Annotated in this window: 120 protein-coding genes (2 of these 120 cut by a window edge); 67 read left to right on the forward strand and 53 right to left on the reverse strand. The window is 66.7% G+C overall.

The genetic code is table 11. From position 1 onward, the window contains the following. Positions 1 to 1,445: the 5' portion of an excinuclease ABC subunit UvrB gene (gene uvrB, locus QUV18_RS11060; RefSeq protein ID WP_300893982.1), read on the reverse strand. Its footprint begins 757 nt before the window's first position; only the first 1,445 of its 2,202 coding nucleotides appear in the window; its start codon is at positions 1,443 to 1,445; its stop codon lies off the left edge, out of view. A gap of 185 nt (positions 1,446 to 1,630) precedes the next feature. Between uvrB and QUV18_RS11065 the strand changes: the two genes are divergently transcribed. The 5 genes from QUV18_RS11065 (at position 1,631) to QUV18_RS11085 (ending at position 5,841) form a co-directional block, all read left to right on the forward strand. Beyond that, complete coding sequence (locus QUV18_RS11065) at positions 1,631 to 1,942, forward strand: ETC complex I subunit (protein ID WP_300893983.1); 312 nt, start codon at positions 1,631 to 1,633, stop codon at positions 1,940 to 1,942. A gap of 79 nt (positions 1,943 to 2,021) precedes the next feature. Beyond that, a complete protein-coding gene (locus QUV18_RS11070) occupies positions 2,022 to 2,660 on the forward strand; it encodes a DUF1007 family protein (protein ID WP_300893984.1) in 639 nt (212 codons plus the stop codon). Then, on the forward strand, positions 2,642 to 3,553 hold the full coding sequence (locus tag QUV18_RS11075; RefSeq protein WP_300893985.1) for a hypothetical protein: 912 nt from the start codon (positions 2,642 to 2,644) through the stop codon (positions 3,551 to 3,553). The genes QUV18_RS11070 and QUV18_RS11075 overlap by 19 nt, the downstream gene beginning before the upstream one ends. A 39-nt stretch (positions 3,554 to 3,592) precedes the next feature. Continuing rightward, positions 3,593 to 4,957, forward strand: coding sequence for an MATE family efflux transporter (locus QUV18_RS11080; protein ID WP_300893986.1), 1,365 nt, complete (start codon positions 3,593 to 3,595; stop codon positions 4,955 to 4,957). 68 nt (positions 4,958 to 5,025) lie between these two features. Then, positions 5,026 to 5,841: a methyltransferase domain-containing protein gene (locus tag QUV18_RS11085; RefSeq protein WP_300893987.1), complete on the forward strand. Its 816-nt coding sequence runs from the start codon at positions 5,026 to 5,028 to the stop codon at positions 5,839 to 5,841. A 19-nt stretch (positions 5,842 to 5,860) separates the two neighbouring features. On the opposite strand, the gene QUV18_RS11090 is transcribed toward QUV18_RS11085, so the two are convergent. From QUV18_RS11090 to QUV18_RS11100, 3 genes are all read right to left on the reverse strand, one after another. Further along, positions 5,861 to 6,391 (reverse strand): GNAT family N-acetyltransferase, encoded by a 531-nt coding sequence (locus tag QUV18_RS11090; RefSeq protein ID WP_300893988.1) that lies wholly within the window; start codon positions 6,389 to 6,391, stop codon positions 5,861 to 5,863. Between the two features lie 81 nt (positions 6,392 to 6,472). Next, positions 6,473 to 6,883: a hypothetical protein gene (locus QUV18_RS11095; protein WP_300893989.1), complete on the reverse strand. Its 411-nt coding sequence runs from the start codon at positions 6,881 to 6,883 to the stop codon at positions 6,473 to 6,475. A 13-nt stretch (positions 6,884 to 6,896) separates the two neighbouring features. Next, on the reverse strand, positions 6,897 to 8,099 hold the full coding sequence (locus QUV18_RS11100) for a pyridoxal phosphate-dependent aminotransferase (RefSeq protein WP_300893990.1): 1,203 nt from the start codon (positions 8,097 to 8,099) through the stop codon (positions 6,897 to 6,899). A 126-nt stretch (positions 8,100 to 8,225) separates the two neighbouring features. Between QUV18_RS11100 and QUV18_RS11105 the strand changes: the two genes are divergently transcribed. From QUV18_RS11105 to QUV18_RS11115, 3 genes are all read left to right on the forward strand, one after another. After that, a complete protein-coding gene (locus QUV18_RS11105; protein WP_300893991.1) occupies positions 8,226 to 8,630 on the forward strand; it encodes a helix-turn-helix domain-containing protein in 405 nt (134 codons plus the stop codon). A 49-nt stretch (positions 8,631 to 8,679) separates the two neighbouring features. Beyond that, positions 8,680 to 8,904 (forward strand): succinate dehydrogenase assembly factor 2, encoded by a 225-nt coding sequence (locus QUV18_RS11110; RefSeq protein ID WP_300894153.1) that lies wholly within the window; start codon positions 8,680 to 8,682, stop codon positions 8,902 to 8,904. A gap of 90 nt (positions 8,905 to 8,994) precedes the next feature. Continuing rightward, a complete protein-coding gene (locus QUV18_RS11115) occupies positions 8,995 to 9,495 on the forward strand; it encodes a winged helix DNA-binding protein (protein WP_300893992.1) in 501 nt (166 codons plus the stop codon). Here the strand turns inward: QUV18_RS11115 and QUV18_RS11120 are convergent. The 6 genes from QUV18_RS11120 to QUV18_RS11145 form a co-directional block, all read right to left on the reverse strand. Next, positions 9,442 to 10,224: a DUF1194 domain-containing protein gene (locus QUV18_RS11120; RefSeq protein ID WP_300893993.1), complete on the reverse strand. Its 783-nt coding sequence runs from the start codon at positions 10,222 to 10,224 to the stop codon at positions 9,442 to 9,444. The genes QUV18_RS11115 and QUV18_RS11120 overlap by 54 nt on opposite strands. Continuing rightward, positions 10,221 to 10,922: a DUF1194 domain-containing protein gene (locus QUV18_RS11125; protein ID WP_300893994.1), complete on the reverse strand. Its 702-nt coding sequence runs from the start codon at positions 10,920 to 10,922 to the stop codon at positions 10,221 to 10,223. The genes QUV18_RS11120 and QUV18_RS11125 overlap by 4 nt, the downstream gene beginning before the upstream one ends. Continuing rightward, a complete protein-coding gene (locus tag QUV18_RS11130) occupies positions 10,919 to 11,632 on the reverse strand; it encodes a DUF1194 domain-containing protein (protein ID WP_300893995.1) in 714 nt (237 codons plus the stop codon). The genes QUV18_RS11125 and QUV18_RS11130 overlap by 4 nt, the downstream gene beginning before the upstream one ends. Next, complete coding sequence (locus QUV18_RS11135) at positions 11,626 to 12,054, reverse strand: VOC family protein (protein WP_300893996.1); 429 nt, start codon at positions 12,052 to 12,054, stop codon at positions 11,626 to 11,628. Before QUV18_RS11135 ends, QUV18_RS11130 begins: the two co-directional genes overlap by 7 nt. A gap of 82 nt (positions 12,055 to 12,136) precedes the next feature. Continuing rightward, positions 12,137 to 13,513, reverse strand: coding sequence for a porin family protein (locus tag QUV18_RS11140; RefSeq protein WP_300893997.1), 1,377 nt, complete (start codon positions 13,511 to 13,513; stop codon positions 12,137 to 12,139). A gap of 19 nt (positions 13,514 to 13,532) precedes the next feature. Then, positions 13,533 to 14,552 (reverse strand): thymidylate synthase, encoded by a 1,020-nt coding sequence (locus QUV18_RS11145; protein ID WP_300893998.1) that lies wholly within the window; start codon positions 14,550 to 14,552, stop codon positions 13,533 to 13,535. Between the two features lie 203 nt (positions 14,553 to 14,755). Between QUV18_RS11145 and thyX the strand changes: the two genes are divergently transcribed. The 3 genes from thyX (at position 14,756) to QUV18_RS11160 (ending at position 16,998) form a co-directional block, all read left to right on the forward strand. Beyond that, positions 14,756 to 15,664 (forward strand): FAD-dependent thymidylate synthase, encoded by a 909-nt coding sequence (thyX, locus tag QUV18_RS11150; protein WP_300893999.1) that lies wholly within the window; start codon positions 14,756 to 14,758, stop codon positions 15,662 to 15,664. Between the two features lie 631 nt (positions 15,665 to 16,295). After that, positions 16,296 to 16,565: a hypothetical protein gene (locus QUV18_RS11155; protein ID WP_300894000.1), complete on the forward strand. Its 270-nt coding sequence runs from the start codon at positions 16,296 to 16,298 to the stop codon at positions 16,563 to 16,565. A 142-nt stretch (positions 16,566 to 16,707) separates the two neighbouring features. Beyond that, positions 16,708 to 16,998 carry a hypothetical protein gene (locus QUV18_RS11160; protein ID WP_300894001.1) on the forward strand — a complete coding sequence of 97 codons (291 nt, stop codon included), beginning with the start codon at positions 16,708 to 16,710 and terminating at the stop codon, positions 16,996 to 16,998. 30 nt (positions 16,999 to 17,028) lie between these two features. On the opposite strand, the gene QUV18_RS11165 is transcribed toward QUV18_RS11160, so the two are convergent. Continuing rightward, the gene (locus tag QUV18_RS11165) at positions 17,029 to 17,235 is read right to left on the reverse strand and encodes a cold-shock protein (protein ID WP_300894002.1); all 207 of its coding nucleotides are present in this window, start codon (positions 17,233 to 17,235) and stop codon (positions 17,029 to 17,031) included. A gap of 215 nt (positions 17,236 to 17,450) precedes the next feature. Here QUV18_RS11165 and QUV18_RS11170 point away from each other — a divergent pair, with 215 nt between their 5' ends. Together QUV18_RS11170 and QUV18_RS11175 are read left to right on the forward strand one after the other, a co-directional pair. Then, a complete protein-coding gene (locus tag QUV18_RS11170) occupies positions 17,451 to 17,765 on the forward strand; it encodes an ArsC/Spx/MgsR family protein (RefSeq protein ID WP_300894003.1) in 315 nt (104 codons plus the stop codon). 47 nt (positions 17,766 to 17,812) lie between these two features. Continuing rightward, positions 17,813 to 18,181, forward strand: a complete 369-nt coding sequence (locus tag QUV18_RS11175; protein WP_300894004.1) for a hypothetical protein — start codon at positions 17,813 to 17,815, stop codon at positions 18,179 to 18,181. 203 nt (positions 18,182 to 18,384) lie between these two features. On the opposite strand, the gene QUV18_RS11180 is transcribed toward QUV18_RS11175, so the two are convergent. From QUV18_RS11180 to thrS, 5 genes are all read right to left on the reverse strand, one after another. Continuing rightward, positions 18,385 to 18,942 carry a DoxX family protein gene (locus QUV18_RS11180; RefSeq protein ID WP_300894005.1) on the reverse strand — a complete coding sequence of 186 codons (558 nt, stop codon included), beginning with the start codon at positions 18,940 to 18,942 and terminating at the stop codon, positions 18,385 to 18,387. Then, the gene (locus QUV18_RS11185; protein WP_300894006.1) at positions 18,943 to 19,698 is read right to left on the reverse strand and encodes a DUF2063 domain-containing protein; all 756 of its coding nucleotides are present in this window, start codon (positions 19,696 to 19,698) and stop codon (positions 18,943 to 18,945) included. Further along, positions 19,695 to 20,549 carry a DUF692 domain-containing protein gene (locus tag QUV18_RS11190; protein WP_300894007.1) on the reverse strand — a complete coding sequence of 285 codons (855 nt, stop codon included), beginning with the start codon at positions 20,547 to 20,549 and terminating at the stop codon, positions 19,695 to 19,697. Before QUV18_RS11190 ends, QUV18_RS11185 begins: the two co-directional genes overlap by 4 nt. Positions 20,550 to 20,613: 64 nt before the next feature. Continuing rightward, a complete protein-coding gene (locus QUV18_RS11195) occupies positions 20,614 to 20,904 on the reverse strand; it encodes a DUF2282 domain-containing protein (protein WP_300894008.1) in 291 nt (96 codons plus the stop codon). 285 nt (positions 20,905 to 21,189) lie between these two features. Further along, on the reverse strand, positions 21,190 to 23,169 hold the full coding sequence (gene thrS, locus QUV18_RS11200) for a threonine--tRNA ligase (protein ID WP_300894009.1): 1,980 nt from the start codon (positions 23,167 to 23,169) through the stop codon (positions 21,190 to 21,192). A 192-nt stretch (positions 23,170 to 23,361) separates the two neighbouring features. Between thrS and QUV18_RS11205 the strand changes: the two genes are divergently transcribed. The 6 genes from QUV18_RS11205 (at position 23,362) to QUV18_RS11230 (ending at position 27,935) form a co-directional block, all read left to right on the forward strand. Beyond that, positions 23,362 to 24,120, forward strand: coding sequence for an alpha/beta hydrolase (locus QUV18_RS11205; protein WP_300894010.1), 759 nt, complete (start codon positions 23,362 to 23,364; stop codon positions 24,118 to 24,120). Further along, positions 24,117 to 25,103: an alpha/beta fold hydrolase gene (locus QUV18_RS11210; protein ID WP_300894011.1), complete on the forward strand. Its 987-nt coding sequence runs from the start codon at positions 24,117 to 24,119 to the stop codon at positions 25,101 to 25,103. The genes QUV18_RS11205 and QUV18_RS11210 overlap by 4 nt, the downstream gene beginning before the upstream one ends. Before the next feature lie 17 nt (positions 25,104 to 25,120). After that, a complete protein-coding gene (locus QUV18_RS11215) occupies positions 25,121 to 25,744 on the forward strand; it encodes a hypothetical protein (RefSeq protein ID WP_300894154.1) in 624 nt (207 codons plus the stop codon). A 65-nt stretch (positions 25,745 to 25,809) separates the two neighbouring features. Continuing rightward, positions 25,810 to 26,535 (forward strand): alpha/beta hydrolase, encoded by a 726-nt coding sequence (locus QUV18_RS11220; RefSeq protein ID WP_300894012.1) that lies wholly within the window; start codon positions 25,810 to 25,812, stop codon positions 26,533 to 26,535. 10 nt (positions 26,536 to 26,545) lie between these two features. Beyond that, positions 26,546 to 26,770: a hypothetical protein gene (locus tag QUV18_RS11225; protein ID WP_300894013.1), complete on the forward strand. Its 225-nt coding sequence runs from the start codon at positions 26,546 to 26,548 to the stop codon at positions 26,768 to 26,770. Positions 26,771 to 26,879: 109 nt separating this feature from the next. Then, entirely contained in the window at positions 26,880 to 27,935 is a 1,056-nt protein-coding gene (locus QUV18_RS11230; RefSeq protein ID WP_300894014.1) for a histidine kinase dimerization/phosphoacceptor domain -containing protein, read from the forward strand. Positions 27,936 to 27,965: 30 nt separating this feature from the next. Here QUV18_RS11230 and phaZ read toward each other — a convergent pair whose 3' ends face one another. Then, positions 27,966 to 29,267 (reverse strand): polyhydroxyalkanoate depolymerase, encoded by a 1,302-nt coding sequence (phaZ, locus tag QUV18_RS11235; RefSeq protein WP_300894015.1) that lies wholly within the window; start codon positions 29,265 to 29,267, stop codon positions 27,966 to 27,968. Positions 29,268 to 29,369: 102 nt separating this feature from the next. Here phaZ and phaC point away from each other — a divergent pair, with 102 nt between their 5' ends. The 3 genes from phaC (at position 29,370) to QUV18_RS11250 (ending at position 32,336) form a co-directional block, all read left to right on the forward strand. Beyond that, positions 29,370 to 31,178, forward strand: a complete 1,809-nt coding sequence (gene phaC / locus QUV18_RS11240; protein WP_300894016.1) for a class I poly(R)-hydroxyalkanoic acid synthase — start codon at positions 29,370 to 29,372, stop codon at positions 31,176 to 31,178. A gap of 146 nt (positions 31,179 to 31,324) precedes the next feature. Further along, complete coding sequence (locus tag QUV18_RS11245; protein WP_300894017.1) at positions 31,325 to 31,774, forward strand: phasin family protein; 450 nt, start codon at positions 31,325 to 31,327, stop codon at positions 31,772 to 31,774. A 253-nt stretch (positions 31,775 to 32,027) separates the two neighbouring features. Further along, positions 32,028 to 32,336, forward strand: a complete 309-nt coding sequence (locus tag QUV18_RS11250; protein WP_300894018.1) for a hypothetical protein — start codon at positions 32,028 to 32,030, stop codon at positions 32,334 to 32,336. Between the two features lie 314 nt (positions 32,337 to 32,650). Here the strand turns inward: QUV18_RS11250 and QUV18_RS11255 are convergent, their stop codons facing one another. From QUV18_RS11255 to nthA, 4 genes are read right to left on the reverse strand one after another with little or no spacing between them, the layout of a single operon-like run. Continuing rightward, positions 32,651 to 33,262 (reverse strand): LysE family translocator, encoded by a 612-nt coding sequence (locus QUV18_RS11255; RefSeq protein WP_300894019.1) that lies wholly within the window; start codon positions 33,260 to 33,262, stop codon positions 32,651 to 32,653. Between the two features lie 44 nt (positions 33,263 to 33,306). Beyond that, positions 33,307 to 33,639: a hypothetical protein gene (locus QUV18_RS11260; protein ID WP_300894020.1), complete on the reverse strand. Its 333-nt coding sequence runs from the start codon at positions 33,637 to 33,639 to the stop codon at positions 33,307 to 33,309. Further along, positions 33,626 to 34,285 carry a nitrile hydratase subunit beta gene (gene nthB, locus QUV18_RS11265; RefSeq protein ID WP_300894021.1) on the reverse strand — a complete coding sequence of 220 codons (660 nt, stop codon included), beginning with the start codon at positions 34,283 to 34,285 and terminating at the stop codon, positions 33,626 to 33,628. The genes QUV18_RS11260 and nthB overlap by 14 nt, the downstream gene beginning before the upstream one ends. Beyond that, positions 34,285 to 34,926 (reverse strand): nitrile hydratase subunit alpha, encoded by a 642-nt coding sequence (gene nthA, locus QUV18_RS11270; protein ID WP_300894022.1) that lies wholly within the window; start codon positions 34,924 to 34,926, stop codon positions 34,285 to 34,287. The genes nthB and nthA overlap by 1 nt, the downstream gene beginning before the upstream one ends. Positions 34,927 to 35,165: 239 nt before the next feature. Here nthA and QUV18_RS11275 point away from each other — a divergent pair, with 239 nt between their 5' ends. From QUV18_RS11275 to QUV18_RS11285, 3 genes are all read left to right on the forward strand, one after another. After that, positions 35,166 to 35,489, forward strand: coding sequence for a DUF2004 domain-containing protein (locus tag QUV18_RS11275; protein WP_300894023.1), 324 nt, complete (start codon positions 35,166 to 35,168; stop codon positions 35,487 to 35,489). A 213-nt stretch (positions 35,490 to 35,702) separates the two neighbouring features. Beyond that, entirely contained in the window at positions 35,703 to 36,263 is a 561-nt protein-coding gene (gene phaR, locus QUV18_RS11280) for a polyhydroxyalkanoate synthesis repressor PhaR (RefSeq protein ID WP_300894024.1), read from the forward strand. Positions 36,264 to 36,278: 15 nt separating this feature from the next. Further along, complete coding sequence (locus QUV18_RS11285; protein ID WP_300894025.1) at positions 36,279 to 37,244, forward strand: LysR family transcriptional regulator; 966 nt, start codon at positions 36,279 to 36,281, stop codon at positions 37,242 to 37,244. Here QUV18_RS11285 and QUV18_RS11290 read toward each other — a convergent pair. From QUV18_RS11290 to QUV18_RS11315, 6 genes are all read right to left on the reverse strand, one after another. Then, positions 37,241 to 38,152, reverse strand: a complete 912-nt coding sequence (locus QUV18_RS11290; protein WP_300894026.1) for an aminotransferase class IV — start codon at positions 38,150 to 38,152, stop codon at positions 37,241 to 37,243. The two genes, QUV18_RS11285 and QUV18_RS11290, sit on opposite strands and share 4 nt — an antisense overlap. 31 nt (positions 38,153 to 38,183) lie before the next feature. Next, a complete protein-coding gene (locus QUV18_RS11295) occupies positions 38,184 to 39,395 on the reverse strand; it encodes an aminotransferase class I/II-fold pyridoxal phosphate-dependent enzyme (protein WP_300894027.1) in 1,212 nt (403 codons plus the stop codon). Between the two features lie 140 nt (positions 39,396 to 39,535). Continuing rightward, a complete protein-coding gene (locus tag QUV18_RS11300; RefSeq protein WP_300894028.1) occupies positions 39,536 to 40,840 on the reverse strand; it encodes an FAD-binding oxidoreductase in 1,305 nt (434 codons plus the stop codon). A gap of 47 nt (positions 40,841 to 40,887) precedes the next feature. Further along, on the reverse strand, positions 40,888 to 42,246 hold the full coding sequence (locus tag QUV18_RS11305) for a glutamine synthetase family protein (protein WP_300894029.1): 1,359 nt from the start codon (positions 42,244 to 42,246) through the stop codon (positions 40,888 to 40,890). A gap of 3 nt (positions 42,247 to 42,249) precedes the next feature. Next, positions 42,250 to 42,927, reverse strand: coding sequence for a type 1 glutamine amidotransferase (locus QUV18_RS11310; protein WP_300894030.1), 678 nt, complete (start codon positions 42,925 to 42,927; stop codon positions 42,250 to 42,252). A gap of 63 nt (positions 42,928 to 42,990) precedes the next feature. Beyond that, entirely contained in the window at positions 42,991 to 44,307 is a 1,317-nt protein-coding gene (locus QUV18_RS11315; RefSeq protein WP_300894031.1) for a glutamine synthetase family protein, read from the reverse strand. A gap of 220 nt (positions 44,308 to 44,527) precedes the next feature. Here QUV18_RS11315 and QUV18_RS11320 point away from each other — a divergent pair, with 220 nt between their 5' ends. Further along, positions 44,528 to 45,331 carry a hypothetical protein gene (locus tag QUV18_RS11320; RefSeq protein WP_300894032.1) on the forward strand — a complete coding sequence of 268 codons (804 nt, stop codon included), beginning with the start codon at positions 44,528 to 44,530 and terminating at the stop codon, positions 45,329 to 45,331. A 112-nt stretch (positions 45,332 to 45,443) separates the two neighbouring features. On the opposite strand, the gene QUV18_RS11325 is transcribed toward QUV18_RS11320, so the two are convergent. From QUV18_RS11325 to QUV18_RS11335, 3 genes are all read right to left on the reverse strand, one after another. Next, positions 45,444 to 46,337, reverse strand: a complete 894-nt coding sequence (locus QUV18_RS11325) for a fructose bisphosphate aldolase (protein ID WP_300894033.1) — start codon at positions 46,335 to 46,337, stop codon at positions 45,444 to 45,446. A gap of 156 nt (positions 46,338 to 46,493) precedes the next feature. Next, on the reverse strand, positions 46,494 to 47,096 hold the full coding sequence (locus QUV18_RS11330) for a LysE family translocator (RefSeq protein ID WP_300894034.1): 603 nt from the start codon (positions 47,094 to 47,096) through the stop codon (positions 46,494 to 46,496). A 419-nt stretch (positions 47,097 to 47,515) separates the two neighbouring features. Next, a complete protein-coding gene (locus tag QUV18_RS11335) occupies positions 47,516 to 48,700 on the reverse strand; it encodes a phosphoglycerate kinase (RefSeq protein WP_300894035.1) in 1,185 nt (394 codons plus the stop codon). Between the two features lie 202 nt (positions 48,701 to 48,902). Here QUV18_RS11335 and QUV18_RS11340 point away from each other — a divergent pair, with 202 nt between their 5' ends. The 3 genes from QUV18_RS11340 to QUV18_RS11350 all read left to right on the forward strand — a co-directional run bounded on the left by QUV18_RS11340 (position 48,903) and on the right by QUV18_RS11350 (position 50,982). After that, on the forward strand, positions 48,903 to 49,409 hold the full coding sequence (locus tag QUV18_RS11340) for a peptidylprolyl isomerase (RefSeq protein WP_300894036.1): 507 nt from the start codon (positions 48,903 to 48,905) through the stop codon (positions 49,407 to 49,409). Then, positions 49,402 to 49,950 carry a peptidylprolyl isomerase gene (locus QUV18_RS11345; RefSeq protein WP_300894037.1) on the forward strand — a complete coding sequence of 183 codons (549 nt, stop codon included), beginning with the start codon at positions 49,402 to 49,404 and terminating at the stop codon, positions 49,948 to 49,950. The genes QUV18_RS11340 and QUV18_RS11345 overlap by 8 nt, the downstream gene beginning before the upstream one ends. A gap of 258 nt (positions 49,951 to 50,208) precedes the next feature. Beyond that, the gene (locus tag QUV18_RS11350) at positions 50,209 to 50,982 is read left to right on the forward strand and encodes a DUF4336 domain-containing protein (protein ID WP_300894038.1); all 774 of its coding nucleotides are present in this window, start codon (positions 50,209 to 50,211) and stop codon (positions 50,980 to 50,982) included. Between the two features lie 140 nt (positions 50,983 to 51,122). On the opposite strand, the gene QUV18_RS11355 is transcribed toward QUV18_RS11350, so the two are convergent. The 7 genes from QUV18_RS11355 to QUV18_RS11385 all read right to left on the reverse strand — a co-directional run bounded on the left by QUV18_RS11355 (position 51,123) and on the right by QUV18_RS11385 (position 56,404). Beyond that, a complete protein-coding gene (locus QUV18_RS11355) occupies positions 51,123 to 51,929 on the reverse strand; it encodes an ABC transporter permease subunit (RefSeq protein ID WP_300894039.1) in 807 nt (268 codons plus the stop codon). Positions 51,930 to 52,095: 166 nt separating this feature from the next. Next, the gene (locus tag QUV18_RS11360) at positions 52,096 to 52,980 is read right to left on the reverse strand and encodes an ABC transporter permease subunit (protein WP_300894155.1); all 885 of its coding nucleotides are present in this window, start codon (positions 52,978 to 52,980) and stop codon (positions 52,096 to 52,098) included. Between the two features lie 85 nt (positions 52,981 to 53,065). Continuing rightward, positions 53,066 to 53,782 carry a transporter substrate-binding domain-containing protein gene (locus QUV18_RS11365; protein ID WP_300894040.1) on the reverse strand — a complete coding sequence of 239 codons (717 nt, stop codon included), beginning with the start codon at positions 53,780 to 53,782 and terminating at the stop codon, positions 53,066 to 53,068. Positions 53,783 to 53,808: 26 nt separating this feature from the next. After that, the gene (locus QUV18_RS11370) at positions 53,809 to 54,585 is read right to left on the reverse strand and encodes an ATP-binding cassette domain-containing protein (protein WP_300894156.1); all 777 of its coding nucleotides are present in this window, start codon (positions 54,583 to 54,585) and stop codon (positions 53,809 to 53,811) included. A 152-nt stretch (positions 54,586 to 54,737) separates the two neighbouring features. Continuing rightward, on the reverse strand, positions 54,738 to 55,457 hold the full coding sequence (locus QUV18_RS11375) for a PhnD/SsuA/transferrin family substrate-binding protein (RefSeq protein ID WP_300894157.1): 720 nt from the start codon (positions 55,455 to 55,457) through the stop codon (positions 54,738 to 54,740). Between the two features lie 17 nt (positions 55,458 to 55,474). Beyond that, positions 55,475 to 55,912, reverse strand: a complete 438-nt coding sequence (locus QUV18_RS11380; protein WP_300894041.1) for a TerB family tellurite resistance protein — start codon at positions 55,910 to 55,912, stop codon at positions 55,475 to 55,477. Positions 55,913 to 55,951: 39 nt separating this feature from the next. Then, positions 55,952 to 56,404, reverse strand: coding sequence for a TerB family tellurite resistance protein (locus QUV18_RS11385; protein WP_300894042.1), 453 nt, complete (start codon positions 56,402 to 56,404; stop codon positions 55,952 to 55,954). A 339-nt stretch (positions 56,405 to 56,743) separates the two neighbouring features. Between QUV18_RS11385 and QUV18_RS11390 the strand changes: the two genes are divergently transcribed. Next, positions 56,744 to 57,325 carry a hypothetical protein gene (locus QUV18_RS11390; protein ID WP_300894043.1) on the forward strand — a complete coding sequence of 194 codons (582 nt, stop codon included), beginning with the start codon at positions 56,744 to 56,746 and terminating at the stop codon, positions 57,323 to 57,325. 6 nt (positions 57,326 to 57,331) lie between these two features. Here QUV18_RS11390 and QUV18_RS11395 read toward each other — a convergent pair whose 3' ends face one another. The 5 genes from QUV18_RS11395 to QUV18_RS11415 all read right to left on the reverse strand — a co-directional run bounded on the left by QUV18_RS11395 (position 57,332) and on the right by QUV18_RS11415 (position 60,644). Beyond that, positions 57,332 to 58,975 carry a CTP synthase gene (locus tag QUV18_RS11395; protein ID WP_300894044.1) on the reverse strand — a complete coding sequence of 548 codons (1,644 nt, stop codon included), beginning with the start codon at positions 58,973 to 58,975 and terminating at the stop codon, positions 57,332 to 57,334. Positions 58,976 to 59,134: 159 nt separating this feature from the next. Further along, positions 59,135 to 59,500 carry a preprotein translocase subunit SecG gene (secG, locus tag QUV18_RS11400; protein WP_300894045.1) on the reverse strand — a complete coding sequence of 122 codons (366 nt, stop codon included), beginning with the start codon at positions 59,498 to 59,500 and terminating at the stop codon, positions 59,135 to 59,137. 140 nt (positions 59,501 to 59,640) lie between these two features. Then, the gene (locus QUV18_RS11405; protein WP_300894046.1) at positions 59,641 to 59,850 is read right to left on the reverse strand and encodes a hypothetical protein; all 210 of its coding nucleotides are present in this window, start codon (positions 59,848 to 59,850) and stop codon (positions 59,641 to 59,643) included. A gap of 12 nt (positions 59,851 to 59,862) precedes the next feature. Then, a complete protein-coding gene (locus QUV18_RS11410) occupies positions 59,863 to 60,207 on the reverse strand; it encodes a hypothetical protein (RefSeq protein ID WP_300894047.1) in 345 nt (114 codons plus the stop codon). A 38-nt stretch (positions 60,208 to 60,245) separates the two neighbouring features. After that, positions 60,246 to 60,644 (reverse strand): DUF6524 family protein, encoded by a 399-nt coding sequence (locus QUV18_RS11415; protein WP_300894048.1) that lies wholly within the window; start codon positions 60,642 to 60,644, stop codon positions 60,246 to 60,248. A 153-nt stretch (positions 60,645 to 60,797) separates the two neighbouring features. On the opposite strand from QUV18_RS11415, the gene QUV18_RS11420 reads away from it, so the two are divergent. Both QUV18_RS11420 and QUV18_RS11425 read left to right on the forward strand, forming a co-directional pair. Next, positions 60,798 to 62,090 carry an adenylosuccinate synthase gene (locus tag QUV18_RS11420; protein WP_300894049.1) on the forward strand — a complete coding sequence of 431 codons (1,293 nt, stop codon included), beginning with the start codon at positions 60,798 to 60,800 and terminating at the stop codon, positions 62,088 to 62,090. A gap of 11 nt (positions 62,091 to 62,101) precedes the next feature. After that, entirely contained in the window at positions 62,102 to 62,338 is a 237-nt protein-coding gene (locus tag QUV18_RS11425) for a DUF2842 domain-containing protein (RefSeq protein WP_300894050.1), read from the forward strand. 103 nt (positions 62,339 to 62,441) lie between these two features. Here the strand turns inward: QUV18_RS11425 and QUV18_RS11430 are convergent, their stop codons facing one another. From QUV18_RS11430 to xth, 4 genes are read right to left on the reverse strand one after another with little or no spacing between them, the layout of a single operon-like run. Then, positions 62,442 to 62,642 (reverse strand): Trm112 family protein, encoded by a 201-nt coding sequence (locus tag QUV18_RS11430; RefSeq protein WP_300894051.1) that lies wholly within the window; start codon positions 62,640 to 62,642, stop codon positions 62,442 to 62,444. Further along, positions 62,639 to 63,286 (reverse strand): LON peptidase substrate-binding domain-containing protein, encoded by a 648-nt coding sequence (locus QUV18_RS11435; RefSeq protein WP_300894052.1) that lies wholly within the window; start codon positions 63,284 to 63,286, stop codon positions 62,639 to 62,641. Before QUV18_RS11435 ends, QUV18_RS11430 begins: the two co-directional genes overlap by 4 nt. A 27-nt stretch (positions 63,287 to 63,313) precedes the next feature. Further along, complete coding sequence (locus QUV18_RS11440) at positions 63,314 to 64,234, reverse strand: co-chaperone YbbN (protein WP_300894053.1); 921 nt, start codon at positions 64,232 to 64,234, stop codon at positions 63,314 to 63,316. A 54-nt stretch (positions 64,235 to 64,288) separates the two neighbouring features. Then, complete coding sequence (xth, locus tag QUV18_RS11445) at positions 64,289 to 65,077, reverse strand: exodeoxyribonuclease III (protein WP_300894054.1); 789 nt, start codon at positions 65,075 to 65,077, stop codon at positions 64,289 to 64,291. Between the two features lie 230 nt (positions 65,078 to 65,307). On the opposite strand from xth, the gene QUV18_RS11450 reads away from it, so the two are divergent. Further along, positions 65,308 to 65,997 carry a hypothetical protein gene (locus QUV18_RS11450; RefSeq protein WP_300894055.1) on the forward strand — a complete coding sequence of 230 codons (690 nt, stop codon included), beginning with the start codon at positions 65,308 to 65,310 and terminating at the stop codon, positions 65,995 to 65,997. A 6-nt stretch (positions 65,998 to 66,003) separates the two neighbouring features. Here QUV18_RS11450 and QUV18_RS11455 read toward each other — a convergent pair whose 3' ends face one another. Further along, the gene (locus QUV18_RS11455; protein ID WP_300894056.1) at positions 66,004 to 66,981 is read right to left on the reverse strand and encodes a zinc-dependent alcohol dehydrogenase family protein; all 978 of its coding nucleotides are present in this window, start codon (positions 66,979 to 66,981) and stop codon (positions 66,004 to 66,006) included. A gap of 299 nt (positions 66,982 to 67,280) precedes the next feature. Beyond that, complete coding sequence (locus QUV18_RS11460; RefSeq protein ID WP_300894057.1) at positions 67,281 to 67,967, reverse strand: response regulator transcription factor; 687 nt, start codon at positions 67,965 to 67,967, stop codon at positions 67,281 to 67,283. 168 nt (positions 67,968 to 68,135) lie between these two features. On the opposite strand from QUV18_RS11460, the gene ribA reads away from it, so the two are divergent. After that, on the forward strand, positions 68,136 to 69,227 hold the full coding sequence (gene ribA, locus QUV18_RS11465; protein ID WP_300894058.1) for a GTP cyclohydrolase II: 1,092 nt from the start codon (positions 68,136 to 68,138) through the stop codon (positions 69,225 to 69,227). A 114-nt stretch (positions 69,228 to 69,341) separates the two neighbouring features. Here the strand turns inward: ribA and QUV18_RS11470 are convergent, their stop codons facing one another. Beyond that, positions 69,342 to 70,070, reverse strand: coding sequence for a FadR/GntR family transcriptional regulator (locus QUV18_RS11470; RefSeq protein ID WP_300894059.1), 729 nt, complete (start codon positions 70,068 to 70,070; stop codon positions 69,342 to 69,344). 61 nt (positions 70,071 to 70,131) lie between these two features. Between QUV18_RS11470 and QUV18_RS11475 the strand changes: the two genes are divergently transcribed. The 14 genes from QUV18_RS11475 to murD all read left to right on the forward strand — a co-directional run bounded on the left by QUV18_RS11475 (position 70,132) and on the right by murD (position 84,625). Further along, positions 70,132 to 70,932: a DUF2182 domain-containing protein gene (locus QUV18_RS11475; RefSeq protein ID WP_300894060.1), complete on the forward strand. Its 801-nt coding sequence runs from the start codon at positions 70,132 to 70,134 to the stop codon at positions 70,930 to 70,932. A 4-nt stretch (positions 70,933 to 70,936) separates the two neighbouring features. Then, a complete protein-coding gene (locus QUV18_RS11480) occupies positions 70,937 to 71,641 on the forward strand; it encodes a DUF1326 domain-containing protein (RefSeq protein WP_300894061.1) in 705 nt (234 codons plus the stop codon). Between the two features lie 12 nt (positions 71,642 to 71,653). After that, positions 71,654 to 72,163, forward strand: a complete 510-nt coding sequence (locus QUV18_RS11485; RefSeq protein WP_300894062.1) for a DinB family protein — start codon at positions 71,654 to 71,656, stop codon at positions 72,161 to 72,163. 5 nt (positions 72,164 to 72,168) lie between these two features. Continuing rightward, positions 72,169 to 73,278 (forward strand): dimethylsulfoniopropionate demethylase, encoded by a 1,110-nt coding sequence (locus QUV18_RS11490; protein WP_300894063.1) that lies wholly within the window; start codon positions 72,169 to 72,171, stop codon positions 73,276 to 73,278. A 119-nt stretch (positions 73,279 to 73,397) separates the two neighbouring features. After that, positions 73,398 to 74,387 carry an acryloyl-CoA reductase gene (gene acuI / locus QUV18_RS11495; protein ID WP_300894064.1) on the forward strand — a complete coding sequence of 330 codons (990 nt, stop codon included), beginning with the start codon at positions 73,398 to 73,400 and terminating at the stop codon, positions 74,385 to 74,387. A 680-nt stretch (positions 74,388 to 75,067) separates the two neighbouring features. After that, positions 75,068 to 75,571 (forward strand): division/cell wall cluster transcriptional repressor MraZ, encoded by a 504-nt coding sequence (gene mraZ / locus QUV18_RS11500; RefSeq protein ID WP_300894065.1) that lies wholly within the window; start codon positions 75,068 to 75,070, stop codon positions 75,569 to 75,571. A 3-nt stretch (positions 75,572 to 75,574) separates the two neighbouring features. Beyond that, positions 75,575 to 76,567, forward strand: a complete 993-nt coding sequence (rsmH, locus tag QUV18_RS11505; protein WP_300894066.1) for a 16S rRNA (cytosine(1402)-N(4))-methyltransferase RsmH — start codon at positions 75,575 to 75,577, stop codon at positions 76,565 to 76,567. Next, positions 76,567 to 76,911 carry a cell division protein FtsL gene (locus QUV18_RS11510; RefSeq protein ID WP_300894067.1) on the forward strand — a complete coding sequence of 115 codons (345 nt, stop codon included), beginning with the start codon at positions 76,567 to 76,569 and terminating at the stop codon, positions 76,909 to 76,911. The genes rsmH and QUV18_RS11510 overlap by 1 nt, the downstream gene beginning before the upstream one ends. Beyond that, the gene (locus QUV18_RS11515; RefSeq protein WP_300894068.1) at positions 76,908 to 78,692 is read left to right on the forward strand and encodes a penicillin-binding protein 2; all 1,785 of its coding nucleotides are present in this window, start codon (positions 76,908 to 76,910) and stop codon (positions 78,690 to 78,692) included. Before QUV18_RS11510 ends, QUV18_RS11515 begins: the two co-directional genes overlap by 4 nt. 14 nt (positions 78,693 to 78,706) lie before the next feature. Next, on the forward strand, positions 78,707 to 80,206 hold the full coding sequence (locus QUV18_RS11520) for a UDP-N-acetylmuramoyl-L-alanyl-D-glutamate--2,6-diaminopimelate ligase (protein WP_300894069.1): 1,500 nt from the start codon (positions 78,707 to 78,709) through the stop codon (positions 80,204 to 80,206). After that, entirely contained in the window at positions 80,203 to 81,645 is a 1,443-nt protein-coding gene (gene murF, locus QUV18_RS11525; protein WP_300894070.1) for a UDP-N-acetylmuramoyl-tripeptide--D-alanyl-D-alanine ligase, read from the forward strand. Before QUV18_RS11520 ends, murF begins: the two co-directional genes overlap by 4 nt. Further along, on the forward strand, positions 81,646 to 82,728 hold the full coding sequence (mraY, locus tag QUV18_RS11530; protein ID WP_300894071.1) for a phospho-N-acetylmuramoyl-pentapeptide-transferase: 1,083 nt from the start codon (positions 81,646 to 81,648) through the stop codon (positions 82,726 to 82,728). It abuts the gene before it with no gap. A 3-nt stretch (positions 82,729 to 82,731) separates the two neighbouring features. Further along, positions 82,732 to 83,142 (forward strand): ACT domain-containing protein, encoded by a 411-nt coding sequence (locus QUV18_RS11535; RefSeq protein WP_300894072.1) that lies wholly within the window; start codon positions 82,732 to 82,734, stop codon positions 83,140 to 83,142. Positions 83,143 to 83,227: 85 nt separating this feature from the next. Then, positions 83,228 to 84,625 (forward strand): UDP-N-acetylmuramoyl-L-alanine--D-glutamate ligase, encoded by a 1,398-nt coding sequence (murD, locus tag QUV18_RS11540; protein ID WP_300894073.1) that lies wholly within the window; start codon positions 83,228 to 83,230, stop codon positions 84,623 to 84,625. A gap of 190 nt (positions 84,626 to 84,815) precedes the next feature. Here murD and QUV18_RS11545 read toward each other — a convergent pair whose 3' ends face one another. Both QUV18_RS11545 and QUV18_RS11550 read right to left on the reverse strand, forming a co-directional pair. Continuing rightward, positions 84,816 to 85,400, reverse strand: coding sequence for a PRC-barrel domain-containing protein (locus tag QUV18_RS11545; RefSeq protein WP_366914642.1), 585 nt, complete (start codon positions 85,398 to 85,400; stop codon positions 84,816 to 84,818). Positions 85,401 to 85,487: 87 nt separating this feature from the next. Continuing rightward, the gene (locus QUV18_RS11550; protein WP_300894074.1) at positions 85,488 to 86,666 is read right to left on the reverse strand and encodes an NAD(P)/FAD-dependent oxidoreductase; all 1,179 of its coding nucleotides are present in this window, start codon (positions 86,664 to 86,666) and stop codon (positions 85,488 to 85,490) included. 155 nt (positions 86,667 to 86,821) lie between these two features. Between QUV18_RS11550 and QUV18_RS11555 the strand changes: the two genes are divergently transcribed. The 19 genes from QUV18_RS11555 (at position 86,822) to QUV18_RS11645 (ending at position 104,447) form a co-directional block, all read left to right on the forward strand. Beyond that, positions 86,822 to 87,766: a phytanoyl-CoA dioxygenase family protein gene (locus QUV18_RS11555; protein WP_300894075.1), complete on the forward strand. Its 945-nt coding sequence runs from the start codon at positions 86,822 to 86,824 to the stop codon at positions 87,764 to 87,766. A 109-nt stretch (positions 87,767 to 87,875) separates the two neighbouring features. Continuing rightward, the gene (gene ftsW, locus QUV18_RS11560; protein WP_300894076.1) at positions 87,876 to 89,042 is read left to right on the forward strand and encodes a putative lipid II flippase FtsW; all 1,167 of its coding nucleotides are present in this window, start codon (positions 87,876 to 87,878) and stop codon (positions 89,040 to 89,042) included. A gap of 57 nt (positions 89,043 to 89,099) precedes the next feature. Beyond that, a complete protein-coding gene (gene murG, locus QUV18_RS11565) occupies positions 89,100 to 90,206 on the forward strand; it encodes an undecaprenyldiphospho-muramoylpentapeptide beta-N-acetylglucosaminyltransferase (protein ID WP_300894077.1) in 1,107 nt (368 codons plus the stop codon). Then, complete coding sequence (gene murC, locus QUV18_RS11570; RefSeq protein WP_300894078.1) at positions 90,203 to 91,609, forward strand: UDP-N-acetylmuramate--L-alanine ligase; 1,407 nt, start codon at positions 90,203 to 90,205, stop codon at positions 91,607 to 91,609. The genes murG and murC overlap by 4 nt, the downstream gene beginning before the upstream one ends. 154 nt (positions 91,610 to 91,763) lie before the next feature. Further along, the gene (locus tag QUV18_RS11575; protein ID WP_300894079.1) at positions 91,764 to 92,951 is read left to right on the forward strand and encodes an amino acid permease; all 1,188 of its coding nucleotides are present in this window, start codon (positions 91,764 to 91,766) and stop codon (positions 92,949 to 92,951) included. After that, entirely contained in the window at positions 92,948 to 93,205 is a 258-nt protein-coding gene (locus tag QUV18_RS11580; RefSeq protein WP_300894080.1) for a DUF2484 family protein, read from the forward strand. Before QUV18_RS11575 ends, QUV18_RS11580 begins: the two co-directional genes overlap by 4 nt. Beyond that, entirely contained in the window at positions 93,202 to 93,447 is a 246-nt protein-coding gene (locus QUV18_RS11585) for a DUF2484 family protein (RefSeq protein WP_300894081.1), read from the forward strand. Before QUV18_RS11580 ends, QUV18_RS11585 begins: the two co-directional genes overlap by 4 nt. Further along, entirely contained in the window at positions 93,444 to 93,728 is a 285-nt protein-coding gene (locus QUV18_RS11590) for a hypothetical protein (protein ID WP_300894082.1), read from the forward strand. Before QUV18_RS11585 ends, QUV18_RS11590 begins: the two co-directional genes overlap by 4 nt. A 42-nt stretch (positions 93,729 to 93,770) precedes the next feature. Continuing rightward, positions 93,771 to 94,043 carry a hypothetical protein gene (locus QUV18_RS11595; RefSeq protein ID WP_300894083.1) on the forward strand — a complete coding sequence of 91 codons (273 nt, stop codon included), beginning with the start codon at positions 93,771 to 93,773 and terminating at the stop codon, positions 94,041 to 94,043. A gap of 4 nt (positions 94,044 to 94,047) precedes the next feature. After that, on the forward strand, positions 94,048 to 94,311 hold the full coding sequence (locus QUV18_RS11600; RefSeq protein ID WP_300894084.1) for a hypothetical protein: 264 nt from the start codon (positions 94,048 to 94,050) through the stop codon (positions 94,309 to 94,311). Positions 94,312 to 94,350: 39 nt separating this feature from the next. Next, complete coding sequence (gene murB / locus QUV18_RS11605) at positions 94,351 to 95,283, forward strand: UDP-N-acetylmuramate dehydrogenase (protein WP_300894085.1); 933 nt, start codon at positions 94,351 to 94,353, stop codon at positions 95,281 to 95,283. A 59-nt stretch (positions 95,284 to 95,342) separates the two neighbouring features. Next, entirely contained in the window at positions 95,343 to 96,257 is a 915-nt protein-coding gene (locus QUV18_RS11610) for a D-alanine--D-alanine ligase (protein ID WP_300894086.1), read from the forward strand. Beyond that, entirely contained in the window at positions 96,245 to 97,117 is an 873-nt protein-coding gene (locus tag QUV18_RS11615) for a cell division protein FtsQ/DivIB (RefSeq protein WP_300894087.1), read from the forward strand. The genes QUV18_RS11610 and QUV18_RS11615 overlap by 13 nt, the downstream gene beginning before the upstream one ends. Then, the gene (ftsA, locus tag QUV18_RS11620; RefSeq protein ID WP_300894088.1) at positions 97,117 to 98,451 is read left to right on the forward strand and encodes a cell division protein FtsA; all 1,335 of its coding nucleotides are present in this window, start codon (positions 97,117 to 97,119) and stop codon (positions 98,449 to 98,451) included. Before QUV18_RS11615 ends, ftsA begins: the two co-directional genes overlap by 1 nt. A gap of 172 nt (positions 98,452 to 98,623) precedes the next feature. Then, entirely contained in the window at positions 98,624 to 100,261 is a 1,638-nt protein-coding gene (gene ftsZ / locus QUV18_RS11625; RefSeq protein WP_300894089.1) for a cell division protein FtsZ, read from the forward strand. Positions 100,262 to 100,476: 215 nt separating this feature from the next. Then, a complete protein-coding gene (gene lpxC, locus QUV18_RS11630) occupies positions 100,477 to 101,400 on the forward strand; it encodes a UDP-3-O-acyl-N-acetylglucosamine deacetylase (protein WP_300894090.1) in 924 nt (307 codons plus the stop codon). 117 nt (positions 101,401 to 101,517) lie between these two features. After that, positions 101,518 to 102,366 carry an outer membrane protein assembly factor BamD gene (locus QUV18_RS11635; protein ID WP_300894091.1) on the forward strand — a complete coding sequence of 283 codons (849 nt, stop codon included), beginning with the start codon at positions 101,518 to 101,520 and terminating at the stop codon, positions 102,364 to 102,366. Positions 102,367 to 102,406: 40 nt separating this feature from the next. Beyond that, positions 102,407 to 104,056, forward strand: a complete 1,650-nt coding sequence (gene recN, locus QUV18_RS11640) for a DNA repair protein RecN (RefSeq protein WP_300894092.1) — start codon at positions 102,407 to 102,409, stop codon at positions 104,054 to 104,056. 4 nt (positions 104,057 to 104,060) lie between these two features. Then, entirely contained in the window at positions 104,061 to 104,447 is a 387-nt protein-coding gene (locus tag QUV18_RS11645) for a hypothetical protein (RefSeq protein WP_300894093.1), read from the forward strand. Between the two features lie 3 nt (positions 104,448 to 104,450). Here QUV18_RS11645 and QUV18_RS11650 read toward each other — a convergent pair whose 3' ends face one another. Both QUV18_RS11650 and QUV18_RS11655 read right to left on the reverse strand, forming a co-directional pair. After that, the gene (locus QUV18_RS11650) at positions 104,451 to 105,233 is read right to left on the reverse strand and encodes a dienelactone hydrolase family protein (RefSeq protein ID WP_300894094.1); all 783 of its coding nucleotides are present in this window, start codon (positions 105,231 to 105,233) and stop codon (positions 104,451 to 104,453) included. A 10-nt stretch (positions 105,234 to 105,243) separates the two neighbouring features. Beyond that, positions 105,244 to 106,553: the 3' portion of an FAD-linked oxidase C-terminal domain-containing protein gene (locus tag QUV18_RS11655; protein ID WP_300894095.1), read on the reverse strand. 67 nt of this gene lie beyond the right edge of the window; only the last 1,310 of its 1,377 coding nucleotides appear in the window; its start codon lies off the right edge, out of view — the gene reads right to left on this strand; the stop codon is at positions 105,244 to 105,246.

A 106,553-nucleotide genomic window follows, 5' to 3' on the forward strand; every position in this document is an offset into this window, starting at 1 on the left:
GTCAGCGTCGTCACCAGCGTCCGGTAGCCCGCCTCGGACACCCGCCGCACCTCGTCGAGCAGGTCGTCGACCTGCATCTCGACGGGCCGGATTTCCACCTGCGGGTCCAGCAGGCCCGTGGGGCGGATCACCTGTTCGGTAAAGACGCCGCCTGTCTGCTCCAATTCCCACGCGGCAGGCGTGGCCGACACGAACACCGATTGCGGGCGCATCGCATCCCATTCCTCGAACTTGAGGGGCCGGTTGTCCATGCAGGAGGGCAGGCGGAAGCCATGTTCCGCCAGCGTGAACTTGCGCCGGTAGTCGCCCCGGTACATGCCGCCGATCTGCGGGACGGACACGTGGGATTCATCGGCAAAAACAATGGCATGGTCCGGGATGAACTCGAAAAGCGTCGGCGGCGGCTCACCCGGTGCGCGGCCCGTCAGGTAGCGCGAGTAGTTCTCGATCCCGTTACAGACGCCGGTCGCCTCCAGCATCTCGAGGTCGAAATTCGTTCGCTGTTCCAGCCGCTGCGCCTCGAGCAGCTTGCCTTCACCGACAAGCTGATCGAGCCGCGTCCGCAACTCCTTTTTGATGCCGATGATGGCCTGCTGCATCGTCGGCTTGGGCGTTACGTAGTGCGAATTGGCATAGACCCGGATCTGTTCGAACGAGCCTGTCTTCGCGCCGGTCAACGGGTCGAATTCGGTAATCGATTCAAGCTCCTCGCCGAAGAAGCTCAACTTCCACGCCCGGTCTTCGAGGTGGGCAGGCCAGATCTCGAGGCTGTCGCCCCGCACCCGGAAGCTGCCCCGCTGGAAGGCCTGGTCGTTGCGGCGGTATTGCTGCGCCACGAGATCGGCGATCACCTGCCGCTGGTCATAGGCGCCGCCGGCCTTCAGATCCTGCGTCATCGCCCCGTAAGTCTCGACCGAGCCGATGCCGTAGATGCACGAGACAGAGGCCACGATGATCACGTCGTCCCGTTCCAGCAGCGCCCGCGTGGCCGAGTGGCGCATCCGGTCGATCTGCTCGTTGATCTGGCTTTCCTTCTCGATATACGTATCCGAGCGCGGCACGTAAGCTTCGGGCTGGTAGTAGTCGTAATAGCTGACAAAATACTCGACGGCATTGTCTGGAAAGAAGCCCTTGAACTCGCCGTACAGCTGGGCCGCCAAGGTCTTGTTGGGCGCGAGGATGATGGCCGGGCGCTGGGTCTCCTCGATCACCTTGGCCATTGTATAGGTCTTGCCCGTCCCGGTCGCCCCCAGCAGCACCTGGTCGCGCTCGCCGCCGTCGACGCCCTGCGACAGCTCGGCGATGGCCGTGGGCTGGTCACCGGCCGGCTGGAATTCGGTCGCCATGACGAATTTCTTGCCGCCTTCCAGCTTGTCGCGATGCTTCACGTCCGGCGCGGGCGCGTGCATCAGCGGTTCGGACTTGTCGGAATGGGCATAGGGCATGGGGCGAATCCTCGGGGGTTGCGCTAGACTTGGCCTCTTTCCCCGCCAGTTCAACCCGCCACTGCCCGGCCGGCGCCCTTCCTGACAGGGGTGGTCAGTATCGGGCCGTTTCGGGTTCACGCAATCGCCCTCTTGCCCAGCCGCGCGGATTTTGGAATAACCGCGATGACCCAAGGAGTTCGCCGATGCCAGCCCGTATCTACAAGCCTGCGCGCAACACCATGCAATCCGGCACCGCCAAGACCAAGCACTGGGTGCTGGAATTCGTCAACGAGACCGGCCGCGATGTCGACCCGCTGATGGGCTGGACCTCGTCCTCGGACACGCAGGCGCAGGTCCGGATGCGGTTCTCGACCAAGGAAGCGGCGCTGGAATATGCCCGCGAACACGGGATCGACGCGGTGGTGACCGAGCCCCACAATCGCAAGCCCAATGTCCGCCCGGGCGGCTATGGCGAGAACTTCGCCACCAACCGCCGCGGCGCCTGGACCCACTGACAGCACGTGCGGGCGCCCCGGCGCCGACCGCAACGCGCGCGGATTGCCCGCCGGCGCAGGGCGTCGTAAGACGGTGCCCGTGCGCGCCTTGCTCCTCATATCGGCCCTGCTGGCCAGCCTTGCCGCCGCCCCGGCGCGGGCGCATCCGCATGTCTTCGTCGATGTCGGGCTGAGCTTCGAAACCGACGGGCAGGGGAACCTGGCCTGGGTCGAGGTGACATGGGCCTATGACGACCTCTTCTCGATGCTGATCCTGTCGGATTACGGGCTCGACCCGGATGGTGACATGCAACTGACCGAGGCGGAGCGGGCGGAGCTGATCGGCTTCGACCTTGCCGACTGGCCCGAGGGGTTCGAGGGCGCGCTCTTCATCGACACGGCCGGGGGCAAGCTGTCGCTCGGCCCGCCCGAGTCGCTTTCCCTGGAAATGGAGGACGGTCATATCGTCACCCGCCACCGTCGCCCGGTCTCGGCCGAGGTGCCCGGGAGGATGACGGTGCGCGCCTACGACCCGTCCTATTATGCCGCACTGTCGATGATCGGCGAGATGATCCTGCCCGACGGCTGCACCGGTCAACTCACCGAGGCGGACGAGGCGGCAGCTGATGAAACGGTCGAGAACCTCGGCGACCCCGGCGAGGAGGATTTCTTCGACACGGTCGAGGTGGGGCGCTACTACGCCGATACGCTAGAGGTATCATGCGAACCGCGCTCCTGATCGCGGCCGTGATGATTGCCGGGGCGGCGCTGTGGCTCTGGGCCTTTGGCGGGGCGGGTGACGTGGCCCGCTGGGCGGCCGAGGGCCAGCGCACGACGCAGGAGGCCATGGCGGCGGGGCTGCGCGCACTACGCGCGGGCGAGCCCGGCGCGCTGGCGGCGCTGCTCGGCACCAGCTTTGCCTACGGGTTCTTCCACGCGGCCGGGCCGGGCCACGGCAAGGTGCTGATCGGCGGTTACGGGGTGGGGGCAAGGGTGCCGGCACTGCGCCTGTCGCTGCTGGCGCTGGCATCTAGCCTTGCACAGGCGGCGACGGCGGTGGCGCTGGTCTATGCCGGGGTGCTGGTGCTGAACCTGTCGCGGCCGGCAATGACGGGGTTTGCCGACAGGGCAATGGCGCCGGCGAGCTACGGTGCCATTGCGCTGGTCGGCTTTTGGCTGGCGGTGCGGGGCGCGCGGCGGGTGTGGACGTCGCGCCCGGCGCACGACCATGACCACGCCCACCATCACCATGGCCCCGACGGCCATTGCGACACCTGCGGCCACCGCCACGGACCGACGCTGGAAGAGGCGGCAGAGGTCAAATCGTGGCGCGACGCGGCGATGCTGGTGGGCGCCGTCGCCATCCGGCCCTGCACCGGCGCGCTGTTCCTGCTGATCCTGACATGGCGCTTCGGCCTCGACGCGGCTGGTATTGCCGGGGCCTTTACCATGGGGCTGGGCACCGCCTGCGTGACCATCGCGGTCGCCGTGGCCGCGGTCACCTTGCGCGAAGGGGCGCTCAGCCGGCTGGCAACGGGGCAGGGTGCCGCCCGCGCACTGCCCCTGATCGAGATCGCCGCTGGTTGCCTGATTGCCGCCATCGCGGGCCAGCTTCTGCTCGCCGCGCTGTGACGTCTTGCCGCGGGCGTGCGGCTTGGGTAGGCGAGCGGCATGAAGGACGCACTGACATACCGCCAGCACGCAAGGGCGACCCTGATGCTGGGCCTGCCGCTGATCGGCAGCCACGTGGCGCAGTTCGCCATCACGCTGACCGATGCGGCGATGCTGGGCTGGTACTCGGTTGACGCGCTGGCGGCCGAGGTGCTGGGCGGCACGACCTTCTTCGTCTTCTTCATCATGGGCTCGGGCTTTGCCTGGGCGGTGATGCCGATGGTGGCCTCGGCGCAGGCCGCGGGGCAGGAGGCGCAGGTGCGCCGCGTGACCCGCATGGGCGCCTGGGCCTCGGTGCTTTACGCGCTTGCGGTGCTGCCGGTGCTCTACTGGTCCGGGCCGGTCTTCCGCGCGCTGGGACAGGACCCGGAGATCTCGGCGCTCGCCGAGGATTACCTGCGCATCGCGGGCTTCGCCACGCTGCCCGCGCTCCTGGTGATGGTGTTGAAATCCTACCTGGCGGCGCTGGAGCGTACGCAGGTCGTACTCTGGGTCACGGTGGCGGCGGTCGGCCTGAACATCGTGGTGAACTACGCGCTGATCTTCGGCCATTGGGGCTTCCCCGAGATGGGGGTGCAGGGCGCCGCCATCGCCTCGCTCGCGGTCAATGTCGCCTCCTTCGTGGTGCTGGCCGTCTACGTCGCCATCGCCACGCCCGAGCACACGCTCTTCCAGCGCGTCTGGCGCCCGGACTGGGAGGCGTTCGGCCGGGTCTTCCGCCTTGGCTGGCCAATCGGCATCACCAACCTGGCCGAGGTCGGGCTGTTTGCCGCCTCGACGGCGATGATGGGCTGGCTGGGCAAGCTGCCGCTGGCGGCGCACGGGATCGCGATGCAGGTCGCCTCGGTCATGTTCATGGTGCACCTTGGCCTGTCGAACGCCGCCACGGTGCGGGCGGGGCAGGCCTTTGGCCGGGGCGACGGGCCGGGGCTCCGGTCAGGGGCGCTGGTTGTGCTGGCGATGTCTGGCGTGGTGGCGCTGCTGACGGTGGCGATCTTCCTGATCGTCCCCGAACCCCTGATCGGCCTGTTCATGAGCCCGTCGGAGCCCAACCGCGCGGGCGTCATCGCCGTGGGCACCGGCCTTCTGGCGGCGGCGGCCCTGTTCCAGCTGGTGGATGCGGGGCAGGTGATGGCGCTTGGGCTTCTGCGAGGGGTGCACGACACCCGCGTGCCGATGATCATCGCCGCCGTCAGTTACTGGGGCATCGGGGTGCCGGTCAGCTACGTGATGGGGTTCACGCTGGGCTGGGGCGGCGTCGGCATCTGGCTGGGGCTGGCGGTGGGGCTGGCCTTTGCCGCGGTTTTCATGCTGGCGCGGTTCTGGGGCTGGTCGGCCCGCAACGTGGCGGCGCGGATGGGGTAAAAGGCGCTTCCGGGCGGCGTTTCCATGCTATGCTGTTCTCGTTTCAGCATCGGGAAGGATCGGCCACCATGGACTTCAAGGAATTCGCCCGTCTCGAAGTCGACGGCTGGTCCGACGAAGACCTCGCCGAAACCTACGTCACCCGCTTCTCCAGGGCCACGGACATGGCGGTCGCACCGATGCTTGCCTGTCTCGAGCCTGGCTGCGACCTGCTCGACCTGTGCTGCGGGCAGGGCAACCTGAGCGCCGCCGCCCATGACAGCGGTTTCCGGGTGACCGGCCTCGATTTCTCGCGCGAGATGCTGGCCCACGCGCATGAACGGGCCCCCGACGTGGTCTTCATCGTGGGCGACGCGCAGGAGATGCCCTTCGACGACGGCGCCTTCGACGCGGTGACCTGCGGCTTCGGCCTGATGCACGTGCCCGACCAGCCCAAGGCGCTGGCCGAGGTGGCCCGCGTGCTGCGCCCCGGCGGGCGCTTCGTCATGGCCAGCTGGCACGGGCCGGACGTGTCGGAAACCTTCGCGCTGCTCTACGGCAGCGTGCAGGCCCATGGCGCGACGTCCGTGAAGATGCCCGAAAGCCCCGACTTCCACCAGTTCGCCCGGGAAACGACGGCCCGCGACCTGTTCGACAAGGCGGGGCTGACACTTGACCGGTTCGAAACGATCGCCTGCCACTGGGACCTCGACGATCCGGCCGGGGTGATCGAAATCTTCCAGAACGGCGCACCGCGGGCGAGCTACCTGCTGACCAACCAGCCGAAGAAGAACCTTCAGGCGATCCGGAAGGCCATCACCGCCGAGGCGAGGAGGAAATTCGCCAATGGCGATGGATGGAAGGTGCCGATGCCGGCTGCGCTGGCGGTGGCCACCAGGCGGTAAGCCGGGGCCAGGAAGACCGCTACGCCCTGTCGGTGGTGGGCGCCGTCAAATCGCGCTCCATGAAGATCAGCCAGTCCCGCATCTCGGGCTCAAGCTGGTAATACGGGTCGATCGGGCGAAAGCCGAGCCGCTTGTAAAGGCCCTGCGCCTCGGCCTGCTTCGGGCCGGTATCCAGACGCATCGTGTGATAGCCGATGGCCACGGCCTCTTCGATGACCCTTTGTGCCAGCAACTGGCCCAGTCCGCGACCGTGATGGCCGGGCGCGACGAACAGGCGCTTCATCTCGCAGACACCGTCGCCAAGGTCATGCAGGGCAATACAGCCAAGCGCCTCGCCGTCCTCAATCGCCAGAAGCAGCCGGCCGCCGGGCGGCCGGAATTTCCCCGGCAAGTCCGCCAGTTCCGCTTCGAATGTCACCGGGTCGAAATACGTGCGGATGAGCGATACGGAGTCGCTATGGCGTTCAAGGTGCCAGTCCACGAAGCCCCGCATCAGGCTCCGCACCGCCTCCAGATGGGCCTCTTCCTCTGCCTGAACGAGTTCGACCATCGGATCATCCCCTGCCGCCACGTCAGGGGCCACCGTATCACGGGTCAGGGCAAAATGAAGGGCGCCGCCGGACCGGCCCGGTCAGCCCCCCTGTTCCTTCATGAGCCGCTCGGCCTTCTTGCGCACCAGGACCGAGCGCAGGTCGTGCATCGCCAGCAGAAGCGCGTCGCTCACCAGTTCGAGCTGCTCGTCGGTGGCCTTCGACTGGGCCCAGTGGGTCGTCGTGTTGAGATAGTCGACCGCCCGGTGAATGTCGTCGATATCCCTGTGGGCGAGGATTTCCAGCCGCTCGGCCATCCAGTCCTCGATCACGCTCTTGTCACGCTCGGTCAGCTCGCGGTCGCCATGCGGCTTGATCTGGCCGTTGCGGATGTTGACCACGGCGATCTGGTCCATCTCGATCCGGCGCTGGCGGTTCTCGGTATCGACAAGAAACACGAAGGCGCCGTTCTCGCGCACCCGAAAGTAATATTCCGGCAGATCGTCCGACATCGCCCCTCGGTTCTCAGGTCAGCGCGGCGCAGAAATCCGCGATGCGCTTGCAGGCCTCCTGCAGGGCCTCGTCCGAGGTAGCGTAGCTGACGCGAAACGCCGGGGAAAGCCCAAATGCCGCGCCGAAGACCACGGCCACTCCGGCCTCTTCCAGCAGGGCGGTGGCGAAATCCTCGTCGGTGTCGAGCTTGGTTCCGCCGGCGGTGGTCTTGCCGATCAGCCCCTTGATCGAGGGGTAGACATAGAACGCCCCTTCGGGCGTCGGACACTCGATCCCGTCGATGGCGCGCAGCCTTTCGAGCACGAGGTCGCGGCGGCGGCGGAAGGTTTCGTTGTTGGGCGCGATGAAGTCCTGTGTGCCGGTCAGCGCCTCCAGCGCAGCCCACTGGCTGATGGTGCAGGGGTTCGAGGTCGACTGCGACTGGATCTTGCGCATCGCCCCGATCAGCTCTTCCGGCCCGCCGGCATAGCCGATCCGCCAGCCGGTCATGGCATAGGCCTTCGAGACGCCGTTGCAGGTGAGGGTTCGGTCATAGAGCGCCGGTTCCACCTGCGCGGGGGTGCAGAATTCAAACCCGTCATAGGCCAGGTGCTCGTACATGTCGTCGGTCAGAACCCAGACATGCGGGTGCCGCATCAACACGTCGGTCAGCGCCTTCAGTTCGTCCCACGAATAGCCCGCCCCGGTGGGGTTCGAAGGCGAGTTGAAGATGAACCAGCGGGTCTTGGGCGTGATCGCCGCCTCCAGCGCCTCGGGCGTCAGCTTGAAACTGGTCTCGATCCCCGCCGGAGCGATCACCGGCTCGCCGCCCGCCAGCAGCACCATGTCGGGATAGCTGACCCAGTAGGGCGCGGGGATCACGACCTCGTCGCCGGGGTTCAGCGTGGCCATCAGGGCGTTGTAGAGGATCTGCTTGCCGCCCGTGCCGATGCTGACCTGCTTCGGCGTGTACTCGAGCCCGTTGTCGCGCCGGAACTTGGCGCAGACCGCCTCCTTCAGCTCGATGATGCCGTCGGGCGCGGTATAGCGCGTCTTGCCTTCCTCGATCGCGCGAATCCCCGCCGCGCGGATGTTTTCCGGCGTCGGAAAGTCGGGCTCCCCGGCGCTCAGGCCGATCACGTCCTTGCCGGCCGCCTTCATTTCCTGCGAAAGCGCGGTGATCGCCATTGTCGGCGAGGGCTTGACGCGGGCCAGCGTCGCGGAAAGGGAAATCATGTCGTACTCCGGTTGGAATAAGCGCGCGAACGCTCTATAGTCATGGTTCTAGTTCATTAGTGACAAACCGGACCATTGACCGGTTGTAAAGGCCCGTCTCCCGAAAGACCAAAGAAAGGACTTCCCATGAACGCCCAGACCGAGGATGGCTGGTACGACCCGAACGCAACAACCTTTGGCGACCGCGTCGCCGGGGCGCGCGAACAGGCCGGCATGAGCCAGGCCGACCTGGCAAAACGGCTTGGCGTCAAACTGAAAACCCTGAAATCCTGGGAAGACGACCTGAGCGAGCCGCGCGCCAACAAGCTGTCGATGATGGCGGGCATGCTGAACGTCTCGCTCCTGTGGCTGCTGAGCGGCGAGGGCCCCGGCCCGGACGGCCCGGAAGATGCCAACGAATTGTCGCCGGACGTGACCGAGCTGCTGATGGAAATCCGCGATATCCGCTCGCAGCTGGCGCTTTCCGCCGACCGGCTCGGCCGGCTCGAGAAATCGCTGCGCGCCAAGCTGAAAGAGGAAGCGCTTGCCTGAAGCGACGCCGACCGGAGAAACCGCCGAGCATCGGCTGAAACGGCTTCGGATGCGCTCGATGCGGCGCGGCATCAAGGAGATGGACATCATCCTTGGCCGTTTCGCCGAGACGGGGCTGGGCGCGCTCGACGCGGAGATGCTCGATCTCTACGACGCGCTGCTCTCCGAGAACGATCACGACCTTTATCAATGGGTGACGGGGCAGAGCGCTCCGCCGCCCCGCTTTGCCGGCCTGGTCGACCGGATCGCGCGGGTCAGCACACCGGCGAATTGAGTCGACTTTTATCTATCTGGCTCGCGTTTACGACTTATTGGGCATTTGCGGGCTAAGACCGGCTCCGAGCAGTCACGCACGGAGCCGAGAATGAGTTTGCAAAACCCCCCTCTGCTGTCGCCCGAGCAGCAAAGCTTCATGTCGGGATATCTCGATTCCCTGGCACTGGTGGAGCGTCTGCATCGGCTGTTGCTGGACGTCATCAAGGATGAGTTCGAACGGCTCGGCGTGCTCGAGATCAACGCGGTGCAGGCGCTGCTGCTGTTCAACATCGGCGACAACGAGGTGACGGCGGGCGAGTTGAAGACGCGCGGCTACTATCAGGGCAGCAATGTCAGCTACAATCTCAAGAAGCTGGTCGAGATGGGCTACATGCACCACCAGCGATGCGAGATCGACCGCCGTTCGGTGCGGGTGCGCCTGACCGAAAAGGGGCGCGGCATCCGGGCGGTCATTTCGAAACTTTTCGCCAGCCATGCCGAGGGGCTGCAAAGCAGGGGCGTGCTGGGCAATGACGGCATCGACCAGATCAACAGCTCACTGCGCCGGGTCGAGCGGTACTGGGCCGACCAGATCCGCTATATCTACTGACGTCCCGGCCCCGGCCGGGTCGCGCGACACGGCGGCAGGCTGAAGCTCCCGTATCAGCTTGCGGCGCATGGCCTCGGCGAAATCCTCGTAATCCAGAGCGGCCACCACGAAGGCGCCCGGGCCGCGGATCACGTAGGACTGGTAATATCCCATTAACGATTTGACGTTGTGACGGTTCTTCGTCGTGTTCGAGGGCCCGTCGGGCCCGATCACCAGCCCGTTGATAATCACCGGGCCGGTCTCGTGCGGTTCGATCAGCCGGGGATGGCGGCCGATATTCGACGGGCCATCGCCGGAAATGTCGAGCGTCATCCGCCAGCACCCTGCCTGTTGTTGAAGCTCGGCGGCGCCGAAGACCATCGCGGCGCCGATCGCTGTGGACGGGTTGTTGACCGGCACTGACTTGGTGCTGCGCACCACCTCCGCCGCGGCCAGCAGGGCGGCGGGGCCGGTCACGTCCTGCCATCCGATCACGACGCGCTGATGGCCTTGCGCGCTCCATTCGAAGACCATCAGCCGCACCGGCGCCTCGGGGTACAGCAGGAAGGCTTCCTGCACCTCCGGATCAAGCAGCGCCGCGGCCAGACCGTCCAGTTGCAGACGGTATTCCCACATGTCGACCGAGCCCGACACGTCGAGCCCCAGCGCCAGCGCCTGCCGGCAGGCGGAATGCGCCGGGGCGGCCAGCATCGCCGTCAGCAGCAGCACAAGGCGCGCCAGCCCCCTCATCCGCGCGGCCGCCGCGTGCCGGCGTCGCCCAGCATGACATCGTTGATTTCGCGGTACAGTTTCTTCGTCATGGCGGCACGGAAATCGTCGAACCCGTTGGCGATGACCAGGAAGGACTGCGGCCCGCGCAGCACCTCCTTGCGGTAGTAATCGGCGACCCCTTCATAGCCTTCGAGGATCACCAGCCCGTTCACCGTGATCCCGTCGAACGGAAAGCTCCGATACGCCGCCGCGGGCCCGTACCCGTAATTGTTGATCCCGTCGCCGGAGATATCGACCACACGCCGCCCGCAATCGGGCGCGCGCCGCATCATTTGCGCCGCAAAGCCGAGCGCCTGCCCGATGGCGGTGGGGTAGCCCTCGTGGCTGCGCGACATGGTGCCAACGGCCACGACCGCGCGGTCGATGTCGCGCGCCGTACTTAGGAGCGACCAGTCGAGATGCAGCTTCTGCTGGTGAAAACCGCTCCATTCGAAAACTGCCAGTGCCACGTGACCGTGCCCGCCATAGAGGATGGCATGGCGCACGTCCTCGCTGTCGAGCGCGGCGGCAAGGCCCAGCCGCTGAAGGTCGTACTCGTCGGCATCGACCGAAGACGAGACGTCGAGCGCGAGGACCAGGGCCAGCCGGCAGGACGCCGCGGCAGGGGCTGCCAGCGCCAGGCAGGCCACCGCCAGCAGCGCCCGCGCCCACCTCATCCGGGCACCTGCCGGGGCAGGGTGTGTGGCACGCGGCCAAGGATGATGTCGTTGATTTCACGGTAGAGTTTCCTGGTCATCGCCTCACGGAACTCGTCGAACCCCTTGGCCACCACCATGAAGGCCCCCGCGCCGTGCAGCACTTCCGCCCCGTAATAGGACAGCACGCCGGGATCGTCGCCCAGGATGACCAGCCCGTTCACCGTCACGTCGTTCAGCGGGAAATGCCGGTAGGCCTCGCGCGGGCCGTAGCGGTAGTTGTTCACCCCGTCGCCCGAGACATCGATCACCCGCCGCTCGCAGCGCGGGGCCCGCTTCAGCAGTGTCGCGCCATAGCCGATGGCCGGGCCGATCGAGGTCGGGAAATTGTCGTGGCTGCGCTCCATCCCGGCAAGGGTCGCGACGGCGCGATCGATCGCGGCGGGAGAGGTCAGCGCCAGCCAGTCAAGCTGGAGCTTGTGCTGGTTGAAGCCGCTCCATTCATAGACGGACAGGGCGACGTAGCCACCCGCGCCGGTCAGGATGGCATGGCGCACCTCCTCGGCGTCAAGTGCCGCGGCCAGGCCGGTGCGCTGCAGGGCATATTCCTCGGCATCGACCGAGGACGACACGTCGAGCGCGAGAACAAGGGCCAGCCGGCAGGCGGATTGCGCCTGCGCCGTGACCGCCCACAGAAGGCAGGCGGCGAGTAGGGTAGCCGCCCTTACCAATGTCCGGTGTTTTCCATGCTGGACCAGGGCTCGGCAGGCTCCAGCGCCTCGCCCTCCTGCAGCAGTTCGACCGAGACGTTGTCGGGGCTGCGCACGAAGGCCATGCGCCCGTCGCGTGGCGGACGGTTGATGGTCACGCCGTTGTCCTGCAGGTGCTGGCACATCTCGTAGATGTTGCCGACGGAGTAGGCCAGGTGGCCGAAATGGCGGCTGTCATCGGGCAGCGCGTCGTCGCCATCCCAGTTGTAGGTCAGCTCGACCGGGCAGTCCTCGTGCCCCTCGGGCGCCATGAAGACCAGCGTGAAGCGGCCGCCCTCGCTGTCCATGCGCCGGGTCTCCTTCAGGCCCAGCAGCTCGTAGAATTTCATCGAGGTCTCGAGGTCCTTCACCCGGACCATGGTGTGCAGATAGCGTACCCGCATCCCGCGTCTCCTTCCGTTTCGTGGTCACGGAAAGGATAGACGGCTGGCGCGCCCTGTCGAGGGGGAAGGGGCGGTCGCGCGCTCAGAATTCCGAACGGATGCCGAAGGAGACGGCGGTCTGGTCGACATCGAAGCGGCTGATGTTCGACCGGCTCTTCTCTGCATTGACCGAGACGACCGGCACGAAACCCATGTAGCTGTAATCCTTGAAGGTCGCGGTCACCCCTCCGAACCAGGATTCGTCGGTCCGCCCCCCGCGCACCGGCAGGATCACCCAGTATTGCTCGTAATCGAGAATGCTGTGCCCGAGCGAGACGCTGACCTCAGCCGGCCCGATCTGGCGCCCCAGCGTGTAGGTCGCCACCAACGACCATTGCTGCGAGGCGCGGTTGCGCCCGTCGCTGTCGATGTCGCGGAATTGCAATTGCGCGCCCAGCTCGCCGCCGGTGCCGAGCGCGTAGCTCAGCCCGGTGAAGACCGAGTAGACCGTGGCGTCGGTAACCGGCACGGTCTTGTCGAACTGTTCCTCCACATGGGTGCCGAGGGAGAGGTTCAGCCTGTCGGTCAGCTTTTGCAGCCGTTGCACGCCGACGCCGGCGAAATCGTAATAGGGCGATCCGCCATACCACGTGCGGCCGCCATTGATGTCGAAGCTCCAGTAGCCGCTCTTGCCCGGTGCCCAGAGATGGCGCAGGCCGAGTTGCGCCCGGAGCGAGGAGATGTCGCTGCCGCTGATGCCGGGCACCGGGTCGTTGAAACGGATTTCGCGCGACAGAAGCCGCCCGGTGATGTGGGTTTCCTGCCCGTCGCCTTTCCACACGCGATAGGCGCCGCGGATGTCGGTCTTGGCCACGACGCCGCTGATCGCCCGCGCGCTGGGGCTGAGCGTGCCCACGAGGGGCGAGCCCTCGATCAGGTTGTAGGGGCTGTTCGAGCCGTTGTTGACGTTGTCGGACGGGTTGACCGAGAACTGAAGTTCGAACCGCAGCGGGTTGGTGCGCCGGACGTTGCGGAAGGCCTTCACGTACTGGCTGCGGAGCTCTTCCGTCGGGGCATAATGCACCGCGCGACGGAGCCAGAGCTGCGAGACGGTATAACTGTCATCGGCGAAGGACAGCTCGGCCGCCAGCTTGGCCGCCTCGAAGCGCTGTACGTCGGTATTGGCGACGCGGTAGGCGCGGGCGGCCGATTTGCGGCCCGTGCGGTAATCCTTCAACTGGCCGAGGGCATGGGCGCGCAGGAAATGCGCGTGGCCGTTGTCCGGGTCGGCGGCGAGCAGCCCCTCGGTCAGCTCATAGGCCGTCCTGGGCTGGCCTTGCCGAAGCGCCTGCTGCGCCAGCGCCTGGGCCTGGGGCAGGGACATGCGGACCATCCCGGTCTCCGACCCGGGGGCCGCAGCCGCCTCGTCGGCATGCGGCTGGCCGGCCCCGCCTGCAAGGACGAGGCCGGCCAGACACATGGCCAATGAGCAGGAAGCCTTACGGCGATCCGACATCGGGGTTGACGCTGTTGCAGACGGCCGGGGACCCGGGCGTGCCGCATTGATCGAGGACGAAGACGCCGCTTTCCAGTTCGGCCTCCAAGCCAAGGTTGTCTTCCACGCCGTCGAACTCGTCGAGCTGCACCCCACCGGCCACGCTGCTGGCGTCGGTGCCGCCGAAGACGCCGGAATAGGTGCCGATCGCGGTGTTGCTCGTTGTGCCCGAGAGCGGGTCGCGCTTGTCGTATTCGACCGTGCCCGTGAAGCTGCCGTTTGCCTCGATATCGGTCATCACCAGGACCACGGAGGGCAGTTCGGAGACCACGTTGAGGTCGCTGTCGAGCAGTTCGCGGTTATAGATGTTGCCCTCGACCGTGTTGTCGGCAAAGTCGGCATTGATGAAGGCATCGCCGTGAATGACCATCGCCTGCGACACCAGGAGCTCGGGGTCGGTCACGCCGGTCGGCAGCAGGTCGGAGCCGTTGGGGTCACCGATATTGGTCACCGCAACGTAGCGCCCGGCATAGGTGACGAGGCCGCTGTCCTCGGTCACTTCCGGCGGGTCATAGTCTCCGTCGCGTTCGAAATGCGTGCCCATGAGCGACCGGTTCCGCGGCCCCGTGCTGGCAACTGCGGTGGCGCGGACGGAACCGTCGGAGCTTTCGCGGGCATAGGCCGTGTAGTGCCGGTCAAGCGGATCTTCCTGGATCGTGAAGGCGACATAGCCGTCCTGGTCCAGCCCGGGGGCCCGGCGGTAGGTGGCGCTGTAGGGCACGTCGTCGAGGTTGACGCCCTCGACGATCAGCGTGCCGTTGGCCGCATCGTAGGTGACGTTCCTGACGTCGCCGGCGACGGCGGCGGGCACGGTGACCGGGGTTTCGGTGGTGGGCTCCTCGTCCGGCGTTTCCTCGCCGGGGTCGGGCTCCTCGCCGGTGTCGGTGTTGGCGAAGGGATTGCTGCCCGATCCGCACGCCGCAAGCAGGGCGCAAACCAGCAGGCTTGCCAGTATCTGTTTCATGCTGTCACTGCCTCGATCAGTGTATTTTTTGTCTTTTGACTGAAATTCAGGACTTTAGACCACGAAGTCAACGTTTTCCTTTACCCGGAATCCGGGAAAGGAAGGGGTGTTGCAGGTCAGTCGATACCCGATATTGAAGTTTCTCAAGCGGGCTCCGCAAGATATAGTTGGCCCCGACTCACTCTTGTGGAAAGGACCACGCCATGCCCCTCAGCCCCGAGCAGCAGGCCGAAATCGACGCGCAGCGCAGCGCCCGGCAGGAGACCCGCCGCGCGGTGTCCGAGGGGATGGAGGCGCATCTCTACACGGCCTACCCGGTGCTCGACCACGGGTTCATCCGGGTGATCGATTACATGGGCGACGATGCCGCCATCTGCCAGGCCGCGCGGGTGAGCTATGGCCGCGGCACCAAGTCGGTGACCAATGACGAGGGGCTGATCCGCTACCTGATGCGGCACTGGCATTCGACGCCGTTCGAGATGTGCGAGGTCAAGCTGCACGTGAAGCTGCCGGTCTTCGTGGCGCGCCAGTGGATCCGGCACCGGACGGCCAACGTCAACGAGTATTCCGCCCGGTACTCGATCCTTGACCGGGAGTTCTACATCCCGGCGCCCGATCACCTGGCCGCGCAGTCGGTGGTGAACAACCAGGGCCGGGGCGAGGCGCTGACCGGGGAGGAGGCGCAGCGGGTGCTGGAGTATCTCAAGGCGGATTCCACCCGGGCCTACGACCATTACGAGGAGATGATCGGGCAGGAGGGCCAGCAGGGGCTGGCGCGCGAGCTGGCCCGGATGAACCTGCCGGCGAATATCTACACGCAGTGGTACTGGAAGGTCGACCTGCACAACCTGCTGCATTTCCTGCGGCTCAGGGCGGATGCGCATGCGCAGTACGAGATCCGGGTCTATGCCGAGGAGATCTGCAAGGTGGTGGCCGACTGGGTGCCGTTCGCCTATCGCGCCTTCGAGGATTACCGCATGGGGGGCGCCACGCTGTCTTCCACGGCGCTGGATTGCGTGCGGCGGATGCTGAAGGGGGAAGAGGTGACGCAGGAGAGCTCCGGCATGTCCAAGGGGGAATGGCGGGAGTTCCAGGGGGTTCTGGAAAGTTAATGGAACGTTAACGGACGGGGTTGAATGGCCGGGGTCGTTGATGGGCGGTGTTGGTTCAGGGGTAGAATGAACCTTTGAACGATCCGTTAAGGATGCGGGGCGTTGCGATGGTATGGGTAGGGTGGGTGTGAACCCACCAATGATGGCGGCGCGGCGGAGGTGGGGCAGGTGGGTTGGCACCCACCCTACGGCTACCGCGAAGTCGCGCGAAACGCCGACGGGAGGAAGTGGTGACGCCCGGAACAGAGCCGCGCCTTGGCGCGGCGCCGGGCGAGCGCCGGCCCGTCCCGTCGCACCGCAGGTGCGCCGTGTATAGGCGGCACGCCTTTGGCGTGACGGGCAGGCGCTTTGGCGGTGTTGCGCGACGTTTTGGTCGAGGATGTGATTGGAGCCATAAAGCGGCAGCCAGGATCGTTGCAGCGCCTACCCACGGGCCGGCGCTCGCCCGGCGGAGCGTATAGTCAAGCGGGGTGAAGCCGGTTCGAAACGTCAGTTGCCACGACAATCGCCGCCCACCGCCCCGAAACGCACTGTTTCGCCTCAAAAAACTTTGACAGCCCCCGCCGAAGCGGTACCATTCCGGGCAGAGGTTCCTCCAAAGCCTTTTCCAGTAACCTTATACGAGGTCCATATGCGCATTTCCCTCTCTCTCACGGCCGCCGCGCTGGCTGCGCTGACCGCCGTGCCCGCCTTGGCCGACGGCCCGCGCCTTTACCCGGTGCCGACGACTGCCAATTACTGCCCGGCCGGCTTGCAGCCGATCACCATCAACGGTGCGATCTGCTGCGGCCAGCCCAACACCAACGTGACCTGGTACGAGATGAAGCGGCACCCGGTCTATCGGGCGGCCACCTATACGCGGTCCTATAACTGCCCCGAGGGCACCAAGGGCTGCCAGTAACGACGACATCCCCTTCGAACAGGGTGGGCGAAAGGCGCGGAGCGGTGGGCTTCGCGCCTTTTGTATATTGAAGGTATATACAAGTGCGTCATGAATCTGTTACATTGGTCGAAAGAGCAGTGGAGAAAGGGATTCAAGGCAGATGCGAGTTGTTCTGGCGTTCACGCTGGCCTGCATGGCCGGGGCCGCGGCGGCGAGTTCGCCGATTGCCGAGGTGATCTGCGAGCCGACCGACAAGATGACGCAGAAGCTGTCGCGGCAGTTCGGGGAGCAGTTGCACAGCTGGGGCACGCGGGGCCCCGAGCAGGTCATGCAGGTCTGGACCGACAAGCGCGGCGACTGGACAATGGTGGTGTCCTACGCGACGGGCACATCCTGCATCGTCGCGATGGGGGAAAACTGGGAGGGGAACCAGGCCGAGGACCCGGCCTGATCTTCGTGGAATGACAGTGGCTTGGCTGAGTCAGAGCAGCTTGAGGTCACCCGCCATCTGGCGCCCGTCGCGCCCGTCCTGCAACTCGTAGCCAACTTTCTGGTTGTCCGCGAGGCCGGTCAGGCCCGAACGTTCGACGGCCGAGATGTGGACGAACACATCCTTACCGCCTTCGTCGGGGGCAATGAACCCGTAACCCTTGGTGGTATTGAACCATTTTACGGTGCCGGTCGGCATGCCGTATCTCCTTCCGTGTCTTCACTTTCCCGGGGGTGTGGCCCGGGTCTTGGCATGCGCAGACGAAACAGACCCGGCCACGAAATTGCGACGTCGGAGGCTGATAGGTCAGCGTCACATCCATGATGATTGCACCGGCTTTGTAAAAAGCAAGCAAAACCCACGTGATCTTCGGGGCGGGGCGCGGTATCAGGTGAAAAAATGGGCGAGGTGACATGATAGTTTACGGATTGAAGACCTGCGACACCTGCCGGAAGGCGTTGAAATCATTGCCTGATGCGGAGTTTCGCGATGTCCGGGCGGACGGGGTGCCGGGGGAGGTCATGCAGGAGGCACATGCCCGGTTCGGCGCGGCGTTGCTCAACACGCGGTCGACCACGTGGCGCGGGCTGGACGAGGCGGAGCGGCAGGGCGATCCGCTGGCGCTGCTGGCGGCGCATCCGGCGCTGATGAAGCGGCCGCTGATCGTGGATGGCGGGGAGATGTACCTGGGCTGGGGGCCGGAGGTTCGGGCAATGGTGCTTGGATAACGGCAGGGAATGCCTATCTCGCCACGTGACACAACCGGAGGAACGGGATGCGGAATGCGGCGCTTTTGCTTGGGGTGATCGGCGGGCTGTTGGCCCTGCTGGTCGGGTTCTTCGCGTATGGGTATACGGAAGCCATTGATCGGTATGGAGAAATTGACGGCCTGGCGTACCAGGTCGATCGGGTCGGGCTGATCCGGGCGGTGAGTTTCGCGGCACCGTTGCTGGCGATTGCCGGGGGCGGCATGGCGCGCATCCGGGCCTTGTGGGGCGGGGTTCTGTTGCTGATCTCGGCCGGGCTGATGCTTTATGCGTTCGATTTCAACGTCTTCACCATGTTCCCCATCGGGTTTACCGCGCTGGGCGGCCTGTTCGCCATCGCGGCGGGCAAGCCGGACGAGCCGAAGGCCCATTTCTGAGCCTTTGGTGGCCGGCTGTCGACAGGGTTTCCGGGCGAATCAGGTTAACGGCCTTTTTTTGCTGGGAAGGCGGTGTCGGTATCGCGTCGGTAACACGTCGGTATCGCGTCGGTGTTCTGGGCGGTGAAGGCATGGGTTGATGTGGCGTTCGGTGGGGGGTTCCACGAGATGTTGCGCCGGGCGCAACAGGGGGTGGGCTTGTGCTATGGTTCCCGTGGGGTGCGTGAAAGGGCCCTGTCGAGGGAAAGCGGCCCCGCGCCCTTGACCACGATCACCAGCAGGAGGAAGACCCAGAGCGCGCGCTGATCGAGGATGATGGCGTCGGGCGCCTTGTCGAACCACGCGCCGAGCGTTCCCTCGTGCTCGATGCCGCCATGGCCGTAGAGGTCGGTGAGCGACTGGACCGCGATGAAGCCGATCATGCCGAGGGCGGCGAGGCGCGAGAGCAGGCCCGCGATGATGAGGATGGGCAGGAGGAACTCGGCCCAGGTGCCGGCCAGCACGGTGAGGTGGTGGAAGAGCGAGAGCTTGGTCACGTCGTAGGTGACGGCCTCGGTCGCCTTGGGGAAGATCTGGGCGTAGGCGCCGACATCCGGATTGAAAAGGCCGGGGAGGCCGTCGCCCAGCTTGGTGAGGCCGGAGTTCCAGTAATAGACCAGCAGGATCGCCGCGAAGAGGAAACGGGCGAGGGTGGGCAGGAGCCAGTCGGCGCGCTCGATCCGGGAGAAGAGCGCGGTGTGGAGGGAGAGGAGGGCGGTCATCTAGCTGGCTCCGGGTCTGATATCGGTGATGGTCTGGGTGCCGAGGAGGAGCGAGAGGGCGGTGCCGAGGTCGAATTTGGGCTCGGCCTCGGTGGCGGTGTCGGTGGCGTCGGCGAGGGGGGCGCCGGTTTGCAGGGCGGTGATGAAGGCGGCGGTGCCGGGGGAGAGGGGGGTCATCTGCGGGTCGTAGTCGGGGCGGGTGATGAGCACGGTCTGGGGCCCGGGTTGCGGCTTGGGGCCGTCTTCCATGTTGAAGGCCCAGATGGCGTGGACGGGCCAGCGGGAGGCGATGAGCTGCGTGGCGGGGGCGAGGGTGAAGCGGGTTTCGGCCAGCGCGTCGGGCGGCAGGGATTGCAGGATGGCGGGGTCGATCGGGCGCGCATCGGCGGCGTGGTAGGCGATGCGGAGGGCCTGTTCGAGGCGGGCGACGTCGGGGAGATAGCCGAGATGTTGCAAGGGTTGGAAGGTGGAGAGGAAGGCGGGGAATTCGGCGCCGTAGGTCATCATCATCGGGTTCTGCGGCGGGTGTTGGCGGAGGAAGGTGCCGGCCACCTTTCGGAAGTTCTCTTGGCCGATCAGCTTGGTGATGACGGGGAAGCTGGTTTCCAGCGCGTCGGTGAGGCCGACGGCGACGTTGTTGCGGTAGACGGCGAAGCGGCGGCCGGCGGGGTTGCCCTGGCCGTCGGAGAGGCCGTCGGGCGTGGGCCGGGTGCTGTCGAGCAGGGCGGCGTGGAAGGTAGATTGCGGATGGGTCATGCGGGCACCTTTGCCAGTGCGGCTTTGGCGCGGCTGGCTTCAGTGGCGAGCGTGGGCCAGTCGGGCACGTCGGTGTCCCATTCGATGAGGAGGGGGCGGGGGCCGGAACGGTCGAGCGTGTGGTCGAGGAGGGCCCAGACCGGGTCGGCGACTTCGCGGCCGTGGCTGTCGATGAGGAGGGGCGCGCCGTGGTCGTCCTCGTCCTCGTCATGGCCGCCGAGGTGGATTTCGCCGACGCGGTCGAGGGGGAAGGCGTCGATATAGGCGCGGGGGTCCATGTTCAGGTTCGTGGCGGAGACGAAGACGTTGTTCACGTCGAGCAGCAGGCCGCAGCCGGTGCGGCGGGCGAGCTCGTTCAGGAAGTCGGGCTCGGCATAGGTGCTCTCAATGAAGGCGAGGTAGCTGGAGGGGTTTTCGAGCAGCATGGGGCGACCGAGGGCCTCTTGCACCTCGTCGATGTGGGCGGCGACGCGGGTGAGGGTTGCCGAGGTGTAGGGCAGGGGTAGCAGGTCGTTCAGGAAGTGGCTGTCATGGGTCGACCAGGCGAGGTGTTCGGAGAAGCTGGCGGGGTTGAGCCAGTCGCAGAGTTTGCGAAGGCGGGCGAGGTGGTCGGGGTCGAGCCGGCCCTCGCCGCCGATGGAGAGGCCGACGCCGTGGACGGAGATGGGGAATTTTTCGGCCAGGTGGCGAAGTTGCGCCAGCGGGCGGCCGCCGTCGCCCATGTAGTTCTCGGCGTGGATTTCCAGCCAGGTGACGGGGGTGGCATCGATGGTGATGTCGCGGAAATGCTGGGGCTTGTAGCCGACGCCGGGGCCGGCGGGCAGGGTGGGGATGCTCGTGGTATCCAGCATGGGGCACCTGTTGATCTGGTCAGGGGTGGCCTGTGCGGGGTGATCCCGCACAGGCCAGTTGGCATCAGGATTCCGGCAGGTCGCGGTCGAGCGGCTCGAGGCTGCCCATGCGGTCGTCGGGAAGGTCCATGGTTTCGCAGGTGCCGGCGTCGACGAGGGTCCAGGCGTTGCCCTGGTAGTCGACGGTGGAGGTGCCGGCGCAGGTGGTGCCGGCGCCGGCGGCGCAGTCGTTCTCACCGGCGAGCGAGACGCCGAAGCATTTTTCCTGCTCGGCCGCGGTGGCGGTGGAGGTGTAGGCGGCGAGCGCCGCGGTGACGGCCCCGGCGATGGCGAAGGTTTTGGCTGTGGTGGACATGGGGTAGCTCCCTTGTGGTGTCAAAATTAATACCGCCGTTCCAGGGCGTTGCGGCCTCTCCTCCCTTGTGCGGGCATGTTGGCCGTGGCGCGCCGATCGGGCGATGACCAAAGGATAGGCAGGCCGGTGGCCAAACGGCGACTCACGAACGCGTCAGACACGGGCGTGTCAGGTCGCGTCAGGAGGGTGACCCGGGAAGGGGCTTGAAATTGTTGGGGAAAATGTCGGGGCGCGGCCGGGATGTTACGGAATGTTTCAAACCCCGGCCGCGCGAATTGGCAGATGTTACAGAAGGTCGGGCGGTGTCGCCTCGGTCGCGAGGGCCTTTGTTACATCGTCGAGCGGTTGCACGGAGGTCGCCTTTTCGCCGAGGCGGCGGAGGGAGACGGTGCGTTCGTCGACTTCCTTCATGCCGCAGGCGAGGATGACCGGCACCTTGCCCACGGAATGTTCGCGGACCTTGTAGTTGATCTTCTCGTTGCGGATGTCGGCCTCGGCCCGGACGCCGGCGGCGCGGAGGGTGGCCGTGACCTCGTGCACGTAGTCATCGGCCTCGGAGGTGATGGAGGCGACGACGACCTGGCGGGGGGCCAGCCAGAAGGGCAGTTTGCCGGCGTGTTCCTCGATCAGGATGCCGATGAAGCGTTCGAAGCTGCCGAGCGTGGCGCGGTGGAGCATGAAGGGCCGGGTCTTTTCGCCGTTGGGGGCGATGTAGGTGGCGCCGAGCCGTTCGGGCAGGTTGGGATCGACCTGGAAGGTGCCGCATTGCCAGACCCGGCCGATGGCGTCGGTCAGGTAGAAGTCGAGCTTCGGCCCGTAGAAGGCGCCGTCGCCCGGTTCGAGCACGTAATCGCGGCCGACGGCCTTGATGGCGTTTTCGAGGGCGCCTTCGACGTAGTCCCAGCTTTCATCGGTGCCGACGCGCTTTTCGGGGCGCGTGGCGAAGCGGATTTCGAAATCGGGGAAGCCAAGCTCGCGGTAGATGTCGGCAAGGAAGTCGATGAAGCGGGCGCATTCCTGCTGGATCTGGTCCTCGGTGCAGAAGATGTGGGCGTCGTCCTGGGTGAAGCCGCGCACGCGCATGATGCCGTGGAGGGCGCCCGAGGGCTCAAACCGCGCGCAGGAGCCGAATTCGGCCAGCCGGAGGGGCAGGTCGCGGTAGGATTTGAGGCCCTGGTTGAACACCTGCACGTGGCAGGGGCAGTTCATGGGCTTGAGCGCGTTGATGCGCGTCTGTTCCTTGTTGGTGGCGGACGCGTCATCGTTCTCGCCGTCGCGGCTTTCGTCGACCTCGACGATGAACATGTGGTGCTGGTACTTGTCCCAGTGGCCCGAGGCCTCCCACAGTTTGCGGTCGACGACCTGGGGGGTGTTGATCTCGTTATAGCCGCCGGCGCGCTGCTTGCGGCGCATGTAGTCCTGGAGGGCGGTGTAGATCGTCCAGCCGTTGGGGTGCCAGAAGACCTGGCCGGGGGCCTCTTCCTGCATGTGGAAAAGGTCCATCTCGCGGCCAAGGCGGCGGTGGTCGCGCTTCTCGGCCTCTTCGAGGAAGTTGAGATAGGCTTTCAGCTTTTCCTTGCTGGTGAAGGCCACGCCGTAGATGCGTTGCAGCATCTGGCGGCTGGAATCGCCGCGCCAGTAGGCGCCGGCGATGGACATCAGGCGGAAGGCGTCGGCGGGAAGCTGGCCGGTGTGCTGAAGGTGCGGGCCGCGGCAGAGATCCTGCCAGTCGCCGTGCCAGTACATGCGCAGGGGCTCGTCGCCGGGGATCGCCTCGATCAGTTCGATCTTGTAGGGCTCGCCGGTCTGTTCGTAATGCGCGATGGCGCGGTCACGCTCCCACACCTCGGTTCTGACGGGGTCGCGGAGATTGATGATCTCCTTCATCCGCTTCTCGATCTGCGAGAGGTCTTCGGGCGTGAAGGGCTCGGCGCGGTCGAAATCGTAGTACCAGCCGTTCTCGATGACCGGGCCGATGGTGACCTTGGTCTCGGGCCAGATCTCCTGCACGGCGCGGGCCATGACGTGGGCGAGGTCGTGGCGGACCAGCTCGTTGGCGGCGGCCTCGTCCTTCATGGTGTTGATGGAGATGGCGGCGTCGGCCTCGATCGGCCATTGCAGATCCCAGTGCTTGCCGTCGACATGGGCCGAGATGGCCTTTTTCGCCAGCGAATTGGAGATCGATGCGGCCACGTCGGCCGGGGTCACGCCCTTGTCGAAGGAACGTGCATTGCCATCGGGAAAGGTAAGGGAAATCTGGGCCATCGGCCTTAACTCCTCGTCGGTTTGGCGCCCACGGAACGCCCGGTTGCGGGTATATGTGTGTGCCGGGGGTTTTGGCGCGGGGCGGGGACCAAGTCAAGAGGGCGGTGAAAGCGGCGGGGAAAGTGGCGGGGAAAACGGTTTGAACGCCCGCGGTGTCCGGTGCAGGATGCGCGCCGGAAAGGACGGGGTTGCATGAGTACAGCAGAGTATCTGACGACGGCGCAGGGCCGGAAGATTGCCTATCACCGGAGCGCGGGCGTATCGCCCGGCGTGGTGTTTCTTGGCGGGTTCAAGTCGGACATGGAGGGCACCAAGGCGGTGCACCTGGAGGCGTGGGCGCGGCGGACCGGCCGGGCGTTCCTGCGGTTCGACTATTCCGGGCACGGGCAATCGTCGGAGGCGTTCACCGACGGGGCCATCGGCGACTGGGCGGCGGATGCGATGGCGGCGATCGGGGCGTTGACCGAAGGCCCGCAGGTTCTGGTGGGGTCGAGCATGGGGGGCTGGATTTCGCTGCTTTGTGCGCGGGCGTTGCCGGAGCGGGTGGCGGGGCTGGTGACGGTGGCCGCGGCGCCGGATTTCACCGAGGATTCGATGTGGGCCGGGTTCGACGATGCGCAGCGGGATGCGCTGTTCGAGAAGGGCGAGGTGGCGTTGCCGAGCGAGTATGGCGAGCCTTACGTGATCACCCGCCGGCTGATCGAGGAGGGGCGGGAGAACCTTGTGCTGCGGTCGCCCCTGAGCCTGCCGTTCCCGGTGCGGTTCTTGCAGGGCACGGCGGATGCGGATGTGGAGATGTCGGTGGCGCTGCGGCTGCTGGAGCATGCGGAGGGGCCGGATATGCGGCTGACGCTGGTCGACGGGGCGGATCACCGCTTCTCCGACGCTGACTGCCTTGCGCTGATCGAGAGGTCGGTCGAGGAGGTGATTGACCGGGCTGCGGCCGGATGAGGCGGCGGCGGGCGCGCTGGCCCCTGCGGGTGCTGGCGGGGCTGGCGGCGGTCGTGGGGCTGCTTTGGGTTTTCGGGCCGTATGAGCCGGTGGAGACGGAGACGGCGTTCGACCGGCGCGTGCTGGCCGGGGGGGTGGACCCCTATCTGCAAGAGCAGGAGGCGCGGTTCGACGATATCCGCCCGGGCAACCAGAAGCGGGTGATCTGGCACGGGCTGGAGGAGGTGCCGACCGGTCTGTCCATCGTCTATCTGCACGGGTTTTCCGCCAGTTCCGAGGAGATCCGGCCGGTGCCCGACCGGGTGGCGGAGGCGCTGGGCGCGAACCTTGTCTTCACGCGGTTCCGGGGGCATGGGCGCGACGGCGACGCGATGGCCGAGGCGCGCGCGGGCGACTGGATGGCGGACGTGGCCGAGGCGTTGGCCATCGGGCGGAAGGTGGGGCAGGAGGTGATCGTGATCGCCACCTCGACCGGGGGCACGGTGGCGGCGGTGGCGGCGCATGATCAGGGGCTGATGCGGGACGTGAAGGGGATCGCGTTCGTCTCGCCGAATTTCGGGTTGAGGGCCGCGGGGGCGCCGCTGCTGACCCTGCCGGGGGCGCGGTACTGGGTGCCGCTGGTGGCGGGGCGGACGCGGTCGTTCGAGCCGCAGAACGAGGGGCATGCGCGGGAGTGGACGACCAGCTACCCGATGGAGGCGGTGATGCCGCTGGCGGCGCTGGTGAAACATGCGGCGGGTCTGGAGTACGGGGCGGTGAGCGTGCCGGCGCTGTTCTACTATTCCAACGAGGATACGGTGCTGGACGCGGGCGCGACCGACGCGGTGCGCGCAGCGTGGGGCGGGCCGGTGAGATATGCCGTGCCGGAGCTGGGGCCGGGGGTGGACCCGGCGGCGCACGTGATCGCGGTGGATATCCTGTCGCCGGGCAACACGGAGGCGGCGACGGAGGTGATCCTCGACTGGATCGGGGGGTTGCCCTGATGCGGCGGCCGGGGAGCATGTGGAGCCTCGAGACGCTGGGGCGGGTGCGGCTGAGCCGGCATTTCTACATGCGCGATTTCCTGTATTCGGAGATCGGCAGTTTCCACCGGGTGCCGAACATTCCCGACGATCCGGACATGGCCATCGCCCATGGCCGGCGGCTGTGCGAGGAGCTGCTGGACCCGTTGCAGGAGACCTTTGGCCGGATCGCCATCCGCTCGGGTTATCGCAGCCCGGAGCTGAACCGGTTCGGCAACGAGAACAAACTCAACTGTGCCAGCAACGATGCCAACTACGGCCATCACATCTGGGACCGGGTGGGCGAGGGGGGCGCCGGGGCGGGCACGTCGCTGGTGATCCCGTGGTTTGCGGACCGGTACGAGCAGGGGCGCGACTGGCGCGACCTTGCGTGGTGGATTCACGATCATCTGCCCTATTCGGACCTGTGGTTCTTCCCGAAGCTCTGCGCCATGAACCTGAGCTGGCGCGCGCGGCCGCGGCGGACGATATCGAGCTATATCGCGCCGAAGGGCATGTTGCTGGCGCCCGGGGCCGAGCCGGGGGAGGCGGAGGAGGTTCGGCGGGCGCGGTATGAGGACTTTCCCGCCTACCGGGGCATTGCCTACCCGGGCGGTCCTTGATTTCGGCGGGGCCAGCGGGCAAGTCTGAGGACGAGGCACCGACGGCATAAAGGACACCGGAACAGATGCGCGACCCCTTGGTATTGCTGCCGGGCATGATGTGTGACGCGCGGGTGTTCGGCGCGCAGATCACCGCCTTCAGCACCGCGCTGACGATCACGGTGGCGCCGGTGACGGGGGGCGACCGGATCGAGGAAATCGCCTCGCGCCTGCTGGACGTGCTGCCGCGGCGCTTCGCGCTGGCGGGGCATTCGATGGGGGCGGTGGTGGCGATGGAGCTGCTGCGCCGGGCGCCGGACCGGATCAGCCGGATCGCGTTGATGAGCACGCATTCGCTGGCCGAGACGCCGCAGATGGCGGCGGACATGGAGCCCACGATCATCAAGCTGAAATCGGGGCGGCTGGAGGAGGCGGTGAACGCGCTGGTGCGGCCCGAGAGCCTTGCGCCGGGGCCGGGGCGGGCGGCGGTGGCGGCGCAGTTGCTCGAGATGGCGCGGACGGTGGGGGCCGAGGGGATCATCCGGCAGGTGCGGGCGATGCAGCGGCGGCGGGATTACCAGGCGGTGCTGCGCAAGGCAAAGCTGCCGACGCTGGTGCTGTGCGGGGCGCATGACAGCCTGACGCCGATGAAGCGGCACGAGTTGATGGCCGGGCTGATCGAGGGGGCGCGGCTGGAGGTGCTGGAGGGGGCGGGGCATCTGCCGCTGCTGGAGCAGCCGGACGCGGTGAACGCGGCGCTGTTCGACTGGATGCAGCAGCCCGCCGGGGTGCGGCCCCGTGCCGATGTTTGACCGCGGGGGGATGGTTCGGAGCCGGACAAGGCGGGCGCGGCGGCGGGTTCAGGTCTGGGCCAGCCGGCGGCTTCCGCCGGGCGGGCGGTTCGCGGCCGGGGTGCTGTTGATGATCGGCGGATTGCTGGGCTTCCTGCCGATCCTGGGCTTCTGGATGCTGCCGCTGGGGATTGCGATCGCGGCGCTGGACGTGGTGCCGTTGTGGCGGCGGCTTCGGGGGCAGGGGCGGCGCTGAGCTGACCTTACGGCATGGGTGCGGGGCATCAAATGTTTTGCAGATTCCTTTTGCCAATCCTGTACAAATTGACGCAATATGCGTTCCGACTTGTTCGGGGAGCCAGCACGTGGGCAATGATCCTCCGCCGGTGAAGTCGGCGGTTCAGGAAGTTCCGGTCGAGTTCGATCTGTCGGATCGGATCTCGTCACGCATGTCGTCGAGGCTGTCGGCCTTTGGCGGACAGATTCTCGTGGCGCTGGCCTGTACGCTTGGGGCAGTGATCCTGCGGGAGATGACCGACATGTTCGTGACGGCGGGGGCGGGGCCCTTCGCGCTGACCTTCCCGTTCGTGCTGTTCGCGACGCTGTTCGCCCGCTGGACGGCGGGGGCGATCACCATGCTGCTGAGCGCGCTGTTCGCGTGGTATTTCGTGCTTCCGGCGACCAATTCCTTCACCTTCGAGAACCCAGCCGACGCGCCGCGCGTGCTGGTCAACGTGCTGTCGGGCTTCGCGATCGTGGGGCTGGCGGAGTATTACCGGCGGGTCGTGCGGCTGGCCGTCTCGGCCCGGGACTCGTTGGCCGAGGAGCGCAAGCTTCTGCTGCAGGAGATCGACCACAGGGTGAAGAACAAGTTCGCCATGGTCGCGGGTCTGGTGCGGATCGAGGCCCGGGGGGCCAGGAGCGACGATGCGCGGCAGGCGCTGAACCGGCTGCTGGGCCGGGTCGACAGCATCGCCAAGGTGCACGAGGCGCTGTACCGCGACGAGGGGGGTGACAGCCGGGTCGACATGCAGGCCTACCTGTCGCTGCTGTGCAACTCGCTGCGCGACGGGGTGGTGTCGCAGGAGGGCATCCAGGTGGTGACCGATCTGCGGCCGGTCAACCTGTCTCGGGACAAGGCGATCGCGGTGGGGCTGGTGGTGAACGAGCTGTTCACCAATGCCGTGAAGCATGCCTTCAAGGGCCGCGAGCGCGGGGAGATCCGGGTGCTGCTGGACCGGGAGGGCAGCGCGCTGGTGGTGACGGTGGCCGATGACGGTGTCGGGATGGCCGGGGCCGAGGCCCGCGAGGGCAGCCTGGGCCAGGGGCTTTTGCAGAATTTCGCCGAGAGCGCCGAGGGCGAGCTGGAATATCCCGAGACCGACGGCGGCACCTGCGTCAGGCTGCGCCTGCCGATGTGAGGCGGAACGGCCGGGCCGTGCCGCCGCCGGTCAGACGGCGGTCAGCTTGGTGACGGTCTTCTTGCGGTTTCTCGGCTTCGTCCGGGCGCGGGCTGCCGGATCCTCGGAATTGGCGTCGATGAAATCGAGCACGAGCGGGCGGATGTTGTTCCGCCAGGACCGCCCGGCGAAGATGCCGTAATGGCCGGCGTCGGGTTCGAGGTGGCTGGCCTTCTTGTCATCGGGCAGGCCGGTCAGCAGGTCGAGCGCCGCGACGCACTGGCCGGGGGCGGAGATGTCGTCCTTGCCGCCCTCGACGGTCTTGACCGCGACGCGGGTGATGGCGCCGATATCAACCTTGCGCCCTTCGACGGTGAAGGTGTTCTTGGCGATCTCGCAGTCCTTGAAGATGCGCTCGACGGTCGAGAGGTAGAATTCCGCCGTCATGTCCATCACCGCGAGGTATTCGTCGTAGAACTTGTTGTGCGGGTCGCGGTCGCTGGCCTCGCCCTGGGCCACGCGGGTGATCTGGTTGAGGAAGGCGGTGCTGTGGCGGTCGGCGTTCATCGACATGAAGGAGGTGAGCTGAAGCAGGCCCGGGTAGACCATGCGGCCCACGCCCTTGTACTTGAAGCCGACCTGCTGGATCATGGTTTCCTCGAGCTGGCCCATGGTGACGCGGCTGCCGAAATCGGTGACGTCGGTGGGCGCGGCGTCGGGGTCGATCGGGCCGCCGATGAGCGTCAGCGAACGCGGCTGTGCCTCGGGGTCCTGCTCGGCCAGGTAGGCGGTTGCGGCCAGCGTCAGCGGCGCGGGCTGGCAGACGGCGATCACGTGCAGGTCGGAGCCCAGCTGGCGCATGAAGTCGACGAGGTAGAGGGTGTAATCCTCGACGTCGAACTTGCCCTCGGAGACGGGAATGTCGCGGGCGTTGTGCCAGTCGGTGATGTAGACCTCGCAGTCGGGCAGGAGCGAGCGGACGGTCGAGCGCAGGAGCGTGGCGTAGTGGCCAGACATCGGCGCCACCAGCAGGACGCGGCGGTCCATCTCGTCGCGGCCCTGCACGTTGAAGTGGATCAGGTCGCCGAAGGGCCGTTCGACCACGGTCTCGATGCTGATCAGGTGGTCGCGCCCGTCTTCGCCGGTGATCGAGTCGATGCCCCAGTCGGGCTTGGCGACCATGCGCTGAAACGTGCGTTCGGTGACTTCGCCCCATGCGGCCATCCACTGGAAGGCAGGGTTTGGCACCATGCTGAAAATTGGGTAGGATGACATCGAGAGGGCAGTGGCGCCCAGCCACTGATTTGTGTTGCGGAGGGCTTCCATCAGATCGTAGGTCATCATGTGGCGCATCGTCGTCTCCTAACCCGGCCTTGCCGGTATGATTCGTCGCACTGCCCCTCCGATCAGCCGACGATATGCTGCATGGCAGAAACTTAGGGGGGATTCGTCAAGATGGCAACGCAAGAGGATGTGACGGGACAGAATCTCGACCGGCTCAACCAGAACCTGGAGCGGGTCGAGGAGCTGTCGCAGCGCCTTGTGCAGGCGCTGGCCTCGCGCCGGCCGCCCAACCCCAGCCTGAACGCCCCCTCGCAGGAGCTGTTCACCAAGGCCGCCACGTCCTACTGGCAGGAGATGTTCGAGAATCCGGGCAGGATCTACGAGCAGCAGCTGGAATACTGGGGCAAGTCGGTGCGCCATTTCCTCGAGGCGCAGCAGGCGCTGGCGCAGGGCAAGGTGGCCCATGACCCGGACGAGGCGGCGCAGGACCCGCTGAAGGGCGACAAGCGGTTTTCCAATCCGCTTTGGGAGACGCACCCCTATTTCCACTACATCAAGCAGCAATACGCGCTGAACAAGCAGGCGGTCGAGCAGGCGGTGGCCGAGCTTGACGACATGGAGCCCATCGAGAAGCGGCGGCTGGAGTATTTCTCGCGCCAGATCGTCGACATGATGAGCCCGACGAATTTCCTGGGCACCAACCCGGACGCGCTGGAAAAGGCGGTGGCGACGGAGGGGGAGAGCCTTGTGAAAGGGCTCGAGAACCTGGTGGCCGACCTCGAGGCGAACCACGGCGAGATGGTCGTGCGGCTGGCCGATGAAAGCGCCTTCGAGCTGGGCGGGAACATCGCCACGACGCCGGGCGAGGTGGTTTACCGCAACCGGATGATGGAGCTGATCCAGTACGCGCCGGTGACCGAGGAGGTTTACGCGACGCCGGTGGTGATCTTTCCGCCGTGGATCAACAAGTTCTACATCCTCGACCTGAAGACCCAGAACAGCCTGATCAAGTGGATCACCGAGCAGGGCTATACGCTGTTCGTGGTGTCCTGGGTCAACCCGGATGCGAGTTTCGCCGAGACGGGGATGGACGACTACGTGGAGGACGGCTTCCTTGCCGCCTTCCGCGAGATCAAGGCGATCACCGGGCAGAAGCAGGTCAACGCCGTGGGCTACTGCATCGCCGGGACGACGTTGCACATGGTGCTGTCGCTGCTGAAGAAGCGGGGGGACAAGACCGTCAAGTCGGCGACGTTCTTCACCGCGCTCACCGATTTCGGCGAGCAGGGGGAGTTCACGCCGTTCCTGCAGGACGATTTCATCGACGGGATCGAGCAGGAGGTGGCGGCGCAGGGGTTGATGCGGTCGTTCATCATGTCGCGGACGATGTCGTTCCTGCGGTCGAACGACCTTGTCTATACGCCCGCCGTCAAGAGCTACATGATGGGGGAGACGCCGCCGGCGTTCGACCTGCTCTACTGGAACGGGGATGGCTCGAACCTGCCCGGGAAGATGGCGATGCAGTACCTGCGGGGCCTCTGCCAGCGGAACGAGTTCGTGACGACCGGCTTTCCGCTGCTGGGGGAGACGGTGCATGTGAGCGATGTCGACGTGCCGATCACCGCCGTCACCTGCCAGAGCGACCATATCGCCGCGTGGAAGGATTGCTATCGCGGGTTCCGGCAGACCGGGTCGAAGGACCGGACGTTCATATTGTCGGAATCGGGGCATATCGCCGGTATCGTGAACCCGCCGTCGAAGAAGAAATACGGGCATTACACCAACAGCGATCACACCCAGACGGCCGAGGACTGGCTGGAGGGGGCGACCTATCACGAGGGGTCGTGGTGGCCGCTGTGGGAGAAGTGGCTGCGCAAGCGGTCGGGCAAGAAAGTTGACGCTAGGGAGCCCGGTGATTCGGAGCATCCTTCCCTTGGGTCAGCCCCGGGGACTTACGTGCGCAGGAAAGCAAGTCTCTGACGGCATTTGCCTTTTCGATGGTTCATGACAGTTTTGCTGCAGTGCAGAAAAAGCGCTTGAAATGCTGCAGTGCAGCACGTATATAGGTTGCAGACGCAGAAAGCCCGGGACGGTTCCGGGAGCACAGCAAACCAAGGACCAAGACCATGGCAAAAGCACAAGACTTCAACACGATGATGAAAGACATGATGGGTTCTTTCCCCGTCGACACCAAGGCAATGGAAGACGCCTTCAAGAACCAGGCCGCCCTGAACGAGAAACTCTCGGGCGTGGCGCTCGACGCCGCCGAGAAATCGGCCGAGATCTCGAGCAAGTGGACCAAGGAAACCCTGTCGAAACTGGCAGAAGTCTCCAAGGCGAAAACCGAGCCGGCCGACTATGCCAAGGCGATGACCGATTTCGCATCGGCCAATGCCGAAGTGGCCGCCGAGAACATGGCCGCCTTCGCCGAGGTTGCCAAGAAAGTTCAGATGGACACCGTCGAGCTTCTGATGGCAGCCGGCAAGGACATGCAGGAAGAAACCACGAAGGCCGTCAAGAAGGCGACCGACGACATGTCGGCGGCCACGAAGAAAGCCACGGCCGCAGCCAAGTAAGGCGCATTGATTTCATACCCTAATCCTCCCAGTTGGGTATGATCGGGAAGGGCGGGCCGCAAGGCTCGCCCTTTGTCGTTTGGGGGGCAGGGTTGCCGGCCGGCATATCGGGACGCTGCGGGCCGGGGGCGAGGCCCCGGCGGGCGGGGGTAGGTCAAGCGCTCGCCGTGCGCGGGGAGACAAGCCCCTTCCACGCAGGTTATGATCCTTGCACGGCACGTCGCACGCTCTTGAATGGCTAGAAGAGATATCGATGAAAAGAGTCCTGGCGCTTCTCAGCCTCTTTGTTCCGCAGTCGTGGCTATCGACCGCATACATAGTTGAACGCGTCTCGATCCTGGCCGTTGATCCAGACACCTGTGAGCATGAGTGGGACGTCATTGCGGGCATTTGGTCTACGGTGGAACTGCAGGTTCAGTGCAGAAAGTGCGCGACATACAGTGAGGTCCCCGACCCGACCAAGGAAGAATGGGATGCCTGCGCTGGTGCCATGGAGAACCCGTATCCATGGGAAGACAAATCGCGAATCCGGTACTATCAGGTCGACGGCGCCATCCACTGAAGCCCGAGCACGTATTCGACCTGACCCCCTTGCCAGAAGCTGCGCGCCTTAAGCGGTCCGTTCGGCCCATGACGGAAATGGTCGAGCTTGGACCATCCTGTGGTGCGGCGAGGGTCCGGTAAAAGTCGAACCTGCCGGCAGACCTTCGGTCAGACCCGGAGTTCAGTCAGCCTTGGCGAAGTGATCGAGCTGATCCTGGTGGGCCTTCCTGAACGCCGGTCGAGACGTTGCGCGCCTTACATAGGCGCGGCGGCCGTCGCCGCATCGAAAGCGACTGAGGCCGGGGGCTCGGGCCCGGCCTTCCTCATGTGGCGTCAGGGCGACCGTTCGGTCCGGGCGAGCAGGAGGGCGGCGGTGCCCATCAAGCCGGCGGCCGCGCGGTTGATGAGCCTGCGGCGGAGTGGGGTCAGGGCGTGGGCGCCGACCAGTGTGCCCGCGGTTACCCAGAGGAGCGCGGCCATGCCTTCGACAAGCAGGTACAGCGTGCCGAGCGCGAAGAGCTGCTGGAAGAGGGCGGTGTCGCCGGTCACGAACTGGGGAAGGAAGGCCGTGAGCAGCAGGTAGGCCTTGGGGTTGCCCAGCAGCGTCAGGAATTCGCGGCGCATCAGGGTCGACACCTCTGGTGGGTCGACCTCCGCCGTGACGTCGGCCCCCCAGAATTGCCAGGCGAGGTAGGCAAGATAGGCGACGCCCACCCATTTGAGGGCGACGAAGGCGATCTCGGATGTCCGCAGCAGCGCGTCGAGGCCGAGGGACACCAGGACGACGAGAACGGCCCAGGCCGCGAGGCGACCAAGGATGCCCTTCGCCGTCTTCCGCCATCCCGCCCGGGTTGCCGAGATGAAGGCGAGCAGATTGTTTGCCCCGGGGGATGCCCCCAGAAGCAGCGCCGCGGGCAGAAAGACGAGCAGTTGGTCGAGTGTCATGGGCGAGGCCTCTTTCTGTGGTTCGGGGGCGGGCGGCCCTGGCGTTACTTCAGCACGACGGGCTGGCCATGGGGCGTGTCGCGGAAGGCGGCCTCCCAGTCGTGGCGTCGTTGGGTGAGAGTGGCCTTCGATACGCCGACGCGTTCGTCGAATACTGTTTCGAGGGCCATGACGACGGCGCGGTAATAGGTGTCGAGGCTGTCCGGCAACGCGGTGATCGCATCGCTTCGAAGCGCGTCGCCGAGGGCCTGTGCCCAGGCCCCGGGGGTGACGTGGCCCGCTTGCACGAGCGTGTCTGCCAGGGCCATCGCCTGGGCCTGCCACGGGGCGTCGAAGACCTGGCCGGGGGGCGCCGTCGGGTCATCAGGCCGGAACAAGGTAGCTCTCCCAGAGATCGAGGGCCACGTGATCGTTCGGGGGCGCATCCGGCCCCCAGAGGGTTCGGGCGTCGAAGCGCACGGTGTAGAGATGCTCGGGTGTTTCGGTGCCCCTGGCCGACGCGTCGGGCAGAGGGTGGCAGCCGTGATGCGATATGATCCGGCCCTCTGCGTCCCTTGCATAGCGTGGAAGGCGGTGATGGCCCGAGTGCATGTGCGCGCGCGTGCGGACCGTTTGCCCAACGGCAAAGGCGGGAGGGCTGCCGGCGGGCCGTTCATAGCTGCCGGCCGAGGCGCGATCCTGCGCGAGGACGGCAGCCACTGCTTCGCCCGAGGGTGCCCCGGTGTCGGCGAGGGCGGAGGGCCGGCCGAAATCCGGCAGGGTGAAGGTGCCGTTATCGGTGAACATGACGACATAGGCGGCGCACCACTTGTCGAAATAGGCGGTTTGCAGGTAGTCCCGCGGCGCCATCAGCTCGACCACGTGGCGGAACCAGTCGATCGTCATGCCGTCCAAGGGCAGCGTGTAACTCAACCCCACCACGCGCTTTTCCCAGTCGGCAAAGCCCGGGAACGGGTTCTGTTCGAAGGTGGCGGCGACCGGGCCGAACCCCTCCATGCCGCCGAGGTCGTGGATGCCGTCCATCAGGGCGCTCCGATCTCGAGGTGGCGATCTGTTCCGATCATCGCGTTGCGCGTGACGATGGCGGCCAGCCGGTCTTCATCCCACCCCTCGGTTCCGGCCGGGCGCTGGGGGATGACGATGTAGCGGCGTTCCGACGTGCTGTCCCAGACCTGGACGGAGACGTCGTCCGGGATGGTTACCCCGAATTCCGCGAGCACCTTTCTGGGCTCCCGGACGGCGCGGGCGCGATACTCGGCAGAGCGGTACCATGCGGGCGACATGCCGAGGATGGAAAACGGGTAGCAGGAGCAGAGCGTGCACACGACCAGGTGATGGTCTTCGGGCGTGTTTTCGAGGGCCTTGAGATCGCCTGTCGCGTCCCCCTCGAAGCCGAATTCCCGGATGGCGGAGGCGGCATCGTCCAGCAGGCGCGTCCGGAAGCCGGGGTCGAGCCAGGACCGGGCCACGACCTGCGCGCCGCGCTTCGGGCCGATATGCTCGGAATAGGCTTCGACCCAGGCGTCGATGCGTTCCGACGTGACCAGCCCGCGCTCGACCGCGAGGCTTTCCAGCGCCTTGACGCGCAAGACCGGGTCGGAGGGGACGTGGCTGTGCAGGTCGCGATGTATCGCTGCCGCCCGCTTGGGTTCGAACGTGGGCATGTCAAAGGTCCTTCCGGGGCAACCAGGCTGTCCTTGTCGGTCAGTCTAGTGGGTTCCGAGGGGCGTGCAATACGGCTGGTGTGTAGGTATTCCTTACGTTCTCCAGCGCAATACAGCCAAACCTATGCGTTATTCTCAGTTTGTCCGGGTGTTCGAAGCCACGGCGCGCGGGCGCTTGTTTGGCCTGCCGCAAAGAGCATAGTCTTCCTACGAACTGTAGCGGCGACGAGGAGGGTACTATGACGGATGAAGAAAAACGGGAAAAGGCGCGGTCGGCGAACCGTTCCTTGCTTGGCACGCCTGAAGGCGAAGACAGCGTGACGCTGTTTGTCGAGCATCATCTCGACGAACTTGATGCCAACTATTTTTCGAACACGTTCGGAACGTCCTCGCCCGACGCGTCCCGGATTGTTGATTCACTCGTATTGGTGGGCTCGTGGAGCGAGGAAGACGACGGAAACATCAATGTATTCGACTTCAGCCTTCCGGGGAAGGTGACCGATCATGTTCTGTCGGTGCGTTTTTCGGGTGATGACGTCGCCGACGTATCCATGGAAAGCTGAGCTTGCCGCATTGCCGGCGGACTGTCGCACACCATGTGTCGGGAACAGTTTCGGGGTCTGCTGGCCCGGAGAGGGGACTGGCGGGTTTTGCCCGTTGTTCCGCGCGGGTGCCTCTGTCGAAGTCTATCAAGGCCACGCCCCAAGGCCGCCCTTTCATTTTGAAATGCGCCGGTCTAAGCTTCGCTGCAGTGCTGCATGTTGGGAGAACGCGCCGTGGCCGAATCCGAAAAACCATTGCTGATCAAACGGTACGCGAGCCGCAGGCTCTACAATACCGAGACGTCGGATTACGTGACGCTGGAGGATATCGCCGAGTTCATCCGCGATGGCCGCGATGTTCAGATCATCGACCTGAAATCGGGCGACGACCTGACCCGGCAATACCTGCTGCAGATCATCGCCGAGCATGAGAGCCGGGGCGAGAACGTGCTGCCGATCAACGTGCTGAACGACCTTGTCCGCAGCTACACCACGCAGGCCACGTCGATGGTGCCGGAGTTCCTGGCGGCCAGTTTCGACATGCTGCGCGAGGGACAGTCGCAGATGATGGAGAACATGACCAAGGCCAACCCGCTGGCGGGGATGCCGGGGATGGAGGCGATGCGCGCCCAGCAGGCGGCGTTCCTCAAGGCGATGACCGGGCAGATGAAGATGCCGGGCATGCCGACCGCGCCGGTGGCGCAGGGCGAGGAGGACGACAGCTCGGAAGACCTCGACGAGATCAAGAAGCAGCTCGCCGACCTGCAGGACAAGCTGTCGAAGATGGGCAAATAGCGCGGGGCCCCGATCATGGTCGACAGCCCCGGACGGATCACCCTGTGGGGCATCGAGGTGTTCATGGCCACGGCCGACGAACGTTCGATTTCCGCCGCCGCCAAGCGGCTGGGGGCCAGCCCCTCGGCGGTGAGCCAGCAACTGACCAACCTTGAAAGCGCGGTGGGGGCGACCCTGTTGCAGCGCAACGCGCGGCCCGTGCGGCTGACGCCCGCCGGGGAGATCCTGAAGCGGCGGGCGCAGGTGATCCTGAACGAGGCGGCGCAGGCGCGGGCGGAACTGGCGATGTCGGACCTGTCGCTGTTGACGCGGTTCCGGCTGGGGATGATCGAGGATTTCGAGGCGGACGTGACGCCGCAATTGCTGACCCACATGGCGGCGGAACTGAAGGGATGCCAGTTCCTGCTGGAGACGGGGGCGAGCCATTACCTGTACGAGCTGCTGGATTCCCGCGCGCTGGACGTGATCGTGGCCGCCGAGCTGGGGGCCGAGGATGACTGGGTCGAGGTGCATCCGCTGTTGCGGGAGGGGTTCCTCGTGGCGGCGCCCAAGGGGGTGGTCGATCCGGCGAAGGACGTGTTGCGGCAACTGAAGCGGCTGCCGCTGGTGCAGTATACGCAGCGGCATTACATGGGGCGGCTGCTGACGGCGCACCTGGCGCGGCAGAATATCAGCCTGCCGCACCGGTTCGAGCTGGACAGCTATCACGCGATTTGTGCGCTGGTGGGGCAGGGCGCGGGGTGGACGATCCTGACGCCGCTGGCGCTGATGCGGGCGCGGCGGTTTGCGGATCAGCTCGACGTGATGGAATTGCCGATGGAGCCCCTGTCGCGGACGATCAGCCTGACGGCGCGGAAGGGGATTTTGCAGGACATGCCGGGCCGGGTGGCCGAGACGCTGCGGCCGATCCTGCGCAAGAGCGTGGTGGAGCCGGCGCTGGCGCGGTATCCGTTTTTGCAGGATGCGCTGACGGTGATCTAGGCGGGATCGTAGGTGATCTCGGTGCGGTAGGCCGGGTCTTTCAGCCGGTCGAAATAGCGTGCGCGCAGGCTTGTGCCGGTGGGGCCGGGGCGGCCGTTGCTGAAGCTGCGGTCGTTGATCTGCGCCACGGGGACGACGCCGCCGCCGGAGGTGGAGAGGAACACCTCGTCGGCCTGCATGAGTTCGGCGATGGGGAGGGGGCGTTCCTCGGTTTTCAGGCCGGCCTCGCGGGCGAGTTCGAGCACGGTACGGCGGGTGATGCCTTGGAGCACGCCGCGGTCGGGCGTGGTGACGGTATCGCCTTTCAGCGCGAAGATGTTGAAGCCCGGCCCTTCGGTGACGTTGCCCGCGTGATCGGCGAGGACGACGTTGTCGAGCCCCTGGTCCTTGGCGGCGAAGAGCCCTTGGGTGAAGTCGCCCCAGTGGTAGTTCTTGGCGCGGGGATCGACGCTGTCCTCGGGGATGCGGCGGATGTCGTCGGGGAGGAGGAGGCGGGCGCCGGCCTCGGCGACGTCAGGCGTCAGGACATGCACGTAAGGCACGCACCAGGCGTAGAAATGGTTGGCGCAGTCGCGGGGGTCGCGGCTGCCGGGGATGAGGGGCGCACCGCGGGCGGCGACCATGGCGCAATAGGCGGCGCGCAGGCCGGAGCGGGCGACCATGGCGTGGAGCGCCGCTTCAATCTCGGGGCGGGAGAGGCCGACGTCCATGCGGCAGGCCCGCATGGATTTTTCGAACCGGTCGAGGTAGTCGGGGAGGCGGAAGAAGGCGCCCTCCCACACCGGGACCACGTCATAGGTGACGTCGGAATGGGTCAGGGCCCAGTCGGTGACGCCGATCGTGGCCTCGGCGATGGGGAGGATAGTGCCGCGGATCCAGGCCGCGCCGTCGGAGAAATCGGTGCTCATGCGGCCATGAGAGGGCGGGGCGCGCCTTGGGTCAAGTGCCGTAGGCGCGATCCTCGCCCATCACGTCCTGCGCGGCGAGGAGGAGGGCGTCGGCGATCATGTCGAGCTCTGCCTTGGTCAGCCGGGCGGGGAGGCGCGCGTCGCAGGCTTTCATCAGCATGGCGCGGGTTTGCGGCAGGTCGGGGCGGTCGCCCGGCAGGAACTGCCAGTTCCAGAAGGCGCGGGCGTTGTCGGTCGACAGGCCGAAGACCTGTACCTTGACGCCCCGGTCGGCGGCGGCGGCGGCGAAGGCGCGGGTTTCGTCCTCGGTCAGGTTCACGGTGTTGAACTGGATCGAGTCGGGCGCGCGGTCTTCGGGGGTGAGCTTGTCCGGCACCTGGAGCCAGGGGGAGGTGTTGAGGCGGGCCGCGACATAGTCGTGGTTGGCGCGGCCGTCGCGGACGCGGCGGGCAATCTCGCCCAGCTGCGGGCGGATGATGGCGGCGGAGAGGTTGTTCATCCGCAGGTTATAGAGGGGGAGCTGGTTCTGCCAGCGGGCGAAGGCGGCGTCGAGCGCGGCATCGGCGCCGGTCATGTGCTTGGCCCAGTTGTGTTCGTAGGCGCCCGACATGATGACGGCGCGCGCCACGAGGTCGGCATCGTCGGTAATCAGGATCCCGCCCTCGCCGGCATTGACCAGCTTGTAGGACTGGAAGCTGAAACAGCCGACGCGGCCCAGCGTGCCGATGTTGCGGCCGTGCCAGGTGGTGCCGAGGGAGTGGGCGGCGTCCTCGACCACGGGGATGTTGCGGGCGTCGCAGAGCCGCATGATCGCGTCCATGTCGGAGGTGTGGCCGCGCATGTGGCTGATGATGACGGCGCTGATGTTGTCGTCGAGCCGGGCTTCGAAATCGGCCATGTCGATGCGGTAATTGTCGCCCACCTCGCAGAGGACGGGGATGCAATCGGCGTGGATGACCGAGGAGGGCACGGCGGCGAAGGTGAAGGCCGGGATCAGGACGCGGGCGTCGCGCGGCAGGGCCAGCGCCTTGAGCGACAGGAAGAGGGCCGCCGAGCAACTGCTGACGGCGAGGGCGTACTTGGAGCCCATATGCGCCGCGAAATCCCGTTCCAGAAGGGTGACGGGGGCGTTTTCCGGCGCGGTGTAGCGGAAGAGATCGCCCGACTTGAGCATCTGCTCGATCTCGGCGCGGGCGGCTTCGGGAATGGGCTCGGCGTCGTAGACGTTGGGGGGCAGGGTCATGTCTTCGGGTTTCCTGAAACTGGTCTTCGGGTTTTCCGAAACTCCTACACCATGCGGGCCTCGCGCCAAAGCAAAATTTTTGCAACAGCCCGCCGGGGGCGGGTCCGTGCCGGAATTGCCGATGTTCCAGGGGGTTGGCGTCAGATGCCGAGCCGGTCGCGGAGGGAAAACCAGGTCATCGCCAGCACCAGCAGCGGCGAGCGCAGGGCGGTGCCACCGGGGAAGGGGGTGGTGGGGATGCGGGCCATGGTGTCGAAGCCTGCCGCATTGCCGGCGATGGCGTCGGCCATCAGCTTGCCGGCCTGCGTGGCGTTGCCAACGCCGTGGCCGGAATAGCCCGAGGCCGAGAGGATGTTGGGCGCGACGCCGGCGAGGTAGGGCAGGCGTTTCATGGTGATGGCGAGCGTGCCGCCCCAGGCGTGGTCGATGCGGATATCGCGCAGGTGCGGGAAGATCTCGGTCATCGGCTTGCGCACCTTGGCGGCGATGTCGGCGGGGAAGCGGTAGCCATAGCTTTCGCCGCCGCCGAAGAGCAGGCGGTTGTCGTGGCTGAGGCGGAAGTAGTTGACCACGAACTTGGTGTCGGCGACGGCCACGTCGCGGGTCAGCACGCGGGCGGTGTCTTCGCCCAGCGGTTCGGTGGCGGCGATGAAGTTGTTGATCGGCATGACGCGGGCGGCGACCTTGCCGTTGAGCCCGCCGAGGTAGCCGTTGCAGGCGAGGATCACGTGATCGGCGGTGACGGTGCCTTGGGCGGTGGTGAGCTTCGCGGGGCTGCCCTCGGCGATCTGCTGCACCTCGGTGCGCTCAAAGATGCGGACGCCGGCGGCGCGGGCGGCGCGGGCGAGCCCAAGGGCATAGGCCAGCGGGTGCAGGTGCGCCGCGGTCATGTCGAGCGTGCCGCCCACGTATTTCGGCGAGGGGCAGAGGGCCTGCGCGGCGGCGCGGTCGAGCTTCTCGAGATGGGGGTAGTCGTAGCGCTCGGCCAGCATGTCGGCATAGGCGTGTTCCTCCTCGACCTCGCGGGTGGAGAAGGCCATGTGGGCGATACCGGGCTTCAGGTGGCAGTCGATATCGTGTTTTGCGATCAGGGACTTGACGAGGGCCTTGGCATCTTCCGCCAGCGCCCAGAGCTTGGCCGCGTCGTCGCGACCCACCTGTTTCTCGACGAAGTGCTGGTCCATCCGCTGGCCGCTGCCGAGTTGACCGCCATTGCGGCCCGAGGCGCCGAAACCCACGCGGTTTGCCTCGAGCAGGACCACGTCGAGCCCCTGCTCGGCCAGGTGCAGTGCCGCCGAAAGGCCGGTATAGCCCGCCCCCACCACGCAGACATCGGCGCGCGTGTCGCCGTCGAGCGGGGCGAAGGGTTCCAGCGGGTCGACGGTGGCCGCGTACCAGCTTGGCGGGTACTCTCCCGGTCGGTCGTTGGCGTAGAGCAGGTTCATGCTTTCACTTTTCCCCAAATACTCACTGCGCGGCGCCTGCCACGGGATCAGACGTTGAGGAGGAGATGCTCGCGCTCCCACGGGCTGATGACCTGCAGGAATTCCTCGTACTCGGCGCGTTTCACGATCGAGTAGACGCGGGCGAAGTCGGGTCCGATGATCTCGTGCAGGGCCGTCGCCTCCTCGAAGACGTCGAGCGCGTTACCCAGCACGTCGGGGATGTCGGACTCGCCGGCATAGGCGTCGCCGCGGAATTGCGGGTCGGGGCGGAGCTCCTCGTTGAGGCCCAGAAGGCCGCAGGCGAGGGAAGCCGCGATGCCGAGATAGGGGTTGCAGTCCATCCCGGCGAGGCGGTTCTCGATGCGCCGCGCCTCGGGGGGCGACAGGGGAACGCGGATGCCGGTGGTGCGGTTGTCGCGGGCCCAGGCGAGGTTGATGGGCGCGGCGTGATCCTTGACGTAGCGGCGGTAGGAATTGACGTAGGGCGCAAGGATGGCGATGGCCGAGGGCAGGTGTTTCTGCAGCCCGCCGATGAAGTGGTAGAAGGCGTCGGTTTCGCCGCCCTGGGGGCCGACGAAGACGTTCTTGCCGGTGTCGATATCCATGATCGAATGGTGGATATGCATGGCGCTGCCGGGTTCGTCCTCGATCGGCTTGGCCATGAAGGTGGCGAAGCAGTCGTGGCGGATGGCGGCCTCGCGGATCAGGCGCTTGAAGTAGAACACTTCGTCGGCGAGCTTCACGGGATCGCCATGGCGGAGGTTGATCTCGAGCTGGCCTGCGCCGCCTTCCTGTGTGATGCCGTCGATCTCGAAGCCCTGCGCCTCGGCGAAGTCGTAGATGTCGTCGATCACCGGGCCGAACTCGTCGACGGCGGTCATGGAATAGGCCTGGCGCGCGGCGGCGGGGCGGCCGGAGCGGCCCATCATCGGCTCGATCGCCTTGGCCGGGTCGAGGTTGCGGGCGACGAGGAAGAATTCCATTTCCGGCGCGACCACGGGTTTCAGGCCCTGTTGGCGGTAGAGGTCGACCACGCGTTTGAGCACGTTGCGGGGCGAGAAGGGGATCGGGTCGTCGTCGCGGTCATAAGCGTCGTGGATCACCTGGAGGGTCCAGTCGCCCGTCCATGGCGCGGCGGTGGCGGTGCTCATGTCCGGTTTCAGGATCATGTCACGCTCGATGAAGCCCTCGTCGCCCGCGGCTTCGCCCCAGTCGCCGGTGATGGTCTGGAAGAAGATCGAATCGGGGAGGTGGAAGTGCTTCTGCCGGGCGAATTTCGAGGCCGGCACGGCCTTGCCGCGGGCGATGCCGGGCAGGTCGGAGATGATGCATTCCACCTCGTCGAGCCGCCGGCCTTCGAGATAGGCCTGGGCGGCCTCGGGCAGTTTCGCGGTCCAGTCAGCCATGTCTCAGGCTCCCTTCTTGAAGAACGCCGCCATGCGGTCGGCGAAGCGGGCGGCATCGGTGGGGGCGTCGAGGCGCGCGGTGGCACCGTCGAGCAGGTCGTCGGGGACCACGCCCTTGCCGCGCAGGCGGATCAGGTCCTCGACGATGTCGGGGCCGAATTCCGGGTGCGGCTGGATGGTCAGGATACGGTCGCCGTAGACCATGGCGGCATTGGCGCAGAAGTCGGATTTGCCAATGACTTCGGCGCCTTGCGGCAGTTCGACGACCTGGTCCTGGTGCCAGGCGTTCAGCGCGAAGGTCTCGCCGTCGATGTCGTATTCAGTGCGGCCCACGGACCAGCCGCCGGGGTACTTGATGACCTTGCCGCCAAGGGCCTGGGCGATGATCTGGTGGCCGAAGCAGACGCCGATCATCGGGCGGCCGGAGGCGTGGACGGCGCGGATGAACTCTTCGAGCGGTGGGATCCACGGGTGATCCTCGTAGGCGCCGTGCCGGGAGCCGGTGATGAGCCAGCCATCGCATTCGTCCGGTGCGCCAGGGATTTCTTCACCTTCCACGTCGTAGCTTGTGAAGTCAAAGCCGCGCCCCGCCAGCAGACGCGCGAACATTGCATCATAGTCGCCGGCCCGTTCCTTGAGTTCGGGAACGGCGTGGCCGGTCATCAGGATGCCGATTTTCATCTCTCACCTGTAATTTGATCAAATTAAGGATAGCGCAGCAGGCCACCCTTGGGCAAGCCCCGACTACACCGTTCCGAGATAGGTTTTCCAGTGTTGCGATTCAGGGATATCCGCCATCAGCCGCACCTCCTGACGCTTGGTCATGCAGAGGTTGCGGATCAGCCCCTTGGGGAAGGCGCGGGCGATGAACGGGTCGGCCTCGAAAAGGTCGATGGCCGTCTCCCAGTCAGGGGCGAGCTGGGGCAGGTCCTGGTCGTAAGCGTTGCCCTTGATGGGGGCGGGCGGCGTGAGGCCGTCGTCGATGCCGGTGATGGCGGCGCCGAGGACGGCGGAGAACATGAGGTAGGGGTTGATGTCGCCGCCCGCGACGCGGTGTTCGATGCGCCGCGCCGCGGGCGCGCCGCCGGGGATGCGGAGCGCGGCGGTGCGGTTCTCGTAGGCCCAGCAGACGGAGGTGGGGGCATGGGCGCCGGGCACGAGGCGGGTGTAGCTGTTGGCGTGCGGCGCGAAGATGAGGGTGCTGGCGGGCATGGCCTGAAGACAGCCGGCGACTGCGGAGAGGAGCGTGGCCGAGCCCTCGGGGCCGCCATTGTCGAAGACGTTCTTGCCCGCGCCGTCGAGCACGGAGAAATGCATGTGCATGCCGTTGCCGGCGTCGTCGTCGAAGGGTTTGGCCATGAAGGTGGCGGCCATGCCGTGGCGGCGGGCGAGGCCGCGGATCAGCGCCTTGAAGAGCCAGGTGTCGTCGGCGGCGCGGAGCGCGTCCTGGTGGTTGAGGGTGACCTCGAACTGGCCCAGCCCGCTTTCGCTGGTGGTGGTCTGGGCGGGGATGCCCATGGCGGCGCAGCCGTCGTAGAGGGCCGAGAGGAAGGCGTCGAACGCGTCCATGTGGGTGAGTGACAGGATGCCCGGCGCGCCGGTGCGGCGGCCGGTCTGGGGATTGCGGACCGGGCGGAGGGACTTGCCGCTGTCGTCGACGAGGGTGAATTCGAGCTCGGTGGCCGCCATGACCGTCCAGCCGCGCTGGGCGTAGCGGTCGAGGACGGTGACGAGGGCGTGGCGCGGGTCGCCGTCGAAGGGGCGGCCGTCGTCGTGGTACATCGACATCGGAACGAGCGGCTGGGGCGTGTCGAGCCAGGGCAGGGGCACGGGGCCGCGGCCGGTGGGGCGGAGCATGCCGTCGGCGTCGCCGGTCTCGAAGACCAGGGGTGAATCATCGATATCGGCGCCGAAAATGTCGAGGTTCAAGGCGGATAGCGGCATCCGCACCGCGCCGTCATCCAGTTTCCGAGCATAGCCTCCGGGCACGCGTTTGCCGCGCATCTGACCGTTGAGGTCGCAGGCGGCGACGCGGATGGTCTGGTACTCTGCTAGCTCCATGGGGGAGGCTCCGTTCGTGGTGACGGGGCCAATCTAAAGGCAATGCCGGGCGTCTGCCAAGATAATTTGATCAAAAAATTTTGGGGCGGGAAACGGCTGTTTCGCGACGTCGGTATCACGTCGGTATTTTGTCGGTATTACGTCGGTGCGGGCACCTGGACGACTGGTGCGTTCTCGAATTCGACAATATCTAGTGAGCTCTAGCTAGGATAACCCATTGATGAACGAAAGCGAAGCACGCCGGATAATGGCTAACGGCCTTGGCCGCGCACAGTTGGAGTTTGCGACATCCGTCTGCGCACCGCTGTACTGGATAGTTAGAGAAGAAGACGGAAAGCTCAGCGTGAATAACGGCACTGCATTCTTTCTGGATACCGGCTCAGCAACGTTCGCCGTCACCGCTGACCACGTTCTTAGAGGGCTCGCACAGGATCAGCAGAACCGTGACGTCATCTCTGTACAGATGGGCCACGACTTGGTTCTCGAGTTCGACACCGAACACGAGATAATCGACCGCGACTCTGACATCGATATCGCGACCTTCCGAATTGCAAAACAAGACGTGGACCGATTGGGGAAAACCATATTGACCGGGATTCAGTCCAACTGGCCGCCTTCCGCTCCCCAGCAAGGAAAGGGGATCTACTTTTCCGGGTTCCCCGGACAGGAGAGAATGTGGCTTTCGCCTTCCGAGATCTCATTCGGCGCGGCACCGGGCGGTGGTGTGGCCGACAGTGTCAGCGAGAGGACAATCAGTACGCTCTTTGATCGAAGCCGTTGGATTGACGTAATGGGTAAGGGATTTCCGCCGGAAAACTATGATTTCGGCGGTATAAGTGGTGGTCCCATGTTGTCGGCAATAGAAAGGCGTGGCCTAAGGTCTTGGGCGCTTGCTGGCGTAATCGTGCAAGGGCCCAGCGTTTCCTCTTCAGTTTCAGAAAGCATTTCAGGTTTGGAGATTGTGCAGGCAAGACGCGCACATTTCATTGGGCCCAAAGGGGAAATCGACAGAACACGCTGGTAAGCCGCGTCTGCTGCACGCCTGTCAATGCGGCCTGTCGATGGTCCCAAGTTTTACAGCCAAATCGCAAGGTGCGCGCTGGCTATCTAAGCCAGACATTCACCAGCGGCCGGTCTCAGCCCGCGACGGAGGCCTTGTAGATGCTGCCGATGGACTGCTTGAGCTGTCCGTCGAAGGCGTCGTCGGATTGCTGGTCGGAAAGGCCCTCGGTCAGCGCGCGGGAGAAGCTGGCGATCATGCCGGTGTTCTGGGCGAGGCGGGTGTTGGCCTCGTCGCGCGAGTAGCCGCCGGAAAGGGCGACGACGCGCAGAACGCGGTCATGGTCGATCAGCGGTTTGTAGTGGTTGGCCGTCTCGGGCAGGGTGAGCTTGAGCATCACTTCGCGGCCCGCGGGCAGGGTGTCGAGATGCTTGGCGATCTCGTCGCGCAGTATCGATTCCGCCTCGGCCTTGTCGGCGATCGAGATGGTCACCTCGGGTTCGATGATCGGGACGAGCCCGGCATCGAGGATCTCGGCGCCCACGGCGAATTGCTGGTCGACCACGGCGGCGATGCCCGAGGGGGAGGCCGCGTCGATCACCGAGCGCATCTTGGTGCCGAAGACGCCGTGGGTGTTGGCGCGGGCGAGCAGGTCCTTCAGCCCCGGCATCGGTTTCATCAGGCGCACGCCGTCGGTTTCGTCGTCGAGCCCCTTGTCGACCTTGAGGAAGGGGACGACGCCGCGCTCTTCCCAGAGATAGGCGGCGGTGGGCTTGCCGTCGATCTCGCGCTCCATGGTCTGTTCGAAGAGGATGGCGCCGAGGATGTTGTCGCCGGTGAAGGCGGGCGACTTGATGATCCGGGTCCGCATCTGGTGGATGAGGTCGAACATCTCGTCCTCGTTCGAATAGCGGTCTTCCTCGATGCCGTAGAGGCGCAGGGCCTTGGGGGTGGAGCCGCCCGACTGGTCAAGGGCCGCGATGAAGCCGTTGCCCTCGCGCATCCTGGCTGCTTGATCTTTTTTCGACATGGAAATGCTCCGCCCTGAAAATGGTGATTTGCGGCTGGGTCGCCGTGCGTGCCCCTCTTAGGCGAGGGTTCGGAGTGTTGCAATTATGGTGGCGCTAACAGGGTGGTACGGCGGGGGGCGTGCGCAAGAATTGGCGCGGAGACGGGCGGGCGGGCCTTATCCGAAGGCGACGAGCGCCACGGAGGCCAGCAGCAGGACGGCGAAGGCGATGTTCACGGCGCGCGAGGCCTTCGGGTGCTGGAGGGTGCGGGCGAGGGTGGCGCCGATGGAGAGCCAGAGGAAGTTGACGATGAGGATCACGCCCATGACGATCGCGGCCTTGGTGAGCCCGTCCTCGACCGGGGCGCCGGGCAGGAGGGTGTAGCCCGAGAAGAGCGCGCCCATGGCGGCATAGGCCTTGGGGTTCGAGAGCGACAGCAGCACGCCCGCGTACCAGCGGGGCGCGCGGGGGCGGTGTTCGTCGGGCAGGGCCGAGAGCGGCGGGGCGGTGGCGATGCGCCAGGCGAGGTAGAGGAAGTAGAGGACGGCCGCGCCGGTGATGACGGGGGCGAGGCCGGGAATGGCGAGGATGGCGCCGGAGATGCCGGTGCCGACGATGACGATGACGAGGCCGACGCCGGCGCTGAGGCCGAGCATGTATTCGAAGCCTTTCAGCCTGCCGAAGGAGGCGCCCACGGCGGCGACGCTGAGCGTGTTGGGGCCGGGGCTGCCGGTGAGGGCGAAGGCGGCGATGAGGAAGGAGGCGAGTTCTTCGAACATGGGCGGAGTGTAGGGGGGTGCGCGGGGGGATGCATCAGGTTTTGTGGGGGGGGGTGTGTTGGGGGGAGGTCCCGGCTCGGGGGCCGGGACGGGGAGTTCCCGTCGGGTGCGATCTGGCAGGCGCCCGGAACAAGGCCGGAGGCCGCCGGGCGAGCGCCGGCCCGTCCCCACGGGCAGGCGCTTTGGCGGGTGTTGGGTGACTTTATTAGGTTGGATGTAGGCTGCGCCATAAAGCGGCAGCCAGAGCTGTTGCAGCGCCTCCCCGCGGGCCGGCGCTCGCCCGGCGGCGGAACCGGCGGCGCTTTGGCTGTTTTAGGGAGGGATGCCGGGAGGGGCCGTCCGCGAGTGGGCGAAGGTGGGTTGGCACCCACCCTACGGGACTGCAGTGGGAGGTCCCGGCTCGGGGGCCGGGACGAGGCTCAGCCTTCGAGCGCGGCGACGCCGGGGAGGGTTTTGCCTTCCATCCATTCGAGGAAGGCGCCGCCGGCGGTGGAGATGTAGCTGAAGTAATCCGCCGCGTCGGCCTGGTTGAGGGCCGCGACGGTGTCGCCGCCGCCGGCGACCGCGATGAGCTTGCCGGAATGGCAGAGCCCCGCCGCGTGGGCCGCCGCCGCGTTGGTGGCGCCGTCGAAGGGCGGGGTTTCGAACGCGCCGAGGGGGCCGTTCCAGATGAGGGTCGCCGCGCGGTCCATGGCCTGGGTGATGTGGAACACGCTGTCGGGGCCGGCGTCGAGGATCATGGCCTCCTCGGGGCAGTCCTCGGTGCGTACGATCTCGAACGGGGCGCCTTCGCGAAGGTCTTCGGCCACCACCACGTCGCGGGGGAGGATCACCTCGCAGCCGGTTTTCGCGGCCTTCTCGGCGATGGCGCGGGCGGTGTCGGCCATGTCGTGCTCGCAGAGCGAGCGGCCCACGTCGAGGCCTTGCGCGGCGAGGAAGGTGTTGGCCATGGCGCCGCCGATGACGAGGATGTCGACCTTCTCGATCAGGTTGGACAGGAGGTCGAGCTTGGTCGAGACCTTGGCGCCGCCCACGACCGCCATCAGCGGACGGTGGGGATTGCCGAGGGCGTTTTCCAGCGCCTCGAGTTCCGACTGCATCAGCCGGCCGGCGCAGGCGGGCAGGAGGCGGGCCAGCGCCTCGGTCGAGGCATGCGCCCGATGGGCGGCGGAGAAGGCATCGTTGCAGTAGACGTCGCCCAGGGCGGCGATGCGGCGGGCGAAGTCTTCGTCGTTGGCCTCTTCGCCGGGGTTGAAGCGGATGTTCTCCAGCAGCAGCACCTCGGCGGCGCGGGCCTCCTCGGTGAGGTTCTCGGCGCCGTCGAGGGTTTCGATGAACTGGACCGAGTGGCCGAGGGCGTTTTCCAGCGCGGGGACGAGCTGGCGCAGGGTCATGCTGTCGACGACCTTGCCCTTGGGCCGGCCGAAATGCGCCAGCAGCATGGGCTTGCCGCCCTTGTCGAGGATGGCCTGCACGGTGGGCACGATCCGGTCGATGCGCGTGGTGTCGGTGACCTGTCCGTTTTCCACCGGCACGTTGATGTCGACCCGGGTCAGGACCGTCTTGCCGTCGAGGTCCATATCGTCGAGGGATTTCCAGCTCATGGCCCGCCATCTCTTTCGGTTGGGAGAAACTCGCGCCCCTATTGGCGGCTTGCGGCAGGGGCGTCAACCTCTGCCGCGCGGGGGTAGCGCCAACATGCGGATCGGCGCGGCGGGATGCTGCGCGGCGGTGCCGGCCTCGTGTCTTGTCCATCGTGTGGATAGGCCTTAGGACTCCCGGCACGTAGATTGACAGGAGGGCCCGATGGCCGAAATCAACGACCCGGAAAACACCATTCTGATCGAGCTGAAGGATGGCACGGTGACGATCGAGCTGCTGCCCGACATCGCCCCCGGCCATTGCGAGCGGATGAAGGAGCTGGCCCGCGCCGGCGCCTATGACAACGTGGCCTTTCACCGGGTGATCGACGGCTTCATGGCCCAGACGGGCGACGTGAAGAACGGCAACATGGAGCAGGATTTCAACCTGCGCTTGGCCGGGACCGGCGGCAGCGACAAGCCCAACCTGAAGGCCGAGTTCAGCCGCATTCCGCATGACCGCGGCACGATCGGCGCGGCGCGGAGCCAGAACCCGGACAGCGCCAACAGCCAGTTCTTCATCAACTTCAAGGACAACCATTTCCTGAACGGGCAATACACGGTTTATGGCCGGGTGATCGACGGCATGGAGCATGTCGATGCCATCACCCGGGGCGAGCCGCCGCAGAGCCCCGACCGGATGATCAGCATGAAGGTGGCCGCCGATGCATAAGCTTGCGATTGCGTTCAGCCTGCTGGCCTCGCCCGCCTTGGCGACGGGGCTGCAGATCGAGGTTTCAGGAGAGGCCAACGGCACCATCACCATCGACCTGCTGGAGGACGTGGCGCCGGGGCACGTGGAGCGGATCACCACGCTGGCCGAGCAGGGCGCCTATGACGGTGTCGTCTTTCACCGGGTGATCGAGGGCTTCATGGCGCAGACCGGCGACGTGGAGTTCGGCAAGCTGGAAGGCGGCGACATGAGCCGGGCCGGGATGGGGGCGAGCGATATGCCCGATCTCGAGGCCGAGTTCAGCGACGAGCCCTTCGAGCGCGGCGTGGTCGGCATGGCCCGCAGCCAGAACCCCGACAGCGGCAACAGCCAGTTCTTCATCATGTTCGCCCCGGCGACGCATCTGAACGGGCAATATACCGTGGTGGGCCGGGTGACCGAGGGCATGGAGGTGGTCGACGCCATCAAGCGCGGCCGCGGCCAGAACGGCGCCGTGGTCGGCGAGCCGGACGTGATGACCAGCGTCACGGTCACCGACTAGGCGTTTCCCGCCGCTCGAACAACTGCCCTTGCGGGCGGCCCGGCTTCGCCATAGGGTCGCCCGCAAGGAGACCCGAAAGACCCGATGCGCGCCCCGTTCGCGACGATGATCGCCCGCCCGCTTTGCGCTTTTGCCGCCCTGGCCGAGACTGGCCGGAGGCAGGGTTTCTTCCCCGTAACAGCTTGTCCCGAATGCGCCCCGCCGGGCCATTCCCCGCGCCGGCATGGCCCGCGCGTGTCATTTTCGGATGCCTGACAGATGAACCCATACCGCCCGACCGGATACGAGCCGCTCGATACGCTTAAACCCGTGGCCGAGGGGCTGTGGCTGATCGACGGGCCGGCGCATCAGCACGGGCGCATTCCCTATCCGACGCGGGCCACGGTGGTGAAGCTGGAGGATGGCGGGCTGTGGGTGCATTCGCCGACGCCGCTGACGAAGCGGTTGCGGGCCGAGGTGGACGCGCTGGGGCCGGTGGCGCACCTGGTGGTGCCGAACCACGCGCATGTGGCGCATCTGGATGGCTGGGCGGAGGCCTATCCGGAGGCGGAGTGCTGGGCGCCGCCGGAAGCCGGGGTGGACCGCGCGCGCTCGCTGCAGGCCAGGGGTGCGGAGCCCGACTGGGAAGGGCAGATCGACCAGATCACCGTGCGGGCGGGGCCGAAGCTGCAGGAGGCGTGTTTCTTTCACCGCGCCTCGCGCAGCCTGGTCGTGGCCGACCTGATCGAGGCGATCGAGACGCAGCACATGCCCGTCTACCTGCGGCCGGTCTTCTGGCTGGCGGGTACGGATCACACCGCCGCGCATATGCGGCCCAGCTATCGCTGGGCGCTCAGGCGCGAGGACAAGACGGCGCTGGCCGACGATGTCGAGGTGATGATCAAGTGGCGGCCGCGGCGGGTGATCCTGGCGCATGGCCGCTGGGTGCCGCATGACGGGGTGGCGGCGCTGGAACATGCCTTCCGCAAGGTGCTGCGGGCGCGGCGGTGGGAAGTGGCCTACGACGCGTTCGAGAAGGGGCGTGGGGTTTAAGAGATTTCATGCCTCCGGCGGGGATATTTTTGGCCAGAAGAAGCTTGGGTGATCAGGGTTTCTTCTGGCTGGAAATATCCCGGGGGGCTGCCATTGTGCGCCATTGGTTCAAGCCCAATGGCGGCGGGCTGGCCCCCAATCTACCGGATCAAATTCACGCGCAGTTTCAGGCCGCGGCGTGCCTCTTGCGGCAGGTGGCGGTTGAGGCGGCGGTTGACGAGGCCGAAGAGCCCGATGATCACCAGCGTCAGCAGGATGAAGTAGCCCGCGAGGATCGGGTAGGGCACGAAGGGGTTGAAGGTCTTGTCGGCGAAGAACTTGGCGTAGTAGAGCGCGTCGCCGCGCTGGCCCCAGGCGGGGAAGGCGGAGAAGAAGACCAAGGTCGTGGCGTGGAAGAGGAAGATCGCCTCGTTCGTGTAGGCGGGCCAGGCGAGGCGCAGCATGGTGGGCCAGACGATGCGGCGGAAGCGGGCGAGGCCGGTGAAGCCGTAGGCGTCGGCCGCCTCGATATCGCCCTTGGGGATGGCGCGGAGGGCGCCGTAGAAGATCTCGCCCGAGTAGGCGGCGGTGTTGAGGAAGAGCACGATCAGCGCGCCGAGCCAGGCCGAGGTGAACGGGTCGAACCACGGATGGACCCCCTTCAGCGACAGGAAGAGGAAATAGGCGAAGAAGAACTGGATGAAGAGGGGCGAGCCGCGGAAGATGAAGATGAACCATTCCGAGGATTTGCGGATCAGCCGGTTTCGGGAGGATTTGCCCACCGCCACGGCGGTGGCGAGGAAGAAGCCCGCGAGCAGCGCCAGCGTGCCGAAATAGACGTTCCAGATCAGGCCCGAGCCGATCAGGGTGAAATGTTCGCAGAGCGTGTAGCCCTCGCGCGGGAGGAGGCGTTCGCCGATGCCGACGGAGCGGAGGGCGTAGTCCTGGATGGTTTGCCAGCAGCTCATGCAAGGGTCCTCCGATGGAGGGCCCGTTGGCGCGGACGCGTTTGCGCGGGGAAGGCGGGCGCCGGGGGGGATTGGGGTGCGAGGTCCCGGGTCAAGCCCGGGACGGGGGGTGTTTGGGGAGCGAGGTCCCGGGTCAGGCCCGGGACGGGGGGCTGGTGGTGTCGGGTCATGCGCCGGCCCTCCGCTGGGCTTCGCCGCCGGAGGTGGCCTGGCCGTGGGAGAGTTTCACCATCAGCTTCTCGAGGAAGATTTCAGAGATCCGGGTGAAGCCCAGGTAGAAGACCAGCAGCGCGAGGAAGTACCACATCCGCCAGTCGCCGTGGGGGTAGCTGGTGAAGCGGGGGTTCGCCGTGCCGCCGAGTTCGCGGGCCCAGTAGACGATATCCTCGACCCCCAGCAAGAAGAGGAGCGGGGTGGCCTTGATCAGCACCATCCAGAGGTTCGACAGCCCCGGCAGGGCGTAGACCCACATCTGCGGGACGAGGATGCGCCAGAAGGTCTGGCGGCGGGACATGCCGTAGGCCTCGGCGGTTTCCAGTTGCGCCCGGGGCACGGCGCGCATGGCGCCGAAGAGGACGTTGGCGGAGAAGGCGCCGAAGACGATGGCGAAGGTCAGCACGGCGAGGAAGAAGCCGTAGGTTTCATGCACCCATTGCGGCGAGGTGGAGAGGGGCAGCTTGGCCGGGGGGCAGACGATGAAATCGTTGCCGCGGCGGATCGCCTCCTCCCAGCCGGGGCATTTGACCTGGTGGCGGATCCATTCGAAGAACTGGTCTAGGGCGATGACGAAGAACAGGAAGAAGGCGATGTCCGGCACGCCGCGGACGATGGCGATATAGGCCTTGCCCAGCCAGCTTACCGGCGCGATGCGCGAGCGGGCGGCGACGGCGCCGCCGAAGCCGAAGGCCAGCGCGGCCGGCGCGGTGATGCCCAGCAGCGCCAGCACCACGAAGACCGACAGGTACAGCGACATGTGCTTGCCCGTGGTCATGTAGCAGGCGAGCCACTGAAGATTGCCGAGCGTCTCGGGATCTGTGCAGAAGGCGAAAATGGCGGTGTCCCCCGTCCACGGGTCTTGGCGCCCGTTGGCAGTCGGGGCGGGCCCGGTCAGGCCCGCCCCGGAATGATCGTCGAGATCAGAAGGTCGTGGCGACTTCCCACTTGGTGATCAGCTCGTTGAGCGAGCCGTCATCCTTCATCGACTGGATCGCGGCGTCGAGCGTCTCTTTCAGCTCGGTGTCGCTTTCGCGGACGCCGAGGCCGACGCCGCCGCCGATTTCCTCTTCCTGCGACAGCAGCATCAGCCCGTCTTCCTCGGCCGCGACGGGCGCGAGGTAGGATTTGTCGGCCAGCACCGCGTCGGCCTCGCCGTTGCGGACGGCGGCGATGGTTTCCTCGGGCGTGGCGAATTCCACCAGCGTCCAGTCCTTGTCGGCGATGAAGGCCGCCTGGATCGTGCCGGTCTGGGCCGCGATCACGGCGTTCTCGAGGTCCACGTCCTCGGCCATGGCGAGATAGGCGGAGGGATCCGGCGGGGTGTAGTTCTGGGTGAAGTCGATCACCTCGTCCCGCTCGTCGGTGATGGACATGCCGGCGATGATCACGTCGTAGTTGCCCGAGACGAGGTTGGGGATGATCGAATCCCAGTCGTTGGTGACCCATTCGCAGTTGAGCTCGGCGCGCTTGCAGATCTCGTCGCCGAGTTCACGTTCGAAGCCGTCGACCTCGCCCGAATCGTTGATGAAGTTCCACGGGGGGTAGGCGCCCTCGGTGCCGAGGCGGACGACGTCCTGGGCCATGGCCAGGCTGGCCGAGGTGGCCAGCGCGGCGACGGAAAGAATGAATGTTCTCATTGGTTTCTCCCTTGGTTGGTGGTTGGTCAGGCGGCCATGGTGGAGCTGAGAAACTGCCTCAGCCGCTCTGATTTCGGTTGGCCGAAGAGCGTGTCCGGCGTGCCCTCTTCCTCGATCAGGCCCTGGTGGAGGAAGATGACGTGATCGGAGACGTCGCCGGCCATTTTCATGTCATGGGTGACGATCATCATGGTGCGGCCCTCGCGGGCGAGATCCTTGATGACGCGGACGACCTCCTGTTCGAGCTCGGGGTCGAGGGCGGAAGTCGGTTCGTCGAAGAGCAGCGCCTCGGGCTCCATGCAGAGGGCGCGGGCGATGGCGGCGCGCTGTTGCTGGCCGCCGGAGAGCTGGGCGGGGTAGACGTCGGCCTTGTCGCCGATGCCGACCTTGTCGAGATAGCCGCGGGCGGATTTCTCGACCTCGGCGCGGTCGCGGCCGAGGACGGTGAGCGGCGCCTCCATCACGTTCTGCAGGATGGTGAGGTGGGCCCAGAGGTTGAACTGCTGGAAGACCATGGAAAGGTTGGTGCGGATGCGGAGCACCTGCTTGGCGTCGGCGGGGTGGCGGTTGAGGCCGGTGCCGCGCCAGGTGACGGGCTCGCCCTTGAAGAGGATGTCGCCCTGCTGGCTGTCCTCGAGCAGGTTGGCGCAGCGCAGGATGGTGGATTTGCCGGAGCCGGAGGAGCCGATCAGCGAGACCACGTCGCCCTTGTGGGCGGTGATGTCGACGCCCTTGATCACTTCGAGCGGGCCATAGGCCTTGTGCAGGTTGCGGATCTCGATGACGGGCGTGGCTTCGGCCAAGGGCAGCATCCCTCAAGGTTTCAACGGTTTGGCTGCCGAGCAGTAGGGCGGAAAATCTGGCGCAATGCAACGCACAAAACGGAACATTATCCGCCGGGACGGGCGAATTGACGTCTCGTCACGCCGTTATGGCGCCTGTGCGGGCGATGTGGCTAGGCGGGCGGCGGCGGGTTGGGGATGGCGAGGTAGGCGTCAGGGGGAATGCGGACGAGGCCGCGGAGGGAGAGGGTGTCGCGGTCGTCGGGGGAGAGGTCGGCGATGGCGGCGGAGATGGCGTCGAAGAGCGGCTCGGGGTCGCGGGAGAGGGCGGTGATGTAGGGCAGGACCGGGGTCGGCTCGGTGCGGGCGATCTCGCGGAGGGTGGTGGCGAAGGGATCGTGGCGCTGGATGAGGGCCCAGGTGAGGGCGTCGAGCGCGGCGATGTCGGCCTTGCCCTCGGCCACGGCGCGGGCGGAGAGGACGTGGCCGCCGGTCTGGATGGTGTTGGTGAAGGTGAAGCCGTGGGCCGCGGCGTGGTTCTGGGGGGCGGCCCAGCCGCTTTGGGAGAGGGGTTCGTTATAGGCGAAGGGGGCCTCGGCGAAATCGGCCGGGGTGGCGCGGGGGTCGTCGGTGCGGGCCACGAAGACCGAACGGTAATGGCCGGGCGGGCATCCGGGGAGGCCGTAATCGGGGGTGCCGACGAGGGTGACCTTCCCGTGGAGTTTCGCGCGGTAGGGGTAGCCGCAGGTCTGCGACAGGAGCAGGTCGGGCGACAGCCAGCGATCCCACAATTCGCCGGTGCGGGTGAGGGTGTCGGGGCCTTCCCCGAGCCGGTTGCGGATCGCCTGCCAGAACCTGTCATTCGCGGCCGCGGTTTCCGGCCGGTCGTACATCGGCAGGCTGGCGAGGCTCACCCCCGGGCCACTTTCTGGCGGGCGAGGGCGCTGTCGCGGTCGCTGATGCCGAGGAAGTTCGAGGCCATGCGAATGAGCGCGTCTTCGTCGGCGTCGCGTTCGCCGTCGGCGAGCGCCACTTCCCAGAGCGCCTCGATCACGGCGGTGCGGTGTTCGTAGGGCACCGAATCCTTGATGGCGCGGGTGAAGCGGACGGTGTCGGGCGCTTCCGATTCGAGCTGTTCGGCATCGGCGCGCAACTGCTGCGCGCCGGCGGGGTCGAGATCGTAGCGCCGGGCGGCGATTCGCTCGATATGGGCGACCTCGTCGGCGTCGTAGAATCCGTCGGAGCGGGCGATGCGGACGAGGAGGGCGGTGAGCGCGAGACGCGCGTCGGCGTCGTCGAGCTGTTCGGGCTCTGGCTGGATGAGCTTGTTCAGGAAATCAGCAAACATGGGAGGAGATATAGGCGCGGGACGGGCCCGCGCCAATCACTAACTGAGGAAGGCGGTTTCGCGGGCGCGGGCGCTGTCTTCCTCGGAAAGGCCGAGGGCGGCGCGGGCGTCGTCGATGACCTTGAGTTCGGCCTCGTCGATGTCGCCGTCGGCGAGCACGATTTCCCACAGCACCTCGAGCGCGTCGACGCGGGCCTCGAAACTGACTGTTTCCCGGATGATATCCGCGAAACGGTCCGTTTCCGGGGCCTGCTTCTCGAGCTTCTCGGAGGTGGCGCGCATCTTGGCCGCCTCGACCGGGTTGAGGCCGTAGAGGCGGGAGAGGAGGCGGTCGATCCGGCTGATCTCGTCGACGCGGTAATCGTGGTCGGACATGGCGACGCGGACCATCAGGGCGCCGAGCGCGAGCTTCTCGTCCGGTTCCGGCAGGGGCTCGGGTTTGGGCGCGGAAAACGCGTGAATCAAGCGGTTTAGCAGGGCTTTGGCTTCCATCGGAGGGCTCCGTCCGTGCCGGGCGCGGGGGTGTGGGGCGCGGGCCGTGGCGGGCCGGGGCGCGGCGCCCTGTCGGGGGCGGTGTCGCGTCGGCGTGCTGGCCTTTGTCCCTCCCGCGGTGACCGGGGTGTTTTGCCGCACTGTTATCGCACGCAGGGCGAATGACAATCCGGGCGAGGGCGGGTTTGGCGCGGGCGTGGTTCAAAGGTCGCAGGAGGGCCACAATTGCTCCCAACTATTTGCGCTTTGTCGGGCGAGAGTGCCGGCCAATCAAGACGCGCGGGGCAACGCGCGAAGACGGAGCTGCCGATGCCGCCTTTTGACAAGTGTGACTGGTCGATGAGTAACAAGGACGAACAGCTGAAACGGGCCCGGGCCGCGACCGCGGAGGAGCTGCGACGCATGGCGCGCAGCTTCGACTGGTCGCGGAACCCCGAGGCGGTTCTGGGCTGGATGATGGCGCAGAAGGGGATGGACCTGTCGACCGCGCTGGTGGTGTTCTTCAACGGCGATCCGGGGCGGTTCAACTACCTGTCGAAGCGCGAGGTGCCACAGGAGTTTCGCGGCGCGGCGCGGGTGCTGGACAATATCTGCCTGCGGGTGAACAGCGGCTTCTACCGGGCGCGCCAGGGGCAGAAGCTGCCGGCGCGGGCACGGCTGGATGGGTGGCTGGATTTCCAGGCGGCCGACCGGGCGGCGGGGCGCCGGGGGCGGTGGATCCTGGACGAGGGGATCATCGAGGCGGCGCTGCGCGGCAAGCGGCATCCGGCGATGGCCGAGGAGACGGCCGATATCGGCGCGTTGCGGCCGTTGCAGGGGCCCGGCGCGGTGCAGGGGTTCCTGGCGGAGCTGCTGGGGCCGGGCTTTGGCGCGCGGCTGCAGCGGGTGCTGCCCTGGCGGGGCAGTGACGGGCTGAGATAGGGCCCGTCAGACCAGCCGCGAGGTGTTCACCGCCGCCTTCACGAAATCGGCGAAGAGCGGGTGGGGCTGGAAGGGTTTCGACTTCAGCTCGGGGTGGAACTGGACGCCGATGAACCACGGGTGGTCGGACCATTCGACGATTTCCGGCAGGCGGCCGTCGGGGGACATGCCGGAGAAGCAGAGGCCGACCTCTTCCAGTTTCTCGCGGTACTTGATGTCGACCTCGTAGCGGTGGCGGTGGCGTTCGTCGATGGCGGTGGTGCCGTAAACCTGGGCGACCTTGGAGCCTTCCTTGAGGACCGCGTCATAGGCGCCGAGGCGCATGGTGCCGCCCTTGTCGTCACTGACCTTGCGCTTGACCTTCTCGTTGCCCTGCACCCATTCCTTGAGGTGGTAGACGACGGGGGTGAAGCGTTTGCGGCCGGCCTCGTGGTCGAACTCCTCGGAGCCGGCGTCCTTGAGACCGGCGAGGTTGCGGGCGGCCTCGATCACCGCCATCTGCATGCCGAGGCAGATGCCGAGATAGGGGATCTTGCGTTCGCGGGCGAACTGGGCGGCCTTGATCTTGCCCTCGGTGCCGCGTTCGCCGAAGCCGCCGGGCACGAGGATGGCGTGGAAGCCCTCGAGATGCACCGCCGGATCCTCGGTGTCGAAGATCTCGGCATCGACCCATTCGACGCTGACCTTCACCCGGTTGGCCATGCCGCCATGGGTGAGCGCCTCCTTGATCGACTTGTAGGCGTCTTCGAGCTGGGTGTACTTGCCGACGATGGCGACCTTCACCTCGCCGTCGGTGTGGTGGATGCGGTCCTCGACATCCTGCCACTTGGCCATGTCCGGTTTCGGCGCGGGGGAGATGGCGAAGGCGTCGAGCACCGCCTGGTCGAGCCCCTCGCGGTGGTAGGCGAGCGGGGCCTCGTAGATGGAGTTGAGGTCGTAGGCCGCGATCACCGACTCGGTGCGAACGTTGCAGAAAAGCGCGATCTTCTCGCGTTCCTTTTCCGGGATCGGCTGTTCGGAGCGGCAGACGAGGATGTCGGGGGCGATGCCGATGGATTGCAGCTCCTTGACCGAGTGCTGGGTCGGCTTGGTCTTCAGCTCTCCGCTGGCCGCGAGGTAGGGCAGGAGGGTGAGGTGCATGAAGATGCACTGGCCGCGGGGCCGGTCGTGGCTGAACTGGCGGATGGCCTCGAAGAAGGGCAGCCCCTCGATGTCGCCGACGGTGCCGCCGATCTCGCAGAGCATGAAATCGACCTCGTCATCGCCGATGCCGATGAATTCCTTGATCTGGTTGGTGACGTGGGGGACCACCTGGATGGTCTTGCCGAGGTAATCGCCGCGGCGTTCCTTTTCGAGCACGTCGGAATAGATGCGGCCGGAGGAGACGGAATCGGTCATCCGGGCGGGGACGCCGGTGAAGCGCTCGTAATGGCCCAGGTCGAGATCGGTCTCGGCGCCGTCATCGGTGACGAAGACCTCGCCATGTTCGAAGGGCGACATGGTGCCGGGATCGACGTTCAGGTAGGGGTCGAGCTTGCGCAGGCGGACCGAGAAGCCGCGGGCCTGGAGAAGCGCGCCGAGCGCGGCCGAGGCGAGGCCCTTGCCCAGTGAAGATACAACGCCGCCTGTGATGAAGACATACCGCGCCATGCGCCGGAACCCCCGTGATTCTGCTCGTGTTCAAACGGGCCCGCACGGCCGATTCGGCCGCAGCACCACGGGACTCAACTCATAAAGCATTCACGCCAATGGCGCAAGCTGACCGCAAGATGCTGTTGCGGTATTCCGGCCTGTCTCAATCGGTAGTGGTCAGTCGGCGGTAGGCGTCAGGGGGGCGTCGTCGCCTTCCGTGGGCGGAAGAAGATCGTTGCCGGTGTCGGGAAGCTCGGGCGAGGTTTCTTCCTGCGCGGCCGGCCTGTCGCCGAACCGGTCGAGGACGGAGGAGCCCGAGGAGGTCTGAGCCGCGATGATGGTGAGCGCCATGGAGGTGACGAAAAGGCCGATGCCCAGCACCCACGTCATCTTGCCGAGCGCCGTGGCCGCCGAGCGGCCCGCCGTCGCGTTGCCGCCGCCGCCACCCATGCCGAGGCCGCCCCCTTCGGAGCGCTGCAGAAGCACCACGACGATCAGCGTGAGCGTCAGAAGCAGGTGGACGAGGAGGATGACGTTTTCCATGCGGACTGCCTTGCGGTTCGGAACAGGCGCTATCTATGCGTTTCGCGGCTGGGCTGCAACCCGGCAATTGGCCGGTGTGAGGGGGGTGTTGCGGATTGTCCGGCGGCGCTCGCCAGCCCTTGCGGGCTGTCTCGCAGAGGTCAGCGGCGGCGGGTGAGGCCGAGGGCGGCGAGCGCGTGGCGCAGACGGGTCTGGAAAGGCAGGCGGCGGGCGAGCGGGCGGGCGAGGGGCGTGGCGGATTTGCGGTCGGCCTCGTGCAGGTCGATCACCCGCTCGGCACAGCCGCAGCCTTCGCCGAGGCCGACCTTGGTGTAGTAGAATTTCTGGAAGTCGGGATCGGGGTTCGGCATGGGCTGACCTCCTCAGCGGTTCTGCCGCTCGGCTTCGTATTCTGCAAGATAGTCTTCCAGCACGCGGATGATCATGCGCACGTCTTCTTCCTCGTGCCCTTCACGGATCAAGTCATGGCCTTCGGCCACGATGCGGGGTGTCACGAAGTCGCCATTGGCGGCGTAGGTTTTCAGATCGCGCAGGGCGTCCATGACGGTTTGCTTGCGGTGAAGGAGGTGAGAATTCGCGAATGACCGTTCAGCGACATCCCTGACCTGGGATGGTCTGTCGAGGTGAAAGAAGCTGTCATCGCCGTCGTGGAAGTAGGCCTCGGCATCCGGGCTGAACTCGCCGCAGAACTTGTCGAATGATTTCATCGTGAACGGGGGGAGGTGGTGCTTTCGAGTGCGGCGGGTCATTCGTCCACGTCGTCCATGTCGGCCTGGCCGCTGAGCCTGCGGCGGACGTGGCTCCAGCTCAGGCCGATGCCGAGGACGAAGGCGAGGGCGATGAGCGCTAGCCAGACGACTTGCGACGTGTCGCGGAGGGTGAGCAGGCCGTAATCGTAAAGCACCCAGACCACCGCCGCGACGATGGCGACCACCAGGAACATCCCGAAGGCCCCGATCGAGCGCAGGGTGGCACGCAGGTAGATAATGTAGCCCACCGCCAGCAGCAGGCCCATCAGCACCGCGAGTGGCATCTGGTCGTAGAAATTGGCCCGCACCCAGGTGACGTAGTTCCACTCCGTCGGGTTGAAGGTGGCCACGAGCAGCAGGAACGCCGCCACGAGGCGCAAGATAAAGCCGGTCATGTTCGTCCCCCGTCCCCTTGTTTTCTCTTTCCTTCGCCCAACCGGGCGCGCCTGTCCAGCCCCGAGGGCCGGGCGGGCCGCGAATTTGCGGTTTCAACGGCGCGCGGGCGGGGCTATACGGGCGCGGGATTTCCTAGTGCCGAAAGGACTGACATGGCCAACGTGGTTGTCGTGGGCGCCCAGTGGGGCGACGAGGGCAAGGGCAAGATCGTCGACTGGCTGAGCGAGCGGGCGGACGTGATTGCGCGGTTCCAGGGCGGGCACAATGCCGGCCATACGCTGGTGATCGACGGCAAGGTCTACAAGCTGAACGCGCTGCCCTCGGGCGTGGTGCGGGGCGGCAAGCTGTCGGTGATCGGCAACGGGGTGGTGCTCGACCCCTGGCATTTGTTGCAGGAGATCGAGACGATCCGCGGGCAGGGGGTGGAGATCACGCCCGAGACGCTGATGATCGCCGAGAACACGCCGCTGATCCTGCCGTTTCATGGCGAGCTGGACCGGGCGCGCGAGTCGCAGAACTCGGTGGCGAAGATCGGCACCACGGGGCGCGGCATCGGGCCGGCCTACGAGGACAAGGTGGGGCGCCGGGTGATCCGGGTGGCCGACCTGGGCGATGACGCGACGCTGGAATTGCGGGTCGACCGGGCGCTGGTGCATCACAACGCGCTGCGGCGGGGGCTGGGGCTGGGCGAGATCGACCGGGATGCGCTGATCGCGCAGCTGCGGGAGATCGCGCCGGAGATCCTGCAATATGCGGGGCCCGTCTGGAAGGTGATGAACGACAAGCGCAAGGCGGGCCGGCGGATCCTGTTCGAGGGGGCGCAGGGGGCGCTGCTGGATATCGATTTCGGCACCTACCCGTTCGTCACCTCGTCGAACGTGATCGCGGGGCAGGCGGCCACGGGCACCGGCATCGGGCCGGGCTCGATCGATTACGTGCTGGGGATCGTGAAGGCCTATACAACCCGCGTGGGCGAGGGGCCGTTCCCGACGGAGCTCGATGACGAGAACGGCCAGCGGCTGGGCGAGCGGGGCCGGGAGTTCGGCACCGTCACGGGCCGCAAGCGGCGCTGCGGCTGGTTCGACGCCTGCCTCGTGCGGCAGACCTGTGCCACGAGCGGGGTGAAGGGCATTGCGCTGACCAAGCTCGACGTGCTGGACGGGTTCGAGACCCTGCATATCTGCGTGGGCTACGAGCTGGACGGGCAGCGGCTGGACTACCTGCCGACGGCGGCGGATGCGCAGGCGCGCTGCACGCCGGTCTACGAGGAGATGCCGGGCTGGAGCGAGTCGACCGAGGGCGCGCGGAGCTGGGCCGACCTGCCGGCCAATGCCATCAAGTACGTGCGCCGGGTGGAGGAGCTGATCGACTGCCCGGTCGCGCTTTTGTCCACGTCGCCCGAGCGGGAGGACACGATTCTTGTGACCGACCCGTTCGCCGACTGAGCCGGGGTGTCATGCCGAAGCTGAGCTACAAGGCAAGGCGGCGCTGGTCGCTGGTGGTGCTGCTGATCGGGCTGCCGATCTATATCGTGGTGGCGGTGAACTTCACCGACTGGCTGCGGGCGCGCTACGAGGGGCTGCCGGTGCTGGTGGAACTGCTGGTCTTCGTGGTGCTGGGGTTTCTCTGGATGCTGCCGTTGCGGTCGGTGTTCCTTGGCGTGGGCAAGGCGGACCCGGACGAGGAGGAGTGACGCGCGGTGGGTTCGCACCCACCCTACGGGACTAGGTGCCCCTTTGTTTCTTCTGGCTGAAAATATCCCCGCCGGAGGCTCCCCCACGCGAGGCGAAGTGCCGTCAGTCGAGCTTGCGCGCCTCGTCGATGAGCATCACCGGGATGCCGCCGCGGATCGGGAAGGCGAGGCCGGCGGAGGTGCTGACCAGTTCCTGTGCCTCGGCGTCGTAGCGCAGGGTGGTGTGGGTCTGGGGGCAGACCAGCGCCTCGAGCATGTGGCGGTCAGTGGCGGAATTCGACGGGGTTTCGGGCGTCTCGGTCATTGCAGGATTTCCTTGTCGTCGCCGCCGCGCAGGGCGTATTCGAGCAGCGTGACCAGCGTTTCGCGGCGGGTTGTGAGCGAAGGCGCCTCGAGCAGGGCCTGCTTGTCTTCCGGCTCGAACCCCAGCAGCATCGAGAGCGAGTTGATCAGCAGCTCGTCATCGGCCTCTTTCAGGGTGTCCCAGTCGGTCTGCAACTCGCGGGATTCGAAGTAGCGGGCGAGCAGTTTCATGAAGGCCTGCCGGTTGAAGCCGTCATCGGTGTCGGCGGGGCCGAGGTCGCGGTCGAACCCGTCCCACGAGATGCGGGCGCGGCGGTAGGGGGTGAAGCCGTCGACCTCTTCCAGCACGCGGAAGCGCGAGATGCCGGTGAGCGTGATCATGTAGCGCCCGTCCTCGGTTTCCGACATCTGGGTCACCCGGCCGACGCAGCCGATCGCCTGCAGACGGTCGCAATCCTTCTTGCCCGGCGCCATGCTGGGCTGGACCATGCCGATGAGCCGCCCGGGCGATTTCAGCGCGTCGTCGAGCATGGCCAGGTAGCGCGGCTCGAACAGGTGCAGCGGCAGCCTCGAGCGCGGAAGAAGAAGTGCCCCGGTCAGTGGGAAGACCGGGATCACGTCGGGAAGATCGGCCTGGTTGAACATGGGAGTCAACCTAGCCTGTTCACCGGCTCAGGCAAATATCATCGAGCTTAATTTTCTGCGGCCATTCAGGACGATGGGATCGTTCGGCTTGAGGGCGTCGAAAATGGTGAAAAGCTGCTGCTTGGCGGCCTCGTCGTTCCATTCGCGGTCGCGCTGGAAGAGGTCGAGCAACTGGTCGACCGCTTCCTGCGTGCGGCCGTTGGCATGCAGGGCCTGGGCGAGGTCGAAGCGGGCCTGGTGGTCGTCGGGGTTGGCCTCGACCGCGGCGGTCAGTTCACCCACCGGGCCGGCGCCTGCCGCCTGCTTGGCGAGGTCGAGCGCGGCATGGGCGGCTTCCAGCTCGGGCGCTTTGGAAATCTCGGCGGGCGCGCCGTTGAGGATCGCCTCGGCCTGCTCCAGGTCGTCCATGGCGATGTGGGCGCGGACGAGCCCGGCATAGGCGCGGGCGCTCTTGTCGTCTTCCTGGAGGATGGCGGCGAAGGTCTGGGCGGCGTCGGTGGCCGCGCCCTGGTCGAGCATTTCCTCGGCCGCGTCGAGCGCCTCGTCGAGCCCGCCGCTGGCGTCACCGCCGGACTGGCCCACGACGCGCTGGACGAAGGCGTCGATCTCGGAGGGGGCGACCGCGCCCTGGAAGCCGTCGATCGGCTGGCCCTGCCAGAAGGCGTAGACCGTCGGGATCGACTGCACGCGCAGCTGCCCCGCGATCATCTGGTTCTCGTCGACGTTCACCTTGGCCATCCTGACCGCGCCCTTGGCCTTGGTCACGGCGGCCTCGAGAGCGGGCCCGAGCGTCTTGCAGGGGCCGCACCACGGGGCCCAGAAATCGACGATCACGGGCACGGTCTGGCTTGCTTCGATCACCTCGGCCATGAAGTCGGCCTCGGAGACATCCTTGATCAGGTCGCCGCCAGCGGCGGCGGTATTCTGGTTTTGGCCCAGTTCCAGCATTGTCGTCTCCATCGGAATTATGTTGCCCCCAATATGTGGACGGGGGCGGTGAAGTCAAAGGTCAAAGGTGGCGAAAACCGGGGCGTGATCGCTGGGTTTGTCCCAGCCGCGGGCGGCGCGCAGGATGCGGCTGGAATGGCCGGCATTGGCGATATCGGGGCTGGCCCAGATATGGTCGAGCCGGCGGCCCTTGTCGGCGGCGTCCCAGTCGCGGGCGCGGTAGGACCACCAGCTGTAGAGCTGGCCGTCGGGGATGTCGGCGCGGGTGACGTCGGCCCAGCCGCCGGCCTCCATCACGTCGGAGAGGTGCTCGACCTCGACGGGCGTGTGGCTGACCACCTTGAGGAGCTGCTTGTGCGACCAGACGTCATCCTCGCGCGGGGCGATGTTGAGGTCGCCCACGAGGATGGATTTCGCGGGCGCGTCGTCGCGGCACCAGTCGCGCATCTCGGTGAGGTAGTCGAGCTTCTGGCCGAACTTCTCGTTCACCGCGCGGTCGGGCACGTCGCCCCCGGCGGGGACGTAGAAATTGTGGATGACGGTGCCGTTCTCGAGTCGCCCGGCGATGTGGCGGGCGTGGCCGAGTTTCGCGAAGTCGTGGACGCCCACTTCCTCGATCGGCTGTTTCGAGAGGATGGCGACGCCGTTATAGCCCTTCTGCCCCCGGGCGATCATGTGGGTGTAGCCGAGGTTCGCGAACATCTCGGCGGGGATCTTCTCCACCGGGCTCTTGCATTCCTGGAGGCACAGCACGTCCGGCGCTTCCTCTTTCAGGAGCTTGCAGACGATGGGCGCGCGCAGGCGGACCGAGTTGATGTTCCAGGTGGCGAGGGTGAAGGGCATGGGGCACGTCTCCGCTGTCAGTCGCGGGAGAGGTAAAGGCCGGGGCCGGAAACGTCCAGCCCGGGGCGGCGGGGAATTTTCGGGGGCGCAGGGTGTGGTGGCGGATGGATTGGAATTGACCGCTGCGTAAAAGCGGCCATAGGTTTGCGAAGGTATTTTCAGAAAAGTCATTCGGAGAGACGCGCATGGCCGAGACGGCACCATCCGGAGCACCGGACACCCCGCAGACAGTGGCATCGAAGGGTCGCATCAACGGCTTTGTGCACCGCGTGACCTCGGTGATCGAGGCGAATCCATTCCTGTCCGTGTTGAGCGGGCTGCTGCTGTTCTGCCTGGGCTGGTTCGGGAACCTGCTGCTCGACAGTGCGTACCGGACCTTCTTCCCGGACCAGGAGATGATCCGGGCGCAGGTGCTGCGGGAGCAGATCAACGCCAAGACCGACACGATCGGCGAGAAGCTGGTGGTGATGGAGGCGAACCTGTCGAAGGTGGGCAGTGATGGCGAGGAGGCGAAGGCCTTCCTGGCCGCCGCCGAGACGGTGATGCGGGAGCTGGAGGGGCTGCGGCCGGAGATTTCGCAATTGGCGAGCGAGGCGGACCGGTACACCGAACGGCTGGCCAGCGCCAAGGCCAGCGAGCTGGCCAGTACCGGGCAGAGCGCGCAGGCGGATTTCGTCCTGCCGCTGACCGGTGGCATGACCCTGTGCCCGTCGCGGTTCACCTTCGCCGTGACACGCTCATCCAGCCCCGGTCATGTTTACATGACCGTGTCGCAGGACGGACAGTCCAACGCCGCCAATGTCATTCCGGGGCAGGCGCTGCGGCTTGACGGGCGCAATGACAGCGTGAGTGTCAGCTACCTCGGGCCGCAGGCCGCTTCCGACCTGCACCGTTTCAACTTTTCCTGCATTGACAGCTGACGGCAGTCAGGTGCCGTTGGGCGCCAGCAGCACCTTGCCGGAGCGTTCGCCGGCGGCGGTGTAGGCGGCGGCCTCGGCGATGTCCTCGAGGGCGAAGTGGCGGTCGACAGGCGCGCTGAGCTTGCCGGAGGCCACCAGCGCGGTGAGGTCGCCGTAGACCTTGCTGCGACGTTCCGGGGTGGAGTCCTCGAACCACTGGGCGAGCCAGAAGCCGCGCAGGGTGATGCCCGAGAAGATCAGCACCTTGGCGTCGAGCGGGGCGGGGGCCATGGACATCGCGCCGTAGCTGACCAGTGTGCCGCCGGGGGCGAGGGTGGCGGCGAGGCGGGCCATGGTCTCGCCCGCGACGGCATCGAGGGCGAGGCTTATGGGCGCCCCGTCGGTGGCCTGGGCCACGTCGCGGGGGAGGGTGTCGCCATCGACGAGGACGGCATCGGCGCCCATCTCCTTCAGCCCGGCCACCGCGCTTTGGCGGCGGACGACGCAGGCCACTTTCAGGCCGCGCGCATGGGCGAGCTGGATCACGTAGGCGCCGACGGCGGAGTTGGCGGCGGACTGGATGATCCAGTCGCCTGTCGCGAGGTCGGCGAAATCGTCGAGCAGCAGGTAGGCCGTGGCCGGGTTGATGGCGAGCATGGCAAGCTGGTCGAGGTCGCCGTCGGGGAGGGGCACGAAATTGCCGGCGCCGGCGACGATCTCGGTGGCCCAGGTGCCGCTGCCGGCGGGGAGGAGGACAAGCTGGCCCTCTTTCAGTTCGGTGCCATTCGCGTCGATGACGCGGCCCAGCCCCTCGTTGCCGGCGACGGCGGGCAGGTCGGGGCGGACGCCGTATTGCCCGGCGATCTGGATCAGGTCGGAGGGGTTGATGGGGGCGCGGAGCACCTCGACCCGGACGTCGCTGGCGCCGAGGACGGGGTCTTCGGTCTCGACGCAGCGCAGGACCTGGGCCGGGTCGCCGAACTCTTCATGGATCACCTGTTTCATCGGGAGGCTCCTTTGGTTGCTGGTCCCGATATTGGGGCGCGGGGCGGATATGCCAAACGGTGACGCGGCGGGAGGGGGGTGTCGGTGGAATGGTGCCGATGTTGCGCCTATGCAGCCCGGCGTCTCGGTTCCACGGGGAAGGCGCCGCTTTGGGTGATTGTCTCACGCACAAAAAAAGCCCCGGCGCAATGGCCGGGGCAGTCCAACAGGGAGGTACATGTGATTGACCGCACATGTGACGGCTTGGACGTCATCTAGGCGCCTGATGCGGCGGGTTCAATGGCGTCCCCGGGTTCCGTTCAGGCAAGCAGCCGATACCCGCCGGATTCGGTCACCAGGAGGCGGGCGTTGGAGGGGTCGGGTTCGATCTTTTGCCGCAGGCGGTAGATGTGGGTTTCGAGCGTATGGGTGGTCACGCCGGCGTTGTAGCCCCAGACCTCGTGCAGGAGCACGTCGCGGGGGACGACGCCCTCGGTCGAGCGGTAGAGGAACTTGAGGATGTTCGTCTCCTTCTCGGTGAGGCGGATCTTCTTGTCGTCCTCGGTCTGCAGGAGCTTCATGGCGGGTTTGAAGGTGTACGGCCCGAGCTGGAAGACGGCATCCTCGGATTGCTCGTGCTGGCGGAGCTGGGCGCGGATGCGGGCCAGCAGGACGGGGAACTTGAAGGGCTTGGTGATGTAGTCGTTGGCGCCCGCGTCGAGGCCGAGGATGGTGTCGGCGTCGCCGTCATGGCCCGTCAGCATCAGGATCGGCGCCTTGACGCCCTGTTTGCGCATCAGCCGGCAGAGCTCGCGCCCGTCGGTGTCGGGAAGCCCGACGTCGAGGATCACCAGGTCGTAGATCGTGTCCTTGACGCGTTGCATCGCCTCGGACCCGTTGCCGGCCTCGAAGACGTCGAAATCCTCGGTCATCACCAGTTGTTCGCCGAGCGCCTCGCGCAGGTCCTCGTCATCGTCGACCAGAAGGATTTTCTTGAGCTGTGCCATAATCGGTAACCTCGTGTCGTTTCGGCAGATGTGTGCCGACGCGCCGGGCGGGGCAAGGAATATGACAGGACGTTCACGGCCAAGTGTTACAGGGTGGCCAATTGTTTCAATTCGTTGCAAAAGACGCTACATCCGTTTTTCAACTTTCGCGCGCCGGGATGTGACCGCATGAGCCTAGCCCCTGACCTGACCGAAATCCTTGCGCGGGCGCGCAGCGACCTGCGTATGGGCGTGCCGGTGGTGCTGACGGGCCCCGAGGGCGCGCTTCTGGTACTGGCGGCGGAGACGCTGGATGCCGCGCGGCTGGCGGATATCCGGGCGCTGGGCGGGCCGCCGGTGGTTGTGATCAGCGCGCGGCGGGCCGAGACGCTGAAGGCGCGGCCCTATGACGGGGATCTCGCACGGATCGTGTTGCCGCCGGATGCGGGGCTGGCCTGGGTGCTGGGGGTGGCCGACCCGGCCGACGACCTGCGCACGCCGATGAAGGGCCCGCTGGTGTCGGAGCGGGGCGGGGAGGCCGGGCTGCACCGACTGGCGCTGAAGCTGGCCAAGACCGCGCGGCTGTTGCCGGCGGTGCTGGTGCTGCCGCTCAAGAATGCCGCGTCCTTCTCGCAGGAGCGGCGGCTGACGGTGGTGGACGGCGTTGCGGCGGCGCCGCTGCTGGAGGCGGCCAGCCCGCTGCACCCGGTGGTGAGCGCACGGCTGCCGCTGGAGGTGTCGGAGGCGGGCAAGCTGCATATCTTCCGGCCCGAGGATGGCGGCGAGGAGCATTATGCCATCGAGATCGGCCAGCCGCCGCGGGACGCGCCGGTGCTGGCGCGGCTGCATTCGGCCTGTTTTACCGGTGACCTGATGGGATCGCTGAAATGCGACTGCGGCCCGCAGCTGCGCGGGGCGCTGGCGCAGATGGGCGAGGCGGGGGCCGGTGTGCTTCTGTATCTCAACCAGGAGGGGCGGGGGATCGGGTTGGCCAACAAGATGCGCGCCTACAGCTTGCAGGACCAGGGGTTCGACACGGTGGAGGCCAATCACCGGCTGGGCTTCGAGGATGACGAGCGCGATTTCCGGATCGGGGCGGATATCCTGTCGCGGATGGGGTTCTCGGCGGTCCGGCTGCTGACCAACAACCCGGCGAAGATCGCGATGATGCAACAGAACGGCATCGAGGTGGCCGAGCGGGTGCCGCTGAAGGTGGGCGAGACGGCGCATAACCGGGCGTACCTGGCGACCAAGGCGAAGAAATCCGGGCACCTGTTATAGGCTGAAAGTGCGGGAGCCTCCGGCGGGGATATTTGGGGCCAGAAGAAGCGTGGGGTGTGCCATGTTTCTTCTGGCTGGAAATATCCCGGGGAGCTTGAGGGGCTGGCCCCTCAATCATCTGGCGGCGCGGGCTTCCATGACGTTGCGGCCGAGGTTCAGCGTGTAGGCGGCCAGTTCCTCGAGGGCGGTTTCCGCGGCGGTGCTGTCGCCGGCCTCGATGGCGTCGGCGATGCGGGTGTGGAAGGCGACGATCGCCTCGCGCGAGCGGGCGGTGAAGGTGATCATGTTCATGAGCGGCTGCATCGCCTCGACCGCGCCGGCGAGCTGGTAGCTGAGCACCGGGTTGCCGGCGGCGTCGACGAGGGCGCGGTGGAAGGTGACATCGGAGGCGCAGAAGCTTTCGTCGGAGAGGCCGGGCTGGCCCTGGCGGTGGATCTCGGCGCGCATGGTGGCGAGGTGATCAGGCGCGCGGCGGGCGGCGGCGAGCGGCGTGCAGGCGCGTTCGAGGGCGTAGCGGGCCTCGCAGGCGGTCTCGAAGCTGACGCCGTTCATCGACAGGAGCAGGGTGGAGGTGGTGATCTGCTGGCCGTAGGCTTCTTCATAGGACAGCCGGTTGACGAAGGCGCCGCCGAAGGCGCCGCGCTGGGTGCGGATCAGGGATTGGGCGGCGAGGCGCTTGAGGGCCTCGCGCACGGTGGGGCGGGAGACGTTGAACTGCTCGGCCAGCTCGGCCTCGGAGGGCAGGCGCTCGCCGGTGATCATCCGCCCCTCGACGATGGCGTCGCGGATCGCCTGCGCAATCTGGGCCGAGAGGTCGGCTTTCTGGGGTTTCGCAGTTTCCATTTGTCTTACATTTAAATGTCTGACATTTTCCCCGCAAGGGACGAGTCGGGAAGGGAGGCCCATGCGCGACACTTTTGCCATGCCGCTTCGCAGCCTTTTGTGGCTGGCCTTCTTCGCCGGGATCCTGGCCGCCTGGTGGTGGCTCTACCAGATGGCCATCGGCATGGATCTCGACCTGATCGGGCGGCCGGGCGAAATGGCAAAGCGGATGGCCGCGATGGACCCGCGCATGGACATGTACATGCCCATGGCCGAGTTCTGGCCGCTGTTTGCCATGTGGGCGGTGATGATGGCGGCTATGATGCTGCCGACGCTGGTGCCGACGCTGCGGGCATATGAAGACCTCATGATTTCGGCGAATGGAAGCTGGGGCGGCTGGCTGGGCGTGTTGACGGGATACGCGATCGTATGGATCGGATTTGCCGCCGCGATTACGGGGGTGCAGCTGGCGCTGCTCTTCGGCGGGGTGATCGACATGCTGGGCATACCGAAGTCGATGCTGGTGTCGGGCGGGCTGCTGATCGCCGTGGGGGCGTTCCAGTTCACCCGGACGAAGGAGGTCTGCCACGGCGTGTGCCACAGCCCGATGAGCTATTACCTCGGCCACTGGCGGCCGGGCGCGCTGGGCGGCTTGCGCATGGGGCTGGGGCTGGGGGCGTTCTGTGCCGTCTGCTGCTGGGGGTTCATGGCGCTGGGCTTTGTCGGGGGCATGATGAGCCTTCTGTGGATGGGCCTCGCGACGCTGTTCATGGTTCTGGAAAAACTGCCCCAGATCGGCCACCGTGTGGTGAAGCCGATGGGCATGGTACTTATCGCGGGCGGGCTGGTGGTTCTGGCCTGGCCGTTTGTGACGGGAGGATAAAGAGATGGCCCTGAAACGCAGGCAGGATGCCGACAAGCTGCCGATCTCGCAGCGGATCGACAACCGGATGGCGAACCCCAAGCGGCGGAAGATGACGCCGACGGAATGGAAGATCAAGGGCGAGCTGTTCCTGAACTGCTCATGCGAGCTGTTCTGTCCGTGTGTCGTCAGCCTGGGCAAGCACCCGCCGACGGAAGGCGACTGCAAGGCGTGGATGGCGATTGCCATCGACGAGGGGCATTACGAGGGGGAGGACCTGTCGGGGCTGAACGTGGGCCTGATGGTCGAGATCCCGGGGCGGATGGCCGAGGGGGGCTGGAAGGTGGCCGCCTACGTGGACGAGCGGGCGAGCGGGAAGGCGTATAATGGCATCCTGCAGATCTTCTCGGGCGCGGCCGGGGGAACGACGGGCCTTTTCACCATGCTGGTGAGCGATATCGTGGGGGCCGAGCGCGAGAAGGTCGAGATTGTCCGCGAGGGCAAGCGGCGGGGCCTCTATATCGGGCGAAAAATTCAGGGCGAGATCGAGATGATCGACGGGGCGAGCCCGGATCACCCGGTGATGATCTCGAATTCGAAATACTGGATGGGCCCCGACATCATCGCTGCGCGCGGGACGAAATCGCGGGTGCGGGATTACGGCCGCATCTGGGATTTCGGCGGCAAGTCGGCCGAGATCTGCCCGATCGACTGGGGCGGGCCCAAGTAGGGAGCGGTGGCCATGATCACGCCGGACTATTGCCGCCTGATGGCGCGTTACAACGCCTGGCAGAACCGCCAGATCGAGAAGGCGCTGGAGGGCGTGCCGCTGGAGGCGCTGAAGGCGGATCACGGGGCGTTCTTCGGGTCGATCCTGGGGACGCTGAACCACCTTGTCTGGGGGGACCGGATGTGGATGAGCCGGTTCGACCCGTCCTGCGAGAAACCGGAGGGCGGGATCGGGGACAGTACGGAGCTGTTCCCGACCCTGGGCGCGTGGAGCGCCGAGCGGTTCCGGGTGGACGGGATGATTTCGCGCTGGGCGGCGGAGGTGCACGCGGTCGGCCTGACGGGGAGTTTCCGGTTCTATTCGGGCGCGCTGGGCCGCGAGGTGACGAAGCAGATCGCGCCCTGCGTGGTGCATATGTTCAACCACCAGACCCATCACCGCGGGCAGGTGCACGCGATGATGACGAGGACCGGGCTGAAGGCGCCGGTCACCGACCTGTTCATCATGCCGGACGAGGAGTGAGCTCGATGGGTGCGCCGCTTTTGTCGCCGTCGCGCCGGTTGCGCCGGACGCCGTTCTCGGAAGGGGTCGAGGCGGCGGGGGTGAAGGCCTACACGGTCTACAATCACATGCTTCTGCCGACGGTCTTTCGCTCGGTCGAGGAGGATTACCATCACCTGAAGCAGGCGGTGCAGGTCTGGGACGTGGCCTGTGAGCGGCAGGTGGAGCTGCGCGGGCCCGATGCCGGGCGGCTGATGCAGATGCTGACTCCACGGGATTTGAGGGGGATGCTGCCGGGGCAGTGCTACTACATGCCGATCGTGGACGAGACCGGGGGCATGCTGAACGACCCGGTGGCGGTGAAGCTGGCGGAGGACCGGTTCTGGATCTCGATTGCCGACAGTGACCTGCTGTTCTGGGTGAACGGCGTGGCGCAGGGCTGGCGGCTGGACGTGCTGATCGACGAGCCTGATATCTCGCCCCTGGCGGTGCAGGGGCCCAAGGCCGAGGAGCTGATGGCGCGGGTCTTTGGCGATCAGGCAAGGGATATCCGGTTCTTCCGGTTCGCGCCGCTGGAGTTCCAGGGGCGGAGCCACGTGGTGGCAAGGTCGGGTTATTCCAAGCAGGGCGGGTACGAGATCTACGTGGATGGCACCGATGCCGGGATGCCGCTGTGGAACGCGCTGATGGAGGCGGGGAAGGACCTGGACGTGCATGCGGGCTGTCCGAACCTGATCGAGCGGGTGGAAAGCGGGCTCTTGAGCTATGGCAACGACATGACCGACGACAACACCCCGCATGAATGCGGGCTGGGCCGGTTCTGCAACACGCAGTCGGCCGTGGGCTGCATCGGGCGCGACGCGCTGCTTCGGGTGTCGAAGGAAGGGCCGGTGCAGCAGATCAGGGCGCTGTCGATCGAGGGGCCGAAGGTGCCGGTCTGCGACAAGTGGTGGCCGGTGACGGCGCGGGGCAAGACGGTGGGGCGGGTGAGCTCGGCCGCGTGGAGCCCGGATTTCGATACGAATGTCGCCATCGGCATGGTGCGCCTGACCCACTGGGACGCGGGCGATATCGTCGAGGTACATACGCCCGACGGGGTGCGGCCGGCCGAGGTTCAGGCCGCGTTCTGGAACTGAGAGCGGGGAGGGGGCGCTGCCCCCGCCGTTGAAGGCCCGCCGGGCCTTCAACGTCTCCCCCGGAATATTTTTGGCAAGATGAAGCGGGGCCGCCGGCCCTGTCACGAAAGGAGCGAGACATGTTCAACGCACTGGTCGTCGAGAAGGACGAGGAAAGCGGCAAGACATCCGCCGAGGTGAAGCAGATCGGTGAGGCCGATCTTCCCGAGGCGGATGTGACGGTGGCGGTGGAATATTCCACGGTGAACTACAAGGACGGGCTGTGCATCGGGCCGGGCGGCGGATTGGTACGGAAATATCCGCACGTGCCGGGGATCGATTTTGCCGGGACGGTCGAGAAGAGCGACGATGACCGCTACAAGCCGGGCGACAAGGTGGTTCTGACCGGCTGGCGCGTGGGCGAGGCGCATTGGGGCGGCTATGCCCAGAAGGCGCGGGTGAAGGCCGACTGGCTGGTGCCGCTGCCGGATGGCCTTGATACGCGGCAGGCGATGGCGGTGGGCACCGCGGGTTTGACCGCGATGCTGGCGGTGATGGCGCTGGAGGACCAGGGGCTGAAGAGCGGGCCGGTCCTGGTGACCGGGGCCGCGGGCGGCGTGGGCAGCGTGGCGACGGCGATCCTGGCCAATCTCGGCCACGAGGTGGCGGCGGTCACCGGGCGGCCGGAGCAGGAGGAGTACCTCAAGGGGCTGGGCGCCAGCCGGATCGTGCCGCGCGAGGAGCTGACGGAGGTCACGAAGAAGCCGCTGGAGGCGGAGACCTGGGGCGGCTGCGTGGATGCCGTGGCCGGCGCGATGCTGGGCCGGGTGCTCAAGCAGATGGAATATGGCAGCTCGGTCGCGGCGATCGGTCTGGCCGGGGGCGCGGCGATCGAGGGGGCGCTGATCACGCCGTTCATCCTGCGGGGGGTGAACCTGCTGGGGATCGACAGCGTGATGCAGCCCTATGAGAACCGCGTGCGCGCGTGGGAGCGGATCGCCAAGGACCTGCCGATGGACAAGCTGGAGGCGATGGTGCAGCCGGCGACCCTGTCGGACCTGCCGGGGCTGGGCCGCGATATCCTGAAAGGGCAGGTGAAAGGCCGGGTCGTGGTGGACGTGAACGCCTGACCTGACCTTTCATATCTGATCTGGACGGCCATCCGTGGGAACGGGTGGCCGTTTTTCAATGGGGGGTGGGGCCGGTCACGGGAATTCGGGGGACCATGCGCTCATTTTTGCCGAATCACCCATGGGACAGGGGCGATTCATGGCCGATTCCCTGATGATTCACCGGAGATTCGGTAGGAATTCGGGGTGGTGGGCATGATATTGCGAAAAAAATCGGGGAAATCGTGGGAAGTTTGGCCTGGTTCCCGAGATCACAATATATTGTGTGGGCGTGAAGGAATGTATCTAGGGAAAGCGTCACATCATCCAATCTCACCACATTATGTTGTTTTGAGGAGGGGGTGAGATCAATATCCTGTAGCGTTTTGGCGCAGAAAGTTGTTGCCAACCATGAATTCCCATGGCATCCCTGTTAGCACGATGAGGACGGGAACAAAGGGGCGCAACAAAGACCCCGAAACAAAATCCCAAGTCAGGTTTCATACAGGCACCCGCTTTCATCGAACCAAGAGATCCGGCGCGCGGGCGAGCAGACATCCCCCCAGGTGGCGCGCGCAGTCGGACACCCGCTTAGCGGGACGAGGGCGGCGGATTGGGCACTGGCAGCAGCTCAATCCGCCGTTTCGTTTCTCAGGGGTCGGTTTTTCAAAACGGGGGGAGTGCGAGAGGGCCAGGGGACAGTGGTTCGCAGGTTCAGAGGTGAGGACACCTTCAAGGTGGACGCCAAGGGGCGGATTTCGATCCCGGCCTCTTTTCGGCGTGTGCTGGAAGCGTCCGACCCGAACTGGACCGACGGTCTGAACCCCGAGCTGGTCATCGTGTACGGCGACCACCGCCGCAAATACCTGGAATGCTATACCATCGAGGCGATCAACGAGGTCGACGAGCAGATCGAGGCCCTGCCGCGCGGCTCGATGGAGCGCAAGATGCTGCAACGGCTGTTTCACGGCCAATCGTTTCCGACAAGCGTGGACGAGACCGGGCGGCTGGTGCTGCCGGCGAAGCTTCGCAAGAAGATCGACCTGGACGACAAGGCGTTCTTCATCGCGGCGGGCGATACCTTCCAGATCTGGAAGCCGGAAACCTACGAGGAAGAGGAGCTGTCGAAGACGGAGGCGTGGCTGGACGAGCTGCCCGACGATTTCGACCCGCTGGTCTATCTCGACGGACCGCGAGGGGGGTGAGGCATGGCTGCTGCTGCCAGAGCCGCCAGTCCCGATCCGCATATCCCTGTTCTTCTGCGTCCGCTCCTGGACGCCGTGGCGCCGGTGGAGGGCGTCTGGATCGATGGCACGCTGGGCGCGGGCGGGTATGCGCGGGGCTTGCTGGAGGCCGGGGCGGAGAAGGTCATCGGCATCGACCGCGATCCGCTGGCGCTGGAGATGGCGCAGGGCTGGGCCGGGGCGTATGGCGACCGGGTCGAGCTGGTGCAGACGACGTTTTCGCACATGGACGAGGCAGGCGACGCCGTGGACGGCGTGGTGCTGGACCTTGGCGTGTCCTCGATGCAGCTTGACCGGGCCGAACGTGGGTTTTCCTTCATGAAGGATGGCCCGCTCGACATGCGGATGAGCCAGGCGGGGCCGAGTGCGGCGGACCTGGTGAACGGCGCCGAAGAGGCGGCGCTGGCGGATATCCTTTACCTGTACGGCGAGGAACGGGCGAGCCGGCGGATCGCCAAGTCGATCGTGAAGGCGCGGGAGGTGGAGCCGATCACCACGACCGCCGCGCTGGCCGAGATCTGCGAGCGCAGCCTGCCGCGGCCCAAGCCGGGGCAGGCGCATCCGGCGACGCGCACCTTCCAGGCCTTGCGGATCGCCGTGAACGATGAATATGCCGAGCTGGTCGACGGGCTGGAGGCCGCCGAGCGCGTGCTGCGCCCCGGCGGGCGGCTCGCGGTGGTGACGTTTCATTCGATCGAGGACCGGATCGTGAAGCGCTTCCTGCAACTGAAATCGGACAGCGGCGGGGGCGGCAGCCGCCATGCCCCGGCCGAGGCCGAGCGGGAGCCGCAGTTCACGCAGAAACACCGCAAGGCGATCGGGCCGGACAAGGACGAGCTGGCGGTCAATCCGCGGTCGCGCAGTGCCAAGCTGCGGGTCGCGGAGCGCACCGGGGCGGCGCCCGCGCCGGCCGATCGCAATTCGCTTGGCATGCCGCAGTTGAAGAGGGGATTTTGATGCGCAGCCTGTTCTATGTTCTCACCGCGCTGTCGGTCATCGGGCTGGCCTTCTGGGCCTATCACGAGAATTACAAGACGCAGGAGGCGCAGGCGCGGGCCGAGCATCTGCAGCGGCAGATCGGGCTCGAGCGCCAGCGCCTGCGGATGCTGCGGGCCGAGTGGGCCTATCTCAACCGGCCGGCGCGGTTGCGCGACCTGGCCGAGATCAATTTCGACCGGCTGGGGCTGTTGCCGCTGCAGCCCTACCAGTTCGGCAAGATCGACCAGGTTTCGTACCCCGAGCGCGACCCGCTGCCGATCACCGACCCGGTGGATGTCATCAACATGGAGGGTCACCCATGATCCGCACGCCGCTGCGCCCGCTGGCGCGTATCCTGCAGGCCCGCGACCGGGGCGAGAACCCCGATGCGATCGAGCGTGAGAACATCCGTGCCCGGCACGAGGAAATGCGCGACAAGGCGCGGACCCGGGCCGAGGGGCGGCTCCTGGTATTGGGATTGTTCTTCCTGTGCGCCTTTACCGTGATCGGCGGGCGGATGGGCGTGCTGGCCAATTCCGAGCCGAGCGAGCCACGTACCAGCGTGGCGGGCGCCGACATCCTTGCGCAGCGGGCGGATATCGTCGACCGGAAGGGCCGGATCCTGGCCACGAATTTCGAGACGCATAGCCTCTATGCCCAGCCGCAGCAGATGATCGAGCCGGTGCGCACGGCCGAGGAGCTGGTGAAGATCTTCCCCGACCTGGACCGGGAGCGGCTGGTGAAGGATTTCACCGGCAAGCGCAAGTTCCTGTGGATCAAGAAGAAGTTGAGCCCCGAGCAGAAGCAGGCGGTGCATGATATCGGCGAGCCGGGCTTGCAGTTCGGGCCGCGGGAGATGCGGCTTTACCCCAATGGCAAGCTGGCCGCGCATGTGCTGGGCGGGGCAAGCTTCGGGCGCGAGGGGGTCCATTCGGCGGAAGTGATCGGCGTGGCCGGGATCGAGAAGTTCTACGACGCCCGCCTGCGCGACCCGGCCAATGGGCACGAGCCGCTGACGCTGTCGCTGGACCTGTCGGTGCAGGCGGCGGTGGAGCGGGTGCTGTTCGGCGGCATGAAGCTGATGAATGCCAAGGGCGCCGCGGCGATCCTGATGGACGTGCAGACGGGCGAGCTGATCACGCTGGCCTCGCTGCCGGATTTCGACCCCAACGACCGGCCGCGCCCGCCGACCAAGGGCAATGCCTCGGACAGCCCGCTGTTCAACCGGGCGGTGCAGGGGGTGTACGAGCTGGGCTCGACTTTCAAGATTTTCGCCATGGCGCAGGCGCTTGAGCTGGGGCTGGTGACCCCCGAGACCATGGTCGACACGCGCGGGCCGCTGACATGGGGCCGGTTCCGGATCCGGGATTTCCACGATTATGGCGCGCAGCTGACGGCGACCAAGGTGATCGTGAAATCGTCGAACATCGGCACGGCGCGGATCGCGCAGATGATCGGCGGTGCGCGGCAGCAGGAGTTCCTGAAGACGCTGGGCTTCTTCGAACCGACCGGCGTGGAGCTGGTGGAGGCGGCGGGCGCAAAGCCGCTGTTGCCGCCGAAATGGTCGGAGCTGTCGACGATGACGATTTCCTACGGGCACGGGTTGTCGGCCAGCCCGCTGCACCTGGCGTCGGCCTATGCGACGATTGCCAATGGCGGGCACCGGGTGACGCCGACGCTGCTGCGGCAGCCGAGGGGGCAGCTTGGCGCCGAGGTGATGTCGGAGCAGACGGCCGCCAAGTCGATGGCGATGCTGCGCAAGGTGGTCAGCGAGGGGACCGCGTCGCTGGGCGACGTGAAAGGCTACGCGGTGGCCGGCAAGACCGGCACCGCCGACAAGCCTAAGGAGAACGGCCGGGGCTATTACGAGGACCGGGTGATCGCCACATTCGCCAGCGCGTTTCCGGCCCATGACCCGAAATACGTGCTGGTGGTGTCGCTGGACGAGCCGGTGGAAACCTCGGGCGACGTGCCGCGCCGCACCGCGGGCTGGACCGCCGTGCCGGTGGCTGCCGAGATCATACGCCGCGTCGCGCCGCTTCTGGGGCTCAGACCCGAGATTGAACCCGGAGAGTTGGCTGGTATAACGCTGACATCGAACTAGTCCGGACGGACGGCATGACGAGGCGAATATCGGTGGGGCACAGGAAATCATTGGCCGAGCTGGGCCTGACGGCGCAGGGCGGCAGGAAGGCCGAGATCACCGGTCTGGCGGTGGACAGCCGCGAGGTGAAGGACGGGTTCCTGTTCGCCGCCTTGCCCGGCACGAAGGTGCACGGGGGCGAGTTCATCTCCTACGCGCTGGAGATGGGCGCGGCGGCGGTGCTGACCGATGCCGAGGGCGCGCGGATCGCCGAGGCGGAGCTGGGCGCGAGCGAGGCGGCGCTGATCGTGACCGAGGACCCGCGGCAGGCGCTGTCCTATTGTGCCGCGCTCTGGTTCGGGGCGCAGCCCGAGACGGTGGTGGCCGTCACGGGCACGAACGGCAAGACCTCGGTTGCGAGCTTCACGCGGCAGATTTGGGCGGCGCTGGGATTCGAGGCGGTGAGCATCGGTACCACGGGCGTCGAGGGCGCCTACGAGGTGCCGCTGAAGCACACCACGCCCGAGCCGATCACCCTGCACCGGGTGCTGGCCGAGAGCGAGGCCGCCGGGGTGACCCATGCGGCAATGGAGGCGTCGAGCCACGGGCTGGCGCAGCGGCGGCTGGACGGGGTCAGGATCGCGGCGGCGGGGTTTACCAACCTGACGCAGGATCACCTCGACTATCACACTGATCTGGATGACTATTTCAACGCCAAGGCGGGGCTGTTCACACGCGTTCTGTCGGAAGATGGCGTGGCGGTGATCAATGTCGACGATCCGAGGGGCCGGGACATGGCCGCGGTGGCGCGGTCGCGAGGGCAGGAGGTTCTGAGCGTGGGGCGGCGCGACGGGGCCGACCTGCATATCATCGCGCGGAGTTTCGCGCCGACGGGGCAGGTGCTGCGGTTCCAGTGGCATGGCCGCGTGGGGCAGGCGGAGCTGGGCCTGATCGGGGGTTTCCAGTCGGAGAACGTGCTGTTGGCCGCCGGGCTGGCGATCGGGGCGGGCGCCGACCCGGACCAGGTGTTCGACACGCTGCCGCGGATGGAGACGGTGCGGGGCCGGATGCAGCTTGCCGCGCGGCGGGTGAACGGCGCGTCGGTCTTCGTGGATTACGCCCATACGCCGGGGGCTGTGGAGACGGCGATCATGGCACTCAGGCCGCATGTCATGGGCCGGCTGCTGGTGATCGTGGGGGCGGGCGGCGACCGCGACCGCACCAAGCGCCCGCTGATGGGGCAGGCGGCGGCGGAGCATGCCGACCTGGTGATCGTGACCGACGACAACCCGCGCAGCGAGGACCCGGCGGCGATTCGTGCGGCGGTGATGCTGGGTTGTCCGGAGGCACTGGAGGTGGGCGACCGGGCGGAGGCGATCCTGCGCGGGGTCGATGCGCTGGGGCCGGGCGATGCGCTGTTGATCACCGGCAAGGGGCACGAGACCGGGCAGATCGTGGGCGACAACATCTTTCCCTTCGACGACAGCGAGCAGGCAAGCGTCGCGGTGGCGGCGCTTGACGGCGGGCTGGCATGACCCTGTGGACGGCGGCAGAGGCGGTTGAGGCCACTGGCGGGCGGGCGATCGGGGACTGGCAGGTGACGGGCGTGTCGATCGACACGCGGACGTTGATGCCGGGCGATTTGTTCGTGGCGCTGAAGGCGGCGCGGGACGGGCATGATTTCGTGCAGGCGGCGCTGGAGGCCGGGGCCGCGGCGGCGATGGTGACCCATGTGCCTGAAGGCGTTGCGGAGGATGCGCCGCTTTTGATCGTCGAGGACGTTCAAGCGGCGCTGGAGGCGCTGGGGCGCGCAGGCCGGGCCAGGGCCAGGGCGCGGGTCGTGGCGGTGACCGGGTCGGTCGGCAAGACCTCAACCAAGGAGATGCTGCGGCATGTTCTGGCCGGGCAGGGCAAGACCCATGCGGCGGAGGCAAGCTACAACAACCATTGGGGCGTGCCGCTGACGCTGGCGCGGCTGCCGCGGGATGCGAGGTTCGCCGTGATCGAGATCGGCATGAACCACCCCGGAGAGATCGCGCCGCTGGCGCGGATGGCGCGGCCGCATGTGGCGGTGATCACGACGGTGGCACCCGCGCACTTGGAGGCGTTCGAGTCGATCGACGGGATCGCGCGGGAGAAGGCCACGATCTTCGAGGGGCTGGAGCCCGGCGGCGTGGCCGTGCTGAAAGGGGACCTGGCGACGACGCCGATCCTTCTGGAGGAGGCCAGGCGCCGGTCGGCCAAGATCGTGACCTTCGGCACCGCACCGGGCAACCATCACCGGTTGCTGAGCACGGAGTTGCACGAGCGGGTGACCGTGGGCCACGCCAGGATCTGGCGCACGCCCGTCGTTTTCAAGGTCGGCGTGGCGGGGCGGCATTTTGCCGAGAACGCGCTGGCCGTGCTGGCCGCCGTCTGGCAGCTGGGCGGGGACCGGGGCATGGCGATCACCGACCTGGCGCGTTGGCATCCGCCGTCGGGGCGGGGCACGCGGGACGTGCTGCAGCTCGACAGCGGGGACGAGACCTGGACGCTCGACCTGATCGACGATGCGTTCAATGCCAATCCCGCGTCGATGGCGGCCTCGCTCGACATGCTGGCGGCGGCGAAGCCGCGCGACGATATCGGGCGCATCGCCAAGGGCCGGCGGATCGCCATCCTGGGCGACATGCTGGAGCTGGGCGAGGGCGAGATCGCGCTGCACGCCGCGCTGGCGGAGCTGCCGCAGATGCGCGATATAGACGAGGTGCATTGCGTGGGCGAACGGATGAAGGCCCTGTGGGAGGCCCTGCCGGAGGACCAGCGCGGCCATTGCGTGAAAGATGCCGAGAAGCTGGCGGGGCGTGCGCACCGGCTTGTGGATGCGGGCGACGTGGTGCTGGTCAAGGGCTCGAAGGGCAGCCGTGTCAGCCTCGTGGTCGACGCGCTGCGCAAGGCGGGCCGGGCGCTTCGGCGGGAAGAAGAGGACGACTGAATGCTGTACTGGCTGACCCTGTTTTCGGATGGCGGCGATTTCTTCAACCTGTTCCGCTATATCACCTTCCGGTCGGGCGGGGCGTTCATGACCGCGCTTGTCTTCGGGTTCATCTTCGGGCGGCCGCTGATCAACGTGCTGCGCAAGCGGCAGGGCAAGGGCCAGCCCATCCGGACGGACGGGCCGGAGGGACATATCACCAAGTCGGGCACGCCGACGATGGGGGGCTTGCTGATCGTGGGGGCGCTGATGACCTCCTCGCTTCTGTGGGCCAGGCTCGACAATGCCTACGTGTGGATGGTGCTGTTCGTGACGCTGGCCTTCGGGCTGATCGGGTTCTGGGACGACTATTCCAAGGTGTCGAAGCAGAACACCAAGGGGGTGCCGGGCAAGGTGCGGCTGTTGCTGGGGTTCGCCATTGCCGGGATCGCGGCCTACTGGGCGGCGCTGAACCATCCGGCGGAGTTGCAGTATCAACTGGCGCTGCCGTTCTTCAAGGACCTGCTGGTGAACCTCGGGGTCTTCTTCATACCCTTCGCGATGTTCGTGGTGGTGGGGGCGGCCAATGCCGTGAACCTGACCGACGGTCTGGATGGCCTCGCGATCATGCCGGTGATGATCGCCGCCGGCGCGCTGGGGATCATCGCCTACGCGGTGGGGCGGGTCGACTTCACGGATTATCTCGAGGTGCATTACGTGCCCGGGTCGGGCGAGATCCTGATCTTCGTGGCGGGGCTTGTCGGCGGGGGGCTGGGCTTTTTGTGGTACAACGCGCCGCCTGCGGCGGTGTTCATGGGCGATACCGGGTCGCTGGCCCTGGGCGGGGCGCTGGGGGCCATCGCGGTGGTCACCAAGCACGAGATCGTGCTGGGCATCGTCGGCGGCCTGTTCGTGGTCGAGGCGCTGAGCGTCATCATCCAGGTGATCTATTTCAAGCGCACCGGCAAGCGGGTGTTCCTGATGGCGCCGATCCATCACCATTACGAGAAGAAGGGCTGGGCCGAGCCGACCATCGTGATCCGGTTCTGGATCATCGCGCTGATCCTGGCGATGATCGGGCTGGCGACGCTGAAGGTCCGGTGAGCCGTGGCGGTGCGCGACACCGCGGCGATGATCGCCGGGATGGCGCCCGTGGCCGATGGCGCGACCTGGCATTTCTGCACGACGGCGGATGCGGAACTGGCGGCGCAGGCACGCCCGAAGGCGCTGGCGAGTTTTGTCGAGGCGGAGGGGATGTCGCTTGTCCTGCCCGAGCAGGAGGCCAGCGCGCTTGGATTTGCCACCGACCTGCCGATGGCGCGGATCACGCTGACCGTGCAGTCGGCGCTGGACGGGGTGGGCCTGACGGCGGCGGTGGCCACGGCCCTGGCGGGGGAGGGCATTCCCTGCAACATGGTGGCGGGTTATCACCACGACCACGTCTTCGTGCCGGTGGCGCAGGCGGAGCGGGCGCTGGAGGTTCTCCGGCGGCTGGCGCGTGGGGAGATGGACGGATGAGCCGGGTGGATGGCGGCGGATGGTGGGTTGGCACCCACCCTACGGCAACGTGGCGGGCGAGGGCCTGCCGGAAGGGTGAGGCGACATGATCCCAGTGACGGGTTTCGAGAACGCGCGGGTTGGTATCCTCGGGCTGGGGCGGTCGGGACTGTCGGCGGCGCGGGCGCTGCGGGCGGGCGGGGCGCACCCGGTCTGCTGGGACGACAACCCGGGCGCACGGGAGATGGCCGAGACGGAAGGGTTCGACCTTGCCGACCTGTCGCGGGAGGGGGCGTTCGACGCGGTGGCAAGGCTGATCGTGTCACCGGGCATTCCGCACCTCTATCCGAACCCGAACAAGGTTGTGGCCAACGCGCTGCGCGCCGGGGTGCCGGTGGACAACGATATCGGGTTGTTCTTCCTGTCGCTGGGCACCGAGAAGTGGGCGATGTTCGACGACCCGCCGAAGGTGGTGGCGGTGACGGGGAGCAACGGGAAATCCACCACCTCGGCGCTCATTCATCACGTGCTGGAGCATGCGGGCAAGCCCGCGCAGCTGGCCGGGAATATCGGGCGGGGGGTGCTGGATATCGACCCGCCGGGGGATGGCGGCGTGGTGGTGCTGGAGCTGAGCTCGTACCAGACGGAGCTGGCCCGCGCGCTGACGCCGGACGTGGCGGTGTTTACCAACCTGTCGCCGGATCACCTTGACCGGCACGGGGGGCTGGGCGGGTATTTCGCGGCCAAGCGCCGGTTGTTCGCAGAGGGCGGGCCGGACCGGGCGGTGATCGGCGTGGACGAGCCGGAGGGGCTGTTCCTGGCCGGGCAATTGGCGGAAGGGCCGGACGATGCGCGGGTGATCCGCGTCTCGGTCGAGGGCAAGCTGTCGGGGCCGGGCTGGTCGGTTTTCGCGAAGAAGGGGTATCTGAGCGAGTACCGCAAGGGCAAGCAGACCGGGTCGATCGACCTGCGCCCGGTCAAGGGGCTGCCGGGGCGGCACAATCATCAGAACGCCTGTGCCGCCTACGCGGCGTGCCGGGCGCTGGGGTTGTCGCCGAAGGTGATCGAGCAGGGGTTCCACAGTTTCGAGGGCCTGCCGCATCGCAGCCAGGTGATTGCCGAGAAGGATGGGGTGACCTTCGTCAATGACAGCAAGGCGACGAACGTGGACTCGGCGCTGAAGGCGCTGGAGGCGTTTTCGAGCATCCGCTGGATCTGTGGCGGGCTGGAGAAGGAAGGCGGCGTTGGCGGCTTGAAGCCGGGGCTCGTGAACGTGGTGAAGGCCTATGTCATCGGACGCGAGGCGGCGGAGTTCGCGATGCAGCTCGAGGGCGTGAGGGCGGAGGTCTGCACCACGATGGCCGCCGCGGTGGCGCAGGCGATGGACGAGGCGCAGCCCGGTGATACGGTGCTGCTGGCGCCGGCGGCGGCGAGTTTCGACCAGTACGACAATTTCGAGAAGCGCGGCGAGGATTTCATCGCCGAGGTGCAGGCGCGGTTGTAGGGGATTGCGGGACGCCTGTTGGCGGCGCGCTTTCTTTACGGGAGGCACCTGGCCGCCCTGCCGGATGCCTCCGGCGGGGATATTTGGGGCCAGAAGAAGCGGTTGGGGCGCGGGGCTGGCAGCGGCACGCAAAGGAAAACCGCCGCCCCAGTGGGGGACGGCGGCATGATCGGGCGCCATGGGCGCGGGATCAGTTCCAGAAGCCTTCGTCGACGCTTTCCATCGCCTCGAGGTCTTCCTCGTTCTGGCGGGTGACGTAGCCGTAGGTGGCGTCGTCGACCGCGACGAGGTTCAGATCGTCGACGGAAATCAGCACGTGCTTGTCGGCGATGTCGAGGAAGCCGCCGACCTCGGCCACGATGCCGGTGACCTGGCCATCCCGCGAGAGGACCACGTCTTCGATCTCGCCGATGGTGTTCCAGTCGGCGCCGACCTCGTCATGCACGTCGGTGGCGTTCCAGCCTTCGTCCGAGGCTTCGTTCACCGTATAGATATTGCCGCCGGTGATGTCGCGCGTGCGGATCAGGTCGCCCTGCATGCCTGTCATGTCGGCGCTGGCGGTGTTCTCGCCTTCGGTCATGCGGGCATTGTCGGCCGCGTCGTCGTTGGCCATGTCGTCGGACATGTCGGCGTCGCCGGCCATCCCGGTGGTCTGCTCGGCCTGGCCGTTCTCGCTCATGCCGGATTGGCTCATCTCCTCGTCGCCGTGGTTGTCGGCGAGCGCGGTCGAGCCTGCGATGATCAGGGCGAGGGTGGATGTGGTCAGGCGGGTCATGATGCCTCCTTCGTTTGATTTCGCTGTGGATTCAACGAAGTGCGGGAGGCTGTGTTCCTTGTCCGGAGGTCAGAATTTCGCCGGACGTCAGCCGGTGCGGATGGCGTGGCCGGCGGCCCAGCCGGAGGACCACGCCCACTGGAAATTGTAGCCGCCGAGCCAGCCGGTGACGTCGACCGCCTCTCCGATGATGTAGAGACCGGGGACGTGGGAGGACATCATGGTCTTCGAGGAAAGGCCGGCGGTGTCGATGCCGCCGAGGGTGACCTCGGCGGTGCGATAGCCTTCGGAGCCGGTGGGTTTGAGGTGCCAGTTGCGCAGGGCGCCGGTGATCTCGGTCAGCCGGGCGTCGGACTGGTCGGCGAGGTTGCCGGTGAGGCCCAGTTCGGGGGCGAGGTGCTCGACCAGCCGGGCGGGGAGGTGGCGGGCCAACTCGGTGGTGAGGTTGCGGCGGCCCTCGCGCTGGCGCTGGTCGCGGAGGGTGTCGAAGAGTGTGCCCGCGGGGTCGAGGTCGAGGACGATCTCGTCGCCCTCGCGCCAGTAGGATGAGATTTGCAGGATGGCGGGGCCGGAGAGGCCGCGATGAGTGAAGAGGATGGCCTCGTCGAATGCGGTGCCGTTGCAGGCGGCGCGGCCGGGCGCCGAGGTGCCGGAGAGGGGCGCGAAGCGCTTGTCGGAGAAGGTGAGAGGCACGAGGGCGGGGCGGGTGTCGGTCACGTCGTGGCCGAACTTGCGGGCGATGTCGTAGGCCAGCCCGGTGGCGCCCATGGCCGGGATCGACTTGCCGCCGGTGGCAAGCACGAGGTTGCGGGCGCGAACGGAGACGCGCTGGCCTTCGCGGTCGAGGGCGATGCGGAAGCCGTTGCCGTCATGCTCGACCCCGGCGACGGAGGTCTGCAGCCAGAGATCGGCGCCGGCGGCGGTCAGCTCGTCGCGCAGCATGGCGATGATCTGGGGGGATTTGCCGTCGCAGAAGAGCTGGCCCAGGGTCTTTTCATGCCAGGTGATGCCGTGGCGGGCGACGAGATCGAGGAAATCCCACTGGGTGTAGCGGGTGAGGGCGGACTTGCAGAAATGCGGGTTGGCGGAGAGGAAATTCTCGGGGCCGGCGTGGAGGTTGGTGAAATTGCAGCGGCCGCCGCCGGAGATGCGGATCTTCTCGCCGGGGTTTTTCGCGTGGTCGATCAGCAGGGTGCCGGGGCCCGCGTGGGCCGCGCACATCATGCCGGCCGCGCCGGCGCCGAGGATCAGGGTTACGACGTCCATTCCAGCCACCTGCCTGAGCCGGTCGAAGCCGTCAAGTATTTGATTTGTGTCGGATATCGTACAGTGATTTCCGCCGCGTCAGTCGGCTGATCTTGGAACACTGAGCGTCCGGGCTCCGTTGCTTAGAGGCAAACTCAAGACAATGGAGGAGTCGCATGAATATCCAGACACGACCCGACGCGCTGACTGCTCAGGACGAGTACCCGACGCGGGTGCCCGGCAAGGAAACCCTGATGCCGCGCAAGGACCCGGTCCTATGGTCCGAGTGGTCGGAGAACGCCCCGATCGCGAAGGACGAGGCGGAGCACTATGCCGAAAACGGCTTCCTGGTGCGCCGCGACATGTTTGACGAGGACGAGCTGAAGATGCTGACCGACACGGCGGACGAGCTGCGGGACGGGGGCGCGGGCATTCCCGATGTCGACCTGATCCGCGAGCCCGACAGCGACGCGGTGCGCACGGTCTTCCGTCTCGATCGTCATTCCAAGGCATTCCGCCGACTGGCCTGCGACACGCGGCTGGCTGGAGTGGCCGAGTTCCTTCTGGGCGATCAGGTTTACCTTCACCAGTCGCGCCTGAACTACAAGCCGGGCTTTGCCGGCAAGGAGTTCTACTGGCACTCGGATTTCGAGACCTGGCACGCCGAGGACGGGATGCCCCGGATGCGGGCGGTGTCGGCCTCGGTTCTGCTGACGCCGAACGGGCCGCATAACGGGCCGCTTCTGCTGGTTCCCGGCTCGCAGGGCGTGTTCATCAGTTGCGCCGGCGAGACGCCGGAGGACAACTACGAGAGCTCGCTCAAGGAGCAGAAGGTCGGCGTGCCGCAACCGACGACGATCGAGCGGCTGGCCCGCCAGGCCGGGGGCATCACCTCGGCGGAAGGGGCGACCGGCACGGTGATCTTCTTCGAGTGCAACACGCTGCACGGCTCGAACGGGAACATCACGCCCGATCCGCGCGCCAACGCGTTCTTCGTCTACAACGCGCTGTCCAACGCGCTGACGGAGCCCTATGCCGCCCCCTCGTCGCGGCCGGATTTCCTGGCAAACCGCGAGGCGCCGGAGGCGATCAGCCCGGTTCACGGCCGTCTGAACGGGTAAACGCAACCCGGTGGGGGCGAGAATGCTTCCCACCGGGGCGAACTGCTGCTAGACTGTGCCGAGAGCCCCCGTTGAAAGAGGGGCCGGTTAAAGGCAGAGCGGCAGTGTCATGACGGAAATGGTCTATGGGGCCGTCCCGGCGCGGGATGGCGACCCGGTACTCCCCAGGTGGTGGCGGACGATCGACAAGTGGTCGATGTCCTGCATCCTTATCCTGTTCAGCATCGGTATCCTTCTGGGGCTTGCGGCGTCGCCGCCGCTGGCCGAGAAGAACGGCTTTCAACCCTTCCACTATGTCGAACGGCAGGCGATCTTCGGGTTCGCCGCGCTGGTGGCGATGTTCGTCACCTCGATGATGACGCCGCAGCTTGTCCGGCGGCTGGCGGTGGTCGGCTTCATGCTGGCCTTCGTGGCGCTGGTGATGCTGCCGTTCTTCGGCACGGATTTCGGCAAGGGCGCCGTGCGCTGGTACTCGATCGGCTTCGGCAGCCTTCAGCCATCGGAGTTTCTCAAGCCCGGTTTCGTGGTGGTGGCCGCGTGGCTGATGGCCGCGAGCCAGGAGATCAATGGCCCGCCGGGCAAGAGCTGGTCTTTCCTGCTGGCGCTGGTGATCGTCGCCTTTCTCGCCATGCAGCCCGATTTCGGGCAGGCCTGCCTTGTGCTGTTCGGCTGGGGGGTGATGTATTTCGTGGCCGGGGCGCCGATCGTTCTGCTTGTCGGCATGGCCGCCTGTGTCGTGGCGGTGGGCAGCTTCGCCTATTCCAACTCGGAGCACTTCGCGCGCCGGATCGACGGGTTCCTGAGCCCCGATGTCGACCCCAACACGCAGTTGGGCTTTGCGACGAACGCCATCCGCGAGGGCGGGTTCTTCGGCGTGGGCGTGGGTGAGGGCGAGGTGAAATGGAGCCTGCCGGACGCGCATACCGACTTCATCATCGCGGTTGCGGCCGAGGAATACGGGCTGATCCTGGTTCTCTGCATCATCGCGCTTTACATGCTGATCGTCGTGCGCTCGCTGTCGCGGCTGATGCGGGAGCGCGATCCGTTCATCCGGCTGGCCGGGACCGGGCTGGTGGCGATGTTCGGCGTGCAGGCGATGATCAATATCGGCGTGGCGGTTCGGCTGCTGCCGGCGAAGGGGATGACACTGCCGTTCGTAAGCTACGGTGGGTCGTCGCTGATTGCCGGCGGGATCGCGGTGGGGATGCTGTTCGCGTTCACCCGCAGCCGGCCGCAGGGCGAAATCCGCGATATCCTGCGGGGCCGCGGGCGGTAGAAAGCCGGATGGAAACGTGCGACAAGCACGTGTTCCAGGATAGAAGGGTCTCTGGCAGTGAGTGAACGCAAGCCTTTACTGGTTATCGCCGCGGGCGGCACCGGCGGGCACATGTTCCCCGCGCAGGCACTGGCGGAGGTGATGCTGCGCCGGGGCTGGCGGGTGAAGCTGTCGACGGATGCGCGCGGGGCGCGCTATGTCGGCGGATTTCCGCATTCGACCGAGATCGAGCAGGTGTCGAGTTCCACCTTTGCCCGGGGCGGCATCCTGAACAAGCTGCTGGTGCCGTTTCACGTGCTCGGCGGGGTGATCGGCGCGAGCCTGCGGATGATGCGCGACAAGCCGAGTATCGTGGTGGGGTTCGGCGGCTATCCGACGATCCCGGCGCTGTCGGCGGCGTGGCTGTTGCGGCTGCCGCGGATGATCCATGAGCAGAACGGCGTGCTGGGCCGGGTGAACCGGGTCTTTTCCAAGAAGGTCGATGCCGTGGCCTGCGGGATGTGGCCGACCGACCTCCCCGAAGGGGTCGAGGGCGTGCATGTGGGTAACCCCGTGCGGGCCGCCGTGCTGGAACGCGAGGGCGCGGGGTATATTCCGCCGGGCGATTACCCGATGTCGGTGCTGGTCATCGGCGGGAGCCAGGGCGCGCGGGCGCTGTCGGACGTGGTGCCGCCCGCGATTGCCAGCCTGCCGATGGAGCTTTTGCGGAACGTGCGGGTCAGCCACCAGGCCCGCGAGGAGGATGGCGAAAGGGTGGCGAGTTTCTATGCCGAGAACGGGATCGACGCGGATGTCGAGCCGTTCTTCCGCGACGTGCCGCGCCGGATGAGCGAGGCGCAGCTTGTGATCAGCCGCGCCGGCGCCTCTTCGGTGGCGGATATCAGCATCATCGGGCGGCCGTCGATCCTGATCCCGTACCCGTATGCCGCCGCCGATCACCAGAACGCCAATGCACGCGGGCTGGCGCAGGCCGGGGCGGCGGTGGTGATCCCGGAATCGAAACTGGGGGTCGAGGTGCTGGCCGAGCAGATCGAGAGCATCCTGACCAACCCCGAAGGCGCATTGCAGATGGCGCAGGCCGCGCTGAGCGTGGGCAAGCCGGATGCGCCGGGCGACCTGGCCGACATGGTCGCGGCACTGGCCGAGAAAGGACGAAAGACATGAATGCAGCCACCAAGCTTCCCGGAGATGTCGGGCCGATCCATTTCGTGGGCATCGGCGGGATCGGGATGTCGGGCATTGCCGAGGTGCTTCTGAACCATGGATACGTGGTGCAGGGCTCGGACCTGAAGAGCTCGAAGATCACCGAGCGGCTGACCGAGCTGGGCGCGATGGTGTTCGAGGGGCAGCGGGCCGAGAACCTCGAGGATGCCGAGGTGGTGGTGATCTCCTCGGCGATCAAGCCGGACAACCCGGAACTGAAGGAGGCGCGGTTGCGCGGGCTGCCGGTGGTGCGCCGGGCCGAGATGCTGGCCGAGCTGATGCGGCTGAAATCGAACGTGGCGGTGGGGGGCACCCACGGCAAGACGACGACCACGACGATGGTCGCCGCGCTGCTGGATCACGGTAATTTCGATCCCACGGTGATCAATGGCGGGATCATCCACGCCTATGGCAGCAACGCCCGGGTGGGGGACGGCGAGTGGATGGTGGTCGAGGCCGACGAGAGCGACGGCACGTTCAACCGCCTGCCCGCCACGATTGCCATCGTCACCAATATCGATCCCGAGCACATGGATCACTGGGGTGATTTCGAGAAGCTGCGGCAGGGGTTCTACGATTTCGTCAGCAATATTCCCTTCTACGGGCTGGCCGTGTGCTGCACCGATCATCCGGAGGTGCAGGCGCTGGTGGGCCGGATCACCGATAGGCGGGTCGTGACCTTCGGGTTCAACGCGCAGGCCGACGTGCGGGCGGTGAACCTGAAATACGAGGCCGGCGTGGCGCATTTCGACATCGCGCTGCAGGCCGAGGGCGAGATGATCGAGGGCTGCACCCTGCCGATGCCGGGAGATCACAACGTGTCGAACGCGCTGTCGGCCGTGGCCGTGGCGCGGCACCTGGGCATGAAGCGGAGCGAGATCCGCGAGGCGCTGGCGAATTTCGGCGGGGTGAACCGGCGGTTCACGCGGGTGGGTGAGGTGGACGGTGTCGCCATCATCGACGATTACGGCCATCACCCGGTCGAGATTGCCGCGGTGCTGAAGGCCGCGCGGCAGGCCTGTTCGGGCCGCGTGATCGCGGTGCACCAGCCGCACAGGTATTCGCGGTTGTCGAGCCTGTTCGACGATTTCTGCGCCTGTTTCAACGATGCCGACGTGGTGGCCATCGCCGACGTCTATGCCGCGGGCGAGGACCCGATCGCCGGGGCCAGCCGCGACGATCTTGTCGCCGGGCTGATCCGGCACGGGCACCGGCACGCGCGCGCGATCCGGGATGAGGACGATCTCGAGCGGCTGGTGCGCGAGCAGGCGGGACCGGGGGACATGGTGGTCTGCCTCGGCGCCGGGACGATCAGCGGCTGGGCCAACAGCCTGCCCGGGCGGTTGCAGCGGAAGGCGGGCTAATGGAGCGGGCGGCGTCGGAATTTTCGAAAATTCCGATCCGGAAAACCGGGGTTTTCCGGTGCGCCCCGCACCGGCCGCGCGGAACGGGTTCCGGAATTTTTGAGAATTCCGGGCCGTTTTCTTCGAAGAAAACGGGGCCGACGCGGGGGCGCGGATGGTCGATGAGCTGAAGCGGCGGATCGGGCTGGGCCTTCTTACCGCTTACGGCGTGGGCGTCATGGTGGGCGCCGGTATCTACGTCCTGGTGGGCGCGGTGGCGGCAGAGGCCGGGCTTTGGGCGCCGCTATCCTTTGTCATTGCCGGGCTGATCGCGGCGCCGACGGCGCTGTCCTATGCCGAGTTCTCGACCCGCCTGCCGGAAGCGGCGGGCGAAGCGATATACGTGGCGAGAGGCTTTCGGGCGAACTGGCTGGGCACCATCGTGGGCTTCGGGATCGTGGCGGCCGGGGCGGTTTCGGCGGCGGCGGTGCTGAGGGGCGGGGCCGGCTACCTCATCGCGGTGACCGGTCTGCCATTCGACTGGACCGTGGCGGGCCTTGGCTTGTTCCTCGTGGCGGTGGCGATCGTGGGGGTTCTGGAAAGCCTTGCGCTGGCGGCGTTGTTCACGGTGGTCGAGGTCATCGGGCTGGGGCTTGTCATCTATGCGGGGACGACCGCCGCGCCGGTTGCGGAATTCGGCATGCCGCCCGAGATCGTCTGGTCCGGCGTGACGGCAGGAGCGGTGTTGGCGTTTTTCGCCTTCATCGGCTTCGAGGACATCGTCAACATGGCCGAGGAGGTCGCCCGGCCCGAGCACGTTCTGCCGCGGGCGATCCTGTTGTCGCTGCTCATCACCAGCCTGCTTTACGCGTTGGTTTCCTTCGCTGCCGTGCGGTCGGTGCCGCTCGGGCAGCTGGGCCAGAGCGAGCAGCCGCTGGCGCTGGTCTGGCAGGCGGCAAGAGGGGGTGACGCGGCCTTCCTGTCGCTGATCGCGGTGGTGGCGGCGCTGAACGGCGTGCTGGCGCAGATCGTGATGGCGAGCCGGGTGCTGTTCGGCCTCGGGAAGCGGACGGCAAGCCTGTCGATCTTTCACCATGCGCATCCGCGGTTCGGAACGCCGGTTCTGGCGACGGTGCTGGTGGGCGCGCTGGTCATTCCCGGCGCGCTGCTGCTGCCGGTCTCTGACCTGGCCGAGGTGACCTCGGCCATCCTTCTGGGGGTCTTCGTCCTGGTCAACGCGGCGCTCATTGCCATGAAACGACGGAGCCCCGAAGCACCGTTCCGGGTGCCGGCGGCGGTTCCGGCCTTCGGGCTGGCGGCCTCGATTGCCGCGCTGGCCGTAACCTTCGGAGCGGGCACATGACGACACCCACATTCCTGCTGGCCTGTCTTTGGGTGGTCGCGGCGGCGCTGGTGGCGATGCTGCCGATGCGCTGGCAATTCGTGCCGGGGCTCGCGCTTCTGCTGGGGGCGCCGGTGCTGATCTGGCGGCTGGCGGTCGAGTATGGCTGGCCGGCCGCGCTTTTGGCCGTGCTGGCGGTGGTGTCGATGTTCCGCCGGCCCTTGCAGTATTACGCGCGGCGGGCCCTTGGCCGAGGGACGGAGGCATCGGAATGAACCTTTCGCTTCTGCTGGCCTGCGCCTGGGCCGTGGCCGCCAACCTCGCGGCGCTGATACCGAGCCGGGACAACCACTGGCGCCGGGCCTATGTGCTGATCGCCGTGGGCATCCCGATCCTGGGCTACGTGACCTACCAGAACGGGCCGTGGTGGGGCGTGGCCGTGCTGGTGGCGGGGATGAGCATCCTGCGCTGGCCGGTGATCTACCTGGGCCGCTGGCTGCGGGGGTTCGTGCGGTGAGCGGCACGATCTGGCTTGGCGGCTTGGCTATCTGGGGCGGGGTGGCCGGTTTGGCGATGGTGCTGGGCTTCGTCGTCTTCTATCACCACGCCGAGGCCAGCGACGGGATCGAACTGTTCCTGCACTGGCTGGCCGTGGCGGGGCTGGGGGCGCTGTTCTTCGGGATGGCGGTGCTTGGCCTGTTGCCCGGGGAGTTGTGGCCGGTGCTTTGGCTGGTCTTCCCGGCCGGGCTTGCGGGCTGTGCGCTTGGCGCTGTCGTCGGCCTGATCCGCCACCGCTGACGGGTTCTTGCCAGCCGGGCCGGGGCCAGCCTAAGGTTCCGGATGGTCTATATCCTGCCCTTGCTCTGCTTCGTCATTCCGCTGATTGCCGGCGTGGTGCTGGTGCGTGCGGGGCGTGGCGTGGTCGTCGCGGTGCTGGTCGTTGTGCTGGCGGGTCTGCTGGCCTGGACGATCTGGCGCGGGCAACTGGCCACGGGCATGGACGGGCTCGGCTATGCGATCATGGCGATGCTGATGTGGGCGCCGGGGATCCTGGGGCTGCTGGTGGGCAGTGCCGTGGGCTGGGGGCAGCTGCGGAAGGGGCAGCGGGGCTGAGGGCGTGGTCTGGTTCGTCATCATGGGAAGTGCCGGGGTGCCAGGCCTGATCGGCCTGTGGGCCGCGCGGCGCGGGGCGGGCCGGTGGGTGCTGGCGATGGCGGGAGTTTACCTGGCGCTGATCCTGTGGGGCCTGTCGCGGGCGGGGCAGGCGGACGGTCTGGCCTGGGGCATGGCCGGGCTGCTGATCCTGGGGCCGGGGCTGATCGGGTCGCTGGCGGGCGGCGGGATCGGCTGGCTGGTGCGACGGCGGGCGGGCGAGAGCTAGGGGCTTGCGGCGGCGGGCGCGGGCCAGTAGCAGGATTTCATGACAAATATGCCAGAGACCCGCGGGAAGCTGACGCCGGACCGCCCGCTTTCCGACCTCACTTGGCTGCGCGTGGGCGGGCCGGCGGATTACCTGTTCCAGCCTGCGGATGCGGAGGATCTTGCGGCGTTCCTGAAGGCGCTCGACCCGGAGGTCGCGGTGTTCCCCATGGGCGTCGGCAGCAACCTTATCGTGCGCGACGGGGGCCTGCGGGCCGTGGTGATCCGGCTGGGCCGTGGGTTCAACGGCATCGAGATGGAGGGCAACCGGGTGACGGCCGGCGCCGCCGCGCTTGATGCGCACGTGGCGCGGAAGGCGGCGGACGGGGGTGTCGACCTGACCTTCCTGCGGACCATCCCCGGCGCCGTGGGCGGGGCGGTGCGGATGAATGCCGGGTGTTACGGCACCTATACGGCGGATGTGTTCGTCGAGGCCAGGGCCGTGACGCGGGCGGGGGAGGTGGTGACACTGACCGCGGATGATTTGAATTTCCGCTACCGGCAGACCGACCTGCCCGAGGGCTGGGTGATCACGCAAGCCACGTTCGAGGGGCCGAAAGGCGTGCCGGAGGAGCTGCACGAGCGGATGACCGCCCAGTTGCAGAAGCGCGACGAGACCCAGCCCACGAAGGACCGGACCGCCGGATCGACCTTCCGCAACCCGGCGGGGTTTTCCAGCACGGGGCGCGCCGATGACGTGCATGACCTGAAGGCATGGAAGGTGATCGACGATGCCGGGATGCGTGGCGCACGGCGCGGCGGGGCGCAGATGAGCGAGAAACATTCCAACTTCCTGATCAACACGGGCGGGGCCACGGCCGCCGATCTGGAAGGTTTGGGCGAGGAAGTGCGAAAAAAGGTTTTTCAATCCAGCGGAATAGAGTTACATTGGGAAATCATGAGGGTCGGCGAACCGGCCCCGGATAGCCAATAAGGCGGTTTAACGAAAAAGGGCCGGAGAACGGCCCGGGACATTGAGGCACCAAGGTGGGTATGTCGAGCAGGACACCCCCGAAAGTGGCGGTAATCATGGGCGGCCCGTCGGCCGAGCGAGAGGTTTCGCTGTCGACTGGGCGGGAATGCGCCGCCGCGTTGCGGGAAGCGGAATGTAACGTGATCGAGGTCGATGCCGGCCGCGATCTTTCCGATCGTCTGACAGAGATTGCGCCCGATGTCGTCTTCAACGCCCTGCATGGGCGATGGGGCGAGGATGGCTGTGTGCAGGGGGTACTGGAATGGCTGCAGATCCCTTATACCCATTCCGGCGTGCTGGCCTCGGCGCTGGCGATGGACAAGCAGAAGACCAAGGCGGCCTATGTCGCGGCCGGGCTGCCGGTGGTGGACAGCATCATCGCGCCCGCCGCAGAGGTGAAGGTGCGGCACGTGATGGAGCCGCCCTACGTGGTGAAGCCCAACAACGAAGGCTCGTCGGTGGGTGTCTACCTTGTGCGGGAAGCGGCGAACACGCCGCCGCAACTGTCGGATGACATGCCGGAGCAGGTGATGGTCGAGCAATACGTGGCCGGGCGGGAACTGACCGCGTCGGTGATGGGCGACCGGGCGCTGACGGTGACGGATATCATCACCGAGGGCTGGTACGATTATCACGCCAAGTATGCCGAGGGCGGCTCGCGCCACGAGGTGCCGGCGCAGGTGCCGCAGGAGATTTTCGACGCCTGCATGGACTACGCGCTGCGCGCCCACGAGGTGCTGGGCTGTCGCGGGCTGAGCCGGACCGATTTCCGCTGGGACGAAAGCAAGGGCCCGGGCGGGCTCGTGCTGCTGGAAACCAATACGCAGCCGGGCATGACGCCCACCTCGCTGTCGCCCGAGCAGGCGCAGAAGGTGGGGATCTCGTTCCCGGAACTGTGCCGCTGGCTTGTGGAGGATGCGTCGTGCAACAGGTGACGACACGGAACGACCCGGCGCCGTCGCGGCTGACCTATCGCTTGCAGCGGCTGATGCTGACGCCGCTCTTCCGTATCCTGCTTCGGGTGGGGGTGCCGTTCTGCGTAACCTTCACAGTGGCGACGGTCTACCTTTCGGATGCCGGGCGGCAGGAGGCGATCCAGACGGCCATCGCCGACCTGCGCAAGCAGATCGAGACGCGGCCCGAATTCATGGTCAACGAGTTGACCGTCGAGGGGGCGAGCGCCGGGGTCGAGGACGATATCCGCGAAATCTTCCCCTTCGACCTTCCGTCGAGTTCCTTCGATATCGACCTCGAGCATGTGCGCAACATGATCGTCGGGCTGCCGGCTGTGGCGGAAGCCAGCGTGCGCGTGCGGCAGGGCGGGGTGCTGGTGGCGCAGGTGAAGGAGCGCGAGCCGGTCGTCGTGTGGCGCACCTGGGACGGGCTGGGGCTGGTCGACAAGGACGGCTACGTGGTGTCGGAAATCGCCTCGAGGCTGGAGCGCGCCGATTTGCCGGTGATCGCCGGCAAGGGCGGGTCGAAGGACGTGAGCGGCGCGCTGGACATCCTTCAGGCGGCGGCGCCGCTGGGGGACCGGGTCAAGGGCCTCGTGCGGATGGGCGAGCGGCGGTGGGACGTGGTCATGGACCGCGGCCAGCGCATCCTGCTGCCCGAGGAGAACCCGGTGCGGGCACTGGAACGGGTGATCGTGCTGGACGAGGTGCAGGACATGCTGGAGCGCGACGTGGTCGTCGTGGACATGCGGCTGGCCGAGCGTCCGACGGTGAGAATGAACGACCACGCGGTCGAGGAATGGTGGCGGGTAACCGAGATGATGGCAGGGACGGATAACTGATGATCGAGCTTTACGATTCCCAACGGGCAATGCGGAACATGCGCAAGGCGGCCATCCAGCGGGGCGTGGTCGCCGTGCTGGACGTGGGCACTTCGAAGATCGCCTGCCTCGTGCTGCGGTTCGACGGCACCGAGCGGCTGCAGGATCAGGACGGGATCGGCACGCTGGCCGGGCAGGCGGGTTTCCGGGTGATCGGCGCGGCGACGACGCGTTCGCGCGGGGTGCGTTTCGGCGAGATCGCCGCGATGCAGGAGACCGAACGCGCCATCCGCACGGCGCTTCAGGCGGCGCAGAAGATGGCGAATATCCGTGTCGATCACGTGATCGCCTGTTTCTCGGGGGCGAACCCGCGGTCCTACGGGCTGGCGGGGCAGGTGGATCTCGAGACCAACACGGTGAGCGAGCAGGATATCAGCCGGGTACTGTCGGCCTGCGACGTGCCGGATTACGGCGATGGGCGCGAGGTGCTGCATGCGCAGCCGGTGAACTTCGCGCTCGACCACCGTTCGGGCCTGTCGGACCCGCGCGGGCAGATGGGGCAATCGCTGTCGACCGACATGCACATGCTGACGGTGGATGCCGACGCGATCCAGAACCTCGCCCATTGCGTGAAGCGGTGTGACCTCGAACTGGCGGGGCTGGCCTCGTCCTCCTACGTGTCGGCGATCTCGGCGCTGGTCGAGGACGAGCAGGAGCTGGGCGCCGCATGCATCGACCTCGGCGGCGGCAGCGCGGGCATTTCGATCTTCATGAAGAAACACATGATCTATGCCGACAGCGTGCGGATCGGCGGCGAGCACGTGACCGGCGATATCTCCATGGGGCTCCAGGTGCCCAAGACGGTGGCCGAGCGGATCAAGACCTTCTATGGCGGCGCCGTGGCCACCGGCATGGACGACCGCGAGGTGATCGAGATCGGGGGTGAAACCGGCGACTGGGAACACGACCGGCGCAAGATCTCGCGGGCGGAACTGATCGGCATCATGCGGCCGCGGATAGAGGAGATCCTCGAAGAGGTGCGGGCGCGGCTGGATGCGGCGGGGTTCAGCTACCTCCCGAGCCAGCAGATCGTACTGACCGGCGGGGGCAGCCAGATCCCCGGGCTGGATGGCCTGGCGAGCCGGATCCTGGGCCAGCAGGTGCGGCTGGGACGGCCGCTCAGGGTACACGGGCTGCCGCAGGCGGCGACGGGGCCGGGCTTTGCCAGCGCGGTGGGGATGTGCCTTTTCGCGGCGAATCCGCAGGACGAGTGGTGGGACTTCGAGATTCCCGTGGATCGCTACCCGGCGCGGTCGTTGAAGAGGGCCGTAAAATGGTTCAAGGACAACTGGTAACCGCAATATGTGGCTGAATCGGCGAAATCCCGCGTTCGGAGCAAAGAAATCAGCCATATTTTGTGTTTTTCAGGTGTTTTTTGGGTGACGGAAAGCCCAAGCATCGTTAAGATCGGTGAAATATAGGCGGAAAAAGCCCGGCATACGGGCAAAACAGCAGGCGGACAGAGCAATGACATTGAACCTCACGATGCCAGGTCAGGAAGAATTGAAACCCCGGATCACCGTATTCGGCGTCGGCGGGGCAGGCGGCAACGCGGTCAACAACATGATCGAGAAGCGGCTCGAAGGGGTCGATTTCGTCGTCGCCAACACGGACGCGCAGGCGCTGAGCCAGTCGAATGCCGAGAACCGCATCCAGCTGGGCGTGAAGGTGACCGAGGGCCTGGGCGCCGGCGCCAAGGCCTCGATCGGGGCGGCCGCCGCCGAAGAGAACATCGAACAGATCGTCGACCACCTGGCCGGCGCGCATATGTGCTTCATCACCGCCGGCATGGGCGGTGGCACCGGCACCGGCGCCGCGCCGATCATCGCGCAGGCCGCCCGTGAGCTGGGCGTGCTGACCGTGGGCGTCGTGACCAAGCCGTTCCAGTTCGAGGGCGGCAAGCGGATGAAGCAGGCCGAGGACGGCGTGGATGCGCTGCAGAAGGTCGTCGACACGCTGATCATCATTCCGAACCAGAACCTGTTCCGGCTGGCGAACGAGAAAACCACGTTCACCGAGGCGTTCTCGATGGCCGATGACGTCCTCTACCAGGGTGTGAAGGGCGTGACCGACCTGATGGTCCGGCCCGGCCTGATCAACCTCGACTTTGCCGACGTTCGCGCCGTGATGGACGAGATGGGCAAGGCGATGATGGGCACCGGCGAGGACGACGGCGAAGATCGCGCCATCCAGGCCGCCGAGAAGGCCATCGCCAACCCGCTGCTGGACGAAATCAGCCTGCAGGGGGCGAAGGGCGTCCTGATCAACATCACCGGCGGGCACGACCTGACCCTGTTCGAACTGGACGAAGCGGCGAACCGCATCCGCGAGGAAGTGGATGCCGATGCCAATATCATCGTCGGTTCGACGCTGGATCCGGCCATGGAAGGCATGATGCGGGTGAGCGTTGTTGCCACCGGTATCGACGCCAGCAACGTGCATACCGATATCCCGGTGCCGCGCCGCTCGCTGGCCGAGCCACTGAAGCCGGCGCGTGAGCACGTGGCCGAGCCCGAGGCGCCGGTCGCCGAGGTGCCGCAGGTGGCCGCGATGACCGAACAACCCGCCGCGGCCGCGAAGGCCGAGGCCGAGCCGACCCTGTTCAACGGTTTCGACGCACAGAGCGCCGCCGCCGAGGACCAGTACGAGGATATCTTCGGCTCGGACGAGGACGAGGCGATCGACGATGACGGTCTGCCCGCGCCGGCCTACCAGCCTGCGCCGGAACCGGAGGCGCCCGTTGCCGCAGACGAAGAGGATATGCGCGAGAGCTTCGTGGCGCCGCGCGGCCCGTCGCTGGGCGAACCGTCGCCCGACGCCATGGCCCGCCTGCAGGCGGCGGTCGGCCGCAGCCCGGCCCAGCAGCCGCGTGCCGCGGAACCCGCCCCGCGCGAAACCGCGGCGAGCGGCGAGAAATCGCGGTTCGGCATCAACTCCCTCATCAACCGGATGACTGGCAGCGGCAGCGAAGCCGCACAGGGCGGCGCGCGCCCGGCCCGTCAGCAACCGCCGGTTCACTCGCGCCAGGCGCCGCAGGAAGACGCCTACGAGGACGAGGACGACCAGATCGAAATTCCCGCTTTCCTGCGCCGCCAGGCGAACTGAACAAGCGAAAAATCACGCAGGAAAAGGGCCGTTTTTGACGGCCCTTTTTCTTTGTTTTCAGGGCCTTGAGGGGGAGGGCGATTCGGGTAGGCGGATTGTTGCCAAGTCCCTTTCCGGCATGTTTCAGGCCGTTGCAAAGATTGAGTTGTTAAACGCGGGCCCCGTAATTAGACATTTTTGTAACACGAACTGCCCGAACCCGATCGAGGTTAACCTTGCAGAATACGATCAAAACCGCTGTCTCCTTTTCCGGCGTCGGCCTGCATTCCGGCCAGCCGGCACGGGTTACGATCCGTCCGGCCGGTCCGGATTGCGGGATCGTATTCCGCCGGACCGATTGCGCGCTCGGGCAGAACGACATTCCCGCCTTGTGGGATCACGTGCTGCAATCGCCGCTCTGCACCCGCCTCGTCAACCGGCACGGCGTCGAGCTTTCGACGGTCGAGCATATCATGGCGGCGATGGTGGGGTGTGGCATTCACAACGCGCTGGTCGAGGTGGCGGGGCCGGAAGTTCCGATCATGGATGGCAGCGCCTCGGTTTTCGTGCGGGGAATCCTGTCGAAGGGCATCCGCCCGTCGCACGCGCCGGTGAAGGCGATCCGCATCCGCAAGCCGGTCGATGTGCGCCGCGGCGACGCGATGGCACGGCTGGTGCCGCACGAGACCTTGCTGATCGAGTTCAGCATCGATTTCGAGGATGCCGCGATCGGCAGCCAGAAAAAGACGCTCAACATGTCGAACGGCAGCTTCGTGCGCGAGTTGGCCACCAGCCGGACCTTCTGCCGCCAGGCGGACGTGGACGCGATGCTGGCCAACGGGCTGGCGCAGGGCGGCAACCCCGGCGTCAACGCCGTGGTGTTTGACGGCGACCGGGTGATCTGCCCCGGCGGCCTGCGCCACTCCGACGAGCCGGTGCGGCACAAGATGCTGGACGCGCTTGGCGATCTGGGCCTGGCCGGCCTGCCGATCCTTGGCCACTACCAGGGTGACAGGGCGGGTCATGCGCTGACCAACGACCTGCTGCGCGCGCTTTTCGCCGATCCGGAAGCCTTCGAGGTGGTCGAGTGCGATGCCGAAATGGCAGCCCGCCTGCCGGGCGCCGGTGTGCATCCGCGGGAAATTCCCGAGGTCGCCTGATTAGGCGGCACGGAAAGGCGCCAAAGTGATTTTGCATCACGGATTTATGTGCTAGGACCAAACCCGATCGCCGGATTTGGTCCGGCCAATTTTTGCAACTGGGTGAGTTCTGACATCATGACATCGGCGAAGTTTCGTACCGGTCTGGCGGGCATTCTGGTGGCAGGTCTGGCGCTGTCCGGCTGTGGGGGCGCAGACAGCGTCGAGCGGGGCGACGCCAATTACGAGAACTTCACCGCCCAGCAGATCTTCGAGCGCGGTGAATATGACCTTGCGCGGAACAACCCGGAACTGGCGGCGAGCGTCTTCGGCGAGGTGGAGCGGCTTTATCCCTATTCGGAATGGGCCAAGCGCGCGGTGATCATGCAGGCCTATGCCTACCACGAGGCCCAGGATTACGAGAACAGCCGCTCGGCCGCGCAGCGCTATGTCGATTTCTACCCGACGGACGAGGATGCGGCCTATGCGCATTACCTTCTGGCGCTGAGCTATTATGACCAGATCGACGAGGTCGGCCGCGACCAGGGCCTGACGTTCCAGGCGCTGCAATCGCTGCGGACGGTGATCGAGCGCTATCCCGACAGCGAATATGCCAAGTCCGCGGTTCTGAAATTCGACCTGGCCTTCGACCATCTCGCGTCGAAGGAGATGGAGGTGGGCCGCTACTATCTCAAGCGCAGCCACTTTACCGCGGCGATCAACCGGTTCCGCGTGGTGGTCGAAGACTTCCAGACGACGACCCACACCGCCGAGGCGCTGCACCGGCTGGTCGAGGCGTACCTGTCGCTGGGCCTGACCGACGAGGCACGCACCGCCGGGGCCATACTGGGCTACAACTTCCGTGGCACCGAGTGGTACGAGGACAGCTACAAGCTGCTGACCGGCCGGGGCCTGACGCTGGAAGCGGTCGGCGACAACTGGCTGCGGCAGGTGTATCGCCAGATGATACAGGGGCGTTGGCTGTAGAACAGGGTGGGGAGACTCACCCGTCCGACGGGTTGGCCTGATGCTGCGCGCACTTGATATCCGCGACATCCTGATCATCGACCACCTCGAGCTGGAATTCCGGCCGGGGCTGAACGTGCTGACCGGGGAAACCGGCGCGGGAAAGTCGATACTGCTCGATTCCCTCGGCTTCGTGCTGGGCTGGCGCGGCCGGGCCGAGCTGGTGCGGCAGGGAGCCGAGCAGGGCGAGGTGATGGCCGAGTTCGACCTTGCGCCGGGGCATCCGGCGCGGGCGGTTCTGGCCGAGGCCGGGCTTCCGGAGGACGACACGCTGCTGCTCAGGCGGGTGAACACGCGGGACGGGCGCAAGACGGCCTATGTCAACGACCGGCGGTGTTCGGGCGAGGTTCTGCGGCAATTGTCGGACACGCTGGTGGAACTGCACGGGCAGCAGGATGATCGCGGGTTGCTGAACACTCGCGGCCACCGGGCGCTTCTGGACGATTACGGCGGGCTGGAGGGCCAGCGCGGGGCCGTGCGGCAGGCGTGGCGCGAGATGCGCGAGGCGCGGGGAGCGCTGGAAGAGGCCGAGGCGGCGCTGGAGAAGGCGCGGGCGGACGAGGATTTCCTGCGCCATGCGGTGGGTGAACTGGACAAGCTGGCGCCGGAGCCGGGCGAGGAGGAGGAGCTCGACCGCCGCCGCCGGATGATGCAGGCGGCGGAACGGATTCGCGAGGACGTTGCGAAGGCACAGGCGGCACTGGGCAACGAAGGGGCCGAAGGGGCGGCGGGCGATGCCCTGCGCTGGCTGGAGGGTATATCGGACAGCGCCGAGGGCGAGCTGGACGAGCCGATCGCGGCGATCGGCCGGGCGATGGTGGAACTGGACGAGGCGGCCTCGGGCGTGGCGAGGTTCCTCGATGCGCTGAGTTTCAACCCGGCGGAGCTGGAAGAGGCCGAGGAGCGGCTGTTCGCGATCCGGGCGCTGGCGCGGAAGCACGGCGTGATGGCGGATGATCTGGCGGTATTTGCCGATGACCTGCGCAGCCGGCTGAACGCGGTGGAGCAGGGGGACGCGGATATCGCGGCGTTGCGGAGTGCGGTGAAGACCGCCGAGGCGGCCTATGGCAAGGCGGCGGAGGCGTTGAGCGCGGCGCGCAAGGAGGCGGCGGCGAGGCTCGACACGGCGATGGGCAACGAGCTGGCACCGCTGAAGATGGAGCGGGCGGCGTTCGAGACGAAGGTCGAACCGGCCGAGCCCGGCCCCGACGGGCAGGACGCCGTGACCTTCACGGTCGCCACGAACCCCGGTGCGCCGGCCGGGCCGCTCAACAAGATCGCCTCGGGCGGGGAGTTGAGCCGGTTTCTTCTGGCGCTCAAGGTCTGCCTGACCGGGGAGGACAGCGCTGTCACGATGATCTTCGACGAGATCGACCGGGGCGTCGGCGGGGCGACGGCGGATGCCGTGGGCCGGCGGCTGGCACGACTGGCGGAGCAGGGGCAGGTGCTGGTGGTGACGCATTCGCCACAGGTGGCCGCCCGCGCCGCGCATCACTGGCAGGTGGCCAAGCGGGTGGAAGGCGAGCAGACGCTGTCGACCGTGGCGCCGCTGGCGGGGCCGGCAAGGGTGGACGAGATCGCCCGGATGCTGTCGGGCGACACGGTCACGGCCGAGGCGCGCGCGGCGGCCGAGGCGCTGATGGCGGGTTAGGCCGATGGGCCGGGTCGTATCCGCCGGGGCGGTTTACTTTCTTCTGGTTTTTGCGGCGGGGTTTGCGCTTGGGACGTTCCGGGTGCTGGTTCTGCTGCCGCGCCTCGGAGAGCTGACAGCGGTGATGCTTGAATTGCCGCTGATGCTGGCGATCTCGTGGGTCTGCGCGGGATGGCTAGCGGGCCGGTTTCACGTTCCCGGCACGGTGGCGGATCGGCTGATGATGGGCGGCGTGGGATTCGGGCTGCTGATGGTGGCAGAGTGGATGCTAGCGGTTTTCGTGTTTGACCGCCCGTTGGCCGCGCAACTCGCGCATTACGCGACGTGGCCCGGCGCGATCGGGCTGGCCGGGCAAGTGGCGTTCGGGGTGATGCCGGTCTTGCGCCGCTAGGTGTCAGGGCCGGGCGAGGTGGCGCTTGAAGAAGGCGATCATCTTTTCCCGGCTGTCTTTCTCTGCCGCCGGGTTGTTGCCGACGAGATGACCCTGAAAGCGCTGCTCGGGGATCTTCAGGTCGAAGCTGTGCGCGGCGCCGGGGTAGACATGCACGGCATATTCGGCCCCATTGGCGGTGATCGTGGTGCAATCGTCGGGTGGCACCCAGTCATCGGCCTCTCCGCCGAAGACGATAAGCGGCGTGGTCAGGGTGGCGTTCGATCCCAGCCGGTTGAAGGCGCCGCACCACGGGTAGAAGGCCGCCAACGCGCGGAACTCCCGCGTGTCGCGCTGTGACAGGCGGATGGTGACGCTGCCGCCGTTTGACTGGCCCATGGCGAAGATATTGGCGTTGTCGATTTCCGGGCGGGTTTCGAGATACGCCTTTGCGTCGCGGGCGTCCTGCATCCGGTAGCGGCGGGCGTCGCCGAGACGCTCGTAGGTCTCGCAGACGTGGCCGCCGCCGATGCCCCTCGGGCCGAAGCTGTCGAGGATGAGGGCGGCGAAGCCTGCGGCGTTGAGCGCCTCGGCGTGGAGGTCGAGCGCCTGGGCCACCGACGGCTGCAGCCCGCCGCAACCGTGCAGCAGGAGGACGGCGGGGTGCGGGCCGGGGCCGTCGGGCAGGTGCAGGCTGGCCTCGAGCGTGACGGGGATGCCGTCGCGGCTGGTCTCGGCGGGGAAGGTAACGGGTTCGGCCAGCGCCGGGGTGGCGAGGCAGGCAAGGAGGGTGAGGAGGCGCAGCATGGGGGCGGGCTCAGTTGCGGGGTGGCACGAGCTTGCCGGGGTTCATGATGTTGTCGGGGTCGAGCGCGGCCTTGATTGCGCCCATCACCGGCCACGCGCCGCCATGCTCGCGTTCCATGTAGCCCAGCTTGCCGACGCCGATGCCGTGCTCGCCGGTCGAGGTGCCGCCGAGCGAGAGGGCGAGATCGACGAGCCGCTTGGAGGCGTCGAGCACGCGCTGTTTCTCGTCGGCGTCGTCGGGGTCGAAGAGCAGGATGGCGTGGAAGTTCCCGTCACCCACGTGGCCGAGGATGGGGCCTTGGACGTCATGCGCCGCGAGGTCGGCGCGGCAGGTTTCGACCGCCTCGGCCAGCCGCGAGATCGGCACGCAGACATCCGTCACCACCGCCCGGCAGCCGGGGCGGGAGGCGATGATGGCGTGATAGGCGTTGTGCCGCATGGTCCAGAGCGCGTTTCGCTCTTCCGGCCTGGTGGCCCAGTCGAAGCCCGACCCGCCATGCTCTTCCGCGATGGCGCCGAAGGTTTCGGCCTGTTCGGCGACGCCCGCGTCGGAGCCGTGGAATTCCAGCAGCAGGTGCGGCTTTTCCGGCAGGGTCATGTTGGAATAGGCGTTCACGGCCTTCACGCTGTCGATATCGACCAGCTCGATCCGGGCGACGGGCAGGCCCATCTGGATCGTGTCCATGACGCAGTTCACCGCCTGGTCCACCTCCGGGAAGGCGCAGACGGCCGAGGAGATGGCCTCGGGCGTGCCCTGCAGGCGCAGGGTGAGCTCGGTGATGAGGCCCAGCGTGCCCTCGGAGCCCACGAACAGCCCGGTCAGGTCGTAGCCGGCCGAGCTTTTGCGGGCGGCGCTTCCGGTGCGGATGACCTCGCCGGTGGCGGTGACCACCTCGAGCGCCATGACGTTGTCGCGCATCGTGCCGTAGCGCACCGCCGTGGTGCCGCTGGCGCGTGTCGAGGCCATGCCGCCCAGCGAGGCGTTGGCACCGGGATCGACCGGGAAGAACAGGCCGGTGGCGCGCAATTCCTCGTTCAGGGCCTGGCGGGTGACGCCGGGCTGGACGCGCACGTGCATGTCTTCGGGCGAAACTTCGAGAACCTTGTTCATCCGGGAGAAATCGACGCAGACCCCGCCTTCGAACGCCTGTGCCTGGCCCTCCAGCGAGGTGCCGGTGCCCCAGCCCACCACCGGGCAGCGATGTTCGGCGCAGATCTTCAGGATGCCCGCCACCTCCTCGGTATTGTCGGGATAGGCCACGGCATCGGGGGGCGTGAGGGGAAAGTAGGTCTCCGATTCGCCGTGCTGAGCCAGTTCAC

The organism is Roseovarius sp., assembly GCF_030373445.1.
Taxonomy (GTDB): domain Bacteria; phylum Pseudomonadota; class Alphaproteobacteria; order Rhodobacterales; family Rhodobacteraceae; genus Roseovarius.

What these genes read in the sequence shown, in the direction of transcription:
- QUV18_RS11435 (WP_300894052.1), bottom strand. Translation starts at nt 63,286, where the DNA reads ATGTTCAACCAGGCCGATCTTCCCGACGTGATCCCGGTCTTCCCACTG.
- QUV18_RS11295 (WP_300894027.1), bottom strand. Translation starts at nt 39,395, where the DNA reads ATGACCCTGCCCCCCAACGTCTACGACGCCGAGCCCATTCCCGAAGCC.
- QUV18_RS11095 (WP_300893989.1), bottom strand. Translation starts at nt 6,883, where the DNA reads ATGTCGGACGATCTGCCGGAATATTACTTTCGGGTGCGCGAGAACGGC.
- QUV18_RS11335 (WP_300894035.1), bottom strand. Translation starts at nt 48,700, where the DNA reads ATGAGCTGGAAATCCCTCGACGATATGGACCTCGACGGCAAGACGGTC.
- QUV18_RS11485 (WP_300894062.1), top strand. Translation starts at nt 71,654, where the DNA reads ATGATCACGCCGGACTATTGCCGCCTGATGGCGCGTTACAACGCCTGG.
- QUV18_RS11155 (WP_300894000.1), top strand. Translation starts at nt 16,296, where the DNA reads ATGCGCATTTCCCTCTCTCTCACGGCCGCCGCGCTGGCTGCGCTGACC.
- QUV18_RS11225 (WP_300894013.1), top strand. Translation starts at nt 26,546, where the DNA reads ATGGTTCGGAGCCGGACAAGGCGGGCGCGGCGGCGGGTTCAGGTCTGG.
- QUV18_RS11550 (WP_300894074.1), bottom strand. Translation starts at nt 86,666, where the DNA reads ATGGACGTCGTAACCCTGATCCTCGGCGCCGGCGCGGCCGGCATGATG.
- QUV18_RS11250 (WP_300894018.1), top strand. Translation starts at nt 32,028, where the DNA reads ATGAAAAGAGTCCTGGCGCTTCTCAGCCTCTTTGTTCCGCAGTCGTGG.
- QUV18_RS11075 (WP_300893985.1), top strand. Translation starts at nt 2,642, where the DNA reads ATGCGAACCGCGCTCCTGATCGCGGCCGTGATGATTGCCGGGGCGGCG.
- QUV18_RS11065 (WP_300893983.1), top strand. Translation starts at nt 1,631, where the DNA reads ATGCCAGCCCGTATCTACAAGCCTGCGCGCAACACCATGCAATCCGGC.
- QUV18_RS11135 (WP_300893996.1), bottom strand. Translation starts at nt 12,054, where the DNA reads ATGCGGGTACGCTATCTGCACACCATGGTCCGGGTGAAGGACCTCGAG.
- QUV18_RS11555 (WP_300894075.1), top strand. Translation starts at nt 86,822, where the DNA reads ATGAATATCCAGACACGACCCGACGCGCTGACTGCTCAGGACGAGTAC.
- QUV18_RS11415 (WP_300894048.1), bottom strand. Translation starts at nt 60,644, where the DNA reads ATGACCGGCTTTATCTTGCGCCTCGTGGCGGCGTTCCTGCTGCTCGTG.
- QUV18_RS11195 (WP_300894008.1), bottom strand. Translation starts at nt 20,904, where the DNA reads ATGTCCACCACAGCCAAAACCTTCGCCATCGCCGGGGCCGTCACCGCG.
- QUV18_RS11510 (WP_300894067.1), top strand. Translation starts at nt 76,567, where the DNA reads ATGCGCAGCCTGTTCTATGTTCTCACCGCGCTGTCGGTCATCGGGCTG.
- QUV18_RS11470 (WP_300894059.1), bottom strand. Translation starts at nt 70,070, where the DNA reads ATGGAAACTGCGAAACCCCAGAAAGCCGACCTCTCGGCCCAGATTGCG.
- QUV18_RS11610 (WP_300894086.1), top strand. Translation starts at nt 95,343, where the DNA reads ATGTCGAGCAGGACACCCCCGAAAGTGGCGGTAATCATGGGCGGCCCG.
- QUV18_RS11125 (WP_300893994.1), bottom strand. Translation starts at nt 10,922, where the DNA reads ATGAGGTGGGCGCGGGCGCTGCTGGCGGTGGCCTGCCTGGCGCTGGCA.
- QUV18_RS11105 (WP_300893991.1), top strand. Translation starts at nt 8,226, where the DNA reads ATGAACGCCCAGACCGAGGATGGCTGGTACGACCCGAACGCAACAACC.
- QUV18_RS11365 (WP_300894040.1), bottom strand. Translation starts at nt 53,782, where the DNA reads ATGAGAACATTCATTCTTTCCGTCGCCGCGCTGGCCACCTCGGCCAGC.
- QUV18_RS11345 (WP_300894037.1), top strand. Translation starts at nt 49,402, where the DNA reads ATGCATAAGCTTGCGATTGCGTTCAGCCTGCTGGCCTCGCCCGCCTTG.
- QUV18_RS11430 (WP_300894051.1), bottom strand. Translation starts at nt 62,642, where the DNA reads ATGACCGAGACGCCCGAAACCCCGTCGAATTCCGCCACTGACCGCCAC.
- QUV18_RS11220 (WP_300894012.1), top strand. Translation starts at nt 25,810, where the DNA reads ATGCGCGACCCCTTGGTATTGCTGCCGGGCATGATGTGTGACGCGCGG.
- QUV18_RS11580 (WP_300894080.1), top strand. Translation starts at nt 92,948, where the DNA reads ATGACGACACCCACATTCCTGCTGGCCTGTCTTTGGGTGGTCGCGGCG.
- ftsA (WP_300894088.1), top strand. Translation starts at nt 97,117, where the DNA reads ATGATCGAGCTTTACGATTCCCAACGGGCAATGCGGAACATGCGCAAG.
- QUV18_RS11300 (WP_300894028.1), bottom strand. Translation starts at nt 40,840, where the DNA reads ATGAACCTGCTCTACGCCAACGACCGACCGGGAGAGTACCCGCCAAGC.
- QUV18_RS11210 (WP_300894011.1), top strand. Translation starts at nt 24,117, where the DNA reads ATGAGGCGGCGGCGGGCGCGCTGGCCCCTGCGGGTGCTGGCGGGGCTG.
- QUV18_RS11650 (WP_300894094.1), bottom strand. Translation starts at nt 105,233, where the DNA reads ATGCTGCGCCTCCTCACCCTCCTTGCCTGCCTCGCCACCCCGGCGCTG.
- QUV18_RS11645 (WP_300894093.1), top strand. Translation starts at nt 104,061, where the DNA reads ATGGGCCGGGTCGTATCCGCCGGGGCGGTTTACTTTCTTCTGGTTTTT.
- QUV18_RS11455 (WP_300894056.1), bottom strand. Translation starts at nt 66,981, where the DNA reads ATGAAACAGGTGATCCATGAAGAGTTCGGCGACCCGGCCCAGGTCCTG.
- QUV18_RS11395 (WP_300894044.1), bottom strand. Translation starts at nt 58,975, where the DNA reads ATGGCGCGGTATGTCTTCATCACAGGCGGCGTTGTATCTTCACTGGGC.
- QUV18_RS11275 (WP_300894023.1), top strand. Translation starts at nt 35,166, where the DNA reads ATGACGGATGAAGAAAAACGGGAAAAGGCGCGGTCGGCGAACCGTTCC.
- QUV18_RS11090 (WP_300893988.1), bottom strand. Translation starts at nt 6,391, where the DNA reads ATGGTCGAACTCGTTCAGGCAGAGGAAGAGGCCCATCTGGAGGCGGTG.
- QUV18_RS11440 (WP_300894053.1), bottom strand. Translation starts at nt 64,234, where the DNA reads ATGCTGGAACTGGGCCAAAACCAGAATACCGCCGCCGCTGGCGGCGAC.
- QUV18_RS11595 (WP_300894083.1), top strand. Translation starts at nt 93,771, where the DNA reads ATGGTCTATATCCTGCCCTTGCTCTGCTTCGTCATTCCGCTGATTGCC.
- QUV18_RS11340 (WP_300894036.1), top strand. Translation starts at nt 48,903, where the DNA reads ATGGCCGAAATCAACGACCCGGAAAACACCATTCTGATCGAGCTGAAG.
- QUV18_RS11375 (WP_300894157.1), bottom strand. Translation starts at nt 55,457, where the DNA reads ATGTACGACCGGCCGGAAACCGCGGCCGCGAATGACAGGTTCTGGCAG.
- QUV18_RS11635 (WP_300894091.1), top strand. Translation starts at nt 101,518, where the DNA reads ATGACATCGGCGAAGTTTCGTACCGGTCTGGCGGGCATTCTGGTGGCA.
- QUV18_RS11490 (WP_300894063.1), top strand. Translation starts at nt 72,169, where the DNA reads ATGGGTGCGCCGCTTTTGTCGCCGTCGCGCCGGTTGCGCCGGACGCCG.
- QUV18_RS11140 (WP_300893997.1), bottom strand. Translation starts at nt 13,513, where the DNA reads ATGTGTCTGGCCGGCCTCGTCCTTGCAGGCGGGGCCGGCCAGCCGCAT.
- QUV18_RS11110 (WP_300894153.1), top strand. Translation starts at nt 8,680, where the DNA reads ATGCGCTCGATGCGGCGCGGCATCAAGGAGATGGACATCATCCTTGGC.
- phaZ (WP_300894015.1), bottom strand. Translation starts at nt 29,267, where the DNA reads ATGCGCCACATGATGACCTACGATCTGATGGAAGCCCTCCGCAACACA.
- QUV18_RS11520 (WP_300894069.1), top strand. Translation starts at nt 78,707, where the DNA reads ATGACGAGGCGAATATCGGTGGGGCACAGGAAATCATTGGCCGAGCTG.
- rsmH (WP_300894066.1), top strand. Translation starts at nt 75,575, where the DNA reads ATGGCTGCTGCTGCCAGAGCCGCCAGTCCCGATCCGCATATCCCTGTT.
- secG (WP_300894045.1), bottom strand. Translation starts at nt 59,500, where the DNA reads ATGGAAAACGTCATCCTCCTCGTCCACCTGCTTCTGACGCTCACGCTG.
- murB (WP_300894085.1), top strand. Translation starts at nt 94,351, where the DNA reads ATGACAAATATGCCAGAGACCCGCGGGAAGCTGACGCCGGACCGCCCG.
- QUV18_RS11080 (WP_300893986.1), top strand. Translation starts at nt 3,593, where the DNA reads ATGAAGGACGCACTGACATACCGCCAGCACGCAAGGGCGACCCTGATG.
- QUV18_RS11545 (WP_366914642.1), bottom strand. Translation starts at nt 85,400, where the DNA reads ATGACCCGCCTGACCACATCCACCCTCGCCCTGATCATCGCAGGCTCG.
- QUV18_RS11480 (WP_300894061.1), top strand. Translation starts at nt 70,937, where the DNA reads ATGGCCCTGAAACGCAGGCAGGATGCCGACAAGCTGCCGATCTCGCAG.
- phaC (WP_300894016.1), top strand. Translation starts at nt 29,370, where the DNA reads ATGGCAACGCAAGAGGATGTGACGGGACAGAATCTCGACCGGCTCAAC.
- QUV18_RS11380 (WP_300894041.1), bottom strand. Translation starts at nt 55,912, where the DNA reads ATGTTTGCTGATTTCCTGAACAAGCTCATCCAGCCAGAGCCCGAACAG.
- QUV18_RS11100 (WP_300893990.1), bottom strand. Translation starts at nt 8,099, where the DNA reads ATGATTTCCCTTTCCGCGACGCTGGCCCGCGTCAAGCCCTCGCCGACA.
- murC (WP_300894078.1), top strand. Translation starts at nt 90,203, where the DNA reads ATGAATGCAGCCACCAAGCTTCCCGGAGATGTCGGGCCGATCCATTTC.
- QUV18_RS11320 (WP_300894032.1), top strand. Translation starts at nt 44,528, where the DNA reads ATGAACGAAAGCGAAGCACGCCGGATAATGGCTAACGGCCTTGGCCGC.
- QUV18_RS11410 (WP_300894047.1), bottom strand. Translation starts at nt 60,207, where the DNA reads ATGAAATCATTCGACAAGTTCTGCGGCGAGTTCAGCCCGGATGCCGAG.
- QUV18_RS11145 (WP_300893998.1), bottom strand. Translation starts at nt 14,552, where the DNA reads ATGAAACAGATACTGGCAAGCCTGCTGGTTTGCGCCCTGCTTGCGGCG.
- QUV18_RS11405 (WP_300894046.1), bottom strand. Translation starts at nt 59,850, where the DNA reads ATGCCGAACCCCGATCCCGACTTCCAGAAATTCTACTACACCAAGGTC.
- QUV18_RS11215 (WP_300894154.1), top strand. Translation starts at nt 25,121, where the DNA reads ATGTGGAGCCTCGAGACGCTGGGGCGGGTGCGGCTGAGCCGGCATTTC.
- QUV18_RS11315 (WP_300894031.1), bottom strand. Translation starts at nt 44,307, where the DNA reads ATGGAGCTAGCAGAGTACCAGACCATCCGCGTCGCCGCCTGCGACCTC.
- QUV18_RS11390 (WP_300894043.1), top strand. Translation starts at nt 56,744, where the DNA reads ATGAGTAACAAGGACGAACAGCTGAAACGGGCCCGGGCCGCGACCGCG.
- QUV18_RS11170 (WP_300894003.1), top strand. Translation starts at nt 17,451, where the DNA reads ATGATAGTTTACGGATTGAAGACCTGCGACACCTGCCGGAAGGCGTTG.
- recN (WP_300894092.1), top strand. Translation starts at nt 102,407, where the DNA reads ATGCTGCGCGCACTTGATATCCGCGACATCCTGATCATCGACCACCTC.
- ftsW (WP_300894076.1), top strand. Translation starts at nt 87,876, where the DNA reads ATGACGGAAATGGTCTATGGGGCCGTCCCGGCGCGGGATGGCGACCCG.
- nthB (WP_300894021.1), bottom strand. Translation starts at nt 34,285, where the DNA reads ATGGACGGCATCCACGACCTCGGCGGCATGGAGGGGTTCGGCCCGGTC.
- QUV18_RS11385 (WP_300894042.1), bottom strand. Translation starts at nt 56,404, where the DNA reads ATGGAAGCCAAAGCCCTGCTAAACCGCTTGATTCACGCGTTTTCCGCG.
- QUV18_RS11325 (WP_300894033.1), bottom strand. Translation starts at nt 46,337, where the DNA reads ATGTCGAAAAAAGATCAAGCAGCCAGGATGCGCGAGGGCAACGGCTTC.
- ftsZ (WP_300894089.1), top strand. Translation starts at nt 98,624, where the DNA reads ATGACATTGAACCTCACGATGCCAGGTCAGGAAGAATTGAAACCCCGG.
- QUV18_RS11420 (WP_300894049.1), top strand. Translation starts at nt 60,798, where the DNA reads ATGGCCAACGTGGTTGTCGTGGGCGCCCAGTGGGGCGACGAGGGCAAG.
- QUV18_RS11175 (WP_300894004.1), top strand. Translation starts at nt 17,813, where the DNA reads ATGCGGAATGCGGCGCTTTTGCTTGGGGTGATCGGCGGGCTGTTGGCC.
- nthA (WP_300894022.1), bottom strand. Translation starts at nt 34,926, where the DNA reads ATGCCCACGTTCGAACCCAAGCGGGCGGCAGCGATACATCGCGACCTG.
- QUV18_RS11245 (WP_300894017.1), top strand. Translation starts at nt 31,325, where the DNA reads ATGGCAAAAGCACAAGACTTCAACACGATGATGAAAGACATGATGGGT.
- xth (WP_300894054.1), bottom strand. Translation starts at nt 65,077, where the DNA reads ATGCCCTTCACCCTCGCCACCTGGAACATCAACTCGGTCCGCCTGCGC.
- QUV18_RS11120 (WP_300893993.1), bottom strand. Translation starts at nt 10,224, where the DNA reads ATGAGGGGGCTGGCGCGCCTTGTGCTGCTGCTGACGGCGATGCTGGCC.
- QUV18_RS11585 (WP_300894081.1), top strand. Translation starts at nt 93,202, where the DNA reads ATGAACCTTTCGCTTCTGCTGGCCTGCGCCTGGGCCGTGGCCGCCAAC.
- QUV18_RS11310 (WP_300894030.1), bottom strand. Translation starts at nt 42,927, where the DNA reads ATGAAAATCGGCATCCTGATGACCGGCCACGCCGTTCCCGAACTCAAG.
- acuI (WP_300894064.1), top strand. Translation starts at nt 73,398, where the DNA reads ATGTTCAACGCACTGGTCGTCGAGAAGGACGAGGAAAGCGGCAAGACA.
- QUV18_RS11575 (WP_300894079.1), top strand. Translation starts at nt 91,764, where the DNA reads ATGGTCGATGAGCTGAAGCGGCGGATCGGGCTGGGCCTTCTTACCGCT.
- QUV18_RS11180 (WP_300894005.1), bottom strand. Translation starts at nt 18,942, where the DNA reads ATGACCGCCCTCCTCTCCCTCCACACCGCGCTCTTCTCCCGGATCGAG.
- QUV18_RS11185 (WP_300894006.1), bottom strand. Translation starts at nt 19,698, where the DNA reads ATGACCCATCCGCAATCTACCTTCCACGCCGCCCTGCTCGACAGCACC.
- QUV18_RS11255 (WP_300894019.1), bottom strand. Translation starts at nt 33,262, where the DNA reads ATGACACTCGACCAACTGCTCGTCTTTCTGCCCGCGGCGCTGCTTCTG.
- QUV18_RS11115 (WP_300893992.1), top strand. Translation starts at nt 8,995, where the DNA reads ATGAGTTTGCAAAACCCCCCTCTGCTGTCGCCCGAGCAGCAAAGCTTC.
- thyX (WP_300893999.1), top strand. Translation starts at nt 14,756, where the DNA reads ATGCCCCTCAGCCCCGAGCAGCAGGCCGAAATCGACGCGCAGCGCAGC.
- QUV18_RS11425 (WP_300894050.1), top strand. Translation starts at nt 62,102, where the DNA reads ATGCCGAAGCTGAGCTACAAGGCAAGGCGGCGCTGGTCGCTGGTGGTG.
- QUV18_RS11205 (WP_300894010.1), top strand. Translation starts at nt 23,362, where the DNA reads ATGAGTACAGCAGAGTATCTGACGACGGCGCAGGGCCGGAAGATTGCC.
- thrS (WP_300894009.1), bottom strand. Translation starts at nt 23,169, where the DNA reads ATGGCCCAGATTTCCCTTACCTTTCCCGATGGCAATGCACGTTCCTTC.
- QUV18_RS11290 (WP_300894026.1), bottom strand. Translation starts at nt 38,152, where the DNA reads ATGAGCACCGATTTCTCCGACGGCGCGGCCTGGATCCGCGGCACTATC.
- QUV18_RS11160 (WP_300894001.1), top strand. Translation starts at nt 16,708, where the DNA reads ATGCGAGTTGTTCTGGCGTTCACGCTGGCCTGCATGGCCGGGGCCGCG.
- QUV18_RS11285 (WP_300894025.1), top strand. Translation starts at nt 36,279, where the DNA reads ATGGTCGACAGCCCCGGACGGATCACCCTGTGGGGCATCGAGGTGTTC.
- murD (WP_300894073.1), top strand. Translation starts at nt 83,228, where the DNA reads ATGATCCCAGTGACGGGTTTCGAGAACGCGCGGGTTGGTATCCTCGGG.
- QUV18_RS11305 (WP_300894029.1), bottom strand. Translation starts at nt 42,246, where the DNA reads ATGGCTGACTGGACCGCGAAACTGCCCGAGGCCGCCCAGGCCTATCTC.
- QUV18_RS11190 (WP_300894007.1), bottom strand. Translation starts at nt 20,549, where the DNA reads ATGCTGGATACCACGAGCATCCCCACCCTGCCCGCCGGCCCCGGCGTC.
- mraY (WP_300894071.1), top strand. Translation starts at nt 81,646, where the DNA reads ATGCTGTACTGGCTGACCCTGTTTTCGGATGGCGGCGATTTCTTCAAC.
- QUV18_RS11460 (WP_300894057.1), bottom strand. Translation starts at nt 67,967, where the DNA reads ATGGCACAGCTCAAGAAAATCCTTCTGGTCGACGATGACGAGGACCTG.
- murF (WP_300894070.1), top strand. Translation starts at nt 80,203, where the DNA reads ATGACCCTGTGGACGGCGGCAGAGGCGGTTGAGGCCACTGGCGGGCGG.
- QUV18_RS11330 (WP_300894034.1), bottom strand. Translation starts at nt 47,096, where the DNA reads ATGTTCGAAGAACTCGCCTCCTTCCTCATCGCCGCCTTCGCCCTCACC.
- QUV18_RS11515 (WP_300894068.1), top strand. Translation starts at nt 76,908, where the DNA reads ATGATCCGCACGCCGCTGCGCCCGCTGGCGCGTATCCTGCAGGCCCGC.
- QUV18_RS11085 (WP_300893987.1), top strand. Translation starts at nt 5,026, where the DNA reads ATGGACTTCAAGGAATTCGCCCGTCTCGAAGTCGACGGCTGGTCCGAC.
- QUV18_RS11165 (WP_300894002.1), bottom strand. Translation starts at nt 17,235, where the DNA reads ATGCCGACCGGCACCGTAAAATGGTTCAATACCACCAAGGGTTACGGG.
- ribA (WP_300894058.1), top strand. Translation starts at nt 68,136, where the DNA reads ATGAGCCTAGCCCCTGACCTGACCGAAATCCTTGCGCGGGCGCGCAGC.
- QUV18_RS11350 (WP_300894038.1), top strand. Translation starts at nt 50,209, where the DNA reads ATGAACCCATACCGCCCGACCGGATACGAGCCGCTCGATACGCTTAAA.
- QUV18_RS11475 (WP_300894060.1), top strand. Translation starts at nt 70,132, where the DNA reads ATGCGCGACACTTTTGCCATGCCGCTTCGCAGCCTTTTGTGGCTGGCC.
- QUV18_RS11355 (WP_300894039.1), bottom strand. Translation starts at nt 51,929, where the DNA reads ATGAGCTGCTGGCAAACCATCCAGGACTACGCCCTCCGCTCCGTCGGC.